The organism is Roseobacter sp. AzwK-3b, from assembly GCF_000170875.1.
GTDB lineage: Bacteria > Pseudomonadota > Alphaproteobacteria > Rhodobacterales > Rhodobacteraceae > Roseovarius > Roseovarius litoreus.
Window position 1 is genome coordinate 1 of sequence record NZ_ABCR01000004.1, and the last position, 114670, is coordinate 114670.

At 62.9% G+C, this 114670-nt stretch carries 100 protein-coding genes, 1 tRNA gene and 2 pseudogenes; 42 read left to right on the forward strand and 61 right to left on the reverse strand.

The window, feature by feature from the left end; genetic code table 11:
* From RAZWK3B_RS08170 to miaB, 4 genes are all read right to left on the reverse strand, one after another.
* A partial coding sequence (locus RAZWK3B_RS08170; RefSeq protein WP_007814025.1) for a PhoH family protein occupies positions 1 to 446 on the reverse strand: 446 nt, incomplete at its 3' end.
* Positions 447 to 601: 155 nt separating this feature from the next.
* The gene (locus tag RAZWK3B_RS08175; RefSeq protein ID WP_007814027.1) at positions 602 to 901 is read right to left on the reverse strand and encodes a hypothetical protein; all 300 of its coding nucleotides are present in this window, start codon (positions 899 to 901) and stop codon (positions 602 to 604) included.
* A 13-nt stretch (positions 902 to 914) separates the two neighbouring features.
* Positions 915 to 1460 (reverse strand): OmpA family protein, encoded by a 546-nt coding sequence (locus RAZWK3B_RS08180; RefSeq protein ID WP_007814029.1) that lies wholly within the window; start codon positions 1458 to 1460, stop codon positions 915 to 917.
* Positions 1461 to 1750: 290 nt separating this feature from the next.
* Positions 1751 to 3091: a tRNA (N6-isopentenyl adenosine(37)-C2)-methylthiotransferase MiaB gene (gene miaB, locus RAZWK3B_RS08185; protein ID WP_007814031.1), complete on the reverse strand. Its 1341-nt coding sequence runs from the start codon at positions 3089 to 3091 to the stop codon at positions 1751 to 1753.
* Between the two features lie 106 nt (positions 3092 to 3197).
* On the opposite strand from miaB, the gene RAZWK3B_RS08190 reads away from it, so the two are divergent.
* Both RAZWK3B_RS08190 and RAZWK3B_RS08195 read left to right on the forward strand, forming a co-directional pair.
* Positions 3198 to 4067: a glycosyltransferase family protein gene (locus RAZWK3B_RS08190; protein ID WP_007814032.1), complete on the forward strand. Its 870-nt coding sequence runs from the start codon at positions 3198 to 3200 to the stop codon at positions 4065 to 4067.
* A 155-nt stretch (positions 4068 to 4222) separates the two neighbouring features.
* A complete protein-coding gene (locus RAZWK3B_RS08195) occupies positions 4223 to 5488 on the forward strand; it encodes an MFS transporter (protein ID WP_007814034.1) in 1266 nt (421 codons plus the stop codon).
* Positions 5489 to 5528: 40 nt separating this feature from the next.
* On the opposite strand, the gene RAZWK3B_RS08200 is transcribed toward RAZWK3B_RS08195, so the two are convergent.
* From RAZWK3B_RS08200 to fabA, 4 genes are all read right to left on the reverse strand, one after another.
* Entirely contained in the window at positions 5529 to 5846 is a 318-nt protein-coding gene (locus RAZWK3B_RS08200; RefSeq protein WP_007814036.1) for a hypothetical protein, read from the reverse strand.
* Between the two features lie 112 nt (positions 5847 to 5958).
* Positions 5959 to 6750 (reverse strand): enoyl-ACP reductase FabI, encoded by a 792-nt coding sequence (locus tag RAZWK3B_RS08205; RefSeq protein WP_007814037.1) that lies wholly within the window; start codon positions 6748 to 6750, stop codon positions 5959 to 5961.
* Positions 6751 to 6761: 11 nt separating this feature from the next.
* Positions 6762 to 7991 carry a beta-ketoacyl-ACP synthase I gene (gene fabB / locus RAZWK3B_RS08210; protein ID WP_007814039.1) on the reverse strand — a complete coding sequence of 410 codons (1230 nt, stop codon included), beginning with the start codon at positions 7989 to 7991 and terminating at the stop codon, positions 6762 to 6764.
* Positions 7992 to 8021: 30 nt separating this feature from the next.
* Complete coding sequence (gene fabA / locus RAZWK3B_RS08215) at positions 8022 to 8531, reverse strand: bifunctional 3-hydroxydecanoyl-ACP dehydratase/trans-2-decenoyl-ACP isomerase (RefSeq protein ID WP_007814040.1); 510 nt, start codon at positions 8529 to 8531, stop codon at positions 8022 to 8024.
* A 175-nt stretch (positions 8532 to 8706) separates the two neighbouring features.
* On the opposite strand from fabA, the gene irrA reads away from it, so the two are divergent.
* Together irrA and RAZWK3B_RS08225 are read left to right on the forward strand one after the other, a co-directional pair.
* On the forward strand, positions 8707 to 9126 hold the full coding sequence (irrA, locus tag RAZWK3B_RS08220) for an iron response transcriptional regulator IrrA (RefSeq protein ID WP_007814043.1): 420 nt from the start codon (positions 8707 to 8709) through the stop codon (positions 9124 to 9126).
* A 56-nt stretch (positions 9127 to 9182) separates the two neighbouring features.
* Positions 9183 to 10172 (forward strand): NADPH:quinone reductase, encoded by a 990-nt coding sequence (locus tag RAZWK3B_RS08225; protein WP_007814045.1) that lies wholly within the window; start codon positions 9183 to 9185, stop codon positions 10170 to 10172.
* A 35-nt stretch (positions 10173 to 10207) separates the two neighbouring features.
* Here the strand turns inward: RAZWK3B_RS08225 and RAZWK3B_RS08230 are convergent, their stop codons facing one another.
* A complete protein-coding gene (locus tag RAZWK3B_RS08230) occupies positions 10208 to 10819 on the reverse strand; it encodes a hypothetical protein (RefSeq protein WP_007814047.1) in 612 nt (203 codons plus the stop codon).
* Positions 10820 to 11005: 186 nt separating this feature from the next.
* Positions 11006 to 11434: an FKBP-type peptidyl-prolyl cis-trans isomerase gene (locus RAZWK3B_RS08235; protein ID WP_007814049.1), complete on the reverse strand. Its 429-nt coding sequence runs from the start codon at positions 11432 to 11434 to the stop codon at positions 11006 to 11008.
* Between the two features lie 191 nt (positions 11435 to 11625).
* Here RAZWK3B_RS08235 and RAZWK3B_RS08240 point away from each other — a divergent pair, with 191 nt between their 5' ends.
* The 9 genes from RAZWK3B_RS08240 (at position 11626) to RAZWK3B_RS08280 (ending at position 19313) form a co-directional block, all read left to right on the forward strand.
* On the forward strand, positions 11626 to 12312 hold the full coding sequence (locus RAZWK3B_RS08240; protein WP_007814051.1) for a haloacid dehalogenase type II: 687 nt from the start codon (positions 11626 to 11628) through the stop codon (positions 12310 to 12312).
* Positions 12313 to 12314: 2 nt separating this feature from the next.
* Positions 12315 to 13154, forward strand: coding sequence for an alpha/beta fold hydrolase (locus RAZWK3B_RS08245; protein ID WP_007814053.1), 840 nt, complete (start codon positions 12315 to 12317; stop codon positions 13152 to 13154).
* Entirely contained in the window at positions 13151 to 14134 is a 984-nt protein-coding gene (locus RAZWK3B_RS08250) for a threonine ammonia-lyase (protein WP_007814055.1), read from the forward strand. The genes RAZWK3B_RS08245 and RAZWK3B_RS08250 overlap by 4 nt, the downstream gene beginning before the upstream one ends.
* A 314-nt stretch (positions 14135 to 14448) precedes the next feature.
* Positions 14449 to 14883 (forward strand): GAF domain-containing protein, encoded by a 435-nt coding sequence (locus RAZWK3B_RS08255; RefSeq protein WP_083799064.1) that lies wholly within the window; start codon positions 14449 to 14451, stop codon positions 14881 to 14883.
* Between the two features lie 381 nt (positions 14884 to 15264).
* Complete coding sequence (pcaD, locus tag RAZWK3B_RS08260; RefSeq protein ID WP_007814061.1) at positions 15265 to 16056, forward strand: 3-oxoadipate enol-lactonase; 792 nt, start codon at positions 15265 to 15267, stop codon at positions 16054 to 16056.
* Complete coding sequence (locus RAZWK3B_RS08265; protein WP_007814063.1) at positions 16049 to 16762, forward strand: alpha/beta fold hydrolase; 714 nt, start codon at positions 16049 to 16051, stop codon at positions 16760 to 16762. Before pcaD ends, RAZWK3B_RS08265 begins: the two co-directional genes overlap by 8 nt.
* A gap of 80 nt (positions 16763 to 16842) precedes the next feature.
* Positions 16843 to 17928 carry a zinc-binding dehydrogenase gene (locus tag RAZWK3B_RS08270; RefSeq protein ID WP_037295449.1) on the forward strand — a complete coding sequence of 362 codons (1086 nt, stop codon included), beginning with the start codon at positions 16843 to 16845 and terminating at the stop codon, positions 17926 to 17928.
* Between the two features lie 231 nt (positions 17929 to 18159).
* The gene (locus RAZWK3B_RS08275; protein WP_037295383.1) at positions 18160 to 18843 is read left to right on the forward strand and encodes a hypothetical protein; all 684 of its coding nucleotides are present in this window, start codon (positions 18160 to 18162) and stop codon (positions 18841 to 18843) included.
* Entirely contained in the window at positions 18843 to 19313 is a 471-nt protein-coding gene (locus RAZWK3B_RS08280; protein ID WP_007814068.1) for a hypothetical protein, read from the forward strand. Before RAZWK3B_RS08275 ends, RAZWK3B_RS08280 begins: the two co-directional genes overlap by 1 nt.
* A gap of 57 nt (positions 19314 to 19370) precedes the next feature.
* Here the strand turns inward: RAZWK3B_RS08280 and RAZWK3B_RS08285 are convergent, their stop codons facing one another.
* The 5 genes from RAZWK3B_RS08285 to RAZWK3B_RS08305 all read right to left on the reverse strand — a co-directional run bounded on the left by RAZWK3B_RS08285 (position 19371) and on the right by RAZWK3B_RS08305 (position 29254).
* A complete protein-coding gene (locus RAZWK3B_RS08285) occupies positions 19371 to 20681 on the reverse strand; it encodes an HlyD family type I secretion periplasmic adaptor subunit (RefSeq protein WP_007814070.1) in 1311 nt (436 codons plus the stop codon).
* The gene (locus RAZWK3B_RS08290; RefSeq protein WP_007814072.1) at positions 20671 to 22875 is read right to left on the reverse strand and encodes a type I secretion system permease/ATPase; all 2205 of its coding nucleotides are present in this window, start codon (positions 22873 to 22875) and stop codon (positions 20671 to 20673) included. Before RAZWK3B_RS08290 ends, RAZWK3B_RS08285 begins: the two co-directional genes overlap by 11 nt.
* The gene (locus RAZWK3B_RS08295) at positions 22872 to 24194 is read right to left on the reverse strand and encodes a TolC family protein (RefSeq protein ID WP_037295386.1); all 1323 of its coding nucleotides are present in this window, start codon (positions 24192 to 24194) and stop codon (positions 22872 to 22874) included. The genes RAZWK3B_RS08290 and RAZWK3B_RS08295 overlap by 4 nt, the downstream gene beginning before the upstream one ends.
* A 158-nt stretch (positions 24195 to 24352) precedes the next feature.
* The gene (locus RAZWK3B_RS08300) at positions 24353 to 25030 is read right to left on the reverse strand and encodes a SapC family protein (RefSeq protein ID WP_007814075.1); all 678 of its coding nucleotides are present in this window, start codon (positions 25028 to 25030) and stop codon (positions 24353 to 24355) included.
* A 66-nt stretch (positions 25031 to 25096) separates the two neighbouring features.
* The gene (locus tag RAZWK3B_RS08305; protein WP_157132201.1) at positions 25097 to 29254 is read right to left on the reverse strand and encodes a hypothetical protein; all 4158 of its coding nucleotides are present in this window, start codon (positions 29252 to 29254) and stop codon (positions 25097 to 25099) included.
* Positions 29255 to 29560: 306 nt separating this feature from the next.
* Between RAZWK3B_RS08305 and RAZWK3B_RS08310 the strand changes: the two genes are divergently transcribed.
* From RAZWK3B_RS08310 to RAZWK3B_RS08320, 4 genes are all read left to right on the forward strand, one after another.
* Positions 29561 to 33838 carry a VWD domain-containing protein gene (locus RAZWK3B_RS08310; protein ID WP_007814080.1) on the forward strand — a complete coding sequence of 1426 codons (4278 nt, stop codon included), beginning with the start codon at positions 29561 to 29563 and terminating at the stop codon, positions 33836 to 33838.
* A 36-nt stretch (positions 33839 to 33874) separates the two neighbouring features.
* Positions 33875 to 34039, forward strand: coding sequence for a hypothetical protein (locus RAZWK3B_RS21140; RefSeq protein ID WP_007814082.1), 165 nt, complete (start codon positions 33875 to 33877; stop codon positions 34037 to 34039).
* A gap of 16 nt (positions 34040 to 34055) precedes the next feature.
* Positions 34056 to 35285: a mandelate racemase/muconate lactonizing enzyme family protein gene (locus RAZWK3B_RS08315; RefSeq protein WP_007814084.1), complete on the forward strand. Its 1230-nt coding sequence runs from the start codon at positions 34056 to 34058 to the stop codon at positions 35283 to 35285.
* 112 nt (positions 35286 to 35397) lie between these two features.
* Positions 35398 to 35685, forward strand: coding sequence for an ArsR/SmtB family transcription factor (locus RAZWK3B_RS08320; RefSeq protein ID WP_050774215.1), 288 nt, complete (start codon positions 35398 to 35400; stop codon positions 35683 to 35685).
* 25 nt (positions 35686 to 35710) lie between these two features.
* Here the strand turns inward: RAZWK3B_RS08320 and RAZWK3B_RS08325 are convergent, their stop codons facing one another.
* From RAZWK3B_RS08325 to RAZWK3B_RS08355, 7 genes are read right to left on the reverse strand one after another with little or no spacing between them, the layout of a single operon-like run.
* Positions 35711 to 36640, reverse strand: coding sequence for an AEC family transporter (locus tag RAZWK3B_RS08325; RefSeq protein WP_007814088.1), 930 nt, complete (start codon positions 36638 to 36640; stop codon positions 35711 to 35713).
* A gap of 4 nt (positions 36641 to 36644) precedes the next feature.
* The gene (locus tag RAZWK3B_RS08330) at positions 36645 to 37442 is read right to left on the reverse strand and encodes an MBL fold metallo-hydrolase (protein ID WP_007814089.1); all 798 of its coding nucleotides are present in this window, start codon (positions 37440 to 37442) and stop codon (positions 36645 to 36647) included.
* On the reverse strand, positions 37442 to 38248 hold the full coding sequence (locus RAZWK3B_RS08335) for a TatD family hydrolase (RefSeq protein WP_007814091.1): 807 nt from the start codon (positions 38246 to 38248) through the stop codon (positions 37442 to 37444). The genes RAZWK3B_RS08330 and RAZWK3B_RS08335 overlap by 1 nt, the downstream gene beginning before the upstream one ends.
* 21 nt (positions 38249 to 38269) lie before the next feature.
* Entirely contained in the window at positions 38270 to 39397 is a 1128-nt protein-coding gene (locus tag RAZWK3B_RS08340) for a DNA polymerase III subunit delta' (RefSeq protein ID WP_007814092.1), read from the reverse strand.
* On the reverse strand, positions 39394 to 40020 hold the full coding sequence (gene tmk / locus RAZWK3B_RS08345; RefSeq protein ID WP_007814093.1) for a dTMP kinase: 627 nt from the start codon (positions 40018 to 40020) through the stop codon (positions 39394 to 39396). Before tmk ends, RAZWK3B_RS08340 begins: the two co-directional genes overlap by 4 nt.
* Positions 40017 to 41183 (reverse strand): D-alanyl-D-alanine carboxypeptidase family protein, encoded by a 1167-nt coding sequence (locus RAZWK3B_RS08350; protein ID WP_007814094.1) that lies wholly within the window; start codon positions 41181 to 41183, stop codon positions 40017 to 40019. The genes tmk and RAZWK3B_RS08350 overlap by 4 nt, the downstream gene beginning before the upstream one ends.
* Before the next feature lie 13 nt (positions 41184 to 41196).
* Positions 41197 to 42090 (reverse strand): SPOR domain-containing protein, encoded by an 894-nt coding sequence (locus RAZWK3B_RS08355; RefSeq protein WP_050774216.1) that lies wholly within the window; start codon positions 42088 to 42090, stop codon positions 41197 to 41199.
* 218 nt (positions 42091 to 42308) lie between these two features.
* On the opposite strand from RAZWK3B_RS08355, the gene RAZWK3B_RS08360 reads away from it, so the two are divergent.
* A tRNA-Ser gene (locus tag RAZWK3B_RS08360) sits at positions 42309 to 42398 on the forward strand.
* A 753-nt stretch (positions 42399 to 43151) separates the two neighbouring features.
* Here RAZWK3B_RS08360 and RAZWK3B_RS08370 read toward each other — a convergent pair.
* The gene (locus RAZWK3B_RS08370; RefSeq protein WP_007814098.1) at positions 43152 to 44420 is read right to left on the reverse strand and encodes an IS256 family transposase; all 1269 of its coding nucleotides are present in this window, start codon (positions 44418 to 44420) and stop codon (positions 43152 to 43154) included.
* Between the two features lie 190 nt (positions 44421 to 44610).
* On the opposite strand from RAZWK3B_RS08370, the gene RAZWK3B_RS08375 reads away from it, so the two are divergent.
* Genes RAZWK3B_RS08375 through tviB form a run of 3 tightly spaced genes read left to right on the forward strand, consistent with a single transcriptional unit; the run spans position 44611 to position 47650 of the window.
* Positions 44611 to 45321: a YdcF family protein gene (locus tag RAZWK3B_RS08375; protein WP_198133272.1), complete on the forward strand. Its 711-nt coding sequence runs from the start codon at positions 44611 to 44613 to the stop codon at positions 45319 to 45321.
* Positions 45322 to 45334: 13 nt separating this feature from the next.
* Positions 45335 to 46348, forward strand: coding sequence for an SDR family NAD(P)-dependent oxidoreductase (locus RAZWK3B_RS08380; RefSeq protein ID WP_007814101.1), 1014 nt, complete (start codon positions 45335 to 45337; stop codon positions 46346 to 46348).
* A gap of 21 nt (positions 46349 to 46369) precedes the next feature.
* Positions 46370 to 47650, forward strand: coding sequence for a Vi polysaccharide biosynthesis UDP-N-acetylglucosamine C-6 dehydrogenase TviB (gene tviB, locus RAZWK3B_RS08385; protein ID WP_007814103.1), 1281 nt, complete (start codon positions 46370 to 46372; stop codon positions 47648 to 47650).
* Between the two features lie 521 nt (positions 47651 to 48171).
* Here tviB and RAZWK3B_RS08395 read toward each other — a convergent pair.
* Positions 48172 to 49287, reverse strand: coding sequence for an IS110 family RNA-guided transposase (locus RAZWK3B_RS08395; RefSeq protein WP_007814105.1), 1116 nt, complete (start codon positions 49285 to 49287; stop codon positions 48172 to 48174).
* Between RAZWK3B_RS08395 and RAZWK3B_RS22000 the strand changes: the two are divergent.
* Positions 49281 to 49670, forward strand: a pseudogene (locus RAZWK3B_RS22000) (IS66 family transposase); the annotation flags it as partial. The gene RAZWK3B_RS08395 and the pseudogene RAZWK3B_RS22000 sit on opposite strands and share 7 nt — an antisense overlap.
* A gap of 175 nt (positions 49671 to 49845) precedes the next feature.
* Here RAZWK3B_RS22000 and RAZWK3B_RS08405 read toward each other — a convergent pair.
* The 5 genes from RAZWK3B_RS08405 to RAZWK3B_RS08415 all read right to left on the reverse strand — a co-directional run bounded on the left by RAZWK3B_RS08405 (position 49846) and on the right by RAZWK3B_RS08415 (position 53311).
* Positions 49846 to 50349 carry a GntR family transcriptional regulator gene (locus tag RAZWK3B_RS08405; protein ID WP_007814110.1) on the reverse strand — a complete coding sequence of 168 codons (504 nt, stop codon included), beginning with the start codon at positions 50347 to 50349 and terminating at the stop codon, positions 49846 to 49848.
* The gene (locus tag RAZWK3B_RS08410; RefSeq protein WP_007814112.1) at positions 50349 to 51221 is read right to left on the reverse strand and encodes a hypothetical protein; all 873 of its coding nucleotides are present in this window, start codon (positions 51219 to 51221) and stop codon (positions 50349 to 50351) included. Before RAZWK3B_RS08410 ends, RAZWK3B_RS08405 begins: the two co-directional genes overlap by 1 nt.
* A complete protein-coding gene (locus RAZWK3B_RS20555) occupies positions 51218 to 51406 on the reverse strand; it encodes a helix-turn-helix transcriptional regulator (protein WP_083799070.1) in 189 nt (62 codons plus the stop codon). The genes RAZWK3B_RS08410 and RAZWK3B_RS20555 overlap by 4 nt, the downstream gene beginning before the upstream one ends.
* Positions 51407 to 51485: 79 nt before the next feature.
* On the reverse strand, positions 51486 to 52088 hold the full coding sequence (locus tag RAZWK3B_RS21145; RefSeq protein WP_007814114.1) for a hypothetical protein: 603 nt from the start codon (positions 52086 to 52088) through the stop codon (positions 51486 to 51488).
* Positions 52085 to 53311, reverse strand: coding sequence for a tyrosine-type recombinase/integrase (locus RAZWK3B_RS08415; RefSeq protein WP_007814116.1), 1227 nt, complete (start codon positions 53309 to 53311; stop codon positions 52085 to 52087). Before RAZWK3B_RS08415 ends, RAZWK3B_RS21145 begins: the two co-directional genes overlap by 4 nt.
* A gap of 307 nt (positions 53312 to 53618) precedes the next feature.
* Between RAZWK3B_RS08415 and RAZWK3B_RS08420 the strand changes: the two genes are divergently transcribed.
* Positions 53619 to 54356, forward strand: coding sequence for a tyrosine-type recombinase/integrase (locus tag RAZWK3B_RS08420; protein WP_007814118.1), 738 nt, complete (start codon positions 53619 to 53621; stop codon positions 54354 to 54356).
* Between the two features lie 80 nt (positions 54357 to 54436).
* Here RAZWK3B_RS08420 and RAZWK3B_RS21150 read toward each other — a convergent pair whose 3' ends face one another.
* Positions 54437 to 54802: a hypothetical protein gene (locus RAZWK3B_RS21150; protein ID WP_157132202.1), complete on the reverse strand. Its 366-nt coding sequence runs from the start codon at positions 54800 to 54802 to the stop codon at positions 54437 to 54439.
* Between the two features lie 152 nt (positions 54803 to 54954).
* On the opposite strand from RAZWK3B_RS21150, the pseudogene RAZWK3B_RS08430 reads away from it, so the two are divergent.
* Positions 54955 to 55247: pseudogene (locus tag RAZWK3B_RS08430) on the forward strand (transposase family protein); the annotation flags it as partial.
* Positions 55248 to 55540: 293 nt separating this feature from the next.
* Here the strand turns inward: RAZWK3B_RS08430 and RAZWK3B_RS08435 are convergent.
* Together RAZWK3B_RS08435 and RAZWK3B_RS08440 are read right to left on the reverse strand one after the other, a co-directional pair.
* Complete coding sequence (locus tag RAZWK3B_RS08435; protein WP_007814124.1) at positions 55541 to 56569, reverse strand: trans-3-hydroxy-L-proline dehydratase; 1029 nt, start codon at positions 56567 to 56569, stop codon at positions 55541 to 55543.
* Position 56570: 1 nt separating this feature from the next.
* Positions 56571 to 58616: an NADH:flavin oxidoreductase gene (locus tag RAZWK3B_RS08440; protein ID WP_007814125.1), complete on the reverse strand. Its 2046-nt coding sequence runs from the start codon at positions 58614 to 58616 to the stop codon at positions 56571 to 56573.
* Positions 58617 to 58731: 115 nt separating this feature from the next.
* Between RAZWK3B_RS08440 and RAZWK3B_RS08445 the strand changes: the two genes are divergently transcribed.
* Positions 58732 to 59367, forward strand: coding sequence for a TetR family transcriptional regulator (locus RAZWK3B_RS08445; protein ID WP_007814129.1), 636 nt, complete (start codon positions 58732 to 58734; stop codon positions 59365 to 59367).
* Positions 59368 to 59821: 454 nt separating this feature from the next.
* Here the strand turns inward: RAZWK3B_RS08445 and RAZWK3B_RS08450 are convergent, their stop codons facing one another.
* Together RAZWK3B_RS08450 and RAZWK3B_RS08455 are read right to left on the reverse strand one after the other, a co-directional pair.
* Positions 59822 to 60247, reverse strand: coding sequence for a GlcG/HbpS family heme-binding protein (locus tag RAZWK3B_RS08450; RefSeq protein ID WP_007814131.1), 426 nt, complete (start codon positions 60245 to 60247; stop codon positions 59822 to 59824).
* Between the two features lie 13 nt (positions 60248 to 60260).
* Positions 60261 to 62390, reverse strand: coding sequence for a malate synthase G (locus RAZWK3B_RS08455; RefSeq protein WP_007814133.1), 2130 nt, complete (start codon positions 62388 to 62390; stop codon positions 60261 to 60263).
* Positions 62391 to 62490: 100 nt separating this feature from the next.
* On the opposite strand from RAZWK3B_RS08455, the gene RAZWK3B_RS08460 reads away from it, so the two are divergent.
* The 4 genes from RAZWK3B_RS08460 (at position 62491) to RAZWK3B_RS08475 (ending at position 70265) form a co-directional block, all read left to right on the forward strand.
* A complete protein-coding gene (locus RAZWK3B_RS08460; RefSeq protein ID WP_007814135.1) occupies positions 62491 to 63297 on the forward strand; it encodes an IclR family transcriptional regulator in 807 nt (268 codons plus the stop codon).
* A gap of 593 nt (positions 63298 to 63890) precedes the next feature.
* Entirely contained in the window at positions 63891 to 65837 is a 1947-nt protein-coding gene (locus RAZWK3B_RS08465; protein WP_007814137.1) for a M1 family metallopeptidase, read from the forward strand.
* Between the two features lie 141 nt (positions 65838 to 65978).
* Positions 65979 to 67121, forward strand: coding sequence for an efflux RND transporter periplasmic adaptor subunit (locus RAZWK3B_RS08470; RefSeq protein ID WP_050774218.1), 1143 nt, complete (start codon positions 65979 to 65981; stop codon positions 67119 to 67121).
* A gap of 24 nt (positions 67122 to 67145) precedes the next feature.
* The gene (locus tag RAZWK3B_RS08475; RefSeq protein ID WP_007814140.1) at positions 67146 to 70265 is read left to right on the forward strand and encodes an efflux RND transporter permease subunit; all 3120 of its coding nucleotides are present in this window, start codon (positions 67146 to 67148) and stop codon (positions 70263 to 70265) included.
* Positions 70266 to 70299: 34 nt separating this feature from the next.
* Here the strand turns inward: RAZWK3B_RS08475 and RAZWK3B_RS08480 are convergent, their stop codons facing one another.
* From RAZWK3B_RS08480 to RAZWK3B_RS08505, 7 genes are all read right to left on the reverse strand, one after another.
* A complete protein-coding gene (locus RAZWK3B_RS08480; RefSeq protein ID WP_007814142.1) occupies positions 70300 to 70746 on the reverse strand; it encodes a universal stress protein in 447 nt (148 codons plus the stop codon).
* A gap of 13 nt (positions 70747 to 70759) precedes the next feature.
* Complete coding sequence (locus RAZWK3B_RS08485; protein ID WP_007814144.1) at positions 70760 to 72046, reverse strand: TRAP transporter large permease; 1287 nt, start codon at positions 72044 to 72046, stop codon at positions 70760 to 70762.
* A 3-nt stretch (positions 72047 to 72049) separates the two neighbouring features.
* A complete protein-coding gene (locus tag RAZWK3B_RS08490; RefSeq protein WP_007814146.1) occupies positions 72050 to 72667 on the reverse strand; it encodes a TRAP transporter small permease in 618 nt (205 codons plus the stop codon).
* Between the two features lie 75 nt (positions 72668 to 72742).
* Positions 72743 to 73750: a TRAP transporter substrate-binding protein gene (locus RAZWK3B_RS08495; RefSeq protein WP_502685146.1), complete on the reverse strand. Its 1008-nt coding sequence runs from the start codon at positions 73748 to 73750 to the stop codon at positions 72743 to 72745.
* A gap of 99 nt (positions 73751 to 73849) precedes the next feature.
* Positions 73850 to 75244, reverse strand: coding sequence for a MocR-like ectoine utilization transcription factor EhuR (gene ehuR / locus RAZWK3B_RS08500; protein WP_037295464.1), 1395 nt, complete (start codon positions 75242 to 75244; stop codon positions 73850 to 73852).
* 170 nt (positions 75245 to 75414) lie between these two features.
* Positions 75415 to 75585 (reverse strand): hypothetical protein, encoded by a 171-nt coding sequence (locus RAZWK3B_RS21430; protein WP_007814151.1) that lies wholly within the window; start codon positions 75583 to 75585, stop codon positions 75415 to 75417.
* Positions 75586 to 75603: 18 nt separating this feature from the next.
* A complete protein-coding gene (locus RAZWK3B_RS08505; protein ID WP_007814153.1) occupies positions 75604 to 76989 on the reverse strand; it encodes an ammonium transporter in 1386 nt (461 codons plus the stop codon).
* Positions 76990 to 77543: 554 nt separating this feature from the next.
* Here RAZWK3B_RS08505 and mnmH point away from each other — a divergent pair.
* Entirely contained in the window at positions 77544 to 78635 is a 1092-nt protein-coding gene (gene mnmH, locus RAZWK3B_RS08510) for a tRNA 2-selenouridine(34) synthase MnmH (RefSeq protein ID WP_157132203.1), read from the forward strand.
* Here mnmH and selD read toward each other — a convergent pair.
* A complete protein-coding gene (gene selD / locus RAZWK3B_RS08515) occupies positions 78601 to 80784 on the reverse strand; it encodes a selenide, water dikinase SelD (RefSeq protein ID WP_007814156.1) in 2184 nt (727 codons plus the stop codon). The genes mnmH and selD overlap by 35 nt on opposite strands.
* A 99-nt stretch (positions 80785 to 80883) precedes the next feature.
* Complete coding sequence (locus RAZWK3B_RS08520; protein WP_007814157.1) at positions 80884 to 82008, reverse strand: response regulator; 1125 nt, start codon at positions 82006 to 82008, stop codon at positions 80884 to 80886.
* A gap of 471 nt (positions 82009 to 82479) precedes the next feature.
* Here RAZWK3B_RS08520 and RAZWK3B_RS20175 point away from each other — a divergent pair, with 471 nt between their 5' ends.
* Both RAZWK3B_RS20175 and RAZWK3B_RS08530 read left to right on the forward strand, forming a co-directional pair.
* Positions 82480 to 83562 carry a response regulator gene (locus tag RAZWK3B_RS20175; RefSeq protein ID WP_157132204.1) on the forward strand — a complete coding sequence of 361 codons (1083 nt, stop codon included), beginning with the start codon at positions 82480 to 82482 and terminating at the stop codon, positions 83560 to 83562.
* A 226-nt stretch (positions 83563 to 83788) separates the two neighbouring features.
* On the forward strand, positions 83789 to 84535 hold the full coding sequence (locus tag RAZWK3B_RS08530; RefSeq protein ID WP_007814159.1) for an acyl-homoserine-lactone synthase: 747 nt from the start codon (positions 83789 to 83791) through the stop codon (positions 84533 to 84535).
* A 13-nt stretch (positions 84536 to 84548) separates the two neighbouring features.
* Here RAZWK3B_RS08530 and RAZWK3B_RS08535 read toward each other — a convergent pair whose 3' ends face one another.
* The 9 genes from RAZWK3B_RS08535 to RAZWK3B_RS08575 all read right to left on the reverse strand — a co-directional run bounded on the left by RAZWK3B_RS08535 (position 84549) and on the right by RAZWK3B_RS08575 (position 95331).
* Complete coding sequence (locus RAZWK3B_RS08535; RefSeq protein ID WP_007814160.1) at positions 84549 to 85997, reverse strand: sensor histidine kinase; 1449 nt, start codon at positions 85995 to 85997, stop codon at positions 84549 to 84551.
* Between the two features lie 108 nt (positions 85998 to 86105).
* Positions 86106 to 86909, reverse strand: coding sequence for a hypothetical protein (locus RAZWK3B_RS08540; RefSeq protein WP_007814161.1), 804 nt, complete (start codon positions 86907 to 86909; stop codon positions 86106 to 86108).
* A complete protein-coding gene (locus RAZWK3B_RS08545; protein ID WP_007814162.1) occupies positions 86906 to 87271 on the reverse strand; it encodes a hypothetical protein in 366 nt (121 codons plus the stop codon). The genes RAZWK3B_RS08540 and RAZWK3B_RS08545 overlap by 4 nt, the downstream gene beginning before the upstream one ends.
* A 24-nt stretch (positions 87272 to 87295) precedes the next feature.
* Positions 87296 to 88240, reverse strand: coding sequence for a dynamin family protein (locus tag RAZWK3B_RS08550; protein ID WP_232279500.1), 945 nt, complete (start codon positions 88238 to 88240; stop codon positions 87296 to 87298).
* Between the two features lie 14 nt (positions 88241 to 88254).
* Positions 88255 to 90318, reverse strand: a complete 2064-nt coding sequence (locus tag RAZWK3B_RS08555; RefSeq protein WP_007814164.1) for a dynamin family protein — start codon at positions 90316 to 90318, stop codon at positions 88255 to 88257.
* A 91-nt stretch (positions 90319 to 90409) separates the two neighbouring features.
* Positions 90410 to 91657, reverse strand: a complete 1248-nt coding sequence (locus RAZWK3B_RS08560) for a hypothetical protein (RefSeq protein ID WP_007814165.1) — start codon at positions 91655 to 91657, stop codon at positions 90410 to 90412.
* A gap of 28 nt (positions 91658 to 91685) precedes the next feature.
* A complete protein-coding gene (locus RAZWK3B_RS08565) occupies positions 91686 to 92612 on the reverse strand; it encodes a PP2C family protein-serine/threonine phosphatase (RefSeq protein ID WP_007814166.1) in 927 nt (308 codons plus the stop codon).
* The gene (locus RAZWK3B_RS20180; protein WP_007814167.1) at positions 92596 to 93957 is read right to left on the reverse strand and encodes an FHA domain-containing protein; all 1362 of its coding nucleotides are present in this window, start codon (positions 93955 to 93957) and stop codon (positions 92596 to 92598) included. Before RAZWK3B_RS20180 ends, RAZWK3B_RS08565 begins: the two co-directional genes overlap by 17 nt.
* 39 nt (positions 93958 to 93996) lie before the next feature.
* Entirely contained in the window at positions 93997 to 95331 is a 1335-nt protein-coding gene (locus RAZWK3B_RS08575) for a serine/threonine protein kinase (protein WP_007814168.1), read from the reverse strand.
* 658 nt (positions 95332 to 95989) lie between these two features.
* Between RAZWK3B_RS08575 and RAZWK3B_RS08580 the strand changes: the two genes are divergently transcribed.
* The 6 genes from RAZWK3B_RS08580 to RAZWK3B_RS08605 are packed head-to-tail and all read left to right on the forward strand — an operon-like array spanning position 95990 to position 100767.
* Positions 95990 to 96724 carry a succinate dehydrogenase/fumarate reductase iron-sulfur subunit gene (locus tag RAZWK3B_RS08580; RefSeq protein WP_007814169.1) on the forward strand — a complete coding sequence of 245 codons (735 nt, stop codon included), beginning with the start codon at positions 95990 to 95992 and terminating at the stop codon, positions 96722 to 96724.
* On the forward strand, positions 96717 to 97049 hold the full coding sequence (locus RAZWK3B_RS08585; protein WP_007814170.1) for a succinate dehydrogenase/fumarate reductase transmembrane subunit: 333 nt from the start codon (positions 96717 to 96719) through the stop codon (positions 97047 to 97049). Before RAZWK3B_RS08580 ends, RAZWK3B_RS08585 begins: the two co-directional genes overlap by 8 nt.
* The gene (gene sdhC / locus RAZWK3B_RS08590) at positions 97046 to 97387 is read left to right on the forward strand and encodes a succinate dehydrogenase, cytochrome b556 subunit (protein ID WP_037295485.1); all 342 of its coding nucleotides are present in this window, start codon (positions 97046 to 97048) and stop codon (positions 97385 to 97387) included. The genes RAZWK3B_RS08585 and sdhC overlap by 4 nt, the downstream gene beginning before the upstream one ends.
* 2 nt (positions 97388 to 97389) lie before the next feature.
* Positions 97390 to 99147, forward strand: a complete 1758-nt coding sequence (locus tag RAZWK3B_RS08595; RefSeq protein ID WP_007814172.1) for an L-aspartate oxidase — start codon at positions 97390 to 97392, stop codon at positions 99145 to 99147.
* Positions 99144 to 100112, forward strand: coding sequence for a fumarate hydratase (locus RAZWK3B_RS08600; RefSeq protein ID WP_037295392.1), 969 nt, complete (start codon positions 99144 to 99146; stop codon positions 100110 to 100112). Before RAZWK3B_RS08595 ends, RAZWK3B_RS08600 begins: the two co-directional genes overlap by 4 nt.
* Positions 100099 to 100767: a fumarate hydratase C-terminal domain-containing protein gene (locus RAZWK3B_RS08605; RefSeq protein WP_007814174.1), complete on the forward strand. Its 669-nt coding sequence runs from the start codon at positions 100099 to 100101 to the stop codon at positions 100765 to 100767. The genes RAZWK3B_RS08600 and RAZWK3B_RS08605 overlap by 14 nt, the downstream gene beginning before the upstream one ends.
* 12 nt (positions 100768 to 100779) lie before the next feature.
* Here RAZWK3B_RS08605 and RAZWK3B_RS08610 read toward each other — a convergent pair whose 3' ends face one another.
* The 3 genes from RAZWK3B_RS08610 to RAZWK3B_RS08620 are packed head-to-tail and all read right to left on the reverse strand — an operon-like array spanning position 100780 to position 103567.
* On the reverse strand, positions 100780 to 101916 hold the full coding sequence (locus RAZWK3B_RS08610) for a mandelate racemase/muconate lactonizing enzyme family protein (RefSeq protein ID WP_007814175.1): 1137 nt from the start codon (positions 101914 to 101916) through the stop codon (positions 100780 to 100782).
* Positions 101913 to 102656 (reverse strand): sulfite exporter TauE/SafE family protein, encoded by a 744-nt coding sequence (locus RAZWK3B_RS08615; protein ID WP_007814176.1) that lies wholly within the window; start codon positions 102654 to 102656, stop codon positions 101913 to 101915. Before RAZWK3B_RS08615 ends, RAZWK3B_RS08610 begins: the two co-directional genes overlap by 4 nt.
* Entirely contained in the window at positions 102653 to 103567 is a 915-nt protein-coding gene (locus RAZWK3B_RS08620; RefSeq protein WP_007814178.1) for a LysR family transcriptional regulator, read from the reverse strand. Before RAZWK3B_RS08620 ends, RAZWK3B_RS08615 begins: the two co-directional genes overlap by 4 nt.
* A 144-nt stretch (positions 103568 to 103711) precedes the next feature.
* Between RAZWK3B_RS08620 and RAZWK3B_RS08625 the strand changes: the two genes are divergently transcribed.
* The 4 genes from RAZWK3B_RS08625 (at position 103712) to RAZWK3B_RS08640 (ending at position 108346) form a co-directional block, all read left to right on the forward strand.
* Positions 103712 to 104689 (forward strand): Bug family tripartite tricarboxylate transporter substrate binding protein, encoded by a 978-nt coding sequence (locus tag RAZWK3B_RS08625; protein WP_037295491.1) that lies wholly within the window; start codon positions 103712 to 103714, stop codon positions 104687 to 104689.
* Positions 104690 to 104760: 71 nt separating this feature from the next.
* Positions 104761 to 105252, forward strand: coding sequence for a tripartite tricarboxylate transporter TctB family protein (locus tag RAZWK3B_RS08630; protein ID WP_007814182.1), 492 nt, complete (start codon positions 104761 to 104763; stop codon positions 105250 to 105252).
* On the forward strand, positions 105249 to 106760 hold the full coding sequence (locus tag RAZWK3B_RS08635) for a tripartite tricarboxylate transporter permease (RefSeq protein ID WP_007814184.1): 1512 nt from the start codon (positions 105249 to 105251) through the stop codon (positions 106758 to 106760). The genes RAZWK3B_RS08630 and RAZWK3B_RS08635 overlap by 4 nt, the downstream gene beginning before the upstream one ends.
* The gene (locus tag RAZWK3B_RS08640; RefSeq protein WP_007814186.1) at positions 106757 to 108346 is read left to right on the forward strand and encodes a thiamine pyrophosphate-binding protein; all 1590 of its coding nucleotides are present in this window, start codon (positions 106757 to 106759) and stop codon (positions 108344 to 108346) included. Before RAZWK3B_RS08635 ends, RAZWK3B_RS08640 begins: the two co-directional genes overlap by 4 nt.
* Here the strand turns inward: RAZWK3B_RS08640 and bchJ are convergent.
* From bchJ to chlG, 6 genes are all read right to left on the reverse strand, one after another.
* Positions 108315 to 108938, reverse strand: a complete 624-nt coding sequence (gene bchJ / locus RAZWK3B_RS08645; protein WP_007814189.1) for a bacteriochlorophyll 4-vinyl reductase — start codon at positions 108936 to 108938, stop codon at positions 108315 to 108317. The genes RAZWK3B_RS08640 and bchJ overlap by 32 nt on opposite strands.
* 6 nt (positions 108939 to 108944) lie before the next feature.
* A complete protein-coding gene (bchE, locus tag RAZWK3B_RS08650) occupies positions 108945 to 110606 on the reverse strand; it encodes a magnesium-protoporphyrin IX monomethyl ester anaerobic oxidative cyclase (protein ID WP_007814191.1) in 1662 nt (553 codons plus the stop codon).
* A 93-nt stretch (positions 110607 to 110699) separates the two neighbouring features.
* Positions 110700 to 111248, reverse strand: coding sequence for an isopentenyl-diphosphate Delta-isomerase (gene idi, locus RAZWK3B_RS08655; protein WP_007814194.1), 549 nt, complete (start codon positions 111246 to 111248; stop codon positions 110700 to 110702).
* Entirely contained in the window at positions 111245 to 112423 is a 1179-nt protein-coding gene (locus RAZWK3B_RS08660) for a geranylgeranyl diphosphate reductase (protein WP_007814197.1), read from the reverse strand. Before RAZWK3B_RS08660 ends, idi begins: the two co-directional genes overlap by 4 nt.
* 3 nt (positions 112424 to 112426) lie before the next feature.
* Positions 112427 to 113716, reverse strand: coding sequence for a BCD family MFS transporter (locus RAZWK3B_RS08665; RefSeq protein ID WP_007814198.1), 1290 nt, complete (start codon positions 113714 to 113716; stop codon positions 112427 to 112429).
* On the reverse strand, positions 113717 to 114625 hold the full coding sequence (gene chlG, locus RAZWK3B_RS08670) for a chlorophyll synthase ChlG (protein ID WP_007814200.1): 909 nt from the start codon (positions 114623 to 114625) through the stop codon (positions 113717 to 113719).
* Positions 114626 to 114670: the final 45 nt, after the last annotated feature.

The window sequence follows — 114670 nt, forward strand, 5'->3', positions numbered from 1 at the left end:
GCCATTTCATGGGCGAAGAGCGATTTGACATAGGCTTTTTGCGCGTCGGTGCGCGGTTCGACCAGTTTCTTGCGGGTCTTGATCTCGACCGGGCCGCCCTTGAACATTTCGAGCTGGTCGCCGTCGCGGGTGGCGGAGCCATCGAGATCGGCGCCCATGCGCAATTCGCGGTCCACATCGCCCGGGCCGACGGGCTTGCCGGATTCGAGCCGCTGATAGAGCGCCTGCAGCACCTCGATCGTGTCACGCGCGGCAATGGCGGCGCCGACCACCACGAGCTGATTGCCACGGCGCAGGATCTGCACGCTCATTTTCTGTTCGATATCAGCCAGATGGCGGTCATATTCACCGCACAGATCGATCAGCAGCCGATTGTCGGGAAATTCCACAACCGCTTCATGCAGCGCGTCGGGATCCGGGGGGGTGGGCAGCTGGGTGGTAACCAATAACATCTCCTGCGGGCGAGGGTCTGGAGGGATCGTGCCAAGAGCCGGGGGCAGGTGCAAGCGCCTTGCGCAAAATGTCATCGAACCGTGACGAAAAAAGCCGCAGGCGGGGGCCTGCGGCTGGATTTCGCGGCACGATCGCGCCGAGGGGCTTGTCAGACCGGGTCGAAGAGAGGTGAGCCGCCCTTGAAATCGCCGGTGGCGACCGTGGGCGGGGCCGAGCCGGAACAGACCGGCTTGCCGTATTTGTCGAGCCGCTGCGACAGGTAGCCTTCGAGGCCGTCATCGATGATCCAGTGGTCACAGCCGTTGGGATCGACCCAGATGCCGGCCTGAAGCTGGCTCAGGGACTTGCGGTCGAAGAGGCCGGTGTCCCGCGATTTGTCGGGGCCGACAGCGCAAGCCGACAGAAGGCACGCCACGGGGATCGCTGCGATGAGTTTGAGTTTTGTCATTGGTCCGCCTCCTTCAGCGCCAGCACAGGATTTCGACGCGGCGATTGGCGGCCATGCCCGCCGCCGTATTGTTCGACGCCTTGGGCGCACGTTCGCCCATGCCGCGCACATCGGCGATCCGGGCGCCGGTGCTGCGCGCGACAGAGGCCACGGCGTTGGCGCGGCGCAGCGACAGGTCCATGTTGTATTCATCAGAGGCGCGGCTGTCGGTATGGCCGACGATCGTGTAGGAGACAGCGCCGGTGCTGGCGAAGAAATTCGCGAGGTTCTGGCGGGCCGAATGGCCCAAGCGGGCGCTGTCAGTGGCGAAATACTGGTCGGTGTTGACGGTCCCGCACAGATTGGCCGTGCGGCAGACCGGGATGCCCTGACGGGTGACATGCGGGGTCATGTAGCCTTCGGCGCCATCATCCATCACCCAATGCTCGCAGCCATCGGGATCGACCCAGATGCCGGGCTGATAGACCTCGCCCTTGACGATGCGCTGGCCCTGTTGCGCCAGGCCTGCATCGGTGAAGACCAGCAGCGCGAGTGCTGCCGCGGCCAGACCACCGACCATAGATTTAATATTTTGCGGAAACTGTCGTGTCACAGCCCTGTCCCTCTTTAACCGGGTTCCCGAGACCGGGAACGCACTCACACCCAAAACGGCTATCACAGTAGTCAATTTAGGGAGATTACCAACTTTGCGGACAAAGTGAAGTGAAAAACCCCATATATTGTGTTGAATTTGGAAACAGTGCCTGAAATCCGCCACATTTGCCCGCAAGGCGCGGCACCACTACGCCCTGCGGTTGTCCGGTGGAAAACGGGCGAGGCCAGCGCCGATGGGCCAGACGGCGGCGCGGATCAGGCCCCGGAGGGCGCAACCAGCCTGCCGGCGAGCGAATTGGAGCCGCTTTCGGTGATCTCGACCCGGGCCAGATCGCCGGGCTGGAGCGGGCAATCGGCGACATGCACGGCATGCAGGTAGTCGGATTTGCCGACCATCTGCCCCGGCAGGCGGCCGGGCTTTTCGAAGAGCACGCCCACGGTGCGCCCGACCATCGCATCCTGGATGGCGCGCTGGTGATGGGTGATGCGGGCCTGAAGCCGGTGCAGACGGTCTGTCTTCACGTCTTCGTCCAGTTGCGCGCGTTCGGCGGCGGGGGTGCCGGGGCGCGTGGAATATTTGAAGGAATAGGCGTAGCCGTATTTCACCTCTTCGATCAGGTCCATGGTGGCCTGAAAATCGGCCTCGGTCTCTTCGGGGAAGCCGACGATGAAATCGCCCGACATCAGGATATCGGGGCGCGCGGCGCGGATGCGCTCGATCAGGCGCAGATAGCTTTCGGCGGTATGCTTGCGGTTCATTCGCTTGAGGATGCGGTCGGAGCCGGATTGCACGGGCAGATGCAGGTAGGGCATCAGCTTGGCGCAGGAGGCGTGGGCCTCGATCAGGTCATCGGCCATGTCGTTGGGATGCGAGGTGGTGAAGCGGATACGCTCGAGCCCGTCGATGGCGTCGAGCGCCCAGATCAGCCGGGCGAGCGACCAGTCCGAGCCGTCGGGGCCAGTGCCGTGATAGGCGTTGACGTTCTGGCCCAGCAGGGTGATTTCGCGCACGCCGCGATCCACAAGCTCGCGCGCCTCGTCGAGGATGCGGGCGGCGGGGCGACTGGCTTCGGCGCCGCGGGTATAGGGCACGACGCAGAAGGCGCAGAACTTGTCGCAGCCTTCCTGCACGGTGAGAAAGGCGGTGGGGCCGCGGCTGGCCTTGGGGCCACGGGTTTTCAGCGCCTCGAACTTGTCGTCGAGCGGAAAATCGGTGTCGAGGGCGCGCGCGCCGGTGCGGGTCTGCGCCTCGAGCTGCGGCAGGCGGTGATAGGATTGCGGCCCGACCACCAGATCGACCAGCGGCTGGCGGCGCATGATCTCGTCGCCCTCGGCCTGCGCCACGCAGCCGGCCACGCCGATCTTGAGATCGGGGCGGGCGTCCTTGAGGGGGCGGAAGCGGCCGAGTTCGGAATAGACCTTTTCCGCGGCTTTCTCGCGGATATGGCAGGTGTTGAGCAGGATCATGTCGGCGTCGTCGGGCGTATCGGTTTCCACATAGCCCGCGCTGCCCATGGCCTCGGCCATGCGCTCGCTGTCATAGACGTTCATCTGACAACCATAGGTCTTGATGTAGAGTTTCTTCGCCCCGGACATGGACCGCGCTCCCGCGTTGTTACAGGGCGCTGACCTACATCAGATCAGGGGTGTCTTGCAATGGAGGACGAATTGACGGAGTCTGCGCGCAAAACGGATGAGTGCGATGCGGTATACTGGTCTGAACGATTTTTTGAAACGTGGGGCGGAGGCGCTGGCGAAAGGTCCGGTGGCGGTGGTGCTGGTCGAGGACCGGGTCGAGGTGGGCTCGACGCTCAGGCATCATCTGGCTCTGGGGTTTCGCGAGGTGCTGGTGGTGATGCCGGCGGAATTCGATCTGCCGCCTGATGTGGAGGCGCTGGTGCACCGGATCGACCATAGCGTGATGGCGATGGGCGATCATGTGGAGGTCATCAACAGGTTGATCGCGGCGGCGCCGGGCATCTGGATGTATTACTGCTTCAATGCCGAATATCTGTTCTTTCCGTTCTGCGAGACCCGCAGCGTGGGCGAGATGCTGGCCTTTCATACCGAGGAACGGCGCGACGCGATGCTGAGCTACGTGGTCGATCTTTATGCGGGTGATCTTGCGGCGCATCCAGATGCGGTGTCGCTGGAGGATGCGCATCTGGACAGGTCGGGATATTATGCGCTGGCGCGCAATGATCCGGCCAATCACAACCATCCCAAGGAACGGCAGCTCGATTTCTTCGGCGGGCTGCGCTGGCGCTATGAGGAGCATATCCCCGCCGCGCGCCGCAAGATCGACCGCGTCGCCTTGTTCCGCGCCAAACAAGGCGTGAACCTGCGCGCCGATCACACCTTCACGGACGAGGAATACAACACCTATGCGTGCTCCTGGCATCACAACCTGACGGCGGCGATCGTGTCGTTCCGCACCGCCAAGGCGCTCAAGCGCAACCCGGGATCAACCTTTGATATCCACACCTTCAAATGGCACAATTCCACGCCGTTCGAGTGGCATTCGCGCCAATTGCTGGACCTTGGCCTGATGGAGCCGGGCCAGTGGTTCTGAGGGGCTGAGGCAAGGGCGCGGGTGGCCGCGAGCGACGCAATCGGTCGCAATTGCGCATCCAAGCGGCGCTGTGGCACGGACAGGCGGCGCGCATCGGGGTTACGCCGGGATCAGGGAGGAGACCAAAGCGGCCACGTGATCTGAAAGGATGCGCGATGATCCAGGTCTTGTCAGGTGTCTGGTCCTTGTTGCTGGGCATTGTCTTCATCATGCTGGGCAACGGCATGCATTTCACGCTGATCGGCCTGCGCGGCGGGATCGAGGCGTTTTCCTCGGCGGAACTAGCGATTGTCACCTCGGGGTATTTCGTGGGCTTTCTGTCGGGCGCGCGGCTGGCGCCGGGGCTGATCCGTCAGGTGGGGCATGTGCGGGTCTTCGCAGCGCTTGGCAGCCTGATGTCGGCGGGGTTGATCGCGTTTCCGCTGCTGACCGAGCCATGGGCCTGGACCATCCTGAGGCTGCTGGTGGGGTTCTGCATTTCGGGCGTTTACGTCACCGCTGAAAGCTGGCTGAACAATGCCGCGACCAACGAGACGCGGGGCGGCGTGCTGTCGGCTTACATGATGGCGCAGACGCTTGGCATCATCGGCGCGCAAGGGCTGCTGAACCTTGGGGATGCGGCGGGTGCGGGGCTGTTCATCGGGGCGTCGATCCTTGTGTCGCTGTCGCTGACGCCGATCCTGCTGGCGGCGACCCCGGTGCCAGCGGCGGCGGTCACACGGCCCATGGGGCTGAAGGCGCTTTATGCGGGATCGCCGCTTGGGACGGTGGGGATTTTCCTGCTGGGCGGGGTCTATGCCACGCAATCGGGCATGGGGGCTGTCTTTGCCACGCAGATCGGGATGAGTGCGGCGCAGGTATCGCTGTTCGTGGCCATGCTTTTTGCCGGGGCCTTGGTGCTGCAATATCCCATCGGCTGGCTGTCGGACCGGATGGACCGGCGGCGGCTGATCCTTGGGTCGGCGGTGCTGGGGGCTGCGGCCTGCGGGCTGGGCTGGGCCACGGAGGGCGATTTGTGGGCGCTGATGGCGTCGGCGTTTCTAGCGGGTGGCGTGACGACGCCGCTTTATGCGCTGCTGCTGGCCTATACCAATGATGCGCTGGATGCCGAGGACATGCCGGCGGCGTCGGGCGGTCTGGTCTTTACCTTCGGGCTGGGGGCGATCGCGGGGCCGCTGATCGCGGGCTGGGCGATGCAAGGGGGCGGGCCGTTCGCCTTCTGGCTGGTGCTGGCGGCGGTGTTCGGGGTGATCGCGGGCTATGCGCTTTACCGGATGACGCAGCGCGCGCCTGGGCCGGTGGACGAGACCGAAAGCTATCTGGGCGTGTTGCCCACGGCCACACCCGTGGCGGTGGAGGCGGCGGGCGCATGGGCCGCCGAGCAGGCCGAGGCCGAGCGGGAGGCCGAGGGGGTGGCGTAAGGACGCCCTGCCCTACGGCGGCCCGGTCCGGTGCGGCGCGTTACTGGCGCAGCTTGCGCACCAGCGTGCTGACCGGATCCATTTCGCCGTCATTCATGGAGGGCAACGTCGTGGTCGCCATGGACAGATAGGACTGGACATTCTGCGAGCCGCCGAGCGCCGAGGAGGCGAGAGCGGCCACATCCTGCATCTTGTCATGGACCGGAGGGGCGAGCGCCTTTTCCTGCCAGATCGCGGTCAGGACGCAGGCGAAGAGCGTCAGTTTCACCCAGCCTGCCAGACGTCTGGCGCGGTGGGATCGGGCCGCGTAAAGATCCTCTCGGGGAATGGGCGTCTGAAAAATGACTTGTGGTTCCATGCGCCGAGGATCACCGCGAAGCGTGGCGATTCCATGGCTCAATCCCGGCAAAAAGGAAGCGGTAGGCGGGCAGGATGCCCGCAAACCGCGGCGGTCACAGAGGTTTTCGGTCTCAGAGATTTTCGGCTTGGGGCATGCCCAGCACGTGATAGCCGCCATCGACATGGATCACCTCGCCCGAGGTGCAGGCGCCGGCATCCGAGGCCAGATAGACCGCCGTGCCGCCAATCGCCTCGAGCGTGGCATTGGCGCGCAGGGGGGCGTTGAGATCGGTGTGCTTGTAGGTCTTGCGCGCGCCGCCGATGGCCGCGCCGGCCAGCGTCTTCATCGGGCCGGGAGAGATCGCGTTGACGCGGATGCCGTCGGGGCCGAGATCATTGGCGAGATACCGCGTCGCGGATTCGAGCGCCGCCTTGGCCACGCCCATCACGTTGTAATTCGGCACGACCTTGTTGGAGCCCTGATAGGTCAGCGTCAAGAGCGTGCCGCCGTTCTGCTGCATCATCGGATAGGCGCGGCGCGCCACGTCGATGAAGGAATAGGCCGAGATTTCAAGGCTGTGCATGAAGTTGGCGCGGCTGGTGTTCATGAAGCGGCCGGTCAGTTCGGACTTGTCGGAATAGGCGATGGCATGGACCACGAAATCGATGGTGGGCCATGTCGCGGCCAGGGTCGAGAAGGCCGCATCGAGAGAGGCGTCATCGGTCACGTCCACGTCGAGCAGCAGGTCCGAGCCGACACTTGCGGCCAACGGCTCGACGCGTTTGCCAAAAGCCTCGCCCTGATAGGAGAAGGCCAGTTCCGCGCCGGCCTTGTGCATCGCGTTCGCGATGCCCCAGGCGATGGAGCGGTCATTGGCCACTCCCATGACGAGGCCGCGCTTGCCCTGCATCGAATTGCTCATGTGACGATACCCTACCCGTGAAATTTGCTGAGAAGCATGGAGCCGTTGGTGCCGCCGAAGCCGAAGCTGTTGGTCATCACCGTGTCGAGCCCCGCATTGTCGATGCGCGCGGTCGCGATTTCGGAGGCGTGCAGCGCGGGATCGAGGGTTTCGACGTTGATCGAAGGAATGATGAAGTCATTGTCCAGAGCCAGAAGGCAATAGATCGCCTCTTGTGCGCCGGTGGCGCCCTGGCTGTGACCTGTCATCGACTTGGTCGAGCTGATCGGCGGGGTGCTGCCTTCGCCGAAGATGCGGCGCACGGACTGAACCTCGCCCACATCGCCCACGGGGGTCGAGGTGCCATGCGCGTTGATATAGCTCACCTTGCGGCCTTCGGGCAGGGTGCTGAGCGCAAGGCGCATCGCGCGCTCGCCGCCCTCGCCCGAGGGGGCGACCATGTCGGCGCCGTCAGAGGTGGCACCGTAGCCGGTCACCTCGGCATAGATTTTCGCACCACGGGCCAGGGCGTGGTCGAGATCCTCGAGCACGACGATCCCGCCGCCGCCCGAAATCACGAAACCGTCGCGGTCGGCATCAAAGGCGCGGCTCGCCCGCTGGGGCGTGTCGTTATATTTGGAGCTCATCGCGCCCATCGCGTCGAAGAGGCAGGACAGGGTCCAGTCCAGTTCCTCGCCGCCGCCGGCGAACATCACGTCCTGTTTGCCCATCATGATCTGTTCGGCGGCATTGCCGATGCAATGCAAAGAGGTCGAGCAGGCCGAGGTGATCGAGTAGTTGATCCCCTTGATGCGGTAGGCGGTGCTGAGATTGGCCGAGATCGTGGAAGACATGCATTTGGGCACGGCGAAGGGCCCGATGCGCTTGGGGCTGCCCTTTTCGAGCACGGTCTGATGCGCCGCGAGCATCGCCGAGGTGGACGGCCCGCCCGATCCGGCGACAAGCCCGGTGCGCGGATTGACGATGTCGGCCTCGGTCAGGCCGGCATCGGCGATGGCCTGCCCCATGGCGATATGGGCATAGGCCGCGCCCGGCCCCATGAAGCGCAGGGTGCGCTTGTCCACATGCTCGGTCACGTCGATCTTGAGCGTGCCCGCCACCTGTGAGCGAAAGCCATGTTCCTGCATTTCGGGGCTGGCCTCGATGCCCGACGTGCCCGCCTTGAGGGCGGCCAGCACCTCGGAGGCAGTGTTGCCGATGGATGAGACGATCCCCAGACCCGTGACGACGACGCGACGCATGTTGCGCACTCCTTGTATTCAAGCGTGGGTTCAGTTTTCCGACAAGGCGACTTTCATGTCCTTGACCTGATATATCACTTCGCCGTCGGCTTCGACCCGGCCATCGGCGACGCCCATGGTCAGGCGTCTGGTTTGCACGGCTTTCGTGAAATCCACGTAATAGGTCAGCATCTTGCGGTCGGGGCGAACCATGCCGGTCAGCTTGACCTCGCCCACGCCAAGCGCATAGCCGCGCCCCGGCCAGCCGCGCCAGCCCAGATTGAAGCCGGTGAGCTGCCAAAGCCCGTCAAGGCCCAGACAGCCGGGCATGATCGGGTTTCCGGGGAAGTGGCATTCGAAGAACCATAGGTCAGGATGGATGTCGAACTCGGCCACAACGTGACCCTTGCCATGCGCGCCGCCATCCGCCGAGATATCGGTGATCCGGTCCATCATCAGCATGGGCGGTTCGGGAAGTTGGGCGTTGCCGGGGCCGAAAAGCTCGCCCCTTGCGCATTTGAGCAGGTCGTCGCGGTCGAAGCGGCTCGGATAATCGGCCATGCAGGCGGCCCCTTTCGTAGCTTTAGGGTTCGGTTGCAAACCCTGTATCACCGGGCCAAAGCCCGTTGCAAGCCTGTCAGAGCCGTGCGACAGCGTCGCGGGGTGATGGAATTTATTTGAAATATGGGGGGATGCCGCCCTATATTCCGAAATGACGAGACGAATTGAGGCTTACATGACACATCAAGCAACAGGCCGGGAGATCAGGTGGCTGACGGATGCCGGCCTGCGACCGACGCGGCAGCGCATGGCGCTGGCCACGATGCTGGTGGGGGATGGGCATCATCGGCATGTCACGGCAGAGAGCCTTTTCGCGGAAGCGCAAAAGCGCGGTGAGCGGGTGTCGCTGGCCACGGTCTACAACACGCTGCGGGCGTTTTGCGATGCGGGGCTTATTCAGGAAGTCACCGTGGACGGCTCGAAAAGCTATTTCGACACCAACACGCATGACCATCCGCATTTCTTCTGGGAAGACGAGAATCGTCTGACCGATGCGCCGTCGGATCAGTTGCAGATCGCGCAATTGCCGCAAGCGCCCGAAGGGGCCGAGATCGCCAGTGTCGATGTGGTGATCCGTCTGCGGCGCAAGAGCTGAGATTTCAGGACTGACGAACCGGGCCGAAGGGTCGAGGGATCTGGGAAAGGATGCCGATGCGCGCCGTGAGCTATTCGCATTTCGGGCCGGCCGATGAGGTTCTGGCGCTGGAGGACGTCGACACGCCCAAGCCGGGACCGGGAGAGGTGCTGGTCAGGCTGACCTTTTCCGGGGTGAACCCGTCGGATGCGAAGGCCCGCGCGGGCGGCCGGCCCGGTATCACGAAACCGCCCTTTGATCGAATCATTCCCCATTCCGATGGCGCGGGCGTCATCGAGGCGGTGGGCGATGGTGTGGACCACGCCCGGATCGGCGAGCGGGTCTGGATCTGGAACGGCCAGTGGCAGCGCGCTTTTGGTACCGCCGCCGAGTATATCGCCCTGCCGCAAGCGCAGGCGGTGCCCCTGCCCGAGGCGGTGAGCCTTGAGGTCGGGGCGAGTTTGGGTATTCCGGGGCTGACGGCCTGTCAGACGGTGTTCGGCGGTGGCGATGTGGCGGGCAAGACGCTGCTGATTTCCGGCGGCGCGGGGGCTGTGGGGCATAACGCGGTGCAACTGGCGGCATGGGCGGGGGCACAGGTGATCGCCACGTCTTCGGCTGGGGCCATGGACCGGGTGCGCGACGCGGGGGCTGCGCATGTGTTCGACTATGCCGATCCCGACCTTGCCGCGAAGATCATGGACACGACGGGGGGCCAGGGCGTGGCGCGCGCCATCGAGGTGGAGTTTGGCGTGAACGCCCCCCTTCTGGCGCAAGTGATGGCGCCGCTTGGCACGATTGCGGCCTATGGGTCGGGCAAGGACATGGCCCCTGCCCTGCCGTTCGGGCCGTACCTCTTCAAGGCGCTGAAGATCGACATCACGCTGATCTATATTCTGCCCCTGCCCGAGCGTCAGGCGATGATCGCCAAGCTGCATGAGGCGCTTGAGGCAGGCGCGCTGAGGCCCGAGATCGGCGCGACCTTCCCGCTGGAGGCCTGCGCAGAGGCTCAGGATGCGGTGATGACGCCGGGGCGCGCGGGTGCCGTGCTGCTGGAGCTTGGCTGAGAACCGGGCGCGGCGCAGCGGTCAAAGCGTGCCGGTCACGGCTTGGGGCCAAGGCCCGACAGACCCGGACGGGTGATGTGCTGGCGCGCGGCGGACAGCCCGGCCTCGAACCCTTCGGCATCGCCGTAATCGACGAATTGCGCGTAATAGGCGTGATAAGAGCCGATGCGGGCGGCGTGTTTTATCGGGCACCAATAGGCCTCGGTGCGGCCTGCGACCTCCTGCACATAGCCGATCAGCCCGTTGCAATAGCCGCAATAGATGCAGTTCAGCTTTTGCAGCGCATTGAGATAGGCAAGATGGTGGCGGTCGATGCGGATGAAATCGCGGCGCCGGACCTTTTCGATACCGTAGACCGGAAAGCAGAGCGCCTGATAGAGCGACACCAGCAGATCGAGCAGCACGAACGGCACGATCAGGCTGTAGATCGCCGGTGCGGTGAGCAGCACCATGGGTCGCGTGCCGCGCAGGAAGGTCGCGAGCCCGACGCGCAGGGCGCGGTGCCGCGCGCGGATGTCTTTTTCGAACACGACACGGCCATTTTCGAGCCGGTAGCGGAACGCCTCGCGGCGGCGGTGGAGGTCCTGCTCGAGCTCGTCCTGAAGCTCGCGGATGCGGGCGAGCAGGGTTTCGGCGGGCGATGTCATGGGCGGCTCTCCGGCTGGGTGCGGGGAGCACAGGGTAGCGAGGCACGTGGGCCGTGGCCAGCCTTTTGGGCGGCGGTCGCGCCGGTTGCTCGAAAGGCTGCGCGGAGCGCCGAAACGACACCGGCGCGCGCAGCTGACTGCACGCGCCGGGACGAAACGGTTGGTGCCGCGCCGTGATCGCCGGGATCAGGCGATTTCGACCAGTTCGATGGCGAAGGTGAGGTCCTTGCCGGCAAGCGGGTGGTTGGCGTCGAGCGTCACTTGGTCTTCGGTCACTTCGATCACGGTCACCGGCATGACCTGTCCCTGAGGGGTCTGCACCTGAAGCTGGGTGCCCAGATCGAGCGGGATGTCGGCGGGGATGTCGGCGCGCGGCACCGCCTGGCGGGCGTTGGGATCAGGATGGCCATAGGCCTGATCGGCGGGCACTTCGACGGTTTTCTTGTCGCCCACGGCCATGCCGGGAAGGGCTTGATCGAGACCAGGGATGATCTGACCGGAGCCCACGGTGAATTCCAGCGGATCGCGACCTTCGGAGCTGTCGAAGGTGGCGCCATCGGTCAGGGTGCCGGTATAGTGAATGCGGACGGTATCGCCCTCTTTGACTTGCGTCATGCGTTTTTCCAATCTTGTTCGTGAAGGGGGGTGGGTTTGCAAGGCCGCGCATCTGGCGCGGGTGCTTGTGCGTTTCAACCGCAAGCCTAGTGACTCGCGCCACGGATTGCAAACCATCTGCTGACGGGAACAGATGGGCTTTCGGCGCGCGGCGATCCATGCCAGTCTCGGCCCGCAACACCGGAGGGCTCATGGCTATCACAACCTGCATCTTCGACGCCTATGGCACGCTTTTCGACGTGGCCGCCGCCGCGCGGATCGCGGCCAATGAACCGGGCCGAGAGACATTCGCCACGCACTGGCCGAAAATCGCCGCGGATTGGCGGCTCAAGCAATTGCAATACACCTGGCTGCGCGCGGTCATGGATCAGCACACCGATTTCTGGGATGTGACGCAAGACGGGCTGGACTGGGCGTTGGAGGCCAGCGGGCTGGAGGGCGATGCCGAGCTGCGCGCGCGCCTGCTGCAGCTTTATCACGAGCTGGCGGCCTATCCGGAGGTGCCCGAGATGCTGAGCGCGCTGAAACTGCAGGGCAAGGCCACGGCGATCCTGTCGAACGGCTCGCCGGGGATGCTGCAGGGCGCTGTCGCGTCGGCTGGCATCGGCGATCGCTTGGACGATGTGCTGTCGGTCGAGGATGTGGGCGTCTTCAAGCCGGCGCGCGCGGTCTATGACATGGTGGGCGCGCGGTTCGGCTGTGCGCCGGGCGAGGTGCTTTTCGTGTCGTCGAACGGCTGGGATGCGGCGGCGGCGGCGGAATACGGCTTTGTGACCGCATGGGTCAACCGCGCGGGCGAGCCGGTGGACCGCCTGCCCGCCCGCCCGCATCACATCCTGAAGGATCTCACCGACATCCCGAAGCTGACGGTGGGCTGAGCATGGCACGTTTCACCACGAGCGATGGGCTGAGCCTTTATTACGAGGACGAGGGCGACAGAGGCGCCCAGGCGGCGCTCTGCCTTGCGGGGCTCACGCGCAATGCCCGCGATTTCGATTTCGTGGCCCCGCATCTGCGCGACTGCCGCCTGATCCGGATGGATTACCGGGGGCGCGGCCTGTCGGACCGGGATGCCGATTGCATGAATTACAACATCGTGCGCGAGGCGCAGGATGCGGTGGAGCTGCTGGATCATCTTGGGCTGAAAAGGGTCGTACTGATTGGCACCTCGCGCGGCGGGCTGATCGCGATGGCGCTGTCGCTGAGCCATGCCGAGAGGCTGGCGGGCGTGGTGCTCAACGATATCGGCCCCGAGGTGAGCGCCGAAGGGATCGCACGGATCATGGACTATGTCGGCAAGACGCCGGACCTGCCCGATCTGAATACCGCCGCCGAGCGGCTGAAAGCCGTTCATGCAAGCGATTTTCCCGGCGTGCCGCTGGAGCGCTGGCGGGCGCAGGCCGAAGCGATGTTCGAGGAGCGCGCAGGCGGCGGGCTGGCACTGCGCTATGATCCGGAGTTGCGGCGCGCGCTGGTGGGACAGGCGGGCGCAGGCGAAGGCCCGGATCTGTGGACGCTCTTCGATCATCTGAGCCACACACCGCTGGCGGTGATCCGGGGCGCCAATTCGGACCTGCTGAGCGAGGCGACGCTGGAGAAGATGGCGGCGCGCCATCCCGGCCTGATCGCGCGGACCGTGCCGGATCGGGGCCATGTGCCGTTTCTGGATGAAGAGGAAAGCCTGGCCGCGATCCGCGCCGTTCTGGAGCAGGCAAAATGAGCGATATCGCGATGATCCGCGCCGCCGCCGCAAGGCTCGAGGGGCATGTGCGGCGCACGCCGCTGTTGTCCTCACCGTTTCTGGACGAGATCGCGGGACGGCGGGTTCTGGTCAAGCCGGAATGCCTGCAACATACGGGCAGTTTCAAGTATCGCGGCGGGCGCGCGGCGGTGTCGGCGCTGGAGCCGGAGCTGCGGGCGCGCGGGGTGATCGCCTTTTCCAGCGGCAATCACGCGCAGGGCGTGGCGCTGGCGGCGCGCCAATTCGGCGTGCCGGCGGTGATCATCATGCCCGCCGATGCGCCACGCATGAAGATCGACAATACCCGCGCGCTTGGTGCGGAGGTGGTGCTGTATGATCGTGCGGGCGGCGAGAGCCGCGAGGAGATCGGTGCGGCGCTGACCGAGGCGCGGGGCCTCACGCTCATCAAGCCCTATGACGAGCCACAGGTGATCGCGGGGCAAGGCACCTGCGGGCTGGAGATCGCCGAGCAGGTGCGCGCGGCCGGTGTGGAGCGGGCCGATGTGCTGGTGTGCTGCGGCGGTGGCGGGCTCACCTCAGGCGTTGCGCTGGCGCTCGAGGCCGAGGCGCCGGGCCTGCGGGTGCGGCCCTGCGAGCCGGAGGGGTTCGACGATGTGGCGAGATCACTGAAAGAGGGCCGGATCGTGGAGAACGCGCAGACGTCGGGCGGGATCTGCGATGCGATCGTGACGCCACGCCCCGGCGATCTGACCTTTCCGATATTGCAACGGCTGTGCGGTCCGGGTCTGGTGGTCAGCGAGGACGAGGCCCTGCAGGCGATGGCGCTGGCCTTTGCAAGGCTCAAGCTGGTGGCCGAGCCGGGGGGCGCCGTGGCGCTGGCGGCGGCGCTGCTGAGACCCGAGGCCGTCGAGGGCGACGCGGTGATCTGCGTCATTACCGGCGGCAATGTGGATGCGGCGCTGTTCCGTCACGCGCTGGAGCGGCACGGGGACGCCTGACGGGCGGCGGAGGCCGCGGATCGGAGGCCGGGGGGTCAGCCCCCCCGGGGACCCCCGGATATTTGCCGCCAGAAGAAACAGGCGGCCTGTGCAGGCCGGGGCGCGGATTTGAGCCAGATCATCGACATCAATGCGACAAGCCGGCTTTCGTTGCGCCTGTGCGGTGATGACGTGGAGGGGCTCATGCGCAAGATATGGCAAGGCGCGGGCATATGGCCCGGCGAGTGGAAGCACGCGCCATGCTGAGCATGGCCCAACATATCGAGCGGGTGCTCGGCACGCTGTCGTCGGGGTCAGCGGCGGCGTGATCCCGGCTGGCCGCGTCCTGGCACCGGTCGTTCCGGGCGCATGGGTTTGATCCGGCGCATCGGCGCGAGGTGCGGCAGGTGACCGGGAAGGAGCTGCGCGACCGGCGCGATGCGCAGGGCGCGTTTCTGGAGCTTGCGGCGCCGCAGATGGACAGTCTTTTCGGCCTGATCGGCCGGTCCGGCTGTGGCGTGCTGCTGACCGATGCAGAAGGCGTGGTGCTGGAGCTGCGCTGTGCGGAGGGCGATGCGCAGGTGTTTCGGGACTGGGGGCTGCGGCCCGGCGCGGATTGGAGCGAAGCCGCCGAGGGGACCAATGGCATCGGCACCTGTCTGGCGGAGAACCGGCCGCTCAGCATTCACCGGGACCAGCATTTCCAGGCGCGAAATATCGGCATGAGCTGCATGGATGCGCCGATCAGACCGAGGGGTTCAACGGCTTGATCGCGGCGAAACTCCGGCGTCGGTCTGTTCCCGTCTCCCTTAGAATACCTCATAGTTCCTCAGTTGGTGCTCTCCACTGTTCCAGGGCAAGTCCGAGTCCAGGCTTTTTCTGAGGCACGGCTGAAGCAAGACAAGGATCGGGTACGGCGCGAGGCGGGCCGCGCCCGATTGCCGTTCGGGGGGATGCCTCCGGCGGGAGTATTTGAGGAACGATGAAAGTGCGGGCGGGTCGGGTCCGGACCTGTGGCGGCTGCGCGAAGGGGAAGATGGGGAGGTGCGGCTCGAGGGCCAGTGGCTCGACCCTGTGGCGTGACCCTGTGGCTTGACCCTGTGGCGCAGTCTCGGCCATGTAGGCGGCGCACCCAAGAGGAGACCTGCCCCATGACACTGGCCGATCTGGGAGATCTGCGGCTGCATTACCGGGAGGATGGAGATCCGGCCGGAGCGCCGGTGGTCTTTGCCAATGCGCTTGGCACCGACCTGAGGCTTTGGGATGCGGTGGTGCCGCGCTTGCCGGAGGGGCTGAGGATCATCCGCTATGACAAGCGCGGGCATGGGCTGAGCGAGTGTCCGCCGACGCCTTATGCGATGGGCGCTCTGGTGCGCGATGCGGAGCGGCTTCTGGATCATCTGGGGGTGCGCGACTGCGTCTTCGTCGGGCTGTCCATCGGCGGGCTGATCGCGCAGGGGCTGGCGGTCAAGCGGCTGGACCTGGTGCGCGGAATGGTGCTGTCGAACACGGCGGCGAAGATCGGTCACCCGCGGATGTGGCAGGAGCGGATCGAGCAGGTCCGGCAGGGCGGGCTGGAGGCGCTGGCGGATGAGGTGATGGAGCGCTGGTTCTCGCGCGCCTTTCGCGAGCACGATCCGGATTTTCCGCTGTGGAGGACCATGCTGACACGCTGCCCGGCGGAGGGATATATCGGCTGTGCGGCGGCGATTGCGGGCACGGATTTCTATACGCCCACCAGCGGGCTGCGCCTGCCGACGCTTGGCATTGCGGGATCGGAGGATCGGTCGACGCCGCCTGATCTGGTGCGCGAGACCGTGGAGTTGATCCACGGCGCGAAGTTCGAGCTGATCCGAAAGGCGGGACATCTGCCTTGTGTCGACAGCCCAGAGGTTTATGCCGAGGTGTTGACGGAATTTCTTGGGGAGATCGGCCATGGCTGAGATCGTTTTGGTGCATGGCTCGTGCCATGGGGCGTGGTGCTGGCGCGACCTCAAGCCGGAGCTTGCCGGCTTCGGCCACCGGGTGCGGGCGATCGATTTGCCGGGGCATGGGCAGAGCCCCTGCCCCATCGAGGAGGTCACGCTGGAGGCCTATGCCGACGCGGTTCTTGCCGCAGTGGACCGGCCGGCCCTCGTGGTCGGGCATTCCATGGCGGGTTTCGCCATTGCGGCGGCGGCCCAGAAGGCGCCCGAGAAGATCGAGAGGCTGGTGTTTCTATGCGCTTATGCGCCGCGGGACGGGCTGTCGTTGGTGGATATGCGGATGGAGGCGCCGCGCCAGCCGCTGCTGGCCGCGATCGAAAAGACCGAGGATGGTCTGGGCTTTGTCTTTCGCGAGGACCGGATCCAAGATGCGCTCTATCACGATTGTCCGGAGGGTACGGTCGCCTATGCCGCCGAGCATCTGTGCGTTCAGGCGATCCGCCCGCAGGCGACGCCGATCCGGCTGGGGGCCAATTACGAGGGCGTCAGGAAATCCTATATCCGCTGCACGCAAGATCGCGCGATCCCGCCCGAATATCAGGAGGCGATGACGGCCGGCTGGCCCAGCGAGGATCTGTACGCCCTGCCACTTGGTCATTCGCCGTTCTTTGCCGATCCCAAAGGGCTGGCGGCCCTGCTGGACCGGATCGCGCGGGAAACCTGACGGCGCGGGACTTGCGAGAAGCGGCTTGCACCTTGGGTCGCAAGGGGTAACCCTGAGCGGGGCAGATGCGGGAGGATATCATGCAGACCATCAAGGCGGCCGTGTGCCACCGGTTCGGAGAGCCGCTCACCATAGAAGAGGTGAGGCTGCGCGCGCCGGGCACGAGCGAGATCGAGGTGACGCTGGATGCGGTGGCGATCTGCCATTCGGATATCTCGTTCGCCGATGGCGCATGGGGCGGCAGCCTGCCTGCGGTTTATGGCCACGAGGCGGCGGGGCATGTGAGCGGCCTTGGTGCGGATGTCCCGGGGATCACCCTGGGCGATCCGGTGGTGGTCACGCTGATCCGGGCCTGTGGGCAATGTCCAAGCTGCGGCGCGGGACGGCCCACGGGCTGCGAGATGTCACATGACGGCGATCACGGCCCGCTGAGCACCATGGGTGGCGGTATGCTGCATCAGGCGATGGCCTGCGGGGCGTTTGCCGAAAAGGTGGTGGTCCACCGCTCGCAAGTTGCGCGGATTCCCGGGGACATGCCGATGGATGCGGCCTGCCTTCTGGCCTGCGGGGTGATCACCGGGGTTGGTGCCGTGGTCAATGCGGCAGGCCTGCGCGCGGGGCAGGATGTGGTGGTGATCGGCGCGGGCGGCGTCGGGCTGAACGCCATTCAGGGCGCGCGGATCGCGGGCGCACGCCGGATCGTGGCGGTGGACATGGTGCCGGCCAAGCTGGAGGATGCGCGGGCCTTCGGCGCCACGGATACGGTGATGGCGAGCGATCCAAAACCATGGCGCGCGGCCAAGGCGGCGATGGGGCGCGGCGCGGATGCCGTGCTGGTCACCGTGGGGGCGGCGGCGGTCTATGACGCGGCGCCCCGCTATCTGGCAGGGGGCGGCAAGGTGATCATGGTGGGCATGCCGCCAAGCGGCGCCACGGCAGAGTACGAGCCGGTGAGTTTCGCCTATACCGGGCAATCACTGATCGGATCGAAGATGGGCGAGGTGGTGATCAGCCGGGATATTCCGTGGATGATCGACATGTATGGCCAGGGGCGCCTGAAGCTGGATGAGCTGATCTCGAGGCGGTGGAGCCTTGAGCAGATCAACGAGGCCATTGCCGACACGCGCGCCGGCACCGCGCGCCGCAATGTGATCGTCTTCGGGTAAGTTCGGGCCTGTGCTGCGGCTGCGATCGTTTGTAGCGTCTTGAGGGAGAGCCTTTGGGGGCCATGGCCCGCCTTGCATGTGACGCGTCCTGACGGCACCGGACGCGGGGTGGTGGAAAAACCCCGGCAGGGCGGTATGCTGGGCCTGTGCGGGGTGTGTTTTGGTGGGTTTGGAGTTGCTGGGTATGGATGTTGTCGAGGCGCTGCCATGGGGGCTTAAGGGGCTGGCGGCATGAGGTGGGGTGTGATCATTGTGCTGGGTCTGGGGCTGATTGCCTATGGTGTCTACAAGCTCAACTATCCCACCTATTCGTGGCGCCAGAAACTGACCCTGGTGGTCGAGACCCCGGAGGGTGTCAGAACCGGCAGTGCTGTGGGGCAGGTCACACATTGGTTTCACCCCGCGATTCCAGTGGATGCCGGGTCCCGGAACAGCAGCCTGCGCGGCGAGGCGGTTGTGGTCGATCTGGGAGACGGGCGCTATCTGTTCGCGCTGTTGGACGAAAGCCCCAAGAAGCTCAAAGCCGCCTTCGCTGACCGGTTGCCAGAGTTCACCTATGGATTAAACGATCTGAAGCGATTTTTCCGCGCAGTGGAGCGTCTGCGCGGTGCCGCCGCCCCGGTGCCATTCGCGGCCTTGCCGCGGCTGGTGACCTTCGGCGATATCTCCGATCCGACAAGCGTGCGGCTGGTGGACCCCGACGATCTGGCGGCGGTGTTTGGTGAGGGCTACGCCCTGCGCGAGGTAACGCTGGAAATCACCGACGCGCCGGTGACATCGGGCGTGGTCGAGGGGGTGTTGGGGTGGTTGGGGGAATACCCGGAGCCGGGTTTATGTCCGCCAACCGGACAGACAACCGATATCCCTTTCTGTCGAAGAGTGCACCATGGTGATTTTAGTAGGAGGCCGAGGTAATGGCTGATCAGAAAATTTCAAAAGACCTATTTCTCGCTGTTTTGGCGATGGATTCCTATAACCGGGGATACAACGCAGGGATTGCCGATGGAGAAGGCACAACCGATGCAAACGGCGACGACGCTGACGGTCTCGGCGAAGCTGGCGAGAAAATTGGTGCTGCTACAGTTCTAGACTTTGATCTGCCCGCCAACTCCCAATCCGCCGGTTTCTACGCCCTCGCCTACGACATCGGCGCGGATGGCCCCGAGGGGCTGGCGGGGAAAACGGTCATCTCCTTTCGCGGGACGGATACATCTCTTGACCACTCCACCGGCTGGAGCGTCGGGGCGGGCAATATCGACGACTGGACCCAAGCCCCGCGCGCGCTGGAGGTCCACACCGCCGCGACCGGACACTCCTATCGCAAAGGCCAGGCCAACGCCGTTATCCTGAGGGGTCATGCGCCTGCCTTCGGGTCGGCGGCATGAGGGCGCTGGCACGAGAGAGCGGATGACGGTGGCCCCGGTGGTGGGCTGCGGCAGGGCCTATTCGCGAAAGGCCCTGTCGCGCACGCGCACGACGGGCTGCAGCAGATATTCGAGCACCGTCTTGCGCCCGGTCAGGATATTGGCTTGCGCCACCATGCCGGGCATGATCTCGACCGCGACGCCATCGGCATCGAGGATCGTGCCCGTGGTGCGGATCTCGACCATGAAAAACTCTTCTTCCTCGCGTTCGGAGCGGGTGACGGCATCCGCCCCGATCCGCAGGATTTCACCGTCCAGACTGCCGTAGCGGGAGGCATCATAGGCGGTGATCTGCACCTTGACCGGCTGGCCGGGATAGAGGAAAGCGATATCGTCGGGGCGGACATGGGCCTCGACCAGCAGGGTGTCATCGAGGGGCACGATCTCGATCAGTTCCTCGCCCTGGCGCGCCATGCTGCCCAGAGTGGAGCGGTGTATCCGGTTCACGATACCGCGCACCGGCGCCACGATGCGCGATCGGTCTGCCCGGCTCTGGAGGGCGGGCAGCGCAGGACGCAGCGCCGCAAGTTCGGCGGTGGCGAGCGCCAGATCGGACAAGGCCGTGGCGCGGAACCGTTCCTGCTGGGCGCGAATGCGGTCGTCGATTTCATCGAGCGCGCCCTGAAGCCGCGCCAGCGACGCCTGCGACCGGGTGGCGCGGCCTTGCCATTCGGCCTCGGACCGGCGCAGGGTCAGAAGCGTCGTTGCAGGCTCCATCCCGCGTTCGACGAGCGGCGCCATCATCTCGCGTTCCTCGGACAGAACCGCGAGGGTGGCTTGCGCGGTCTGGTTGTCGGCGAGACCTTCCTCGTATTCCTGCTGGCGCTGCTGACGCTGGCGTTCGAGGATGTCGATCTCGGCCTGCAATTCGGCCTGACGGCCGCGATGGAGCGCGGTTTCGGATTGAACCACATCCAGCGCACGGGCGACGAGCTGATCGGAAAAGCGCAAGGGCTCTGCGTTTATCTCGGCCTGTAGTCGTTCGATCCGGGCCATCAGACCGTAGGCGCGCTGCTGTTCCTGGTCCAGTTGGCTGTCCAGAAGGGTGCCGTCCAGCTCCATCAACAGATCGCCGGCAGCCACGACAGTGCCTTCGCGCACATGCAGCGCGTTCAGAACGCCGGGTTCGGTGGCTTCGATCACCTGAACCGAGGCCGAGGGCACGATCCGCCCCAAGGCCCGGGTGATATTGTCGATTTCCGTCCTGGCCGCCCAGATGAAGATGGCGACCAGAAAAACGAGGATCGTCAGGAGCAGGATCGAGCCGCGCAGCGGAGACCGGCCCCGCATTTCGGCGGCCAGTCGCTCGAAATCCATGTCACGCGCCATGACCGCCCCCCGACCCATGCGCCGCGGCGCGTTGGGACAACAGGCTCTTGTCCCCGTCGACCGCGACCTTGCCATCCTCGATTACGATGACGCGGTCAACGAGGTCCAGAAGGCTGGTTCGGTGGGTCACGATCACCACGGTCTGATCGCGCATATGCGTCTTGAGGCTAGCGATCACGTCACGTTCGTTCTGCACGTCCATCGCGCTGGTCGGCTCATCCAGCAGCAGGATGGGTGGTTTACCGACAAGGGCGCGCGCCAGAGTGATCGCCTGACGCTGCCCGCCCGACAGCCCTTCGCCGCGTTCGGCCAGCATCAGATCGTATCCCGAAGGGTGGCGCGCGATGAAATCCTCGACCCCGGCGATGCGGGACGCGTCCAGAATGTCAGTATCGCGCGCGTGGCGCGCGCCGATGGCGATATTCTCGCGCACGGTGCCGGAGAACAGCCACACGTCTTGAAGAACCGAGCCGATATTGCGCCGCAGATCGCCCGGATCGACCTGCCGGATGTCGGTATCGTCCACAAGGACTGCGCCCTGATCTGGGGCGTAGAGCCCGAGCATCATGCGCGCAACGGTGCTTTTTCCCGATCCGATCCGACCGAGGATCGCCACCTTTTCGCCCGGCTGAATGGTAAAGCTGACCCCTTTGAGGGTCGCCACCATTTGATCGGGATAGGTGAAATGCACATTCTCCAGCCGGATCGCCCCATCAAGACGGGGGCGGCTGAGCCATGATCGGCCCTCGGGACGTTCGCTGTCGGACCGCATCAGGGCGTCCAGACTGCGATAGGAGCTGCGCGCATGGTTGAGCCGGGTCATGGTCTGGGCCAGTTGCGCCAGAGGGGCAAGTGCACGCCCGGTCAGAATGACGCTGGCGATCAGCGCGCCCATGCTGACGGTGCCATCCGAGATCAGGAACACGCCATAGAACACGATCAGGATCTGGGCGGCCTGCTGCGCGAAGCCGGTGGCGTTCATCGCGAATTGCATGACAGCACGGCTGTGCAGGCTGTGTTCGGACTGACGGGAGATGGCCTCTTCCCAGCGAGCACGCATGCGGTACGCAGCACCGGTTGCCTTGATCGTTTCAAGCCCGGACACCGTTTCGACCAGCACGCTTTGTTTGGACTGGCCGTCGGCAAAGCTTTTGTCGGCGATGCGCGACAAGACCGGCTGCACCGCGATGCCGATCAGAAGAACAAGCGGCACCGCCAGCCCGGGCACCAGTGCCAGCGGCCCGCCGATCAGGTAGATCACCCAGACGAACAGCAAGATGAACGGAAGGTCCACCACCGCCACGAGAGTGGCCGATGTGAAGAAATCACGCAGTGTTTCGAATTCCCGCAAGGTGCTGGCCAGAGCGCCGGTCGACCCTTTGCGCGCCCGCATCTGAAGATCGCGCAACTGGTCGAAAATGCGTCGGCCCATCAGCAAATCGGCCTTTTGCCCGGCCCTGTCGATGAAACCGGCGCGCAGGGTTTTAATGAAGAAATCGAACAGCAGGGCGATGCCGACCCCAAAGGTCAGGGCGATCAGGGATTCGGTCGCTTCGTTCGGCAGGATGCGGTCATAGACCACCATGATGAAGATCGAGGTGGTCAGGCCCAGGAAATTCGCCACCACCGCCGCCATGAGCACCTGTGTGTAGGACCATTTGTTCGCCGCCAGAGCCGACCAGAACCAGTGCCCCTGCCGGCCCATGGCGGTGGCGGCCATGTCATCGCGATGTTCAGCCCGCAAAAGGATTGCATAGCCGGTATATGCCTGTTCCAGCTCGGCCCGAGCGATCTGTCCGGTACCCTCGCCCAGAAGCGGGTCGTGGATAAGGAGGGTATCGCTCTTGCCAAGGCCATAAAGGACCACCGCCCGGTCGTCCCGTAGCAAGAGGATCGCAGGGGTCAGCATGGCGTCGAAACCGCGCAGCTTGCGGGCGCCGAATGCGGCCTGGATCCCGGCACGTTGCGCGGCTGTCATCACGTCGCGCACGCCAAGCCGGTCAGAGCCATCGGAGGATTGCGCGGCATGAAGGGCCGCAAGTGTGATCGGCCTGTCAAGATGTGCCGCCGCATGCAGCATGCAGGCCTCGAGTGGTGTCATCGCGTCCGGGCGACTGTGCTGTCCGGGGTCGAGCGCGACGATGTTGCGATCGACGGCCCCGGCCTGATCCGAAGAGGTATCCTGTCGGCTCATGGCGACACACCGGCTATATCAATGGAAAACACGTCCAGAATGTCGCCGGTCAGGGCCAGCACGGCGTAATCGGTCAGGAACCTGGCTTTCTCGGCGGAGATCAGTACTTCCTGCGCGCGCACGTAATCGCGCTGCGCGTCCAGAAGGTCGAGCAGGCTGCGGCGGCCGATGCCGAACTGTTCACTGGCTGCCGCGACCGTCGCCTTGTTCGACGCGACAGCGGCGCGGGCGGCCGCGACACGGGCATCGCCCGTGCGCTGATCCGAGCGTACGAAAGTCAGCGCCTCGCGGATGTCGCGCACCAGTTCGTCACGCTCCGACCTGATCCCGTCAAGACGCGCCTGTGCCGCGTCGATGGCAGCGGCGCGCTGGCCGCGCGTGTCGAGGCTGTAGTTGAGCGAAAGATCAAGGCCCAGATCCCCGCCGCCACCAGACGCGCGGCGGCCGGTGGCGCCCAGCTCGATGCTCGGGTTGGTTCTGGCCTGCGCTGCGATCAGATCAGATTCAGCGGCACGCAGCCGGGCTTCAATGGCGCGAAGGCGCGGGCTGAGCCGGAGATTTTCATCATCCCGGTCATGCAGGGCGGGCGCAGGTCTTGCTGCTGGCAGGCTGGCCGGGACCGCGACGAAAATACGCGCGTAGCCCGCCTTGGCACGGTCCAGATTTCCCTGCGCATCGGCCAGCCGGGTTTCGGCATCGGCCAGACGGCTTTCGGCGGTCAGTTGGTCGGTGGTCGATCCCGCCCCTCGCGCCGCACGCTCGTCGATATTTGCGGCGATCTGCTGCAAAGCGCGAATATTGTCCTGCGCCAGCGCCATCAGCTTTTGCCGGCTGAGCAACTCCTGATGGGCCTCGACCGCCGACAGGGCCGCCGAGGATCCAGTTTCTATCCGCCCTGCCCGGCTTTCGAACACGCGCGCCTGTGCGGCGGTCTGATCGGCCTGCGCCGCGCCACCGTCATAGACAAGTTGAGACACGCGGACGAAGGGCGACAGGGTGCTGTCGGTACTGCTTCGAACAAGACGCGTTTCTCCGCCGATCCCAACCGAGAGATCCGGTTTGAACGCCGCGTCGGCAGCACGCTTTTCCGCAAGGGACAAGCGGATGGCGGCATTGGCCCGTCCGAGCGCCGGATTGTCCAGGGTCGCCGCCGCAATGGCCTGTCCATAGGGCGTGTCGGCCAGAGAGCCGGATATCCGTTTGGCCCCAAGCCCCGGCGTGCCGGGGGCGATGCTGGCCTCGATTGCCGTAAGATCCGGCGCTTCGGCGCAGGCGCCCAGCAGGGCCAAGGCACACATGGCAAGCGGGCGGCGTGTCATGGTCGCTGATCCAGGTCCGCGGCCTGCGCATCTGACAGAGCCGACAGGAAAGAGGCAATATCGCCCGATGGGTCCATGGGTTGAGGATAAGCGATTTGGGCCTTGGGTGTGGCGGTCCCGGCCGCAGCGCACCGCGCGATCCAGCCAAGATGGTGCAATCAGACGAGTTGCGACTGTGCCAGCCGCAAAGCGCCCGCCTGCCACAGCTTGGCCAGCTCATTTTGAGGCACCGCCCCCAACGCGGCCTGATCCACCGACCAATAGCCTGACGCATCGGCCTCGGACATGCCATGCGAGGGCGTCCACCGGGTCAGCAGGCCCGCCTCGGCAAGCGCGCCCGCTGCTCTCAGGGTTTCTTGCCGGGATGCCGCGCGGGTTTGGAAAAAGGCGATAACCTGTGCCAGCGCTTCGGAGGGTTGCGCGGCGTCCTCGAAAAACGGCTCGTCGGCGGGATCGTCGGTGATCAGGCCGCTGGCTTCGTCGATCATCAGCGTCGCTTTCCCGTCCGCGCCGCTGTCATCCGCGACAAAGGGATAGGCCCGCAAGGCAGAGGGCACATAGGTGCCGCGCCATGTGCCCGAGGCGGTGACGAAGAGGCCGCGCGTGGCCGGGGAGAGGCTGAGCAACGCGACAACCTCCCAGCCCGAGGGCGTTTGGCGAAACACCAGAGGCAGGGCGCTGGCGGCTGGTTCGAGCTCGGCCATGACAATCGGCACGTCCTGCAGTGGGCGCGCGAAGGCATAGGAGGAGAATCGGCGCCAGCGTCGGGGGCCGTGCCGCCCGGGCGTGACCGGAACAATCGTGTTCTCACGCTCTGTGCTTGCAGTCATGGACATGAGGACCGGGTCTTTCTGGTGAAACCACGGGCCGGACCCGGCCCATGGCTTCAGTTTCATTGGGCGCTACGTCAGCACCGCTTGGCCTGTGGGGTCGGACAGGATGATCTGCGACGGGGCGAGTTGACCCAGCGCGCCGATATCCTGGAAATCGGCCATCACTTCGGCGGTGGGGCTGCTGTTCGCATCGGTCGTCACCAGCGCGAGTTGCGCATCTGTGCCGTCGCCGACCATAAGGTAGAACTGTTCGTCCTGGGCAAAGCCGTTGAGAGTGGTCAGCGCGTCGGACACAGATGGGGTCGTCTGTGCGGTGGTGAAGATCACAAAGCCGGTATTGGCGCCGATCGTGCCCCCATCGGCCAGGGCCTCGACAATGGTTCCGTCGCCCCTGAGGTCGATCTGCCCCTGAAAGAACATCGTATCATCGACGGCGTCGCCGAGGCCGATGGTGAAACCGGTGACTGTATCGACGCCGTTGGCCAAGGGCGTGGTCTCGAACACCAGCACGTTTGCGCCCGGATCGGAGACATCGATCGCATCATCCCCGCCCCTGCCGCGAATGAAGCTGTCGATATTGTCGCCGGTCAGAGTGTCGATGCCGTCGGTGCCGATGAGGAGTTCGGCAGATCCGCTGGCGACATCATCCACTATGTGGTCGAAGCGCAGCGTGATCGGATTTTGGCCGTCGGAGGCCAGATTGAAGGTAAACAGCGGAGAGAGTGGCTGCAAAGGCGTGGTGAGTGTGCCGCCACCGACGAGCAGCGTGCCGTCGCCTGTGCCTGCGTCATTGGCCAGGAAGAAGAACAGGGACGGGTTCCCATTGCTCGAATTTGGAACATAGGGGTTCTCAAGAGGGTCGAACGAAATCTCGGTTTCGAACCCGTCGTTGGAATTGAAATCCTCCCCGGTGAAGGACACGACCGTGACGGACTGGCCGGTATCGGACACAAGGAAGTAGCCGAATTCGGAGGGCAGATAGCCGGTGACCGTCTGGCTGACCGTGTCCGCCGCGCGCCCATCCGCGTTGCTGACATCAGCATTGACGGTATAGACCTGACCGGCTGAGATCTCTTCCAGCAGGGCGGCGTTGACCGGGGCTGTCCATGTGCCACTCGTCACTATGGCGGTGGTGGTGCCGATCACCGCTTGCGTGTCGCTGTTCACGAATGTCACGGTCACGGTCTGGTCATCGGCGCCAAGGGCGGTGCCGGTCACAGCGGTAAGAGCCGCCCCGTCAAGGTCGATCGTGCCATCCACGCCGACCTCGTTCAGGGTCAGGGACGGTTTGAAATCCGTCGTCAGTTCGAAACTGTCGCTGGCCGTGTTGCCCGCATCATCGGCAATCTCGACCGTGACGGTATAGGCGGTCTGATCCGACAGAGCGTCGAGCAAGTCGGCATCCAGGAAATCGATCACGAACGTACCGCCATCCGACACCGTGTCTTGAACGCGGAGAGCGGCGACGCCATTGCCATCTTCGAAAGTCAGGGTGACGGGCGTGCCTTGAGGCGAATTCGTGGTCACCTCGGCGCCGCTGTCGGGATCTGCCGCCAGTTCGGCAAGCGTCAGCACATAGTCGACCGGCACGTCATCGACAAAGGAAATGGTCGGCGGGGTCAGGTCGATATCGAGGCTGGCAGCGGCCTGGTCGGCGTCGTTTCCGGCGGCATCGTCGATATCGGCCCTGATCGTGATCGTCTGACCATCTATTTCGGAGAAGCTCTCGAGATCGTCCCTTGTCAGCACCAAGGACCAGGCCCCGTCGGTCACTGTCGCGGAGTACTGGATGTCTTCGATATCGACCACGACGGACCGGCCATCTTCAACACCCACGGCGGTGCCGCGGATTGTGATCGAACTGCCCTGTTCGGCGATGTTCAGAAAGCCGTCTTCGGCGACCGGTTCGGTGATCGTGACGGTGGGCGCGGAGAGGTCCGCCGTAAAGCTGGCGCTGGCCTGTTGGGCGGGGTTGCCCGCAAGGTCAGACACATCGGCGGTGACCGTGACGGTGTCGCCGTCGGATATCCCGGCCAGATCTTCCGATGTCAAATCAAGCGACCAAGCGTCGCGTTCCACGTTCGTGGTGAATTCGCTATCGCCGATCATGATCGTGACGGTTTGATTGTCTTCGACCCCGGTGGTGTTGCCATTGATGGTGAGTCCAGCGGCCTGTTCGGCAATGTTGAGCGTTCCGTCATCAGCCACTGGACCGTCGATCGTGATCGTCGGCGCGCTCAGATCGGCGTCGAAACTGGCCGTGGCCCGCTGTGCGGTGTTGCCAGCCACATCCTCGACATCGGCGGTGATCTCGACGGTGTCGCCATCGGCGATGGTCGGCAGATCGGCGTTGGGGATCGTCAGGGTCCAGGCGCCGCCCTCGGCTTGGGTGGTGAACTCGGTCCCGGCGACGGTCACGGTGACCTCTTGGCCGTCTTCCGCCGTGGTTGCGCCGCCAAGCGTCAGATCCTCGGTGCTTTCGGCGATGTTCATGACCGCGCCCACGGAAATCACGTGTGCGTCGATATCGATGGTCGGCAGGGTCACATCCCGCGCAAGCTGCACGGTGACCGTGGGGGCGGCGGTGCCGTCGGCGTCCGAGACATTGGCCACGACATCGACGCTGCCGCCATCGGGTATGGAGGTGACATCCATCGGGCCAAGCGTGGTCTCCCAGGTTCCGTCTTCCTCCACGGTCGCCGATACAAGCGGCGTGTGGTTCACGGTGACAAATACCGCTTGGCCAGCTTCCACGTTGTTCGTGCTGCCCGAGATGGTGACGGCGATGCCGTCTTCGTCGAAGTTGATGATGTTGTCGGTGGAGATCGGGTCGATGGTCAGCGACGGACCACGGAAATCGACGTCGATACTGCGCTCGGCCTGTTCGGCGGGGTTGCCGGCGCTGTCCGAGACCGAGGCGACGATCTGGATCTGTGCCGGCTCTTCATCGCCGATCTGTTCCTGCAGCGCCAACAGATCGTCCTGCGGTATGGTGACCGACCACCGGAATTCCAAGGGCTCCGGGTCCCTCATCGGGCCGTCGCCATTGTTCATCGTGGCCATATCAAGAGCCCTGACGGCTCGAAATGCCACCTCGCCCTGATACTCGGTTCCATTGAACAGAACCGTCACCTGCTGACCGGGGTCGGCGTTGGTGGTGCCGGTGATCGTCAGATCGCCTTGCAGGTCGATCAGACCGACCACGTCATCGGCGGACACCGGGTTGATCGAGATGAACGGAGCTACAAAATCGATGGCGAGGGTTGCGGCTTCGCCCGTGGTCTCATTGCCGGCGGCATCGCTGACGACGGGAGATATGAAATAGAACACCTCGGCGTCGGGCAGGTTGGCAAGATCGGCGGGCGGGATCTCGATGCTCCATTCGCCGCCACGCACCTCGCCGGTATACTCGACGTTGTTGAGGGTAATGGTCACAAGCTGGCCGTCCTCGGCATCCGAGACGCCGGAGATCGTCACCGGCTCGGCACGCTCGGCGATGTTCACCGTGAAGTCATCGTCCCCCGGCGAGGAGATATCGGTCACGGCCACGGTGGGTGGGATGGTGTCGATCAGGATTTCAGTGATTAAGGTTCCCAGCTCTTCTCCGTCTTCATCAAGTGCGACGAGGGTCAGCAAGGAGAGGCCCTGCGGCAGATCCGTGGGACCCTGCTCGAAGAGCGGGAGGACCCATGCGCCTTCCTCGTCGACGTTGACCGTCGGGTTGGGAGGAACTGGGGTGCCGTCATCGAAAGTGATGCGCAGTTGTGTCGTGCCTTCGGGCAATTCGGTCGGGATGGCGTTGCTGCCGATGCCTCTGACCGCAGTCACCATGGCATTGTTCACGATGGTGGGCGGGATTGTCGCGGGCTCGGAGGGTGTCGTCGACTGGAACAGAAGCGGCGACGGACCGTCCCCCCCTCCTCCTCCGGCGCCGACGGCAACAGCGCCCGCGACCCCGGCCCCCGCAACTGCCGCACCGAGACCAATGCCGCCAGCGGCGCCGGCCGCCATGGCCTGAGCCGCAAGCTGGGCGATCTGAGGCGCGACCATGACCTGACCACCGGCCAAGACACTGAATTGCCCTGCGGGGATCGATATGACCGTTCCATTGGCCATGGTCATGCTGGCCGTGCCATTGGCGAGGGTCTGCACGCTGGTGACGCCGTTGATCGAGCTGGCGCTGACGAATTCCGCGACCTGGGCCTGCGCGATGGCGGGCAAGGCCATGATCGTTCCGGTCAGGGTGCCGCCCGATGCAATCTTTCCGAGATGCCGTTTGAACCAATTATGCTGATTCGCGAATTCCGCGCGATCTGATTCGGATGTCTCAACGTGGGGCGTCAAATTATTGACGCCTTGTTTCTCTGGACGATACTGCACAACAACCCCCAACACGGTATACTGATACTTCACGCAACAGTGATGACGCTTGCACAGCAGTCCAGATTTGAGAAGTACTGATTCACTTACCTTGTTTTGATTCGAACATCGTGCTTCCCTTGCGTCAGTGTGTTTCCGAGTGTGGGGGTTGTTGTGAGCACGTTTTCCATTTCCGGCGTTCTGGTTGGACGCGATCCTGATGACAACGCACAATTCGCGCAGCCGGTGACGCTGGTCATTGCCACGCCAGATACCAGCACAACCGTCACCTATTCCATCATCGGACAGGGCAACGATCTGCCAGTGGTCGAATTTGGCGCCGATGAAGCGCGAACACAGCTTTTCACAGAAACGTCGGGACAATTCGTGTTTCCCCTTGGTGCGATCAGCTTTGATGCCGAGATATTTGGTTCTTCGGGACAGGGCTTCGAGCCGGACACGATAGCTCTGGGACAGGCGACCACGCCGCAGGGGACGCATGTCATTCTTGAGTTGGAATATTCCCTGATGGGTATGGGATTTGCCGACGCGATCTTTGTGATCGGTGGCGATCCTGCAGTGTTCGACGCTACAATCGAGGGCTTGACCGCATTCGAGAACAGCATCACGGCGTCTGGACCGATCGACGCGACCGATCCGTTCGGTCCCGGACAGGCTCTGGACCTGACGACATGGGCCAACACGGTACAAGGCCCGCTTTTGATACAAGGCACGGATGGGGGCGATCTGTTGTACGGCTCGATCGGCGATGATTCCATCGTGTCGGGCGATGCCGATTCGGACAACATCACCGCGTCCGAAGGCAACGATACGATAGATTTGTCCGGGATGAACCTGAACGACGCCTTCGCATTGCTGGACTACAGGCGGCTGGACGCCGGTATCACCGCAACGATCGACGGCGAGGCCAATACCGGGACCATCGACAAGGGCATCAACGGCGTCGACACTCTTGTAGGGGTCCAGAACCCGATGATCGCCGGGTTCAATTTGGGCGGTCTGAGCCTTACAGGTACGGGTTTTAACGATACGTTCGACATCACTGTGCCCGACGATCAATGGATTTCCGTGTCCGGCGGTGGCGGGGCGGACACGTATATCGTCAGTGGTGATGGCTTGGTGAGGCTGGATTTCCGAAACGCAGTCACCGTTGAGGAAAATGGAAACGCGCAATTTTCCTCGGGCGTTTCGGTCGATCTGGCCCAAGGGCTGGTTCTGGACGACGGCTTCGGCAATCAGGAGGTGATTTCCGGAACCGGCAAGATCTGGGAAGTTCGCGGGACAGATAGCAACGATCTCATCATCGGGTCGGCCGCGAATGAAAGCTTCATTCTCGCGCGTGGTCTGGACACGCTGGACGCAGGCGACGGTTTCGACCGGCTCCGCTATGACCGGTTCGGCGTGGACGGGATTACTGCTGACATGGAAGCCGGCACCGTCGCGGGTATCTGGGATAACAGCTTATTCGCCCACAAGATCACCAACGTGGAGTATCTGCGCGGATCCAACGGCGATGACGTGATCGGCGACAGCAGCGGCAACGATGTGCTGGAAGGCCGGAGCGGGTCGGATTTCTTCATCCTGTCGGGCGGGCAGGATATCATCAGGGATTTCCAGATCGGCGTGGACAATCTGGAGGTGTCGTCACCGGGACTGAGCACCCAGCAGGTGCAGGATGCCTTTGCCGCGGCGATAAACAGCCCCGACGGTGCCTTCGTCGATTTCGGCAATGGCAGTTCGGTGGTGTTTCGGGGTCTGAGCGCCGACCAAGCGCGCGCGCTGGACCCGGTCGAGGCGACAAACCTGGGCGGGCCCATTCCGATCGAAGCAAATCAAAACGTGTTCATCGGAACGCGACTGAACGATTTTATCGATACGGCCACATCCTTTGGGTTGGGCGAGGCGGTGATCGGCACGGCCGGAAATGACACCATCGACATGGCCGGCAACGACGCGAACGACGAATTCGTGACGTTGGACTACAGGGTACTGCAAGACCCCGTGACCGTCACCATCGACGGGCAGGCCAATACCGGATCAGTCGACAAGGGGCTGGCAGGCACCGACACGCTGGTCGGGGTGGCTACCCCCCTTGCGGCGGGATGGACCAATGGTGGTCTGGCCATAGTGGGCACGGCGGGCGACGATGTTTTCAATCTCGCGCCGGAGGGCGAGCAGTGGATCAGCGTCAGTTCGACAGATGGCTTGGACAGTTTCACGCTGAACGGCACCGGGCTTGTGCGGATGGATTTCCGCGATGCCGACACCGGGATCAACGTGAACCTTGGCCTTGCCAGCGGGCAGATCATCGATGACGGGTTCGGCAACACCGAAACGATCGGCGGCAGCAATCCCCTGTGGGAGGTCTATGGCTCGTTCGGCGATGACAGCTTTACCGGATCGGCAGGCAACGAATCCTATCGCTATGCCGGCGGCAACAACACGTTGGACGGCGGCGACGGCTTTGACAGGCTGCGCTATGATACACCCTTGGTATTCGGCGTGGATGCCAACCTGGAAACAGGCATCGTCGAAATCAGCGCGTTCAATCTGAACGATCAGCGGATCTCGCTCGGAACGATCAACTCTGTCGACACTGTCCAGGGGTTTGAATATGTGCGCGGCACGTTCGGGTCCGATACGCTGACGGGCGATGCGAATGACAACCGGCTGGAAGGCCGCAACGGCAATGACATCCTTGTCGATGGTCTGGGCAGCGATATCCTGATCGGTGGAGAGGGTGCCGACTTCTTCACCATCGTCGGTGGTGGGAATGACGTGATTGACGATTTCGAAATCGGTGTCGATATTCTGAACGTTGTGATCGGCGGACTGAGTGTGGCGGATCGGAATGTCGCCCTTACAAGCGCGACGGATGATGGCGACGGCAGTGCCGTGGTCGATTTCGGAAATGGCAATATCCTGACATTTCGTGGCCTGACCACGGAAGATGTCGCCTCTCTGGCGCAGGACGGGCCGCCTCCGTTGCCGCCCTCAACCACGCCTGTGGCCTGGACGGTGGGCGATCCGCATCTTCTGACGCTGGATGGGGTGGGCTATGACTTCCATGCCGTAGGGGAATTCGTCCTGCTGCGCGCAGTGCCGGGCAACGGCTTTGACTGGTTCGAGGTGCAGGCGCGCACCGCGCCCGTTGAGGACGTAGAGAATGTGTCGGTCAACGTGGCCGTTGCGGCGCGGCTCTCCGACGGCTCGAGCGTCATGTTCGACGCAACCGACACCAACCCGGTCTCCATCGATGGCGCGGTGCGTCTGCTGGGCGATGGCAGTGTCCTCACCCTCGAGACGGGTGACCAGATCATCCGCGACGGAAATATCTACACGCTGGTTTTTGCTGGCACCGATGGGGTGCCGGGCGTAACGGCTGGCGATGCGCGGCTCAGTGTAGCCTTGCAGGACGGACGGCTTGATCTGGGTGTGCAGATCTCGGCCAACATGTCCGGCAACGTCGAGGGGCTTTTGGGGGATGGCGATGGCAACGCAGCGAATGACATCGCGCTTGCAGACGGGACCGTGCTGGAGCGTCCCTTGGCCTTCGATGATCTGTACGGGCAATATCGCGACGATTGGCGCGTGACCACGGAAGAGCAGAGCCTGTTCACCTATGACGCGGGCGAGAGCCTTGAGGGCTTCTATGATCCCGATATGCCCGGCGCGATCGTGACCGCGGACAATTTCGATCCCGCCGATGTCGATGCGGCGCGGGCAGCGGTCGAGGCGGCTGGCCTGACCCCCGGCACGGTGAACTTCGACAACGCGGTATTGGATTTCCTGCTCACGGATGATCCGACATTCATCGAGTCCTCGGCCTCCGAGCTGGTCCGGGCGCCCGAAACGGCGACCGTGCCGGGCAAGCTGGATGTCGGTGAAACACGGGTGACGCTGGATGTCACCCTGACCGATATCGCAGGCAATGCGATCGGCGATGCGGTTGTCGGCTTCACAACCGGGGTCAGCACGGCAAGAACGCTGGCCGAAGAGACCGAGGGCGTCGGTGGCAGCTATAACATCCGGCTTGGGTCGGGAGCTGCGGGGCGTGTCGATGCCACCAAGGCCTATGACGCGCAAACCGATCCCACTATCGGCGTTGGCGATGCGCTGGATGCACTGCGAATCGCGCTGGACATCAACCCCAGTTTTGGACCTGCAACGCCCCAAAACCTGATCGCGGCAGATATGAACGGGGACGGACGCGTCGGTGTAGGAGATGCGCTGGATATCTTGCGCTTCGCGCTCGACGTGGAAACCGACGCTGTCCCGCGTTGGGTCTTTGTGGCACCGGATGCCGCCCTGCCGACTGATGCGGACAATGTCTTCTATGACACCGGGATAGATGTGGCCAGTGTCACGGCGGGCCCTGTGGAACTGACCGGGATCTTGTTGGGCAACATCGATCAGCCAGTTCCTGCGTAAGCACTGACCTTTGACTGCCAAGAGTGTCAGGCGCCGGTGCAAGCCGGCGCCTTCGTCGTGCTGGATGCCCCGGTCATGGGCCAGCGTATCAAAACCTTCACCGGGGCGTTTTGCCAGCCGCACCATTGCAACTTGCATCTGGCCAAAGACGCCCGCACCATCGCGCCGATACCCGGATCGGCCCGCGATCCGCGCAACTGACCCGGAAAGGCCCGATATGAAACTGCAGGATCTCGAGATCATCGTCACCGCCCCGCCCGCGCCGGGTTGGGGAGGGCGCTATTGGATCCTTGTCAAGCTGACCACAGATGACGGGATCACCGGTTGGGGCGAATGCTATGCCGCCGCCGTGGGGCCGGAGGCGATGCGCGCGGTGATCGAGGATGTCTTTGGACGGCACATGCAGGGGGAAAACCCCGAGAATATCGAACTGATGTTTCGGCGCGCCTATTCGGCGGGGTTCACGCAGCGGCCCGATCCGACGGTGATCGGCGCGTTTTCGGGGCTGGAGATCGCCTGCTGGGATATTCTGGGCAAGGCGCGGGGGCGGCCTGTCTGGGCGTTGATGGGCGGGCGGATGAACGAGCGCGTGCGCGCCTATACCTATCTTTATCCCCTGCCGCATCACGATCTGCGAGGCTTCTTCAACTCTCCCGAGATGGCCGCCGAAAGTGCGGCCGATTACGTGGCGCGCGGCTACACGGCGGTCAAGTTCGATCCGGCGGGGCCTTATACGATCCGGGGCGGGCATATGCCGGCGCAGTCGGATATCTCGCTGTCAGTCGCGTTTTGCCGGGCGATCCGCGAGGCTGTGGGCGACAGGGCGGATCTGTTGTTCGGCACGCATGGGCAGTTCACCACCGCAGGCGCCATCCGGCTGGGCCGGGCCATCGCGCCCTATGATCCGCTGTGGTACGAAGAGCCGGTCCCGCCCGACAACGTGGCGCAGATGGCCGAGGTGGCCGCCGCCACCGGCCTGCCCGTGGCCACCGGAGAGCGGCTTTGCACCAAGGCCGAGTTCGCCCCCGTCCTGCGCGAAGGCGCGGCGTCGATCCTGCAGCCGGCCCTGGGCCGGGCGGGTGGACTTTGGGAGACCCGCAAGATCGCCGCCATGGCCGAGGTCTATAACGCGCAGATCGCCCCGCATCTTTACGCAGGCCCGGTGGAATGGGCGGCGAATATTCAGCTGGCGGCGTCGATCCCGAATATCCTGATGGCCGAGACGATCGAGACCCCGTTCCACGAGGCGCTCATCAAGGGCGGGCTGCGGGTCGAAAACGGATTTGTGACGCCACCCGATGAGCCAGGATTGGGGATCGAGGTTGACGAGGCGCTGGCGCGGGCCCATCCTTATAAGGGCAAGGGGCTGCATCTGGAGATGCAGGAAGCGCCATGTGATTACAAAAACGGCAATGCGTTCCTGGGGGGTGCCCCTCCGGAGGGGTAGCGCAAGGCTAATACTCGCAGTTTTCGAAAACACGTGCTATGAGACGCCGATTCATCGCTGAGGAAGTGAAACCGAATTGACCACCAAGGATATCACCGTCACCCCGACCGAAATGCAGGAAAACGCCAAACTGGCGGCTGCATTTCTCAAGACCGTCGCCCATGAGGGGCGGTTGATGACCTTGTGTCATCTGGGGTCTGGCGAGAAATCGGTGGGCGAGTTGGAGCAGCTTTTGGAGATGCGGCAGGCCGCCGTGAGCCAGATCCTCGCGCGGCTGCGAGAAGAGGGCCGGGTCAAGACGCGGCGAGAGGGCAAGACGATCTTCTACAGTCTGGCCGATGAAAAGACCCGCGAACTGATCGATCTGCTTTATCGGCAGTTCTGTAATCCGGGCAAGTGACGGCGAGGGGGCGACAGCGCCAGCATCACGGCAGGCTGCCCAGCCACATCCAGACCGTCAGGATCGACAGCGCCGTTGCCGCCAGCACCGAACTGGCCGCAACCCGGCGTGCACGGCCATACATGTTGGCGAAGATATAGGCGTTGACCCCCGGCGCCATAGCCGCCGTCACCACCGCCGAACGCAGCGCGGGATCGGGCAGGGAAAACGCGCTGCCAAGCCCCCGCGTGATGAGCGGATGCGCGACAAGGCCCACGAAGCAGACAAAGAGCACGATCCGCAGATCGCCATCCGGCCGATAGCGCAGCAGCACCCCGCCAAGCGCGAAAAGCGCCGCCGGAAGGGCCGCACGCACCATCAGATCGAGCCCCTGATCCAGCGCGCTTGGCATCGCGATCCCTGACAGGTTGACCAAGAAGCCCGCCGCCACCCCAAGGATCAGCGCGTTCGAGAACATCGCCTTGAGCACCCGCCCCACAAGGGCCGGCCCCGCCCGGCCCCGCGAACGGGTGATCTCCATCACCGAGATACCAACCGCGTAACAGAAGGGCGAATGCATCGCGACGATCGCGTAATTGGCATCGAGCGCATCCGGGCCATAGGCACGCTCCATGATCGGCAGGCCCAGCAGGACCGAGTTGGAGAAGAGACAGCAAAAACCGATGGCGACCGCATCCTCCCAATCGCGCCCGAAGAGAAAGCGCGCACCGAACAGCCCCAAAAGAAACCCCGACAGAGCACCGATATAGAAGCTGGCCAGAAGCCAGGGATCGAAATAGCGGTCGAGATCAAGCCGGGCGATAGCGGTGAACAACAGGCAGGGCACAGCGAAATTCTGCACGAACTGCATCACGCCATCGACCGAGGCTTCGGTAAACCAGCCCCGCCATGCCGCGATATATCCGAAACCGATCACCATAAAGACCGGCAGGATCACATCGATCAGCGCTTGCATGTCATCAGGCCGGATATGTCAGGATCATGCCGTCATAGGCCGGTGTCACATGTGCGGGCGTTTCATCCGCAACGGTCTGGTAATCCAGGTCGATATGCATGTTGGTCAGCACCGCGCGCCGCGGCGCCACCCGCGCGATCCAGTCGAGCGACTGTTCGAGATGCGAATGCGTGGGATGCGGGGTGCGGCGCAGCGCGTCAAGAATCCAGCAGTCCAGCCCTTCGAGCATGGGCCAGACATCGTCCGGGATCTGCGCAACGTCGGGCAGATAGGCCAGATCGCCGATCCGGAAGCCGAGCGACTCGATCGAGCCGTGATTGACCTCGAACGGGGTGAGGGTGATCGGCCCCCCTGCCCCGTCGATCGTCACATCACCGCTGATCGTGTGCATGTCGAGGATCGGCGGATAGGGGCTGTCCTCGGGTTGGATGAAGGCATAGCCGAAGCGCGCGTAAAGCGCGTTCTGGGTGTCGCCATCGGCCCAGACCGGCAAGCGACGGCGCATGTTGAACACGATCATGCGCAGATCGTCGATGCCGTGCACATGGTCGGCATGGCTGTGGGTGTAGAGCACCGCGTCAAGCTCGCCCACGCCGGCATCCAGAAGCTGCGCACGAAGATCGGGCGAGGTGTCGATGAGAGCGCGGGTGATGCCGCCCGGCCCTTCGCGCTCGATCAGGAGCGAGCAGCGGCGACGGGTGTTGCGCGGGTTCTCTGGATCACAGTCCCCCCAATGGCCACCAAGCCGCGGCACGCCCCCCGATGAGCCGCATCCAAGGATGATGAACCGCATCTCGCCCATCAGGATGCCGCCTTGTAATTCGCGGCCTTGCTGAAGAGGCGGTTGAAATTGGCCTCGGTCTGCGCCGCGAAATCGGGCCAGTCCATGCCGAACAGCTCGGCGCCGACCTTGGCGGTGTGGACGGTATAGGCGGGCTCGTTGGTGCGGCCACGATGGGGCGGTGGCGCTAGATAAGGCGCATCGGTTTCAACAAGGATCCGATCCACCGGGGCGGCGGCGAAAATCTCGCGCAGATCAGCGGACCGCGGGAAAGCCGCAATCCCCGACATCGAAAGGTAAAAGCCCAGATCAAGTGCCGCACGCGCCAGCCCGGCGCTGGAGGAAAAGCAATGCATCACGCAGGAAAACGCACCCTTGGCATGTTCTTCGGACAGGATGCGGGCCATATCGTCATCCGCGTCGCGCGCATGGATGATGAGCGGCAAGCCGGTTTCGCGGGCCGCGGCGATATGGATGCGCAGGCTTTGCTGCTGCACGGCCTTGCTGTCGGCGGTGTAGTGATAATCAAGCCCGGTTTCCCCGATGCCCACGAATTTGGGATGCCGGGACAGTGTCACCAGTTCATCCACACTGGCCATCGGCTCGTCCGCGGCGCTCATCGGGTGGGTGCCTGCGGCATAGAAGACCGGCGCATGGGCCTCGGCGATGGCGCGCACCTGCGGCTCGAGCCGGAGTTTGGTGCAGATCGTGACCATGCGGGCAACGCCCGCATCGACGGCCCGCTGCACCACCTGATCGCGGTCGGCGTCGAAGACGTCGAAATCAAGGTGGCAATGGCTGTCGGTGATCTGGATCGTCTCGGTCATGTCGCCCCTGATGCGGACCGGTCAGCCCGCCGCGGTCTGCTGAATCTTGAACACGGTATCTAGGACCAGCGCGGCAGGGTCAAGGTTGACCGCTCGGCCATGACGCGCGCGCGCGCCGATCATCTGGGCGCATTCCGCCCAGGCCCGGCCCGCATGAGGCGATGGCGAGAGGCGCGCGATCAAGGCGCTTTCGCCGGGCACCGCTTCGGGCGGGGGGCCAAGTGCGCCGCCGCGCGCCAGCCGCGCCAGAAAAAGATCAGTCAGCCCAAGAAGAAGATCCAGCTTCTCCTCGGCGCCACGGGTGGCGGCGGCCTCGGCCAGTCCGAGGGCACGGGCGCGGTCAAGCCGGGGCATGGTGGCCGTGATCTCGACGATTTCGCGATACATGGCCACGCCGCCAAGATTGATGAGGCGCACCGCCTCGCCCACCGATCCGGCGGACAGCTCGGCCAGCGCCGTGGCGTCGGCGTCGGGGGCAATCCCGGCCTGTTCGAGTGCGGTGGCCATGTCCTGCGCGCCAAGCGGGGCCAGGCGCAATTCGCGGCAGCGCGAGCGGATCGTCGGCAAAAGGCGCGAGGGCTGGTGACTGACCAGCAGAAGGACGGTGCGGGCGGGTGGCTCTTCGAGCATCTTGAGAAGAGCGTTGGCGGCCTGGGTGTTCATCTCGTCGGCGCTATCGATCAGCACCACGCGACGCCCGCCATCAGTGGAAGACAGATGCAGGAAGTTGTTGAGGCTGCGCACATCGTCGGCGACGATGCGATCGCGCAGGCGGCCTGTCTTTTCATTCACACTGCGGGTGATGTGGAAAAGACCCGGATCGGAGCCCGCCGCGATGCGCCGGGCCACAGGATGATCGGCGGGAATGGCCAGACTGTCGGGCATGGGTGCTGCATCCCCGAAAAGACCCCCGTCATCCGAGCCGGGATCGGGGGTGGCCAGCAAGAAGCGCGCGATGGCCCAGGCCAGCGTCGCCTTGCCCACGCCACGCGGCCCGGTGATGAGCCAGCCATGATGCAGCCGGCCCGAGTTGAACGCCTCCAGAAACGCCCCCTCAGCCGCCCGCTGCCCGATCAGCCGGGGCGTTTCACGCGGGTGTGGCGCGCCCTCCACGCGGTCCGGCTCGGGGGCGTTGGCGGCGTCGCTCATGGCAGCCAGCCTTCGGCGATCTGACGGATATCGGCGGCGACGGCATCAAGCTGGCGGTTGCCATCGACGGTGACGAAACGCGCGCTGAATTCCTGCGCAAGATCGAGAAACCCCTGGCGGATCTTCTGCTGCATGCTGTCACCGAAGGATTCGAAGCGTTCCTCGCCGGTCCCGCGGGCAAGAGCGCGGCCCAACCCGGTGGCGGGGTCCATGTCGATCAGGATGGTCAGGTCCGGTTCGCGCCCGATCATCAGGCTGTGCAGCTGGTCCACCAGACCGCGCAGATCGGCGCGGGCCAGCCCCTGATAGAGCCGCGTGCTGTCGGCGAAACGGTCGCAGATGACGATCTGCCCGGCCTCGAGCGCCGGGGCGATCGTGCGTTCCAGATGGTCGCGGCGCGCGGCGGTGAACAGCAGCAGCTCGGTTTCCGGCGACCAGCGGTCCCCGTCGCCTTCAAGCACCAGCGCGCGGATTTCCTCGGCGCCGGGGCTGCCGCCCGGTTCACGGGTCAGCACCACGTCACGGCCCGTACCGCGCAGATGATCGGCCAGAAGCCGGGCCTGGGTGGATTTGCCCGAGCCGTCTATTCCTTCGAAGCTGATGAAATAGCCGCCAGCCGTCAAAGCGTACCCTCGGGGCCTTGCCGCAACCGCGTGATGAGCAGCCCCGACACGGTGCGCATCCGGGCCATGAACCCGCCGCGCGGCACATCCTCGGCCGCCACCAGAGGCACCCGGGTTTCGGGCAGGCCTTCGGGGGCGAACACCAGTTCGGCCAATTGATCGCCGGCCTTGATCGGGGCATGCACCGGACCCTGATAGACCACCTCTCCCTCCACCCGATCCTCTGCCAGCACCGGCATCAATGTCGAGATATCCGAGGCCGAGGTCAGGCCGACGCTGGTTGCATCGCCCATCCAGACATCGGCGCGGGCCACTTCGACCCCGGCTTTCACAACGGATTTCTCGACAAACTGGCGAAAGGACCAGTTGACGATCGCCTCGGATTCCTCGGCCCGGGCCTGCCGCGTCTCAAGGCCCGATATGACGAAGATCACGCGGCGGTCCCCCTGTTTGGCCGAGCCGACCAGACCATAGCCCGCTTCTTGGGTGTGGCCGGTCTTGAGCCCGTCTGCGCCGATACCGAGCCCGAGGATCGGGTTGCGGTTGCGGGTATTCTGAGGGGCGCGGCCGTCAAACTCGAATTTGGTTTCCGCGAACATCGGGTAGAATTCCGGAAAATCCTCGATGATGTGACGCGAGAGCAGCGCGAGGTCCCGCATGCTCATGCGATGGCCCGCCGCGGGCCATCCGCTGGAATTCATGAAGGTCGAATTTGTCATGCCCATTTGCTGGGCGCGCTGCGTCATGTAGCGGGCGAACCCCTGCTCGGTGCCATCGGGGCTGAGCGCCTCGGCCAGAACGACACAGGCATCATTGCCCGACAGCACGATGATGCCACGCAAGAGATCCTCGACCCGCACACGATCCGTGGTATCGAGGAACATGGTCGATCCACCAAAGCTCATGGCGTGCTGAGATACCGGCAAGCGGTCATCGAGCGACAGGCGGCCATCGCGGATCGCCTCGAAGGTGACATAGAGCGTCATCAATTTCGACATCGAGGCCGGGGGCAGCGGCGCGTCGGCGTTCTTGGACAGAAGGACAGTGCCTGTCTTCATGTCGAACACGAAGGCGGAGGTGGCGCGCGTGTCGAAAGCCGCCGCCGGCGAAACCAGCACGATCACCAGAAGAAGCGGCGTCAGAAGTCGGGACAGTCGGGGCATGATCTCTCGTTGTCTAATTGGTTACCGGATAGGCGTCTTCAAAGCCGACGCCCTTGATCTTCTCGAGCAGGACCGACCGTTCCGAGGCGCTGGTCGCCGGACCCACGATCACCCGCCAGAAGGTCTTGCCCTGGCTGCTTTGCTTCATGACGGTCGGCACCAGGCCGTTCTGGCGCATGGCGGTGGCGGTGTTCTCGGCGTTGTCCTCGATGCTGAATATGCCGATCTGGATGAAGGGCTTTTCAAGGCTCGAGGCCGCGGTGCGCGGCGCTGCTGCGGGTTGCGGCGCGGGGGCCGGGGTGGCTGCGGCTGTGGTGGCGGTATCATCTGCGGCTTCGATGGCGGCGGCGGCCCCTGCGACGGGATCCAGCGCGCTTGTCTGCACCGCCTCGGGAGCTGCGACCGTGTCTGCGGCGTCCTCTGCGGAGGCGTCGGGTGCGGGCGCTTCTTCGCGGCGCAGGGCCGTGACATTCAGCTGAACCGGCGCACCGGCCAGCATGCCAAGGGCGGCCGCCGCATCCGAGGAGACCTGAAACACGGGGCCGGGGTTGTCACGTTCGCGCCGGAACAGGGCACCGATGACGAAATTCGAATTCGACATATTCCGGATGATGACGCGTTCCGGTTCCCGGACGTCGGGATGTGCGACCCAGACCCCGCCAAGCGACGGCCGTCCATCCCAGAGCCCCATGTCGGTTTTCTGGAACACATCGGGCGCTTCGACATCCCGCTCGACCAGCCGGACCGAGGTTGCATCGGCGCTGGTTGCGGTGCCGGAGCCCGCCTGATTGGCTCTGAACGGGTTGAACTCACCTGCGGTCTGACAGCCTGTCAGGACAAGCGTCATCCCGCTCGCCACGAGCATGGCTTTCCAGCCCCGTCCGCCACTTTTGATGAACTGCGTCATTCCCTGCCCCTTGCCTGTGTCGCGCGTCTTGCCGCGCCGCCTGATCGTGACCGGTTTGCCCGGCGTTATCATGGATGCGCCAAAGCTAAGGCCGCCCGACGCGCGCACAGTCTAGCGCCTTGCTTGCGTCAAGAAAAGCGCACAGGTGCCATTCGGCGGAAATCCCCTGAGATCAGCGTCTTCCAGAATCGGAAAACAGTCTTTACGGAGATCGGGCTGGAGGAGTGGCAGAGTGGTCGATTGCACCGGTCTTGAAAACCGGCGTGCGTGAAAGCGTACCGTGGGTTCGAATCCCACCTCCTCCGCCAATAAAAAGTAATTATTATATATTTATCAAATACTTGAAGAACAATTGAACTGAACTTTTCGCACCCTACCCGCCTATCCATGAAGCGGGTCACCAAGATTAGACCTTGGCGTCTCTATCGTTTATGCTGACGTACTTGACAGTTGACGAAAGTCAAGGGGCGGCGATCAAAGCGATTTCGCCGAAGACCGGCCGCGGCCGCGACAAATTGCGGCGTTGGGTCTAGCACAAAGAAACTGACACGGGCTGTCGAGATGCCGTGACGCCAGAGGGACGGGCCCGACTCAAGGATCTGGGGCGTAAGGTGCGAGAACTTCGGCAAGCGACGAGAGCCTTCATGTTGTCATTTGTTTTCAGCCGTTGCGCGCCATTTTGGATCAGCTCTCACAGAAAATCCTTGTCATCGCTCTTGGCGATCTCGTCAGGAAGGTCGATAATGGTCTCGGTCATCCTGTTCTCCTGCTTTGTCGTCGGTCTTTGAACAACCTCAGACGACGAAGAAGCACGGTGGCCGCCAGCCTGGCCGCGCGCTGCGCCAAAAGGCGCCGCGCTCGGCCTCTTACACCACCGCAGTGGCACTACCGCATAAGGTCATCGGCGAACCCACCTTCCCCGACGCTATCCGCGACCAAATCGTTGAAAATGCTTACCGCATCGATGTCGATGTTGCGACCATGCGAAAATGGTCCAGCGCAGCCCAGCACGGGGTCGAGCCGATCTGGAGCTATGCGGGATTTTGGGTGACGCGGCCTGATCAGGCGGCGCGGTTTTCAGTGTCGTTTGAGGCAACACCGTCAGTGAATGTGACGCCTTCGATGATCAAAGGCAACTGGTTCGCGCCCTTCAGGCGACGCCATGTCTTGGCTGCGGCCTGAACGAGCTTGAAGACCATCAGCTTCGCCGTCTTCTGCGACAACGCTCCCTTGGTGCGCACGGTCCGATGTCGGACGGTGGCGAAGACGCTCTCGATCGGGTTGCCCGTGCGCAGGTGATCCCAGTGTTCGCCTGGGAAGTCGTAGAAGGCGAGAAGCGCCTCGCGGTTCTTGGTCAGGCACGTGACCGCCTTGTCGTATTTGGCACCGTATTTCTCGGCGAAAGTGTCCATGGCGGTTTCCGCTGCGGCACGTGTGTCGGCCCGCCATATTTCCTTCAGATCGGCCTTCACCGCCGGCTGCATGGATTTCGGGAACTTGTTGAGCACGTTGGCGATCTTGTGGACCCAGCATCTTTGATGGCGCGTGCCCGGGAAGACCTCATCGAGCGCCTTCCAGAACCCCATGGCCCCGTCGCCGACCGCGATCTCGGGCGGCACTGCGAGGCCGCGCGCCTTGATATCTACCAAGAGCTCCCGCCAGCTCTGGGCACTTTCTCGCACGCCGACCTGGAAACCGACGAGTTCCTTCTTCCCCTCGGGCGTGGCCCCGAGAATGACCAGCATGCACTCGGCCTGTGGCTCCATCCGGGCCTGCAGATACACGCCATCCGCCCAGATGTAGACGTATTGACGGGCCGAGAGGTCGCGGCGCTGCCAGCGGTCATAGTCCTGCTGCCACTCCCCGGTCAGCCGCGAGATCACGCTTGGCGACAGGTTCGGCGCATCCTTCCCCAGGATTGCGGCCAGAGCCTCCTGGAAGTCGCCTGTCGAGATGCCGCGCAGATACAGGACCGGCAGCAGCGCATCGAGGCTACGAGAGCGGCGCGCCCATTTCGGCAGGATCGCCGAGGTGAACCGGATCTTCTGGTCGGCTGGCACGTCAGTGGCGCGGTCGCGCACCTTCGGGCGCTGGACGTCGAGCGCCCCGATCCCAGTCTGGATGCTGCGCTCCGGCCCGTAACCATGTCGCACAACCCGCTGGCGGCCGTCCGGCAGGAGGTCTTCTGCATACTCTGCAACGAAGGCGTCGGCCTCTGCCCGCAGCGCGGCAGCCAGCATGCGGCGCGCCCCTTTGCGTGCGATCTCGGTCAGCGGGTCATCGACAGATTCCAGCTGACGAAGGGCGATGATGTCTGTAGTCTTCTCCATGGCGTATCGTTCCTCTTGGAAGTTCTGGCAGGCTTCAGCACCCGCCACGATACGCCACCCTCTCAAAACCCGTCACCCAGTTTTCCGCATAGCTCCCTGTCGCAAATATTCGGACGTAATGGACACGGTTTTTTTCATAGCCTTAAAATTTGTCGGAGCGCTTATACGGCCGGATACATGGATTGTTATCATGGCAGGTGTGAGCGTTTTTGCGTTTTGGAGGCGCAAGATCAAACTTGCGGTAATGACCATGCTGGGGCTTTTTTTAGCTTTGTCCCTCATGGCGGTCATGCCAATCGGGCAAGCACTCGTGGCCCGCATCGAGGCGCAATACGCGCCGCCGTCTTCTCTTGATAGTCTCGCCGGTATTGTCGTGCTTGGCGGCGGTGAGAACCTGCCTGCATCAAGTCGCTGGGATACTGTGGTTCTCGGCGATGGAGCGGAGCGTCTCACGGCAACGCTTGAACTGGCGCGGCGTTTTCCTGACGCCAAAATAGTATATGCAGGTGGTAGCGGCCGGGTGCGAGATGCATTTGGAGCTCAGCTGACTGAGGCCGATATAGCGCAGCACTTTCTGTTGAATATGGGACTAGCGCCTGAGCGCCTCCTGACCGACCCGACGTCTCGCAACACTGCAGAAAACGCCGCGCGTGCAATGGAATTGGCCACGCCCGAAGTGGGCCAGACTTGGGTGCTCGTCACGAGTGCATTCCACATGCCCAGAGCGATAAGGAGCTTTGAAGCTGCAGGTTGGAGCGAGCTTGTGCCTTATCCGGTAGACTATCGCACGGGTACGTTTACAAATGGTTTGGGCTGGGATCTCACTGGCAACCTTGCCATGTTGCAAATTGCGATCAGGGAAGCTGTCGGCTCGTTTGCGTACCGGCTCACAAATAGGTAAGGCGCGAGAATTCATGAAAAAAGTATTCATCACCGGTACGGCAGGCTTCATAGGCTTCCATCTTGCCCAGCACCTTCTGAAGGAAGGTTTTGCGGTACACGGCTTCGACGGCATTACGGATTACTACGACGTAAGGCTAAAGCAACGCCGCCACCAAATGCTGCTTCAGAACGCTCATTTCAAAGCGACCCAGGCCATGCTGGAAGACAAAAATGCTGTGGATAGGGCCATCGATGAGTTTGCACCGGATGTCATTGTTCATCTCGCAGCACAAGCCGGGGTGCGCTACAGCCTCGAAAATCCAAGGGCCTATCTAGACGCGAATGTGATCGGCACATTTAATGTTATGGATGCTGCGAAGCGTCACGAAGTTGAACATCTTCTGATGGCATCGACGTCGTCAGTTTATGGCGCAAATACAGAGATGCCGTTTGTTGAGACGGAAAAAGCGGACACGCAGCTTACGATTTACGCTGCGACCAAGAAAGCAAACGAGAGCATGGCGCACGCCTACGCGCATCTTTACGATTTGCCGACGACTATGTTCCGCTTTTTCACAGTATACGGTCCTTGGGGGCGCCCAGATCTTGCTCTCTTCAAGTTTGTCGATACTATTTTGGAAGGCCGGCCAATCGACATTTACAATCACGGCGATATGTACCGCGACTTTACATATGTTGATGATCTTGTGCATGGCATTCGTCTGCTGATCGATGCCGCACCGAAATGGCTAGAGCCGAGTGAACCTATCCCGGAAGGGGACAGTATTTCTCCGGTAGCACCTTATCGTGTGGTTAATATCGGGAATTCCCAAAAGGTCAGACTGTTGGATTTCGTGGACGTGATCGAGGCTGAACTCGGTATAAAAGCCAACAGAAACTACATGGATATGCAGCCTGGTGATGTGCCCGCAACTTGGGCGAATGCAGATCTGTTGCAGCAGTTAACAGGGTATAAGCCACAAACCGATATCCGTGACGGCATTGCAAAATTCGTCACTTGGTTTCGTGACTATTACGGCAAGTAAATTCTAATATCAGGAGCAGTCATGCAAAAAGCATTCGAAGACCGCGTGATTGCGGTCATCGGCCTCGGCTATGTCGGCCTTCCACTCGCAGTAGAGTTTGGAAAATCTCGTCCCGTCATTGGGTTCGATATTCAATCATCTCGCATATCGGATCTCACTAATGGGCATGACGTTACTCTTGAGGCCAGTCGAGACGAGTTGTCGTCGGCTGAACACATCAGGTTTACGGATGATGCCAGTGAACTTAACGCGGCCAGTATATTTATTGTTACTGTTCCGACACCGATCGATAGCCATAAACGCCCGGATCTAACGCCACTTATTAAAGCCTCAGAAACGGTGGGTGCTGCGCTCAAACCGGGTGATGTGGTCGTGTACGAGTCGACAGTTTACCCAGGCGCTACGGAGGAAGTTTGCGTTCCTATCCTGGAGCGAATTTCTGGTCTGCGATTCAATCAAGATTTCTTCGCTGGCTATAGCCCGGAACGCATAAATCCGGGAGATAAAAAGCATAGGCTTCCTGATATTAAAAAGGTCACATCAGGTTCGACGCCGGAGATGGCAAAAGCGATCGACGCTCTTTACGGTGAGATTATTAAGGCGGGTACGCATCTGGCGCCGTCCATTCGCGTGGCGGAAGCAGCAAAGGTTATTGAAAATACACAGCGCGACTTGAATATCGCTTTGATTAATGAACTCGCGTTGATCTTTAACCGTATGCAAATCGATACGCAGGCCGTTCTTGAAGCTGCTGGCACAAAGTGGAACTTCTTGCCATTTCGTCCGGGATTGGTTGGCGGGCACTGCATCGGTGTTGACCCCTATTACTTGACCCACAAAGCTGAAGAGATTGGCTACCACCCCGAAATCATTCTTGCCGGACGTCGCCTGAACGACGGTATGGGCGCTTATGTCGCCGGGCAGCTCGTCAAAGCGATGATGAAGCAGAAAGTTCAAGTCAACGGTGCAAGGGTGTTGGTTCTTGGTCTTGCCTTCAAAGAAAACTGCCCAGACTTGCGTAATACGCGGGTGATAGACGTTATACGCGAACTGGAAGATTTTGGAGCAGTGGTTGACGTTTGTGATCCGTGGGTAGACGCGGCTGAAGCAAAGCACGAGTATGGAGTGACCATGGTCACGTCGCCTGAAACCGGCACATATGATGGAATTGTCTTGGCCGTGGCACATGATGATTTTCGAGAGCTTGGGGCGACTGGTGTGAGAGCTTACGGTCGCGCCCCGCATCTCTTCTACGATCTCAAGCATGTTTTCAGCAGGGATGAAGCAGACTTGCGGCTTTGAGCTGAGGCTAGCGCTATGCACATCGTTCTAACTGTCAACGCCGCCTGGAATATTCTGAATTTTAGGCGTCCGTTGTTTGAGTCCTTGATCAGTGATGGTCACGACGTGACGGTGCTGGCTCCCAAGGATGAGGCCGTGGCCACGCTCAAAGCTTTGGGCTGCCAATTTGTGCATCTTGAATGGACGCCAAGGGCCTGTCACCTGTCCACGACTTGGGTTTGGTGCGCCGAATGCGCGCGGAATTCAAGCGTCTGAAGCCTGACGTAGTTTTGAGTTTCACGATAAAAAACAATATTTATGGGGCAGTTTTATTCATTGTGGGCTCCCAAAGGAGGGCGCGAGGACTGAAGACGTCGGTGAACAAGCTCTGATGCGCGGGTTGGATACCGCATGACCGAATGTGCGTCTCGGGGCTATTCCTATCTTACAGCGGGCGTCAACTTGTGTTGGCCTCAAAGCGACTGTCGGATATTCCCCTGCCGTTGCCCTCGCGCCCGCCATTGGGCGCATGTAGACCGCATCTAACCGGCGGGCATTGTGCGGCGGGCGATGTCCCACATGAAGGCAGCCATTTCCCTTGCGATAGCCGTGGTGACGACTGTCGATTTCTTACCCCGTTGGCTGAGTTTGCGATACCGCGTCGTCAGACGAGATTGTGCTTTCCAGGCAATGTCCTGAATCTCAGCAGATTGTTCCTGAAGGATGTAGAGTTTCCTCGCTCCCGGGCGTGCTGGCAACCGATAGGTCCAAGCACCTTCGATCAGCTTATGACGAACTCGGGAGTTGCCCGCTCTGGTAATCCCACCACGTTTGGTCGTTTTCCCGGTCGAGTATTCGCTTGGCACGAGACCCAAATAGGCCATCAGTTTCACCGGCGTCTCGAAACGACGCACATCGCCAATCTCAGCCATGAACGTGACGGCGCTGATCAATGCGACGCCCCTCAAGGCCTGGAGCGCAGTCACAGCCGGGGCGAGGTCCCATTCCGGCACGAGAGCTTCTATATGTCCGGTCAGCCGGTCATGGCGTTCAGTGGCATTCCGCTCAGCTTGCAGCATCTCCTGAAGAGCGAGCTGATGGGCCGGATGAGCGAAGCTCTGGCTTTGCAGCCATCGACGATATCGCATCGTCCACGGCTTGGTCCGATGATAGATCCGACCGTGGCGCAGCATGAACGCTGAAACGAGCTGGCGTTTGTGCCTCTGGTCCTCTGCCGCGCTTTCTCGGGCACGAACCAGGTCGCGCATCGCTTCATGCCTTGCATCAGGAACCCAGATGGGTACCAGCTGCCCGGCGCGAAACAGGCGGGCCAGTCGAATTGCATCCAGCCGGTCTGTCTTTACGCGATCACCGGCACGCACAGGAATCAACGAGGGCGCAACAACACAGCATTCGAAACCGAACGAACGCACCTGCCGATAAACGCCATATCCGGTAGGTCCCGCTTCATAGCATACCGAAACAGGCAACCCACGGCCGGAAAGTTTTTTGAGCAGTCGGTCAACGCTGGCAGGGGTGTTCTCAAAGGTGCCCAAGCTGAGCACCTCATCGCGCACCCCACCACCGGCAATTGCAACTGCCAGCTTGTCTTTCGAAACGTCGATCCCGACATGGATCGTCAGTTGTTCTTTTGTCATGCCTTCCTCCATCGCAGATCGACGGCACTTGCCGCCATGCGATCAGAATACAGGCTGAACCGTCATGCGCGCGCAGCTGGAAAAAGACATGCGGTCTTACCCAGGACCTGTCTCGTCTTCTGGTGAACAGCCTCCATGACTGGCCGCTGGCAGAGCGCGCGAAACTCTCCCGGCACAACAAGGTGGCCAAGGCGATCAACTACATGTTTGAGAAGCATGGTCGTTGGCAGGCCTTCACGGCATTCCTCGATGACGGGCGTATCTGCCTGACGAATAATGCGGCCGAACGCGCCCTGCGCGGCGTGGACTTGGGCCGAAAGTCGTGGCTCTTCGCGGGTTCCGAGCGCGGCGGTGAGGCCATTGCGGAAAGCCGGGAATTGGTGCCAATCCATACGCAACCGCCCAGCGTCTTTCACTTTGCAAATAGATGCCCACCCTCGCCGCCCTGTAGATGGTAAATAAGGATGTCACTGATTTAGTGACGGACAGGCAGGCGTGGCAGCGCTTTTCGTCACCGTTTTTGTGACGCCCTGTCACTGCTTCGATGACGGCCGACATTTAGTCATCACCATTTTGATGACGTGCCGTCACCAATTTGATGACAGGGTTTTTCTTTCCCCGGCTGCCGCGCGAGTTGTGAACGGTTGCCTTGTGCACCGGGTAGTCTGCGCCGTCCCTCCAGTCATTGAACAGCTTGCGTCCGTCGCGCTTTTCACCATGCGGCAATGGGATCTCGGTTAGTTCAAAAGCCGGGCAGGTCGCTTGCCCCTCGACGCCAAGGCGTGCGTGCTCCGTTACGACGATGAAGCCCTTGGCTTGCAAATCGTGAAACGCACGCGCCGCCGTGTTGATACCTACGCCTAGCCGATCAGCCGCTTGCCGAACGCTCAGGCGTATCTTGCCATTGTTATTGTTTTGCGGCCCCCGCCATTCCAGTTTTAGCCAAGGATAGAGCGCCTGCGCTGTCGGCCTCAGCGCGCGCCATGCAGGCGTTTCCATCGTGTTGCGCACCAGCTTAGTGAAATGCTCTACACGGGCTTCATTGCGTTTGTCTCGACCCATCAGCATACCTCCTGAACGAACTGCCGGATAAGGTCGCGCTCTCGTGCTTCAATGTACTTCAAGTGTTCCAATTCATGCGCAGGCAAATGCCGCTCGATTGCGCTTCTCACCATGTCGCGCAGAGCGCCGGGCGGGATTGCGTCCAGCTCGGCAGCATATGGATACGGCCAGCGCCGATCTGCCGCCGACTTCGATTTCGCCGGGCGCGTAGGTAGGCGCATATCCTCCACTTGGTCGAGCGTTAGGCCCAGAGAATGAAACTCGACACTGACGGCATATTCCGCACCGAACCTTTTGACCTTCTCACACAAGGATTGTTCTGCATCCTTGCCGGACCGGTCGAAGTCATAGAGCGCGTAGACCACCAGTGTTTTGCCGGTGCCGCGTAGAGCTTCAACAGCCTCATGCGCGAAAGTCTCGGATGTGTAACCGCCGGTCGGCATGAGCGGCACATCATATTCTGCGGTCACCGGGTAGACGACACCGGCCAACGCCGATTTTTCAATCCAGATTTCAACCTCTTCTGGAGAGTCGGACCACAAAGCCTTGCGATAAAGCTTTGCGGTGCTTTGAAGCGCATCCTCGATCCCGTCAAAGGTGCGCGGTTTGCGCATGTAGCGGGTCGCATCGGCAATGACGCGATAGGGCATTTTGCCTTCGCGTCGGAGTTTCAAAATCTGGGCTTGAACCTTGTTATAGCCACTCTCCGATTTCTCGATCAGACCGGCCACGGTTGCCGCGTAGAACTCTTGACGGACCGTTACCGGCCCATGCCGTTCGGCATAGTCGATAAGGAACGCGGCGCGCTCGGCCATCTCCGCTTTGGTCGCCCGGTTCCGTTTTATCGGGCTGGCCTGATAAACGTCCGTCACGGCAAGACCTCAGCCTTGGCAACCTCCCACGCGGTGAGTTCAGACAGCTTCCACCGCGTGCATCCCGGCGAGAGGCGCACCGGGCTCGGCATGTCGCTGCGTTCGCGCTGCCAGCGCCACCACGTATTACGGCTGATACCGTATCGCGCGGCGCAGTCTGTATCGCGTAGAAACGTTTCGGGCATTGTCGGCTCCTGTTGTTACAGGAACAAACAAGCCAGAATTGAGAAGCTTAGTAATCGACACTTGCGCCTTATTCGCCGCCTATGTGTCTACTTCATGGTCCCCGATGTGCTTTGCCCAAGCACGAAATGCAGATTGAGGATTGCCCTCAATCTCTAGCTTCTCAAATAAATCAGACAGAAACTTGCCGAAGCGCGAAGCCGGGTTAGGATACTTTCTTGGAGCGGGACTACCTGTCTGCGCCTTCCAGATACCTCTACTGTAGTCCACGAGTTTTATTGCCGGCTCATTCATTCTAGAAACTTTGTCTCTAGTTAGCTCAGAGGTATTGACAAATTCGCGTGCATTTCTGGCGTCAGCGCACAAAGAATTTGCATTTTCCAGAAATGACCCAAGACCGTGTCCATAACTAAGGCCAATTAGAACGTCGCTTGCCCTTTCTGACATTTCGTCTTCGATGGCAGTCAGAGCTGCGCGAAGCGATCGTTCAAATTTTTCTAAAGCGGCGATGTCTCTTTTCCGATCAAAGAACATTCCGTAGTTGAGATATATGCCGCACCAGAGGCTTGAAGCCATAGACATGGCGGAAGCTTCATCAAGGGAGAATTTATCGACATATAAATCTGCAACCCTTCTTTGCATCTCACTGGCGCTGGATTTCTCATATTTATAGTCGCCGCTCATCTCACTGCGCCCATCTGGACTATCTTGGTACCGGCCTCACCTTTGAGGAACCGCGCCCAAGCTGCCATCATCTGACGCCGCTTTTCAATCATGTCGCCCCTGCGATAAGCCCGCTCTACAGTGCTGCCCACGTTATGCGCCAAGGCAATCTCTGCAATGTCCCGCTCAAATTCGGTGCACTCCGCCGTCCAATCGCGGAACGTGCTGCGCAGCCCGTGAGGCACGGCAGGACGGCCCGAACGCGGGTCGATATACCCATCGTCCCGCGCCTCATTTATCCGCTTCATGCAGGCGCTCAGCGCCATGTCGGACAGCGCACCGCCGCGCGCGGCTGGGAATACGTAGTCGCTGCCCTTCATCCTCGGCAACGCCTTCAAAAGCGCCACGGCCTCTGCCGTGAGTGGGACGCGGTGTTCCCTCCCCGCTTTCATCCGCTCGGCCGGAATGACCCACATGGCCGTGTCCAAGTCGATCTCGGTCCAAGTCGCCCCGCGAACCTCGCCGGATCGTGCCGCCGTGAGCGCAACAAACTCCAGCGCCCGCGTTGCCATGCCTTCACGATTGCGCAGATCGGAGAACCAGTCCGCCGCATCGGCCAGCGAAAGCGCCGGGTTGTGTTTGACCTTCGCCACCTTGCCGGGCTTGGGCAGCACTGCGTCAAGATTTCCGCGCCAGCGCGCAGGGTTGTCGCCCGTGCGATGTCCGCCCACCGTTGCCCAAGATAGAACTACCTCGATGCGCCCTCGAAGCCGGGATGCCGTCTCGGTCTTCGTGGTCCAGATCGGCTCTAGCACGCGTAACACGTCAGACACGCCAATGTCCGACACCGCCATGCTGTCCAGCACTGGCACCGCGTAGGTCTCCAAGGTGCTACGCCATTGCTTTTTGTGTTTCTCGTTTTTGAACTCAGCCGTTCGAGCCTCAAGCGTTTTTTCCATCGCCTGGGCAAAAGTAAGTCGGCGCTTTTCGGCTAGTGGGTCGATACCCTGCCAGATCATATCCTTCACGCTACGCGCCCTTTCGCGCGCCTGCGCCAAAGTCACATCGGGATAAGAGCCAAGGCCGATCTGGCGGCGCTTGCCTTTGACAGTGGCCCGCAAGAGCCATGAGCGCGCCTCAGTTGGTGTAACCTGCAAGAGCAGCCCATCAACGCCGCCGACCGCAACATTGCGATTTCCGCCGGTGCCAGGGTGAACAATTTTGCGCACCTCCGCCGCCGACATTTCTTTCGCTTTCCTTGGCACAATCCAATATCCTTCCTACCCTCCTTAAAGTAGTGGCATGGGGCGGTATCTGTTGCAACAGAATGTTACATAAATTTGATTCAAGCCATTGTTATTTATTATTTAAATGATGTGTATTGTTACATACTGAAACACTGACATGGTGGCCACCTCCTCCGCCAGATTCCCCAGTGTTAGCTTGGGACGGCACAAAAATGCCCACGATTTGCTGGATTTTGGCAACTTCCAATCAACATCTGGCCTCAAACCCCGCACATAAAATGTGGGACAAAATGAGGGCCAAGAGATGGACGGCTTTTCCTATCCTGAATCAGATCGGCGCATAAAGTCCGGACCCCACGTAGAGAAGAAACTGAACGCGGCTTTCGTCCGGAAAGCTGGTCCCGGTCGGCACACGGACGGCGGTGGGCTATACCTGAAAGTTGATCCTTCCAGCGCAAGGCGTTGGATACTGCGAACGGTTGTTCGCGGGCGTCGCCGGGATTTCGGTCTTGGGTCTGCCAATCTGGTTTCGCTGGCGGAAGCTCGCGAGAAGGCTTTCGAGCTTCGTCGGGTCGCGAGAAGCGGGGGTAACCCCAAAGTTCGCACCCGCGAAGATGAGGGCAAGGCCACCACCTTCGAAGAGATTGCTCGCCAAGTTCATAACCGCAAGTTCAAAGACAACAAGAACAATGGCAAGCACATTGCGCAATGGATTCGAACACTTGAAACCTATGCCTTTCCAACGCTTGGCAACCTGACAGTTTCCGAGATTCATCAAGACGACATCGAGGTTGCCCTCGACCCCATTTGGACCACCAAGCCAGAAACTTCGCGCCGGGTGCTACAACGCATCTCCACGGTGCTCGACTTCGCGTGTGACCGTGGCTACCGCACAACTGGTAACCCAGCGACCGGGATGCTTAGCTCTATGCGCCCCCAAGGGAAGAAGTCGGAGCACCACGCAGCGGTTCGCGCGAACAGCTTGAAACGACCCGGATTATGCCCACGCTTCAAGCTCCGAGCGATCTTGTTCAGGCCGTGACACGGCTCATGGCGTCGGTATTTCTGCCACCATCAAATGGGGATCTGGCCATGCGATGGGCGGCAAAAATTGCACCCGCGTCAGTTCGGCCCCGGGCTGATGCGCCAGTCCCCCTCTGCCGTGCGGCAACGCCATATGCGAAACGTGACTGGCTCCGGCCGTTTCACGGTGCTGAAACGATGCACCAGCTCGACACAATTCCCTTGTTTCTGGCCAAGCGTCACAAGCCCCGTCGAGCGGCTTCTGGAATTGCTCCAGCGCCGCGCATCGTCGGTGCGCCCCATTGGCTCATAAAGTTGTCGCGCGGCGTTTTCCATACCCCAGATATCCTCCGGGGAAAGACCTGAATCGTTCAAAATACTGCCTAGGCTGCGCGCCTGAGCCTCCCCTGCCAACGTCAATGGCAGCGCGAGAAGAACAGCACACAAAAAAATCTTCTTGTTCAACGGGAAATCCTTTCGCAATCAATCTATCAAGGGCTTCAGGGTACCGTGGGTTTTTCGAGACGCAAGGCCCGTGCCGACCGCCCCGTGCAACAGCCTGGCAATGTCAGAGGAAACCGGGTTGAGGCGCAATCGGCGCCGCCTTAGCCTGCCCGATGACAAAACGCGATCCATTCAAGCATTTCAAAACCGGCCAGGACAGTATCCGGCTGGCCTTTATGCTTAATGTCCCGTTTCTGCTGTCGCTGCGCAACGTCGAGGACCTGCTTCACGAACAAGGTATCGATGTCAGTCACCGTACGGTGCGGCATTGGTCGCAACGCGTTCGCCCCCTCTTCGCGGCGGAGATCAAACAGCGCCGCGTGGCCGGAATGAAATCAGCTGTTGGCGCGGGCATCTCGACGAGATGTTCGTGACGATCAACTGCGAGAGGCACGACCCCTGGAGGCATGCGTGGTCGTGGCGCTCCCGTAACGAACTTGTCCCACAGTGCTTCCGTCCATTCATGAGAAAGGATCGCACCATCAAACCATGGGATCAAACACCTAGTCTGACAGCACCCTCGAGAGCATTCGCCACACAGTGATGCCATATGTTCGATGTCCGCCAAGGCTGAGCGGTGTGGCGGGTCTGTTCTGAGCCCGCGGCACTAGTCAGCCGTGCCTCGCGTGGCTTCAGTTGGCACGGATCTGACCCCGAATGCGCCAATCAGGTTCAGCGGCGCCATGCCCAGAATGCGCTTCACCTTGCGCCCCATGTGTCAGACAGCCGATAGCCCTCGGGCCAGGGATCGGACGGGTCCAGCATGTGCTGATGTATCCCGGTGATCCACCCCCGCCCCGAGATTTCCGGCAGGATCGCCGGGCGATTGCCCACCCGGGTCTCACCCAGAATCGTGCCGGAGAAGGTCGAACCGATCACGGAACGCGCAGTCAGGCGATCACCGATCCGCATCTGGCCGCACGAGTGCAACACGGCCATGCGGGCCGATAGCGCGGTCCCTGTCGGGGACCGGTCGACCTTGCCCGGCTGAATGGCGACCGCCGCCGAGGTTTCCAACCCCTGTGCGCCCTGTTCCAGAGGACCGGCAAAAAGACAAAACGAGATATGCCGCCAATCGGGATTTTCGGGATGGGTAAAGCCAAGCTGTTCATTCGCGGCATTGGTGATCCGCACACCGAGCGTCGCGATGTCATGCGCCTCGCTTTGGGTCAGTGTAAAGCCAAGCGCTGTGGCGTCGACCATGACGAAACTATCGCCGCCATAGGCGGTATCGACCGCCAGCGTGCCAATCCCCTCGACCTCCAGCGTCAGGTCGAGGGCCGCGGCAAACGAAGGCAGGTTCTGCACGTGAATGCGCTCGGCCTTGCCATCGCGGCAATCGGCCCGCACACGCACAAGCCCACCGGGCGCCTCGAGCACGAGATGCGTCCGGGGCTCTTGCATGGGGATGATGCCCCCATCGAGCAGAACGGTGGCTACGCAGATCGAATTCGAGCCGGACATCGGCGGCGTGTCCTCGGGCTCCATGATGATGAAGGCGGCATCCGCCTCGGGGTGTTTCGGCGGCACCAGAAGGTTGACGTGGCGAAAGACCCCGCCACGTGGTTCGTTCAGCACGAAGTTGCGCAAGCTTGCGTCCTGCGCGATCCACCGGCTTTGGTCCCAGAGCGTCTCGCCGGGCGGCGGCAGCACACCGCCGACGATCACGTCGCCCACTTCGCCTTCGGCATGGGCCGAGATGACATGAACCGTGCGGGATGCGCGCATGTCAGATGTCCTTCATCAACCTCAAAGCATCGTAGATCGCGGCATGGGTGTTGCGCGCGCTGACGGCGTCACCGATGCGATAGAGGGCAAAAGCCCCCTCTGGATTGCGCGTCACATCCTGCGGCTGGCCATCGATCAAGGCGTCATAATCCACGGCACCTCCGTTCGATGACAGCGGTTTGAGCTCGAAATAGAGATCATCCATCGGCAAGGTGCCATAGTTCACAACCACCTGATCATAGGCCTTTTCCGTCTTCAGGTCGCTGTAATCCGTCCCGATCACCGCCTTGAGCCGATTGCCGTCGCGTACCACGTCCTTGAGGCGGCGGGTGACGGTGAAAGTCACATCCTTATCCTGCAGCGCACGCATGTAAGGAACGAGGTTCATCCCCATGATATCGGGCGCAAAAGTGCGGTCGGGGGTCATGATCTCGACGGTGCTGCCCGCGTTCGCGGCAATCTCGGCGGCCATGACGCCGGGGTGATCGCCGCTTTCGTCGTAGATCAATATGTTCTGGCCGGGTTTGACGTCGCCTGCGATGATGTCCCAGGCCGTAACGACGAGGTCCTGCTCGTTGCGGTTTTCGAAAAGCTGGGTATTCGGCAAGCCGCCGGTGGCGACGATGACCACATCCGGATTGAGGCCCGTCACATCCGCGGCCTCGGCCCAAGCGTTGAAACGGAATTCGACATCGCGCGCCGCGCATTGCGCCATACGCCATTCGATGATCGAGATCATCTCGCGGCGGCGAGGGTTCTGCGCGGTCAGGCGTATCTGTCCACCCGGATCCGGCTGGGCCTCGAAGACCGTCACATCATGGCCCCTTTCTGCGGCGACGCGAGCTGCCTCGAGCCCGGCAGGCCCGGCACCGACGATCACCACCTTCTTGCGGGTCTCGGCCGGCGTGATCTCGTGCGGCATGGTCAGTTCGCGGCCCGTCGCGGCGTTGTGGATGCACAGCGCCTCACCCGCCTGATAAATGCGGTCAAGGCAGTACGTCGCGCCAACACAGGGGCGGATATCATCCTCACGCCCCTCCATGATCTTCCTGACGATATGCGGGTCGGCCATATGCGCGCGGGTCATGCCCACCATGTCCAGAAGCCCCGCCGCCACGGCATGCCGGGCGGTCGCGACGTCGGGGATCTTGGCTGCGTGGAAGGTGGGCATGCCGGTGGCCTTCTTGACCTCGCCCGCGAAATCCAGATGCGGGGCGCTTTTCATGCCCTGGATCGGGATCACGTCGGTCATGGCCGGATCGGTATGGATCCGCCCACGTACGACATTCAGGAAATCGACCATGCCGGTGGCCGCCAGCCGCTTCGATATCTCGAGGCCTTCCTCGGCGGTGATCCCGCCTGCCTCGGCCTCGTCTGCGGTATAGCGCAGCCCCACGATGAAGTCGTCGCCCACGCGTTTGCGAATGCCATGAAGCACATCCATCAGCAGTTGCATCCGGCTGTTCAGCGACGCGCCGCCATAGGGGCCGTCGAGATCATTGGTCAGGGGCGACCAGAATTGATCGAGCAGGTGGCCATAGACCTGCAATTCGATCCCGTCCATGCCCCCTGCCTTCATGCGCTCAGTGGCATCGGCGAAATCGGTGATGATGCGCTCGATATCCCAATCCTCGGCCAGCTTGGGAAAAGCCCGGTGCGCCGGTTCGCGGTGTCTGGACGACGACACCGACGGCAACCAGTCCCCCTGGTTCCAGGTCGTGCGACGACCAAGATGGGTCAGCTGGATCATCACCGCGCAGCCGTGATCGTGGCAGGCATCGGTCAACTTTTTGATCCATGGCACCACCTCGTCGCGATAGGCGAGGATATTGTTGAACACGGGCGGGCTGTCCTTCGACACCGCAGCGGAACCTGCCGTCATCGCCAATGCGACACCTGCCTTGGCGCGTTCCGCGTGATAGGCGGCATAGCGGTCCTTGGGCATCCCATCCTCGGGATAGGCCGGTTCGTGGCTGGTGGTCATGATGCGGTTGCGCAGTGTCAGATGCTTGAGCTGATAGGGCTGCAACAGGGGGTCGTTGGACATGGCATGGCTCCGGATGGCTGCAGGGACGATTCCAGAAATGTTCATTACTGTCAATTTATTGTTCATTCGCGACGATTTTCTTGCCGTATGGGAGGGGAGCCTGTAAGCTCGCGACATGGAGACAAAGACGGAAAAAACCGAAAAGACAGGGGGTTGGCGCGGCTCGCGAGAGGTCTGGCTTGACGCCGCGCGCGAGGCGTTCTTGTCCTCGGGGCTCGATGCGGTGAAGATCCAACCGCTGGCCACGGGCCTCAATCTGTCGCGCACCAGTTTCTATTGGTTCTTTCCGGATCGCGCGGCACTTCTGGATGCGCTTTTGGCGGATTGGGAGGAGACCAATACCGGAAGCCTCGAGCGCGCGACGCAGGCCTATGCAGAAACGATCGCCGAAGCTGTGCTGAACCTGATCAGCGTGTTTCTGGACGGAGGCCCGTTCGAGACGCGGCTGGACCTTGCCGTGCGCGGTTGGGCCCATCAGTCCGAAGAGGTCGCTGCGCGGGTGCGCGCGGCCGATGCCACCCGCCTGAATGCCATCCGAGGCATGTTCACCCGGTTCGGATACGCCGAGGGGGAGGCCGATGTTCGGGCGCGCACCGTGTACCTGACGCAGATCGGCTATATCTCGATGCAGGTGCGCGAGGCCATGGAAGACCGCCTCGCGCGCGTGCCGGACTACGTCATGACATTCACGGGGCAAGCGCCGACCGAACGCGACATCGCCCGCTTCCGTGCCCGCCACGAGGCCAGATGAGCAGATCCGCCTCGTCGGCGCGAGGGTCCGGAGCGGGTGCGCCATAGGCGCCAAGTATTTAATTTAAAAGCATTTTGACCCGTTGCGAAGACTCGATCCCGCCCTGCCCTGCATCATGTCCTGAAGGGCTGATCGCCGTTGAGCGCACGATACCAAAAGGCCGTTCGGTCGGGGCGCAAGCTGTGATCCGTGCCGAAGAGGTGCTCTCCGGGAGCGTTCGGGCGCGGATTGCTCGGACGGGTTTTGCGGCTCGAGGTGGACACGGCGGAGCGTCTTGTCCATGGCCGGATTTTGCAGGTGTCGACCGATCGCTGATCGGTTTCGAGCCATTGGAAAAACGGTACGGTTCGTACCAAAGAGGTGGCACTTTCGTACGAACCCGAAAACAAAACGGGCGCAGAGGATTTCTGCGCCCGCGGCTTGTTCGAGAGTGGGCCAGACAGAGGCTGCGGCGTCAGGCCTGCGCGGCAAGGAATGCGGCGATGCCGGCTTCGGCCACTTCGATATCCTGAGCGGGTGTGCCGGAACTGACGCCGATCCCGCCCACGACGTCTCCGTCCACAATCACGGGCAGGCCACCGCCCACCACCATGAGCCGCCCGCTGATCGCCGAGGCGATGCCGTAAGCCGGTGCGCCGGGTTGGCTGGCCGTGCCGTACTCATGCGTGGCCTTCTTGGCCCCCGAGGCGGTGAAGCTTTTGTCGATGGCGATGGTGATCGAGGTGACCTTGCCGCCATCCATCCGCTCAAAGGCGACAAGATTGCCGCCCTCATCCGTGATGGCGATGCACATCGGAACCCCGATGTCCGAGGCCTTGGCGCGCGCGCCCGCCAGAAGGATGCCCGCATCCGCGAGATCGAGCCGTTTGACTGTCATCATGGATCGTTCCCCCTCAGGCGGCCTTGGCCGCGCGGCGCGCGGCGTGAAGAAGCGGTTCGGTATAGCCCGAAGGCTGTTCCGCACCCTTGAAGATCAGGTCATGCGCCGCGCGGAACGCCACACCATCGAAGTCCGGCGCCATCGCCGTGTAAGCCGGATCATGGGCATTCTGCGCATCGACCTTGGGCGCCATGCGCCGCAGAGACGCCTCGACCTCTTCGGGGGTGCAGATGCCATGCAGCAGCCAGTTGGCCAGATACTGCGAGGAAATCCGCAAGGTCGCGCGATCCTCCATCAGGGCCACATCGTTTATATCCGGCACTTTCGAGCAGCCGACCCCCTGATCGACCCAACGCACCACATAGCCCAGGATCGACTGACAGGAATTGTCCAGCTCGCGCTGAATATCCTCGGTCGACAGGTTGCGCCCGATCATCAGCGGCGGGGTCAGAAGATCCGTGCGCGATGCCTTCTGCCGGGTCTTCAATTCCTCCTGCAGTGCGGCCACATCGACCTTGTGATAATGGGTCGCGTGCAGGGTCGCGGCGGTGGGTGACGGCACCCATGCGGTATTGGCGCCCGCCTTGGGATGGCCGATCTTGACCCCGAGCATTTCGGCCATGGCATCGGGTTTCGCCCACATGCCCTTGCCGATCTGGCCCTTGCCGGACATGCCCGCGGCCAGACCCGCATCGACATTGCCCGCCTCGTAAGCGGCCAGCCAGAGCTCTTTTTGCATCTCGCCCTTGGGGACGACGGGACCGGCCTGCATCGAGGTGTGGATCTCGTCGCCGGTGCGGTCGAGGAAGCCGGTATTGATGAACACGCACCGGTCCTTCACGGCCTTGATGCAGGCCAGAAGGTTGGCCGATGTGCGGCGCTCTTCGTCCATCACGCCCAGCTTCACGGTATGGCGCGGCAAGCCCAGCAGATCCTCGACACGGGCATAGAGCGTATCGGTGAAGGCCACCTCTTCGGGGCCATGCATCTTGGGCTTGACCACATAGATCGAGCCGGCGCGCGAGTTGCGCGGCCCGGTGTTGGCCAGATCGTGCATCGCGGCGGCGACGGTCACGGCGGCGTCGAGCATGCCCTCGGGCGTCTCGGCACCGTCCATCAGAACGGCGTCGGTGGTCATCAGGTGGCCCACATTGCGCACCAGAAGCAGCGCGCGGCCCGGATGGGTGACGCTGTTGCCCTGCGGATCAAGATAGGTGACATCGGGGTTCAGGCGGCGGATCACGGTCTTGCCGCTCTTGTCGAAGCGTTCTTCGAGGTCACCCCGCATCAGGCCCAGCCAATTGGCGTACACCACGCATTTGTCCTCGGCGTCCACGGCGGCGACGGAATCCTCGCAATCCTGAATGGCCGTAAGCGCGCTTTCGAGCCGGATGTCGGATATGCCCGCGGGGTCATCTTTGCCGATGGCCGACGAGCGGTCGATCACCACCTCGATCAGCAGTCCATTGGCGCGAAGGAAGACGTTGCCACCCTCGGTGTAGCCTGCGAACTGCGCCGGATCGGCGAGGGTCGTTTTCTCTCCGCCAACGGTGATGCCGAGCGCGCCATTCGCCACGTCCAGAGCCGCGACATTGGCCCATGAGCCTTGCGCCAGCGGCACGACCTCATCGAGATGCGCACGCGCCCAGCCGATCACCTTGGCGCCACGGCGCGGATCATAGCCCTGTCCTTCGGGCGCACCTTCGATCGCGTCGGTGCCGTAGAGCGCATCATAGAGCGATCCCCAACGCGCATTCGCGGCATTGAGCGCGAAGCGCGCGTTCATCACGGGCACCACCAGTTGCGGCCCTGCGATGCTCGCGATTTCGGGATCGACATTGCGCGTGCTGACGGCAAAAGGCGCGGGTTCGGCTTCCAGATAGCCGATCTCGGACAGGAAGTCGCGATAGGCCTCGCCGTCGAACGGTTGGCCCCGACGGGCCTTGTGCCACTCGTCGATCTGACGCTGGAGCGCCTCGCGCTTGGCGAGCAGATCAGCATTGACGGGCGCCAGATCACGCAGCATCGCGGCATAGCCGGACCAGAACGCATCGGGCGTGATGCCGAGCAGGATGTCATCTTCGATCAGCCGGGCCAGCGGGGCTGCCACGGACAGGCCATTGCGGTCTACGTAATCGGTCATGTCGATCCTCCGGATTAATGTTCGGGAAGGGGCTAGCGCACAGCCCGTAAACTTGTAAGAAACAGAAAAATATTTTCCATTGTATGGAAAGGTATACCAAATGGACACTCAGAAAAGCCAAGGCGTGCAATCGGTTGTGCGCGCGCTGAACCTGCTTCGCATCCTCAGTCGGCATGACGAGGGCCTGCGGGTGAGCGACGCGGCGCGCGAAGCCGGTTTGGCCGTATCGACGGCCCACCGGCTGCTTACGACGTTGGAATTGCAGGGGTTTGCCCAGTTCGAGCCGGAAAACGCCTTGTGGCATGTGGGGCGCGAAGCCTTTGCCGCGGGTGCTGCCTTTGGGCGTCGGCACAATTTCGTGGCCCCTGCCCTGCCGTATTTGCGCCGGCTGCGGGATGCGACTCGTGAGACGGCCAATCTTGGATTGCTGGATAATGACGAGCTGGTGACGGTCAGTCAGGTGGAAAGCCGCGAGATCATGCGCGCGATATCACCGCCCGGCGGCCGCGTGCCGGTGTTCTGTTCGGGGATGGGCAAGGCCATTCTTGCCACATGGACGGACGAGGATATCAAGGCCTTTGTCGCGCGCACCGGGTTTCACCCTTTGACCGCCCGGTCGCATCGTAACCTGAAGACCGCGTTGCAGGATATCGCGGATATCAGGCGGCGTGGCTATGCGCTGGATGATGAGGAACATGTCACCGGGCTGCGCTGTTTGGCTGCGGTTGTGTGGTCTCCGCAGGGAGAGGCGGCCTGTGCGATATCGGTGTCGGGGCTTGCGGCGCGATTGCAGGACGACAAATTGGACAGGATCGGCCAGATCGTGGCCCGGGCGGCGGCAGAGCTGACCGAAAATCTGGGGGGTGTGCCGCCAGAGAGCCACCAGGCGCGTGCGGATGCAGGGTAATCGGGGCGGGTAAGCCGGGGCCACGCGAGAGGCGTGTCAGAGGTGGCCCAAAAGGATCAGCCGGCCGCCCAGAGGACGACCGGCCTTAGATTAAATAGCTGCCTGAAACGGTAAGTCTTCAAACGACACACCCTACCGCTAAAACGCGGCCACTCGTAAGCCTATGCGCGGGCCGAACCGGCCTGTTCCACGCGTTATCTCGTTGAGACCAGATCCTTGTCGAAGGCGTCTGCCGACGTGCTGTCGCCAAAGATCACTGGCCTCATGTGTCTCAATATGTGCATGAGTGCAGCTATTCTGTCAATATAATGCTCTTTTTTAGCCACATTTACCGTGACTTAACCGCATCACTGTTGCCGATATGGAAACAGAAGGGGAAAAACGACTTTTTTATAGGCGAAGCGCACATAATCCGGGGTGCCCGGCGACACATTTGCGCCTTATTCACGATTCGCAAGACGAGGCGGACAAGAGGCCGTGAGACGGGTCGCTGGTGGCAAGGTGCCCTGAAAGACGCGGCGACGGATGGACGATGTGCCGGGTCAGTCTATGTCTTGGGAGGCTGTTGTGCAGTCAAGGGAAAGGCGCGTAATTTGATCCGGTTTGTCGTCTTCATCGTGGCAATCTGTCTTTGGCAGGCCCCTGTCTCAACGGTTTTTGCCAATGAACCGGTCACACAAGAGATCAACGTGACCATGACGGGCGACGATGGCGATGTCAGGATCATGACGCGGATCATGGCGCCGCAGGGAGCGATCCTCCTGCCTCGGGAAGACTGGCTGCGGGTGACAGAGATGGCGCTGGCCGGCGAAACCACGCATGAGCCCGATACCGGGGAGATATCAGCCGAGCGGCATGCGGGAAAACCGGTTGATGTCACGCTCGAGGGTCGGCTTCCGCCGCTTGAGCGGGCGCCGCGCGCCGTCGCGTTCAGCCCGGAGGGCAGCTATCTTATAGGGTCGGACTGGCTGCCGACGGATGAGCGCGCGCTGCATGTTTTCGCAATCACGATCGACACGCCCGCGGCGCAGACCGCTGTCGCCACCGGATCGAGGATCGCCGCGAGGACAGAAGAGGGCCGATATAGGACCTCGTTCAGCTTCGAGGGCCGCGCGAGCGGCATCGGGATTTTCACAGGCCACTACGACATCCAAGAAACGCAACGCGATGGTCGCGATCTGCGCACCTATTTCGCCGCGACCGATGCGAGCCTGTCCGACGCCTATCTGACTGCGAGCGCGGGCTATATCGAGCAGTTCGAAAGCCGGATCGGACCGTATCCCTACGCGTCGTTTTCAGTCGTCTCCGCGCCCATCCCGGTCGGGCTTGGCTTTGCCGGGCTGACCTATGTCAGCCAGTCGATCCTTGCGCATCCCTATATGCGCGGCCGGTCGCTGGCGCATGAGGTGCTGCACAGCTGGTGGGGCAATGCGGTGGCGGTGGATTACGCCAGCGGCAACTGGGCCGAGGGGTTGACCACCTTTCAGGCCGATCATGCGCTGGCCGAAGCCGAGGGCGGCGATGCGGCGCGCAAGATGCGGCTGGACTGGCTGCGCGCGCTGGCCGATCTGCCGCCCGATGAAAACCGCCCTTTGACAGCGTTCCGATCCTCCTCGCATGACGGGCAGCAGGCGGTGGGCTATGGCAAGGCGGCGCTGGTGTTTCACATGCTGCGCGACGAGATCGGCGCTGCCGCATTCGACAGCGCGATCCAAGGGTTCTACACCGCGCAAATGCATCAGGTTGCCGGATGGGATGATCTGAGGGTGGCGTTCCAAGAGGCCGCAGGGCGTGACCTTGGGTGGTTTTTCGATCAGTGGCTCACGCGGTCGGGCCTGCCGGAAATCTCGTTGTCCGGGGCGGCGGTTCGGGACGATGGCATGCTGCGCCTGACGCTGGAGCAAACCGCACCGCATTACCGGCTGCGTGTGCCGGTGCGGGTCGACACGAAAACGGGCGCGCAACTGCGGATGGTCGATCTGCGCTCGGGCAGTGCCAGTCTGGACATTCCGCTATCGGGAGAGGCGACGAAAATCACCGTCGATCCGGATTTCGATCTTGCGCGGCAGCTTTTGACGGCCGAAACGGCGCCGATCCTTGCGGATGCGATGTTCGATCCCGGTCTGCAACGGCTTGAGATGGCGGTAGCGCAAGGCTTTGATGAGCCGGCCAAGCGGCTGGCCGGGCGCATTCCGGGACTGGCGAAGGACAAGGCCGGTGTCGCGCCCGAGGACATGACATCAGACCCGGTCGCCGTGATCGGGGATACTGCCAGCGTCGCGGCCATGCGTGACCGGCTGATCGCGGCACCCAGCCCGCCCGAAAGCCGCGCGGGAACGGCGCGAGGATGGGCAGAACGCACGCCATCAGGGCAGGTTTTCCTGTTCATATCCGGCGACACGCCCGAAGATATGGGCGCAAACCTTGAAAAGCTCGCCTATTTCGGGCAACGCAGCTTTGTCGCTTTCGAGGATGGGCAGCAGGTCTCGGCGGGCAACTGGCCGGTTCTGAACAGTCCGATGGTACGCGACTTAAAGTAGATTCACATCCCGCATGAACGCACATTGCGTGTTCGATAGGGGTCATTGTTATATGTGAGGCAGACCTGTCTAAGGCCTGCACGAGATGACATGCATTGCACCTGCGCCGTGACGACGGTTCGCAATCCGAAAGGGCCAAAGATGACAGTTTCAGCACGTATTCCTTTTGCTTTGGCGGCCTGCCTGTTCATGGCGCTTCCGTCCATGATGCTGGCACAGCAAGGCGGGCAGCCCACCGCTGTCACCGTCGTCACGCTGGAGCCTCAGACCGTCACCCTGACATCGACGCTTCCGGGCCGCGTTGCGGCATCGGCGCAGGCAGAGGTGCGCCCGCAGGTCAACGGGATCATCACCGAGCGGCTGTTTCAGGAAGGCGCGCATGTCGATGCAAATGATCCGCTCTACCGGATCGACAGCGCGACCTATGACGCCGCGGTGCAGCAGGCGCGCGCTGGCGTCTCGCAGGCACAGGCGCAGCTTGGCGCGGCGGAACGCGAGGCGGAGCGGCTGAAGGAATTGCAGGCCCGCAACGTGGCCAGCGAACAGGCTTTGGATGATGCGCAATCGGCCCGCGACTCGGCGCTGGCGGCGCTGGAACTTGCCCGCGCGCAATTGAACGCTGCCGAAATCGAGCTGTCGCGGACAACCATCCGCGCCCGCCTGTCGGGCCGGATCGGCCTGTCGCAGACCAGCGAGGGGGAATTGGTGACCGCCAGTCAGGCGCAACCATTGGCGGTGATCCGCAAGATCGACCCGGTTTATGTGGACGTGACCCAATCCGCCGCTGACCTGCTGCGGTGGCGGCGCGGCGAAACCGAGGACGCGCTGGCGGATGCGGATGGCACCGTCCGGCTGACGCTGGCGGATGGATCGGACTACGAGCACACGGGCCGCCTTCAGGCCGCCGAGCCGAAAGTGGACCCGCAGACGGGGGTGGTGACGCTGCGCATGCAGTTCTCGAACCCGGATACGTTGCTGTTGCCGGGCATGTATGTGCAGGTCCTGCTGCCGGTCGAGGTGGTGAACGGGGTCTTTCTGGTGCCGCAAGAGGGCGTGGTGCGCGACCGCCGGGGGCGGCCAACCGCCTGGGTGGTGAACGCGGAGGGGGTCGTCGAGGAGCGCGCGCTGTCCATTTTGCAGGATCGTCAAAGCGATTGGGTGGTCGATGACGGCCTGATGCCCGGCGACCGCGTGATGGTGGCAGGGTTTCAGAAAACGGCGCCCGGCGCCACGGTCTCGCCGCAGGAACGCGGCGGTGACGCGAACGCAGCCCCGGCTGACTGACCGGCGCAGAGAGGGACGTAACGCATGGCACGCTTCTTCATCGACCGGCCCGTTTTTGCCTGGGTGATTTCGATCCTCATCATGGGCATCGGCATTCTGGCGATCCGCACGCTTCCGGTGGCGCAATATCCGCAGATCGCGCCGCCTTCGGTAACGATCACCGCGACTTATCCCGGCGCGTCGGCCAATACCGTGGCCAATACCGTCACGCAGGTGATCGAACAGCAAATGACCGGGCTTGACGGGCTGCGCTATTTTTCCTCCAGCTCCACGGCGGACGGGCTGTCCGAGGTGACGCTCACGTTCGAGACCGGCACCGATGCCGATATCGCGCAGGTCCAGGTTCAGAACAAACTGAGCCAAGCCACGCCGCTGTTGCCGGAAACGGTGCAGCGTCAGGGGCTGACGGTGGAAAAATCCTCGGCCGGGTTCCTGATGGTGGTCGCTCTGATTTCGACCGATGGCACGCTCGAGCAGGTGGATCTGGCCGATTACATGGTCAGCAACCTCGTCGATGAGCTGAGCCGGATCCAGGGGGTTGGATCGGTCAATGTGTTCGGCGGGCAATATGCCATGCGCATCTGGCTGGATCCGGCGAAACTCGCGGCATTCGAGTTGACGCCGGCGGATGTGGTGGCGGCGGTTTCGGCACAGAACGCGCAGATCTCGGCCGGGGCCTTTGGGGCGCGCCCGACGCTTGAGGGGCAGCAACTCAACGCCACGATCACCGCGCAATCGCTGCTGCGCACGCCCGAGGATTTCCGCCAGATCGTGCTGCGCGCCGAAACCGATGGCGGGCTTGTGCTTCTGGATGATGTGGCGCGGGTCGAGATCGGGGCCGAGAACTATGCCACGATCGCCCGGTTCAACGCCGATCCGGCCGCGGGCATGGCGATCACGCTGGCGCCGGGGGCCAATGCGCTGGACACCGCGTCCGCGATCAAGGAGCGGATGGAAGATTTCTCCCGGTTCTTCCCGACGGGCGTTGATTACGTCATTCCCTATGACACCACGCCCTTTGTCGAAATCTCGATCAAGGAAGTGGTCAAGACCCTGTTCGAGGCGATCGGCCTGGTGTTTCTGGTGATGTTCCTGTTCCTGCAGAACCTGCGCGCCACGCTGATCCCGACACTGGCGGTGCCTGTGGTGCTTCTGGGCACGTTCGGGGTGCTGGCGGCGGCGGGCTTCACCATCAACACGCTGACGATGCTGGCGATGGTGCTGGCGATCGGCCTGCTTGTGGATGACGCCATCGTGGTGGTCGAGAATGTCGAGCGCATCATGGAAGAAGAAGGCCTGCCCCCGCGCGAGGCCACGCATAAATCCATGGGCCAGATCACCGGCGCGCTGATCGGGATCGCCATGGTTCTGTCGGCGGTCTTTGTGCCGATGGCGTTCTTTCCCGGCTCGACCGGGGTGATCTATCAGCAATTCGCCATCACCATCGTCTCGGCCATGGCGCTGTCGGTGGTGGTTGCGCTGACGCTGACCCCGGCGCTTTGCGCCTCGTTGCTCAAACCCAAAGGGCACGCGGCAAAACGCGGGCCGTTCGGCTGGTTCAACAGCGGCTTTTCGGGACTGACCAACGGCTATACCGGCACCGTACGCTGGAGTGTGCGCCGACCCTTCCGGGTGGGCATCATCTATCTTGTGCTGGCGGCGGTGATGGTGGGTCTGTTCATGCGCACGCCCACCGGCTTTCTGCCCGAAGAGGATCAGGGCATCCTGTTCACGTTGATCCAGACCCCCACGGGCGCCACCGCCGAACGGACGCTGGAAGTGGTCAAGCAGGTCGAGGATTATTACCTCACGCAAGAGGACCAGGTCGTGGAATCGACCTTCGGGGTCGTCGGCTTCAGCTTTGCCGGACGCGGGCAGAACATGGGTCTGGCCTTTGTTCAGCTGAAGGACTGGGACGAGCGCCCTGCCCCGCAACAAAGCGTGCAGGCGCTGGCGGGACGGGCCTTTGGCGCCTTCAGCCAGATTCAGGATGCACAGGTCTTTCCCATCGTGCCGCCCTCGGTGATCGAGCTTGGCAACGTGTCGGGCTTCGATTTCTACCTGCAGGCCCGCGACGGGCAAAGCCACGAGGATCTTGTCGCCGCGCGCAACCGTCTTCTGGGGGCCGCCGCGCAAAGTCCGCTGATCGCCTCGGCCCGCCCCAGCGGGCTGGAGGATGCCGCGCAGTTCAATCTGGATATCGACTGGCGCAAGGCCGGTGCGATGGGTCTGACGCCCACCGATGTCGGCCAGCTTCTGCAGATCGCATGGGCCGGGACCTATGTGAACGACTTCATCGATCAGGGCCGCATCAAGCGCGTCTATGTGCAGGGCGAGGCCGATGCCCGCGCCGTGCCCACGGATATCGACAAGTGGCGCGTGCGCAATGCCAGCGGGCAGCTGGTGCCGTTCTCGAATTTCGCCGAAGGGCGATGGGATTACGGCGCGCAGGGGCTTTATCGCTACAATAGCGTGCCGTCGATCCAGATTCAGGGCTCACCCGCGACGGGTGTCACCACCGGCGAGGCCATGGCCGAGATGGAGCGGTTGGTGAGCGAGCTTGGCACCGGCTACAGTCTGGCCTGGACCGGGCTGTCGCTGGAAGAGCGGCAATCGGGCAATCAGGCGCCGCTGCTTTATGCGCTGTCACTGGCGGCGGTGTTCCTGTCGCTGGCGGCACTCTACGAAAGCTGGTCCATTCCCTTCGCGGTGATGCTGGCCATGCCGATCGGCATTCTGGGCGCACTCACCGGTGCGTGGCTGGGCGGGTTCGAAAACGGCGTGTTCTTCCAGGTGGGGCTTTTGACCGTGATCGGCCTGACCGGCAAGAACGCCATTCTGATCGTGGAGTTCGCGCGCGACAGATACGAGGCGGGAGAACGCGTGATCGACGCCGTGGCCGAAGCCGCGCGCCAGCGCTTTCGCCCGATCATCATGACCTCGATGGCGTTTTCGCTTGGCGTGCTGCCGCTGGTGCTGAGTTCCGGCGCAGGCTCGGGCGGGCGCAATGCCATTGGCTCGGGCGTGCTTGCGGGGACGCTGTCGGCCACGATCCTGGGGGTGGTCTTTGTGCCGCTGTTCTTCATGATCGTCACCCGGCTGTTCCGCCGGGGTGGCGACGAGCGCGGCAAAGACAAGGTGTGATCCGGGGCCGCGCGCCCTTGGCGGGGCGCGGCGGTCAGACCACCAGCACGGGGACGGTCGAAATACCCGTGACCTTGTGGGACACGCTGCCCAGAAGATACCCTTCGACCGAGCCCAGCCCACGGCTCCCGATCACGATCAGATCCATCCCGTGCTCTTGCGCGAATTTCACGATGGTGCGCGAGGCAGGCCCGGATTTCACGAAAGCCCGCACATCGGTGCGGCCCGCGTTATGCGCGAGGGTCTTGGCGTATTCGGCCACTTCCTTGGCGTGGGCGCGCATGATGTCATCGAGATTGCCGGGATCGTCGGGGCGCACCATCGACAGCGATGCCTCGAGCATCGAATGGTGCCGATAGACTGTCAGGATCGTGATCTTGATGTCACCGCCACTGCAGGCGCGCGACAGCTCCAGCGCGGTTTCAAGGGCTTTCTCGGCATTGGGCGAGCCGTCGAACGGGACAAGGATAGATTTGAACATCCGTCTCTCCTGCCTACTTCGCGAAGGCCAGATCGCGCAGGAAAAGGGCGATCTGCGGGAAGAAGATCAGCGCCACCGCGACCGACAGCAGAATGAAGATGAAGGGCGGCGTGCCGCGGATCACCTCCATGTAGGGGCGTTTGAACACGGCGATGGCGGTGAAGATATCGCAGCCGAAAGGCGGGGTGGCCGATCCGATGGCCACCTGCAGCGTGATGATCGTGCCCACCAGAACCGGATCGAGCCCTACCTGATCCACCACGGGCGCGAAGATCGGCACCAGCACGAGGATCACCACGATGGGATCGACGAACATGCAGCCCACGAAAAACGCGATGGAGATCACGAAGAGCACGCCGATCTGATCCATCTGGTCGATGCCGATCCCGCTAAGGATCTGCTGCGGGATTTGTGCAAACGAGATCACCCAGGAAAATGCCGCGCCCACGCCTACGAGGATGAACACCACCGCCGTGATGAGACCTGTGGATTTCGCCGTGTCATAGACCCCCTTGAGGTCCAGTTCGCGGAAGATCACCACCTCGAGGATGAGCGCATAGAGCACGCAGGCCGCCGCCGCCTCGGTCGGGCTGAAGATGCCGCCATAGATGCCGCCGATGATAATCAGCGGAAACCCCAGCGGCCAGAGCGCCTTGCGCCCGGCGCTTAGGCGTTCCGGCCAGCTGAATTTCGGCTCGGTGGGCACCTTGTTGCGGACCGCGTAGATCCAGGAATAGACCGAGAACAGGAACAGGATCAAAAGCCCCGGCCCGATCCCGGCGATGAACAGCTCGGCGATCGAGGTGTTGGACACGACGCCATAGATGATCATCCCGATCGACGGCGGGATGAGAAACGCGATATCCGACGCGTTCACGATCAGCGCCAGGATGAAGCTGTCGTTATAGCCGGCCTTCTGCATACGGGGCCGCAAGGGCGAGCCGATGGCCACCACCGTGGCCTGGGTCGAGCCCGAGACTGCGCCAAACATCGTGCAGGCCGCCGCCGTGGACACTGCGAGGCCCCCTTTCAGATGACCGACGAAGGCCATCACGAGGTCGATCAGCCGGTTGGCCGACTGGCCGCGCGTCATGATATCGGCCGCGAAAATGAACATCGGCACCGCGATCAACGAGGCGGGCCGGATGCCCGCCATGATCTGCTGGATCATGGTCTCAAGCTGGCTGAAGCCTCCGAAGAGCGTGTAGAAGCCGACAAAGGCCCCAACGATCAGCGGGATCATCATCGGAAAGCCCAGCAGAAGCAGGACGATCATGATCGAGAAAATCGTGAGCGCCATCCGTCAGACCTCCATCTCGTCTTCGTCATAGCCTTCCAGAACGGCGGTCGAGAGGAAGATATCCTTCTCGAGGATGTTCTTGATGGCGGTCAGCAGATACTGCATCCCGGTCATGAAAAAGCCGACCGGAACCCAGACCAGCGTGATCCAGACGGGGATCTGAAGCGAGGGAAGCACGCGCCCGCGCCCGGCCTGTGTCATGATGTAATTGAAGGCATACCAGCACAGCCCGAACATAAAGACGGCCGTGACCAGCGTGATCACGATCATCATCAGCTTGCGCAGTCGCGGCGGCATCGCGTCATAGATGGCCGACATGCGGATATGGCGCCCGTGACGCGCCGCATAGCTGATACCGGCAAAGGTGATCATGATGATCAGGATGCGGTTCAGTTCCTCGGAAAAGAACAGGCTGTTCTGAAAGACGAACCGCCCCACCACATTGGCGATCGTGTTGGCCGCCATCAGCAGGACGCCCACCGCCAGAAGCACCGCCTCGATCCGGGCGATCGTGTTGTCGATGCCGCCAAGCACCCCCGGCAGTGTCGAGCGGTATTCGCCAAGCGCCGCATCGTCTGCAGAGGTGGTATCCGTCTGCGACTGCGTCTGAGACTCGCTCATCCCCGTAATGTCCTCAAATGACCCTTGGAAAATATCCGGCGGCTGCGGTAGGACCGCGGCCGCCGGCCGTCATGCTCAGTTGGTCACGGCGTCGAGATCCGCTTTCAACTGCTCGAGGATCGCAGCCCCGCTTTCGCCGGTCATTTCGAGGAATGTCGCTTCGACATCCGCCGCCGCTTCGACAAAGGGCGCGCGCTCTTCCTCGGTCAGGACATTGACCTGCATTTCGGGCTTGGCCGCCTTGATCTTCTCGATGCTCTCTTCGTGCAGCCCTTTCTGGTAGTCGATGATATGCTCGAAGGCGACATCCATCGCGTCGTCGATCATCTGCTGCTCGTCTTCGGACAGGCCGTCATAGAAATCCTGATTGGCCATCACGGCGGTGGTGAAATTGTTGTGACCCGCGCAGGTGATGACCTCGGTCACCTCGTACATCTTGGTCGACTCGATGAAGAACATCGGGTTTTCCTGACCCTGGATGATGCCGGTCTGCAGCGCGCCATAGACCTCGCCCCATGGCAGCGGGGTGGGTGTTGCGCCGAAGGCCTTGTAGCTTTCCACCAGAAGCGGGTTGGTCATCACCCGGAACTTCACCTCGTTGAGATCGGGCGGACCGCTGACAGGCTCTTGCGTGGTCATGCAGACCTCGCCTTCGGGGAACATCACCAGAAGCTCGAGCCCCTGTTCGGCATAAAGCTCGGGGAACATCTCGTTGATGGCCTTGGAGGTGCGGAAGAACTCGCCCAGTGCCTCGGTATCCTGCGGCAAGAGGTAAGGCACGAAGAACACCTGTGCCTCGGGGATCAGAGAGCCAGTGAAGCCCGGGCTTTGATCCACGAATTGCAGAATGCCGGCCTGCGCCTGCTCCATGGTGTCGGCGGATTCGCCGAGCGTGCCATAGGGGAAAAGCTGCACGGTGTGATCGGAATTGGCTTCAATCTCTTCCTTGAATTTCTGGGCGAAAACACCCTGCACTTCGTCGATGGCCTCTTCGAATGCGTAGCGCCAGGTATCGGCGCTGGCCATGCTTGCGGTCATGGCCATGACACTCGCGGCAGTGGCAGCCACTGCGGTTTTCGTCATGTAGTTCGCCATTACAATGCTCCCTAGTTTCAACATTTATGCCGAAAGCGTGGGGGTCATTGTAATGCATGTCAAACCATTAATTGCATCATTACATTATTAGTAGCCAACCGGATAAGCCCCCTCGGGCGGAGCGCTCAACAATGCGGCAAGCCGCTCGAGGGCGCCACGAAACCGGGTCGCGTCCGGCTCTCCGCCAACGGAAAGGCGCACCGCGTCGAGGGCCGGGGCCTGCGGCGTCAGGAATGGACCCGCCGGGGCCAGCGCGATGTCCTGATCGCGGGCCAGACGGACGAAATCCCGGGCGTCCCAGCCCTTGGGCAAAGGCAGCCAGTAATGCAACCCGCCGGGATGACCCTCAATGTCATGCGGCCCCAGAACGGCGCGGACGATATCGAACCTTTCGGCCAGACGGTCGCGCTGCCACTGCGCCAGCTCGGCGGCGGTGCCATCGCGCACCCAACGCGCGGCAATCTCGCAGACAAGCGGCGTGGCGGCCCATGAAAACACCAGCAAGCGGCTCAGCAGCGCCGATTGAAGATGCGCCGGGCCGACCATGTAGCCCGCCCGCAAACCGGAGACCGTGCATTTGGTGAAGGTCGTGAGGTAAATGCTGCGCTCGGGCGCCAGCGCCGTGATCGGCGCCGGACCGCGCGACAAAATCGGTGCATAGGCATCGTTTTCCACGATCACCAGATCATGCATCGTCGCGATCCGAGCGATCGCGGCGCGGCGCGGTGCGTCCATGACACCCGCCTGCGGCAAGGTCAGCGTGGGCAGCGTGACCAGAACCCGCGGCCTATGCGTGCGGCAGGCCTGATCCAGCGCGTCGGGCAGCATCCCCTGCCCATCACCGGCCACCCCGATCAGGGTCAGTCCCAGATAGCGGCACAGCGATATCACCAGATGATGGGTCACCGCATCCGCCAGCACCACATCGCCCGGCGCGGTGACCCCCGATAGCGCCGCCGCCATGCCATGCGTGACACCATTGGTCAGGATGACCCGGTCCGCATCGGCTTCCAGACCCAGACCCGACAGCCAGAGCACCCCGGCTTCGCGATGGTCAAGCTGGCCCTGATTGGGCCGGCAGGACAGGATCGTCGCGGGATCGGCCTTGTCGGCCATCTCGCGCAGGGTGCGCCGCATGGCGATGTCGTGACGTTCATCGAACAAAGGGCGCGACAGCGCCAGATCACAGACCTGCGTCTGCACGGGCCTGAGCGCATAGGGCGGGCGGTCCTGCATTGCCTGATCGACCACGAAAGTGCCGCGCCCGACATGGCCTTCGATCAGATTGTGCTGGCGCAGCCGGTCATAGGCCTTGCCGACGGTCTGCACGCTGATGCCAAGCTCGGCCGCGACCGCGCGATGCGTCGGCACCTTTGCCCCGGCAGGCAGCCTGCCCTCGCGGATCTCGCGCTCGATGGCGGCGGCGAGGCTCAGGTACAAAGGCTCGGATAGGGTCCCACGGTCAAGAAAATCGAACGTCATCTGGGCCTCGTGAAAGCTGTGCGCCAAGACAGGCGCCTGTCCTGTATCGGGCACATAAACGCAGGGTTTGACAAGACAGCACGCCAAGGGCGCCCTGACGCAAGCATCGCCGGACAACAAAACATCCCCGCCGCTTTCGCGGCGGGGATGCGTGTCAGACCGGAGGGGTCTTACTTGTGGTTCTTGTATTTGGCCGCTTCCTTGGCCTGTCCAAGCACCAGCGCAAGCACACAGACCACGATTGCGATCAGCGTGAACAGACCCGGCAACGCGCCGCCGGCGCCCATGAAGATCGCGCCGCTAGCCGCGTCCCATGTCGGTGTGTCGAATGGATATCCCATATGTCAGTTCCTCCTTGTTCAGCTGGCCGCCGGCGGTGACGCGGCGATCCCTTCGGGATAGGCCTGTGCGGGCACCTTGACGGTGTCCAGACCGGCGATTTCAGCAGCTTCAGGCACCCGAAGCATACCCACCATCTTCAGGATCAGCGCGCTTACATATCCTGTAACAAGCCCGATCGCGATGAACACGACGGCCCCCACGATCTGACCCACGAGGCTGATGGTCGGCGCGCCCTCGCCCAGCAAGGCGGGATAGCCCACACCGAAGATACCAAGCGTCACAAGGCCATAGATGCCGATCGTGCCATGCACCGTGACCGCCCCCACCGCATCGTCGATCCCGAACTTCTCGAGGAAGGTCGCCGCAGGCTTGAGGATCAGGCCAGCGCCGAAGGCGATGATGAAGGCAAGTGCCGGCCAGTAGATGTCGAGACCCGACGCCACCGAGATGATCCCGGCCAAAGCGCCCGACATCATCCAGAACGGATCACGCGTGCCCAGCCATGCGCCGATGATGCCACCGGCCACAGACATCAGGATGTTGAAGCTCAGCGCGCCAAGATTGGTCGGCGTGCCATAGATCGTGGCGAAATTCGCACCCCAAGACCATGCCTCGCCGCCGACGACGACACAGGCCATCAGGAAGCCCCAGAAGCCGACGATGATGAGCATCAGGCCCATCGCCGTCAGCGGCAGATTGTGACCGGGAATGTGGTTCGCCGTGCCATCTGCGTTGAACTTGCCGACGCGAGGACCAAGGTTGATCAGCACACCAAGCGCGAAGAAGCCCGCCACCGCATGGACCAGACCCGCCGCGCCGAAATCATGCAAGCCCCAGCTCTGCACCAGCCAGCCATCGGCGTGCCAGCCCCAGGCCGCCGCCAGCGTCCAGCTGAACCCGCCAAGGATCACCGCAAGGATCACGAAACCCACGGTCTGGATGCGTTCGATCACCGCCCCCGACATGATCGAGGCCGTCGTGGCGGCGAACAGCGTGAACGCCCCCCAGAACACGCCACTGATCTGATCGTCGATATTCGGCCCCATGGCCGCAGCCGCCTCGCCCCAGCCCCATGCAAAGCTGTTGGCATAGGCCGCGCCGGAAATGCCGTTGGGTCCTTCGGACAGGCTGAACCCCGTGGGGAACGCCCAATAGACCCACCAGCCGAAGAAATAGAACGCCGGGATCACGAAGGCGATGGCAAGGATGTTCTTGACCCCCGACGACAACGCGTTCTTGGCCCGCGAGGCGCCCATTTCATAGGCAAGAAATCCCGCATGGATGATGATCATCAGCGGGATTGTCAGGTAATAATATGTCTCGGCGAACATCGTGTTCGTCAGGTTGCCCTTGGTTTCGATCGCGGCGACCTTGGCCGCAAGTTCCGCTAGCTGTTCTTCCATAGTCACTTCACCTCCATGTTGGCCGTGCCACGTTCATCCGCGCGGCGTTATCGGCAGCATCAAAAGTCAAGCGCCTGAATCGGTCTGCCCAAAGAACTTTCTTGACCCCAAAGCACCAAGCGACCGTCCTGCATGGGGTGTTTTCGGTGCAGGAATGCGCGGTGGCGCCGCACCGTTTGACGCAAGGTAAGCCTTTGCCTTTTCGGTGAAAATCCGGCATTTTGAACGACCGGGACACCGGCTGCAAAAGGCCGCGCCGCGTCAGTCAAAGTCAGCATCGCTTGAAAAGAAAATCTCGGCTCTGGCATTATTTTATGCGAAAATCAGGACCATTGCGCAATTTTGCATCGCTTTGTGAATCGATTTTCCTGTAGATGTGGTCCACTATTGGCCCAATCATCACCAATATCAGACCGATCAGAGAATCTGGTTGCCGCGCATCTGGACCATGGCGTGACATCGATGGCGGCAAAGGACGTTTTCCATGCCCCGCAACGCGCCCGCCACGCAGCTGCCATCTGGCGCAGGCGGGCGGATTGGCCTAGATGCGGGTCATGAAATTCGAATTGCCCGACCTTTGCGCCCTGCGCGACCTGAGCGTCGATACGATCATCGACGCCCGCTCGCCTGCGGAATACGCCGAAGACCACCTTCCCGGCGCGATCAACCTGCCCTCGCTCAGCGATGCGCAACGCGCGGAAGTCGGCACAATTTACGTTCAGGACGACCGTTTCAAGGCGCGCAAGATCGGCGCGGCCCATGTCGCGCGCAATGTGGCGGGGTATCTCGAGGGGCCTTTGGCGGACAAGCCGGGCAACTGGCGACCGCTGGTCTATTGCTGGCGCGGCGGGCAGCGCTCGGGCGCTTTCGCCACGATCCTGCAGCAGATCGGCTGGCGGGTGCAGGTTCTCGATGGCGGCTACCGTGCCTATCGCCGGCATGTCGTCGACATGCTCTATGAGCAGCCGCTTGGCCTTAGTCCGGTGCTGCTTGACGGCAATACCGGCACGGCCAAGACCCGCCTTCTGGCGCTGCTTGCCGAACGGGATTGGCAGGTGATCGATCTCGAAGGTCTGGCCAATCATCGCGGCTCGGCTTTGGGCGACATGCCGGGCGGTCAGCCGACACAGAAGCTTTTCGAGGGCCGGCTGGCCCAAGCGCTTGCCGGGCTCGATCCGCAGCGTCCGGTGGTGATCGAGGCCGAGTCCAACAAGGTCGGGCACAGGATCGTGCCGCCATCACTCTGGCAGGCGATGCGCGCGGCGCCAAGCGTCGAGATCAGCGCGCCATCCGCCGCGCGCGCCGCCTTTCTGGCCAGCGCCTATGCGGATATCAGCGCAACGCCCGACCAGCTGTGTCATCAGCTCGACCTGCTGCGGCCCATTCGCGGCCACGCCCTTGTGGATGCATGGCAACGGCTGGCGGCTCAAGGCGCGTTCACCGATCTGGCACATGCCCTTATTACCGAGCATTACGATCCGGCCTATGCCAAGGCCCGACAGCGCAACGATGTTTCAACCGCGCATCGCGTCGCCGTGGATGATCTGGATGATGCAGCCCTGATCCGCGCCCTGCCCCGGATCGAGGCGGCGCTGATGCGCGCCTTTAACCCTAGCGTAGAAGAAGCCGCGCGCTGTCATCCGTGACCTCTCCGATCTCAGCCGCATCGATGCCCGCCGCGCGCAATGCATCGAGACAGGGACCCGCTTTCCCGGACGGGACCGCCGCCAGCAAGCCGCCCGCAGTCTGTGGATCGAACAGCCATTCCGGCGGCTCGGCCCCGTCGATATAAGGCATCGCATGGGCCGCGTTGGCGCCTTGCAGCGACGATGAGATCCGCCGCTCTACAAGCGCCGCGACCCCGTCCAGCAAGGGAATATCCGCCAGCCGGAGAATCGCACCGCAGCCACTGGCCTGCATGATCGCCAGCAGATGCCCCGCCAGTCCGAAGCCCGTGACATCGGTCATGGCGCGCGCATCGGCCCGCAAGATCCCGGAGTCCTGCGCGAGGGGCCGCTCCATCGAGGCCATGGCGCGCGCCACGACATCCCCATCCGCCTTTGCCGCCATCGCAGCGGCCAGGATGATCCCCGTCCCCAGAGGTTTGGTCAGGATCAGCCGATCACCGGGCCGCGCCCCGCCAATCCCGATGGGGGCATCGCGGCACAGTCCCGTGACGGTGAAGCCGATGGTCATCTCGCGCCCCTGCGTGGTATGGCCGCCGATGATCGCAGCCCCGGCATCGGCCATCACCTCGGCAGCACCCGCCATGATCTCGCGCAGGGTATGGCGCTGCTGGCGGTCTGCCATGCGCGGCAGAATCACATTGACCAGCGCCGATTGCGGCTCGGCGCCCATCGCCCAGACATCGCCCAGCGCATGCACCGCGGTGATCCGCGCCATGGCCCACGGATCGGCGGTAAAGGCGCGCAGATGATCGGTGCTCAGAACCTGCGTCTGCCCGCCGATCCGCAGAACGCCCGCATCATCTCCGGGAAGGCTCAGGACATCGTCGCGCGCCACCGGCGCCAGCTCGGCGATCATCCCGCCCAAAGCGCCCGGCCCCACCTTGGCGCCGCAACCACCACAGATCACCGGATGATCCGCCATCTCGGCGCGCACGCCATTGGCCACATCCTGCGGCACGACCGGGGCGGGCATGTCGGGCAGATCGCGGAACTTCTCCATGAAGCGCTGATCGATCCAGTCCTTCCAGCGCCACAGCCCCGGCAGGGACAGCCCGACACCGCCTCTATCGGCCAAGGCCCGCTTGCCGCCAAGTGACACGAGCTTCAGGAAATCGGCCTGCGGGTTGAAGATGCGGCGCTGCGCCCCGGTCAGATCGGCGCGCAGGTTATGGGTTAGGATGGGGGCGGCGCGCACCGCATAGACCCCGGCCTTGGGGCGTGGCGCATGGCGGATATGGGCGCAGTCGCCCACCGCATAGATCGCGGGATCGTCCACCACGCGCAGCCATTCATCCACCTCGATGAACCCGTCCTTGAGCGGCAGGCCGCTTTGCGCAAGCCAGCCCCAGGGGCGCGCCCCTGCCGCGCCCACCACCAGACGCGCCGCGATCAGCGTGCCATCGGCCAGCCTGACCGCGTCGGGCGTGACCGCCGCGACATCCACATGCTCGCGCAGCTTGATCCCGGCTTGCCACAATGCCTCCCACAGCGCGCGGCGCGTGCCCGCTGCCGTGCCCTGCAGCGCCTTTCCCGCATCGAGCAACGTGATCTCGGGCCGCGCGGCACCCACGGCGCGCAAGCGGTGATGCATCGCCAGCGCCAGCTCGACCGCGCCCACGCCCGCGCCGATCAGCGCCACGCGCGGCACCTTGCCACTTCCCGCCACCGCCGCGACATACCGCTCCCAGGCCTCGGCGAACGGGCCAAGCGGCTTGGCGGCGATGCCGTGCCGGTCAAAGCCCGCGATCTCCAGCGGCGCCGACGAGATGCCGATGTCGATCGACAGATGGTCATAGGCGATCGCCGGTCGCCGCTCGAGCTGCACCAGCCTTGCGGCACGGTCCAGACCCACGGCGCGATCCTGCACCAGCCGCGCGCCTGCGAACTGCGCAAGGCGCAGCAGATCGATATCAAGCGCCTCTCGCGGGTAATGACCGGCCACATGCCCCGGCAACATGCCGGTATAGGGCGCTTTGACATTCGGGTCGATCACGGTCAGCCGCACACCGGGCAACGGTTTCATGCCCCAGCGCCGCAGCATCAGGGCATGGGCATGTCCTCCGCCGATCAGCACCAGATCACGGGTCACGGGAAGATCGGTGTTCATCGCAATGTCCGCCTTGTCGTTCAGAACGTATCAGCACGACAAGAACAGGAAATGCGCGCAAATGGAATGGGACCAAATGCAGCGCATCTCGGGCGGCGGTCAGGAGCCGTTATGCCCCTTGACCATTTTCTGAAGCTGATTTGGCGACAGCTCTTCTTCGCCCAGAAACTCGTTCAGCATCGATTTGTAGGGCTGTCTGCCGGGCGGATTTTCGCGGCGGCGGTTCTCGATATTGACCAGCGTCGTGTCCCTTTGCGTTTCGATCAGCGGCAGGGTGCTGTCGTCCTCGGTGTCGCGGGCCAGATTGAACAGCACTTTCAGGATGCCCGCCTTGGTCACCCACCGTAGCGGATGCCGTTTTCCGACGGTCAATTCCAACGAGACATCGCGCGGAAATTTCGCCAGCGCCACCTGAAGCCGGCGATTGAGCGGTTTTTCGATATCCTCGCGCGACAGGCTGTCCCGCCCGTTCTGAATGCACAGGAACAACCCGCCCCCACGGTAGGAGAAGAAACAATTGTCGCGCCGCATCGTGTCCGAGATGACGCCCGCGACCAGATGGATCAGTTGGCGGAACTGGTCGGGCGAGCAGACCTGATGCGCCTGATCGGCCTGCCAGATCCGGATCGAGCTGACCGAGGACTGGAACATTCCGAATCTCGGCAGTTGCATGATGTAATTCTCGAAGGCGGTATAGCTGAGCACGCGATCGATATTGCGGATGTCGATCACTTCGGCGAAGCCGGCATCCTGGGTCGTGTCGCCAGAGGGCGCATCTCCACCGCCTCCACCGGTCTGGGCGCTTTCGGTGCTCGCCATGGACGCGGTGCTGCCTTCGGGCCCTTCCTTTCCGACGAACCGCTGGCTGCTTTTGATCCGCGCCCGCAATTCACCAAGCTCAAAAGGTTTGGTGATGTAGTCGTTGGCCCCTGCCGCAAAGGCGCGATCCAGATGGTCGAGCTGCGCCATCGCCGTCAGCATGATGATCGACGTATTGGCATAACGGGGCGTGTTGCGGATCTTTTCACACAAGGTGATCCCGTCGATCTGCGGCATCTGGATGTCGAGCACGAAACAGTCGAACTGCTCTTCGCTGGTCGCAATGCAGTCCAACGCCTCCACGCCGCCCGGGCAGGCGGTTACGTCATGCCCGCAGGACGCGCTCAGGAACTGCTTGAGCAGAGCCAGAATGCTTTCGTCATCGTCTACCAGCAGAATCTTCATCCTGTCGGTCTCCCGTGTGATCCACGAATGACTGCTGACTACAAAAAAGATACGTCCCGCAGGCTTTGGATGCGTACCGACACACGTTTCTGAAGCTAGTTAACGATGTCGTTCAAAATATGGCGTCAGAGTGGCTTTCCCCCGCCGAAAGCCGCGCCGAACAGGCGCTTACAGGCCACGCGGAGAATCGGTTTTTTCCGATGTTTTGAAGGGAGATAGGCGGCGGAGACGTCGGATACGGCCATGCTCCGGCCACGAAGAATTTGGCAAAATGATGTAAAAACTGGGCACCGGGGGCGGCATTGCGCCCGCGAGATCCCGAATCCGGCATCGCTTGCCCGCCCGGATCATCCAAGTTCCACCTTAATTTGCACAAAGATTTTCCCGATTTGTCGGGCAGCCTCCATTGAGAGTTTGGGTATCGAGTTCCTTCAGTCCAAGACACCTGTTTCCAGAATGGCGGATACCCGGATGAAGATCCTGACCGTGGATGATGACGATTCCTTCGTCGAACTGATCGAACGATCGCTCAGCGCCAGCGACAATCACGAGATTGTCACGGCTCTTTCGGGTGCGGAAGCCATCAACATCCTCAGGAAGGATGAAACCGCCTTCGATTGCCTGCTGTTCGACATTCAGATGCCCGAGCTTGACGGGATCAGCCTGTGCCGGCATGTCCGCACCGATCCGCGCTATGCGACGACGCCCGTCATCATGCTCACCGCGATGTCGCAACGCCACTATCTCGACAACGCGTTCGCGGCCGGGGCGTCGGATTATCTGAACAAGCCGTTCGACTTTCAGGATCTGCGCGAAAAGCTGCGATCGTGGCAGCGCACGGATATCGCCCACTACAAGCCCGCAGGCGGTGTCGATGCCTTTGGCCAGCCTGTCGCGCGCACGATCACGTCATCCGATATCGACCTTGCCGCGCATCTTGAATCTCTGGATCTGCCGCGGCTCGTGGAATATCTCGCCTTCGAGAATTTCGTGCTCAAACGCGCGCAGCAGACCTCCAAGCGGTTCTGCGTCGGCGCGCTCAAGATCTCGAATTTCGAGCAGTTGCAGGACGAGCTGTCCGGCGCCGAACTGATCCGCGTGATCTCGGCCTATGGCAGATTGCTGTCGGTCGGCATGCGCAAGCTCGACGCGATGTTTTCCTATCGCGGCAGGGGCATCTTTTTGATCGCCTGCCCCGGCTTCGCCCGGCTTCTCAATGCACGCCTTCAGAGGGCTTTGGCACAGGCCGCAGGCCAGCTTGATCACGCAGATGCGGCGGCACAGGCCCGGGTGCACCACGTGCTGGGGGTGCCCTTCAGGGTCAAGACCCCCGATGATGCGATTTTTGCGCTTTACGAGGCGGTCAAAAGCGTCGAGTCGCTGAACATCGCCAAATCGCTGGACAAGGTTCCGGCACGGCAATTGGGCAACCTTTATTTCAACGACGAGCTGGCGCATCTCGAAGCGCGCGGCTATCGCGCGCTCTTCAAGGACGATATCCGCAGTTCGGACGGCAACTGGCCGCCTGCCAAGATGCTCATGCCGAAAGGCTGAAACCGGCGGCCAGCGCCCCTTTGAGCGCGACCAAACCCAGAAAATCTTTGGAAAAACACGGCAAAGCCATGCCTGCCGCCAAGTCACGCATGGCGCGATAGCCTTCAAATCAAGGACAATCTTGCCGCAACCCAGCCAAATGTTGCGCCAGCGCAAAAAAGAACTGGCACAAATGCATCACCATGTCTCATAATAGCCACTAAAAAGCCATTATTGAGCGCAGGTTATGAAAACATTCAAAGTGCCTCCGGAAACTTCTCCGGCAGCCTCCGTATTTCCAGAGCTGTCACCGGATGGGGCGCCCTCGCGGGCGCTAACGAGCAGCCGTGACAAGAAACGCCTCAGAATTCGCGCGGAACGCAACCAGAGCACCGGGATCGCCAATGTCCGCGCCAGCAGCCTGTCTTTCGCCAACATGCATAATTACGGCGAGCTTCTGGTCAATTACCTCAGGGCGCGCAAACACGTGTTCATCGACCAGCTGGACTGGGACATCTACCAGACCGACGGTATGGAATTCGACCAGTACGACACGCCGCAATGCCGCTGGATCGTCGTGCATGAATTCGGCGAGATCCTGGCCGGTATCCGGCTTCTGCCGACCACGGCCCACTGCGGCATCTACAGCTACATGCTGCGCGATGCGCAGCGCGGCATTCTGGACAACATGCCGACGGATGTTTTGTTCATGCAGGCCCCGGTCGATCCCAAGGTCTGGGAAGCCGCGCGCGTGTTCATCACCGAGACCGTGCCCGCCCAACGCCGCTTCGATATCCAGCAGGTGCTTGTCAGCAAGCTGATCTCGACCGCGCGGGCCGAGGGGGCGTCGCATGTGATCGGCATCGTTCCGGCGATCTGGGCGCGTTGGTTGCGGCGGCTCGATCTGCGTGCCGTGCCGATCGGCCCGCGCTTCCATATCGACGGCACATACAGCCAGGCCATCCTGTTTAACGCCGTCAACGCGATGAATTGAGCGGCGTCGGGGATCACTCCCCGGCGACCATGCGTCCTTCGCCCAGATGCCGGTCGGCCCCGCCGGACCAGTCCTGCGCCGCGTCGTGATTGCGCTCGGGCTGACGTTTGAGATCGAATTCCAGAAAGAAGGTCGTGCCCTCGCCAAGGCGGCTCTTGTAGTGGATCGTGCCGTTATGCCGTTCGATGATCCGCTTTGAGATATTCATGCCAAGACCGGTCCCGCCGACCTTGCGCCGATCCGACGAATCCACCTGGCTGAACCGGCCGAACACCTGTGCCTCGCAGTTTTCCGGAATCCCTGTGCCGGTATCCTGCACGCTCACGCGAACACGGTCGTTGTTCTGTTCGACCCGGACCGTGATGACGCCCCCCGCCTCCGAGAATTTCAAAGCGTTCGACAACAGGTTGCCAAGCACCTGCTGGATGCGCGCCTCGTCGCCGTTGATGAACACCTCGTCTTCCGGGAATTCCTTGCGCACTTCGATCTGCTCGGCATTGGCCTGCGCCATGATCGCATCGACGCTTTCGGAAACCACCCGCGAGATATCAAGGCTCTGGAAGCGGAAGATCATCTCGCCGCTTTCGATCTTCTGCAGATCCAGCGTCTCGTTGATGAGTTCGGCCAGCCGGTTGCTGTTCTTCACCGCAATCTCGAGGATCGGCTTCAGATCGTCGGGCACCTGCGCCACACAGCCCGAATTCATCAGATCCAGCGAGAACTTGATCGAGGTCAGCGGCGTGCGCAACTCATGGCTCATCGTCGACAGGAATTGCGACTTGATCTCATAGGCGCGCTTGGCGCGGTCATGTTCCAGCTTGATCTTCTGCAGCTGCTTGAGGCCCTTGCGGTAGAGCTTGAGAAACACGAACGAACAATCGACGATGAAATACAGCACGAAAGCGACCGTGAAGAATTCAAGCCAGTGATGCGAATCGAGCGGCGGTCTGAGCCGCACGATATCCATCACCGAAATCGTCAGGAACGTGGCCCCGTAGATCATCAGCCGCAAGATCAGCGATGGCAGGATCTGGTGGTTGTTCATCGCCGCGAAAAGCGCCGCCGCGAACAGGAAGAACAGCGGCATGAAATGGCCGCCCGAATTCTGCTGAATTGCGATCAACAACACGAAAAGCGAGATCATCACCGCGCTCATCCCGGTATTGACCATGACCCAGACAAGAAATCTGCGCGCCGCGATCGGGTCGTTGCCCTCCCACCGCTGAACGCGTCGGGTCAGAACCAGATCCAGGACTTCGCTGAACAACAGACCCGAATAGCACACCAGCGCAAGCGCCGGATCGAAATAGAAGGCCGATAGGATCATCGCCGCAAGAAAGCTCGCCTGACGTTGCCAGATCAGTTTCTTGGTGATATTGACATAGTCGCGCAACTGCCGTTCGAGCGTGTCGCTCGACAGGTCATGTTCCAGGCTGACCTTGGGATCGTCCGTTGTGTTCATGTCTGCAATTACCAGCTCTACAATTGCCCCGGTCTATCGGTGCTTCGCGAATTTATTTGGTCGCGATTGCGGTGAATTTTGGGCCTTTGGCGCGTCTCGCGCCGAAGCTCAGGGCCGCTGCGCCACCCGTGCCGGGCGTTGGCTCGCCTTCCATGCCGCCAGAACCGCCGCCATGCCCGCCTCGGGAACCAGCGCCAGCATGCAGGCCGCGCCGTCGGTCGCGATCACCGCGCGCCCGGCATCGCCCAGCGCGATGACCGTGCAGGCCGGTTTTTGCCCGACCTTGGGGCAGCCCGTCCGGCCATGCTCCGGCAACAAGCGCCGCAGTGTCGCCAGCACATCAGCCGGCCCGTCACTGCCGGTCTCGCCCTGCCCGCCCTCAACCCTGAGCCACGCCAGACATTGCCCGGACAGCAGCTCGAAAAATCCATCCAGCCCGCCATCGCCGCCCAATGCGGCAAAGCTTTCGACCAGCGCCCGCGCCGAGCAACTGGCCATGCCCCCGCCCACCCCGCTGGCGCGGCCCAGAAGATGCAGGCGCACCGGCCCTGCCGCATCGCGCGCCAGCGCATGCAGGCGCCGGGCATAGATCTGTGCCGCGCTCAAAGCCCCCTCGTCGGCGCCGATATCCGTCTCCTGCGTCACCAAAGAAAGCGCCATCAGCCTGCGGTTCGAAATGCTCAGCCGCGCCAGCTCCTGCCGGTCGGCAATGAGCGCATAGGACCGGGGCAAAACCGTCTCCTCGATCTGCCGCGCCACCAGACGGATCAGATCCTCCGGGCCATGTGCGGCCTCCCGCAGGCTCGCCCGCAGATCGGCATCGGGTGCTGCCACGCGCGCAAGGGTCCGGCGCAGGTGCAGGACGGTGCTGGTGTCGCGCGTCGAACTGGCCGGCAAGGTGCGTCCCATCATCTTGTCCGCTCCGCGTCATCCAGAATGAGTTTCGCGCGTGCGGTCATCGTCCCGATCTCGTCCGCCGTCTCGCCCACGGCACAGACCACATCTGCCGCGTTGCGCAGCGATCGCACGAAGACACGCACATCCGAAGGCGTCAGAACAAACAGATCGCTGACCGGTTCGGCCTCTGCCGCAAGCCTGTCCGCCGCCGCGAACCCTGCCACCGCCTGTGCGAACATCTCGTCCAGCCGTTCGCGCGGGCATGGGGCCGCGGAACTGGTGCGCAGCGCCAGCGAGGTCTGCAAATCCCCGAACGACACCAGCGAACAGCCCGCGATCCCGGCACGCATCTCGTCAAGTCGGTCCGAAAGGCTCATTTTTCCCCCATTGCAGTCATCCGGTCAGTCATCTCCGTGGCCCGGCGGGCCGGATCGCTCGGGCCGCGCCGATCGTCTCGGATTGTCTGATGGCGCCTGCACGCGCCGCGGCATGATCGCCGGCGCGGCATCCGCAGTCAGGTCAGGGCCAGACGGGTTCTCGACCGCCGTAAGCACCACCCCGGCCCGCGCCGACGGGTCCTCGGCCTGTCCGGTCAGCCTGTCGAACGGATCATGCCCCGCGGGCGCGGATCGATAGGGCTCCGTGCCCGCGGCCAAGGGCGCATTGAGCAGCAGATCGACCAGATGCTCGACAAAGGCCGCCGCACCGCTGGCATCCCAAAGGCCCGCATCCTCTTCGGCGGCCAGCGCCTCGGTCAATGAGACCGGATAGATCGCCTCGAACAGATCGCCCGCCTCTTTCTGCACCCGCTTGAGCACGCGGCTCCGGTCGCGCGCGTTGCGCAGTTTGTCCATCTGGGTGATCAACAACAGGTTGCGCCCGTTGGTGCCCCCGGCGATCTGCTCCCAGACCGCCGCCTCGGATTGCCGCCAGGCCTGTGTCGCATGGGTGCACCACACGACGCTGTCGACCTCGCGGATCATCGACATCCAGACGTCTGAGGACATGTTGGGGTCGGAAATCCCCGGCATGTCGATCAGATCGCAGATCTCGAGCGTATCGGCTTCGGTCTGCAGCCGGATCACCCGTGTATCCGCCAGCGACACCTCGTCGAGCTCCGCGATATCCAGATCGCGCTCGGTCCCGTCATGGCCCACGGCCACGGCGCGATCCGCGCCATGGCTGATCCAGATCGGCGGCAGGCGGGTCGCGGTGATCCGCACCGGCAGGGGCGCGCCCCCCAGAAGCATGTTCGACAGCGTGCTCTTGCCCGCGCTGAATTCCCCCATCAGGGCAAGCCGCGGTTTGCGTGCGGCGGTCTCGGGGATCAGTTCCGCTGTGCTCATGGCCATCTCTTCCATCATGCTGCATGTCGCTCAAAGGTTTCGAGCGCGCTGTCCAGCAGCTCCCGGCGCTGCCGTTCCTCGTCCGAGGCGAAAAGCCCCTCCACCCCGCCGCCGCGATGCGCCCCCGATGTCAGCTCGAACAGCACATCCTTCTGCTGGTCGAAAAACGCCGTCATCTCGCGCAGCACCCCGGCCCGGATATCGACGGTCTGCGCATCCTTCATCTGGTTCATGAAATCCTCGGTCTCGGCCAGGATCAGCCGTCTGAACCGCTTGGCAAAGGCCTTCTGTCCTCGGGCGCGGTGCCACCAGGACGCCCACCAGCTGTCGTTGAAATCAAGCGCGATGGTCTGCGCCAGCGCCACCGGCGCGGGCGCTTCGGGAACCTCGGGCACGCCCAGCTGGATACCCTCGACCGCCGCACCGAACCCCTGATAGAGCACCCCCGCCGCATCACGCACCGCCGCTTCGTAATGCCGCTCGGCTGCGGCCTTCACCCTTTTGCACAGCACCGAATAGGCGGATCGCAGCAGCATCCGCAGCCCCGTGGGGTCGTATTCCCACATATGCTCGGCACCGCGCCGCTCGAGATGCTCGAGCAGCGAATGGGTCGCGCGGTCAAGGAATGTCTCATGCGCGCGGTCGGCCCGCTCGCGGTACTCGGCAAAGATCGCCTCGAGATCGGCCTCGAGTGCGGCCATGCTGTCGCCGGCCACCTTGTCCATCGCCGCGCGCAGCTCGTGCATGCTGATCTCCGAGACCCCGCCCGCGCCCCCGATCACCACCGATCGCGCCGCCTGCCGGGATGTGCCGATGGTGATCGCCGATCTGGCGACATTGGCAAGACAGGCATTGCCCAGGGTGCCGACGATCCGCTCCGACACGGCGCGCCACAGCGTCGGCAGGCCGGACATTTCCCAGACGATGTTGGGCGCCGATTGCCGGGCAAGAGACGCCTCCAGCCGGTGCCGCGCCCAATCCATCAGCGCCGCGGCGCTTTTGTCGTCCATCTCTTCGATCTCGCCGCTCAGTACGGCACCGGCCCAATAGGCGCTTCCAAAGATGATCTCGGCATCCGCCGGCCCGTCGTGATCCTTCAGGGTCTGCCGGATGCTCTGCTCGATCTCGGGCACCTGTGCCGCCGGGTCGGGCAACTCGTCGATCCGGTTGACGAAGATCACCACATCGCGCGACTTGAGATTGGCAATCATCCGAATGAGCGCCATATCCACCGAGGTCAGCGCCTGCCCCGCCGAGAGCACGACAACACAGAGCTTGCTGTCGCGCACGGCGTTGATCGTGACCATCTCGCGCATCATGAACGTGTCGTTCACGCCGGGCGTGTCGCGCAGACACATCCGGAACGGCACCGTCTGACAATTCAGGAACAATTCGGCAGATCGGTTGATATCGGCGAACCGCCCCTGATCGTCGCCGGTCTGGCCGTCATCTTCTGAATCGAAATCGTCGCCAAGGCAGATATAGCGCTCCAGCAGGTTCTTGTCGAAATAGCCGTAATCGTGCTCCTGCCCCATCAGCAACTCGAAATTCCGGCCAAGCCTCCTGGCTGCGGTTTCGCGTATCGTTTCGATCTGGCGCCGGATTTTCTCAAGCTCTCCAGCCGCACCGGCGCGGCCCGCCAGCTCTCCGATCCGCCCACCCTTGGTGGTCAGACGGTCCCATTCGGCCTCGGTCATGAAGCGGAACCGCGCGCCCGTCTCGGCCCGGCGGCTGGCCGGCGTGAGATGCAGCGAGGTCACGACCGAGGTCCACGGGTTCACGTCCGACGGCAAGAGATCGGCCCAACCCGCCATCGCGTTGATGAGCGAGGTCTTGCCCGACTTCACCTGCCCCAGAAGCGTGATGCACGGCTCGAAGGCGGCAAGCTGCTCCTTGAGGCGCGCGACCGCGCGTTCGGCCCCCGGCCCCGACAGCTCGGACAACCGGTCCAGCGCCTCGTCCATGTGGCTTGCGTCCTTGGCAAAACGCGCAAGCTCCTCCATGCCCGCCTTCAGATTGGTCGGGCGGGCCGGTGCCCTGATCTGCGTGGTCGTGTCGATGTCGCTTTCGAAGGTCATTCTGTTCCCGCTTGTGCTTGCGTTGCGACAAATGGCACGGCTGTGAGATGCCGCGCCGCGTTGAAGCGCGCGCCCATATGCTCCGATACGGTCATTGCGCGCCCTCCGCCGCTGCGATCCGGCCGACCATTTCCTTGCGCAGCTGCAACAGCAGCGTGACCGCATCCAGCGCCGCCTCTTCGCCGCGCTCGAGCTGGAAGAGCAGCAGCATTTCCTCGCCATCCTGCAAATCGGCGCGCAACTCACCGGCGGTGGCCCAGTCGCCCTCGCGGTCCATCAGCCCGGCAAGGGCCGCCACCGCGTCGACGCATTCATCCAGCAGCGTGTCGGTATCCACATCCGCGTCGCTGTCTGCGGCCTCGAGCATCTCGCGCGCGCGCACCTGCAAAAGGCTCACAGCCTGCCCCAGCAGCACCTCGCCGCCCTTTGGAAGGTTGTCGGCCTGCACGGCCATCACCTCACCGCGCGCGCCGCTCACACCGAGCATGTCGCGCGCCTTGGCGCCGCGCCAGCCGGTCCGCGCCGCCAACCTGTCCAGCAGCATCTGGGCCTGATCGACATCGCTCGACCGTCCCTGCTCGACCTGATGGGCCACGCAGGCCGCAAGCGCCTTGCCCCCGCTCGAGGCCCACAGCCTGTCATCCACCGCCGTCTCCGCCGTCAGCGCCGTGATGCCCTGCATCGTGGCCACCGGGTAAAGACCCAGAAACTCCTCGGCCACGATCGGATCAAGCGCCTCGATCCGGCGGGCCAGAACGCCGCGCATCATCTGCCGGTCCGCCATGGTCAGCACCAGAAGGCTGTGATCCTTCAGAGTATCCGGCACCCCGGCCCATAGCCGTTGCTCGGCCTCATCGAACCGCTCGGTGCACCACAGGATCATGTCGGCCCGCGCCACGATCTCCTGCAGTCTGGCCGCCTGCTGCGCGGGATCGGCCGGAAGGCCGATCTCCACAAGGCTCTGCCGCTCCAGCCTCGGGTCGGGCAGTTCCTGACGGGTCAGGCGCACATCCGCAGGCCAGGCCACGTCGCGCACCAGCCCGGCACTGACCGCGACCGATCCATCCTCCATCTCGAACACCGCGCGGGCATCCGGGCCATAGGCCACTTCCGAGATGGCCGCCTCATCCTGCCCCCCAAGCACCGTGCGGCCCGCCAGCATGTTGACCAAAGCGGTCTTGCCGCTGCCCGGCAGGCCGGTCACCACCAACTGCACGGGTTTGCGCAGATGCGACAGAAGCCGCGACCCCCAGCGATGATAGGGTCCGGGAATATCGGCGGTTTCCAGCGCGCTTTCCAGACGGTCCACGACGGGCATTGTGGCATCGGATCTGGTCACGACATCTCTCCTTGGTCCTGATAACGCATCATCCCGCCACCTCCCGCGCGCGCGACACGCGCGCCAGAATGGTGACCGAGCCGCGCCGCCCATGGCGGGTCTCGCGCCGCAGGTCATCCGCCGTCTCGGCCCTCTCGGACGCGTCGTCGGTCTTGGCCATCTCGGTTTGCTTGAGCAGCTTGACCACGCAGAACGACACGTTGTCCTGCTCGGGATCGTCCAGCCGCGCAATGTCGCGCAACAGCCCCTCGCCGATCTGCGCGGCACTCTGCTGCCGGGTGAAGCGCAGCAATTCCTCGATCCGGTCATCGCCCAGCGCCTGCAACCCGTCGCTCGCCGCGATCAGGATATCGCCATGCTCCAGTTGCACCGGGACGGCGCGGCAATCGATCTGCGGGATCTCGCGCCCGATCAGCACCGATGTCAGGCATTGCTGATCGGGGTGGTTCACGGCCTCCTCGCGCGCCATCATGCCACTGTCCACAAGGTAATCGATCTGCGACATGACCGAGTGGATCTCGTTCAACCGCTGCAGGCCGCCATCGCGAAACAGGTAAAGCGGCGAATCCCCGACCGAGATCCAGTAAAGCCGATCCTCCATCAGCACCGGCGCCAGAAGCGTCGCCCCCATCCCCTCGCTTCCGGGGCTCTGGCTGGAATACTGCCCGACGCAATCATTCGCACTGCGCGCTGCTGCACAAAGGATCTCGCCGATGCGCCCCTCCAGATCGACCGGATCGCCCGATTGCATCTTCAGCTTGCTGAACACCTCGGTGACCACGATCTTGCTGGCCATGTCGCCCGCCGCATGGCCCCCCATGCCATCCGCCAGCACGATGAAGCCAAAACCGTTGCCCGCCGGAAAATCCGACACGATCGCATCTTCCTGACGCATGCGCCGGCCCTGATCGATGACCATCGAGGCGTCATAGACCACATCAACCGAGGGACGCATGAGCCTGCCCGCCTTGGGTCTCGTCGGCCCAGCTGAACTGCGGACCACAAAGCGGCACGAATTTCAGCGTGGTCTCACCGATCACGATCAGATCGCCGGGCGACATTTCCTCGGTGCTCAGAACCGGTCGGCCATTGCGCCGCACCAGATTGGCCTTGCCACCATGGCCGATATAGAAAGTCTGGCTTTCATCGTCATAGGCGACGGCGGCATGGTTCTCGCGCGAGATGCTGTTGTCGCCGAAATCCAGCCGCACGCCCTGCCCTGCGCCGCGCCCGATCTGCGCCACGCCGCCCTGCAGGGTAAAAGCCGTGCCCCGCCCCGGCCCCTTGACCACCACCAGCCAGCCCACCGGGAAACTCGCGCCGCTGCCTTGCGCGTCCTCCCGGGACCGGGCCAGCGGATCTAGCCCCGAAACCTGCCCCGGATTGAACCCCAAGAGCCGTGTCTTGACGCGCCCCGGTCGGCTCGAGCCGCGCCCCAGCGCGGGCGTCGGCACATCCACCGGGCCAGCTGGCAGCTCGGCGCTGTCGGGCGCGGCGGCGGCAGGTTCGGCAAGAGGCTCGGGGGCCAGCGCCTCGGCCTCCGGCGCGGGCTCGGCCTCTGGCACAGGCTGTGCCGACTGACCCATCACGTCCTTCACGGCGCGCAAGGACAAGGCGAAATCCGGCTCCGCCGCATCCTCTGCCTTTGCCTGCGGTTCGGGTGCTGCATCCTCCGCCAGCGTTGCGGCCATGTCATCCCCGACCTGGGCAGGCGCCCTGTCCATCCGCGCAAGCCAGGCGCTCAGATCGTCCTCGGACAGATCCGCAAGCGGGGTGTCCGCGTCGCTGCCTTCGTCCTCGGCGGCATCGGCATGGGGCATCACGCCGGTCTCGGACTGCCCCGAATTCTCCGCGAGATCCTCCGGCACATCCTTTGGACCCTCGGCAAGCGCCATGCCCTCGGCCTCGACTGCCTGCGCCTCTTCCTCGCGCCCGAGGATCTCGCTCAATTCCTGCGCCGCAGGGGCAAAGCCATCCTCCCCGGCGATCTCCGCGGGCGTGTATTCATCCTCATCGCTGCCCTCATCCCATAGCCGGTCCTTTGTGGGTGCTGCCTCCCAAGAATCCGCCTCCCAAGGATCGGCTTCGGGGGCGGCGCGCCAGTCCTGCGCCACCGGCTCGGGCAGGATCTGCTTCGCCCCGGCCTCGGGGATGCGATGCTCGGGCTGCAATCTCAGCGCGCTCGCAGCAGGCTTAACCAGATCAGCCGCAGGCCCGGCCGGGATGCGCCCTTGCCCCGCATCAGCTTCTTTGCGGGGGTGGTGGCGCTTTTCGCCAATAATATCGCGTATGAATTTCATTTTCAGATCCTTTCAGTTCTGGACCAATGCTCTGTCATTCTATGTCTCGTCCGACCGGCGGCGCCTGCGCGTGAGCGCCCCCATGACACGCCTCAAAAGCGGCGCCCTGCGCTCGCGGCCTTCGGTCTTCGCGGGTTCTTGCTCTGTATCCTCGGCCTCATGCCGGTCGCGCCTTGCGCCGCTGCGCCCCGTCAGCCGGTCCTGCTCTCTCAGCCAGGCCTCGACATCCTCGATCGGCTCGCCGAACATATCGACCAGCTTCCTGTCCTTGGCCTTGTGTTCGGGGTCCGCGCCGTCGCCCGCATCCGGCGCAGCAGTGCCATGCCGCGGCATCGCATGCAGCGCCTTGGCCTCGTGACCGGGCCTGAGATGGGTGTTGGTATCCTCGACAAGCGACGTGATCGCATCGAAGAGCGCCGGGTCCAGCTCCCTGACCTGCCATGTCGGCACCTGCCCGGTCTCGGCGTGCTCCTTGCTGACGGGCAGCAGCTCGTCGTTGTCCATCAGCTCCAGCCAGTCCGCCACCGTCTGGATGCGGTGCTTCTGGGGCACCGACAAGGCCCGGTCGATACAGACCAGCATGTTGTGGCGCACATCCCACGGCCCCAGCGCCAGCGGCTGATAGGGATCGTCGCAATCCGAAGCCAGCGCCGCCAGCCGCTTCTGGCTGTCGGGCGGGGCCGAGCCGGTGATGAGGTGATAAAAGGTCGCCGCCACCGAATAGAGATCGCTCGCCGGTGTCTGCGCAATGTCCTTGAGATAGAATTCATGCGGCGAATAGCCGTCCTTCACCGACAACACCGCCGACAGCGCCCGGGTCTTGCGGCAATAGCCCTCGCGCGCCGCCCCGAAATCGATCAGCGTGAGCTTTCCCTCCTCGGTCAGCAGCAGATTGTCGGGCGAGATGTCGCGGTGCAGAATGTCGAAATCATGCACATAGGCCAGCGCCTCGAGCGTGTCGCGCAGCGCGCGTTCCAAAACATCGCGCGTCAGGCGTCCGGCGTCCTCCTCGCGGATCGTCAGAAGGTCCAGACCGTCGACGAAATCCATCGCCATATAAGCGGTGTTGTTCTCTTCGAAGACCTGATGGACATGCACGATGCCCGGATGCTCGAGCTTGGCCAGCCGCCGCGCCTCGTTGATGAAATTTTGCACGACGCTTTCGTATTGCGCATGAAACGCCTCGCTGCGCGGGCGCACCTCGCGCCCCGCACGGCAACAAAAGGCGCTCGGGTAACATTCCTTGATGACCACCCGCCGATCCAGACTGTCGCGCGCGAGATAGGTCATCCCGAACCCACCGCCGACAAGATGCTGCTCCACCAGATACTGCCCATGCAGCAACCTTGCCCCGCGCGGCAAGGTATCGGCCATGGTATCCTGATCTGAAACTGTGGTCTGCTGCACGGTGCGAGAGGTCCATCCGAATTGAAGATCGTTCTGACAACATCAGAAGCACTCGCACTCGCCCCTGACCCTGCCGGGCAATTATGGATAGAAAGTGGCCATTATCGGCCAAAGACTCGGCAATCGTCCTGAATTTGACCTCAATTGCGTGCAGCGGCGCGTTTGCGCCCCTGATCGCCGGCCAGCTGGCCACATCGGGACGCCCGGATGCCCCCTCCGATACCGATGTTATACCGACGTTATACCGACGTGATACCGAAGGGGGGTTTCGCCTGCGGACTGCAGCTTTCGCCGCCGCTCGACCGCGCTCCCCCGGTCTTCCCGTCTCTTCGCCGCCCGCGCGGCGCGGGCGTCTCAGCCCCTGTAAATAAAGGGCTTTGCCAAGGCTCCCCCAAGCCAGCCGTCGGGTTTGCAATCCATTAACCCCGACCTGCTATGGTCTTTGCCAGCGGCCTTTCGCCTTCTGCCAGACTGCCCTCAAGACCCACATCCCCCAAAATACCGACACCAAACCCAAACTGAAAGTTTAGCTTACAAAAAACATAAGAATTTGTTCCTTCTCGTTAGCTAAATTCATCATTATAGTCTCCCGGGGACGTAGAATTCAGGACAGGGGGCATGGCTCGTGGTGGCCGAGGCGCAGAATCTCAAGGTATCCGTCTGGCGAGGGACAGGCGAAACAGGGGAATTCGAAACCTTCGACGTCCCCTCCTGCGAAAGCCAGACCGTGCTCGACGTGGTCAGCTGGATCCAGCAGCAGGCCGATCCGACCCTGACCTATCGCTTCGCCTGCCGTGTCGGCATGTGTGGAAGCTGCGCGATGATGGTCAATGGCATCCCGCGCTGGACCTGCCGGACGCATGTCAAAAAAGTGTGTGAAAACAATAGTTTAAGCATCGAACCTCTGCGAAACATGCCGGTAATCAAGGACCTTGTCGCCGATATGGATCCGTTTTTCGACAAATGGGTCAGCGCCGAAGCCCTGCACCATCCCACCAGCACCCGTGACGACGCCATCACCCCCGTCGACGCCACCACCCCGGAACGTCAGGCCGCCGATGCGGGCATCGAATGCATCAATTGCGGCATCTGCTATGCGGCCTGCGATACCGTGGCGGGCAACGCCGACTATCTCGGCCCGGCCGCCCTGCAACGGGCCTGGACGCTGCTCAATGACGCCAAAGATGGCGGGCGCACCGCCATCCTAGACGCGGTCTCCGGCTCAGGCGGCTGCCACAATTGCCACTCCATGGGCAGCTGCACCCGCTACTGCCCGAACGCGCTTGATCCGATGTCGGCCATCGCCGGTCTCAAGCGTGAAACCTTCCGTCACGCCCTCCGGAGAAAGCGCAATGCTTGATCTGAAACTCTATATGGCTCAACGGCTTACAGCCCTCATCATGGCGCCTTTGGTGATCGGGCATATCGCCGTGATGATCTATGCCATCCAAGGCGGGCTGAGTGCTGCGGAAATCCTTGGCCGCACGCAAGGCTCGGTCTTCTGGTTCGCATTCTACGGGCTGTTTGTCCTCGCAGTCTCGGTTCACGCGGCAATCGGCCTGCGGGTGATCGCCCATGAATGGGGCGGGCTGAAAGGCCTAGCCCTGAGCGCCCTGACATGGGCTGTGGGCCTTGGCCTTCTGATCATGGGAGCACGCGCCGTCTGGGCCGTGACATGGGCATGATGCGCCCCGCCCGCTCGCACCCGCTGTGGCTGGCCTTTGTGCTGCACAGGGTCTCGGGCCTTGCCCTGGCGCTCTTCCTGCCGCTGCATTTCTGGGTTCTGGCCAAAGCCCTGACCGCACCCGAGCAGCTTGATGCCTTCCTGCGACTGACCGACAACCCGGCTGTGAAACTTGCGGAATTCGGCCTTGTTTTCCTGCTTGCCGTGCATTTTTTCGGCGGTCTTCGGCTGCTCGCGCTCGAGCTGCTGCCATGGCCTGCGCGTCACAAGACACTGGCCGCCGCCGCCGTGGCGCTGGCCTTCTTCGTATCCGGCACATTTTTCCTTGAGGCGATCTGACCATGCGACCCGAGATCGACACCCATGACACCGATATCCTGATCCTCGGCACCGGGGGCGCGGGGCTTTTTGCCGCCCTCCATGCCCAGAAAGCAGCTCCCGAGGGGACAAAAATCACAATTGCCGTCAAGGGGTTGATCGGCAAATGCGGCTGCACGCGCATGGTGCAGGGCGGCTATAACGTGGCGCTAGGCGGCGGCGATACCGTCGAGCGGCATTTCATGGACACGATCCGTGGCGGCAAGTGGCTGCCCGATCAGGACATGGCGTGGCGGCTGTGTGAAACTGCCGTGACCCGCATTCAGGAGCTTGAAAACGAGATCGGCTGCTTCTTCGACCGCAACCCCGACGGCTCCTTGCACCAAAAGGCGTTTGCGGGACAGACCGCCGACCGGACCGTGCACAAGGGCGACCTGACCGGGATCGAGATCATCAGCCGCCTGATGGAGCAGGTCCTCGCCCGCCCGGTCGAAAAACTGCAGGAGCACCGCGCCATCGGCCTGATCCCCACGCGCGACGGTCGCGCGCTTGCGGGCGTTCTGATGATCGACATGCGCACGGGCCGCTTCCGTTTCGTGCGCGCCAAGGCGGTTTTGATGGCGACGGGTGGCGGCCCCACCATGTACAAGTATCACACCCCATCGGGCGACAAGACGATGGACGGGCTCGCCATGGCGTTGCGCGCGGGACTGCCGCTGCGCGACATGGAAATGGTGCAGTTTCACCCCACGGGCCTCCTGGCTGGCGATCACACCCGGATGACCGGCACCGTGCTGGAGGAAGGTCTGCGCGGCGCGGGCGGGCATCTGCTGAACGGCGCGGGTCATCGCTTCATGTTCGACTATGATCCCAAGGGCGAACGGGCCACCCGCGACGTGGTCAGCCGCTGCATCTACGATGAGATGCGCCGCGGCAACACCTCGCCCAATGGCGGGGTTTATATCTCGATGGGCCATCTTGGTCCGGACTTCGTCGCCGAGAAATTCAAGGGCATGGTCAAGCGCTGCGCCGATTGCGGCTTCGATCTGGCCGGGGGGCGCGTTGAGGTGGTGCCGACCGCGCATTACTTCATGGGTGGCGTGGTGGTCGATGTGGACACGCGCACCGCGCTTGAAGGGCTTTACGTCGCCGGCGAGGACGCGGGCGGCGCGCATGGCTCGAACCGGCTTGGCGGCAATGGCGTGGCCAATTCCACCGTCTATGGCGGTATAGCGGGCGACGTGATGGGGGCCGATATCCGCTCCATGCCCGGCTTGCGCGATCCGGACCCGGAGGTGCTCGAAGCGGAAATCGCCCGGGCCTGCCGCCCCTTCGGCAAGACCATCGGCGCCGTCCACCCGCTGCGCCACAAGCTGCAAGAGGCGATGTGGGACAATGCGGGCGTGATGCGCACCGCAGAGAAACTGACCCAGGCCATGGGCCAGGTCGCCGATATCGGCGCCGAGCTCATGGCAACCGGTGTCGCCAGCGACAGCTTGGCTTTCAACCTCACTTGGCATGACTGGCTGAACATGGCGTCGCTCTGCGATGTCTCGAAGGTCATCGCCCAGGCAGCCCTTGCCCGCGAAAACTCGCGCGGGGCACATTACCGCGAGGATTTCCCCGACGAGGGCGATCTCGAGACCTCGTATTTCACCGTGGCCCGTCAGGATGGCGACAGTGCCGCCGTGACCCGCGAGCCCGTCAAATTCACCATCGTTCGCCCCGGCGGCACCATTCTGCCCGAGGGCGAACCAGACACATTGGTGGCCGCACAATGATCCCCATAGACCTGATTCAGAAGACCGCCGAAACCCTAATGGACAAGGCGGCCATCGAAATCCCCGAGGATTACCTCGAAGGGCTCAAGGCCGCCGCCGAAACCGAGGATGGCGATCTGTCCTCCTTCGTGTTGCAGGCCATGCTCGAGAATTACACCGCCGCCAAGGAAGACCGGCGCGCCATGTGCGGCGATACGGGCGTGCCGCGCTGGTTCGTCAAGATGGGCAACGAGGCGCGGGTCGAAGGCGGCATATGCGCGCTGGAAACGGCCCTGCGCCGCGCCACGGCAAATGCCACCACCGGCGTCCCGCTCAGGCCCAACCGCGTCCACCCCCTTTGGCGCACCGATCATAACAACAATGTCGGCATCGGCGCGCCCGAAATCGAATACGGGTTCGAACCCGAAGGCGACTGGATCGACCTTATCACGGTTCACAAGGGCGGGCTGTTCGGTACCGATTACCGCATGCTCTTTCCGTCGGACGGGATCGAGGGGATCAAGCGGTTCTATCTCGATACGCTGGTGGCCTTCGGCAAGCGCGGGCTGGCCTGTCAGCCGGCGATCATCGGCATCGGGCTTGGCGGATCGAAAGACACCTGCATGGTGCTCGGCAAGCGCGCCGCTACCTTGCGCACCGTGGGCAGCCGCAATTCCGACCCAAAGATCGCGGCCCTCGAAGATGAATTCAAGGAGCTTGGCAACTCCATCGGCATGGGGGCCATGGGCTTTGTGGGCAAGAACATGGTGATCGATTGCAATATCGAGGTGGGCTATTGTCATACCGGCGGCATGCAGATGAGCGTGCACGCCTTCTGCCTCAGCTCGCGCCGGGCGGTGGCGCGGCTCTGGCCGGATGGCCGGGTGGAGTATCGCACCGACCCTGACTGGTTCACTGACTACCAGCGCCGCGAGACCGTGGACTGGCAACCCGAGTTGCAGGAGGCCGATCATGAAACCGCGTGAGGTCCGGCTGAGCACCACCCCGACCGACGAAGAGATCGCCCAGCTTCGGCTGGGAGATATCGTCTATCTCGATGGGCTGATGTACACCGCCCGCGAAGGCGTCTACATGCGCGCACTCGATGACAAGGCCAATATCCCGATGGAGTTGCCCTCGCAGAGTGCCGCGAATTTCCATTGCTCGCCCGCTGCGGTGATCCGCGAGGATGGCAGTTTCGACATGGGCGCCGTCACCGCGACCGCCTCGTTCCGCTTTGCCAAATGGCTGCCCGAATGGATCGCCAAAACCGGCGCCAAGCTGATTATCGGCAAGGGCGGCATGTCCTCGAAGGACTACAAGGAGTATTTCGTGCCCAATGGCGCGGTCTACCTGTCCACCGTGGGCTATGGCACAGGGGCGCTGCTGGGGCGCGGCGTCGAGAATGTCGAGGCTGTCCATTGGCACGAGGAACTGGGGCTTGCGCAGGCCATGTGGGTCATAAAATGCAACCGCATGGGACCGTTCATCGTGGCGTCGGACATGGAGGGCAATTGCCTCTTCGAGCGTGAGAACGCCAAGATCTCGGAAAACCTCGCCCGCGTGTATGAAGGCACCCGGCCCGCAGTGCTCAAACGGTTTGGCGAGACGGATGACCGCGACGAGGAACTGATCGGCTGAAGGAAAAGCCGGTCAACCACCTGCGCTGTCCAAGGACAACGTGCGGAAGTGTGCGATCTCATCTGGCAGAGTGTCGATGCCAAGGCCTGGGCCTTCGGCAATCGGAAATGCGCCTTCGGTAACAGGGTGTTGAGCGACGAAGCTGTCGCGCAACGGATTGGCGTTGGCATCGAGTTCCAGCATCCCGTCACCGCCAGCCGCCGCCAGCACATGCGCCGAGGCCAAAAGCCCGATGCCCCCGCCCAGAAAATGCGGGCAATAGCGCAATCCCGCCGCCACCGTTTGCCGGGCCACCGCCAGACAGCCAGACACACCGCCCCACTTGGCCACATCGGGTTGCAGCACAGTGAATGCACCACTTTCAATCGCGGCTGCAAAATCTTGAAACCCCACGATATTTTCGCCCGCTGCCAGCGGGGTAGCACTGGCTTGTGCCAGCCTTTGCCACTCACCAAGCGAACTGTCGGCGCGGATCGGCTCCTCGAGCCAGGCAAGGTGCAGGCCCTCGGACTGCCGGGCAAACTCTTCGGCCTCGTGCAAGGACCAGGCTTGATTGGCATCCGCCATCAGGGCTTCGCCCTGCTGCAGCCCTGCCGTCAGCACGCGCAAATCGTCCAGATCGCGCCGCGCATCGAAGCCAACCTTGACCTTGAACGCCTTGATGCCGCGCGCGCGCGCCGCTGCGATCTCTTCTCCCGCCGCCGAAACATGCAGACCGCTGGCATAGACCGACACCGAGGCGCCTGCCCCCGCAGACAGATACCTCGCCAGCGAAACGCCCAAGCGACGCGCGAAAAGGTCATGCATCGCCGTGTCCAGCCCGGCGATCACCTGCCGGAACGGACCCCATTCACCACATTGCAGGGCGCGAATATGGGTCTGCCGGGTCAAGGCATCGAACAGTTGCTCTGGCGCCTCGACCTCGCGGCCCAACACCAGATCGGCGACATCCTCCATCAGCAGGCGGGCGCGATGTTCGGCTCCGGCAGCGGGCCAGTTGGCAAAGATTTCGCCCCAGCCATGCGCGCCCTCGCCATCGCTCAGTCGGACAAACACCGCCGGACGATCGCGCATCACCCCGAAGGATGTCGCAACAGGCTTTTGCGTGGGCGCGCGGAACACATGCACGGTGATGCGGTCGATTTTCACAGCAATTCCCTCGCCATCAGGATGATGCCGGACAGCAAACACATCGCGATCAGCATACGCCGGAACAGATCGTCGGGCAGGCGCTTGAACACCGCGATCCCGATCTGCGCCGCGATCATGGTCGAGGGCACCGCCACCGCGATGAACAAAAGCGTCGTCGCGTCATAGGCGCCCCGCAGCGCCAGAATGGCGGTGGTCACCGCAAGAATAATCACGTTGAAAGGTTGCAGCACGGCGCGCGTCTCGGCCTTGGGCCATGGCCGCATCGAGCACCACATGGTCGGCAGCGCCCCCGAGAGCGACGCAGCGCCCCCCAGAATTCCGCCCAGAAATCCGACGCCGCTATCGATCAACGGGGTGGGCCTCTCGAACCGTGGCAAGGCACGGCGCAGGCTGAAGAACCCGCCGTAAAGCACCAGAAACCCTGCTATAATCAGCTTGAGCGTGCGCGCGTCGATCACCGCCAGCGTGATGATCCCCAGGGGAATGCCCAAAAGCCCCGGCAACAAGAAGCGCATCAGGCGCCGCGGGCGTTCCCATATCGCGGCGCGCACCACCCAAAGCCCCTGGATGCCGCTGATGACCGACAGAACAACCGTCACTGCAACAGCCTGGGGCGGCGGCATCACGCTGAGGAAAAAGCCAAGCGCGAACAAGGCGGTGCCAAAGCCGGCAAGGCCGTTGATGAAGCCACCGGCTGCAGCGCCGGCCACGACGAAAGCGATCTGGTCCGACGTCATGCGCTCGGGGTGTCCTTGTTGTCCCCGGGATGAAACTCTCCAAGCTGAACAGCCTCCAGCAAGGCCGCTTCCAGCCCGGTCATCACGCCATGGCGCGGATTGTCCTTGCGAAAGATCAGACCCAAATGACGCGTGGGCGCATTGGGGCCAAGCGGCAGCCGCTTGATGGGCAGCGGATTGCAGGTTTTCACGCAGCTTTCCGGCACGATCGATACGCCCAGATTGGCCAGCACCATGCTAGAGATGGCTTCCAGCCCCTCGAGCTCCATGGATTCCTGAACACGAATGCCCTGCTCCTGGAGCCAGGACTCGATTTGACGCCCCACCACCGCATCGCGATTGAAGCGGATAAAGGGCCGGGTGGTCAGCAATTCGACGGCATCGTCGCTCTCGACATCCTGCGAGGCAAGCAGCTGCAACGGCTCTTCCGCAAGCTCGCGATACTCAAGATCGCGTGGCAAGATCACCGGGCGCGACACGATCGCCGCGTCGATCGCGCCACGTTCGATCTGCGCCAGAAGATGCGTGGTCAATCCCGGGAAAAGCCGCACATGAAGGTTCGGATAGCCCGATTTCAGCAAAGAGACCGCCAAGGGCGCCAGCCCGATCAGGGTGGTCGGCACCGCGCCAAGCGCAACCTCGCCCTCGAGACTTTCGCCGCTGATGACCGACGGCACGATATTGTCATAGGCCCGCACGACATCGCGCGCCTTGGCCGCGATCGCGCGCCCCGTCGGGGTCAATTCCGGTGTGCGCCGCGACCGGTCAAACAGGGTGACCTGCCATTCCTCTTCCAAGGCGCGCATCTGCTGACTGACGGCCGCATGCGTGACATGCACGACATCCGCCGCGGCACTGAATGTCCTGTTTTCATCCACCGCAATCAGGGTGCGCAGCATTCTGATCGACATCGGCCCTTTTCCGTTAGAAAAACTAACATTTTCTGTAATTGAATATTTCTTCTATTAAGCTCCCCTTAAAGATATACGAAGTCAAGGGCGTGCGGAATTCCATGCTGTGGTTGATGCAGCCCAAAGAAATCAGGGAGGAATATGATGAAACTCAAGACGATCTTCACAACCGGTGCCCTTATGGCCGGGCTGTCGGCCGGCGCCGCCCTTGCCGAATATCCCGAACGCCCGATCAACATGATCATTCCCTACGGCGCAGGGGGCGCCACGGATATTTCCGCGCGCACTATCGCCGAACCTCTTGGAACGGCTGTAGGAAAGCCTTTGGTCATGGCCAATGTCACGGGCGCGGGGGGCGCCACGGGATCGGTTGCCGTGCAGAATGCCGCTCCGGATGGCTACACGATGCTTTTTGCGCGCGTCGGCTCACATTCGGTGAACCCGGCGATGAAAGCCACCCTGCCCTACACGCTCGATGATTTCCGCTTTGTGACCGTCTATGAGATCAATCCTGTGGCCTGTGCGGTGAACCCCTCGTCGGGCATAGAGAATATGGATGATCTGATCGCCAAGGTGCGGGAAGGCGGCGTGACCTACAGCTCTTCGGGTGTCGGCTCTCTGCTGCATCTGGCGGGGGCGATGGTGCTGCGCGAATTCGGTATCGAAGACCCGCTGAACCAGGCTACCCATATCCCGCTGAAGGGCGGCGGGGCTGCGGCCACGGCGGTTCTGAACGGCACGGCGACGTTCATCTGCACGAACTCCTCGGCTTTGGCGAGCTTCGTAACCAATGAACAGCTCAAGGTCATTTTGGTGACTACGGCTGAGCCGGTGGAAGGCTTTGACGCGCCGACCGCGGCAGACCTGGGCAAACCGGCCCTGCATCAACTTGTGGGCTGGACCGGAATCGCAGGGCCTGCGGGCTTGCCTGACGACATTTCCCAGAAATGGGGCGAGTGGATGGCTGCCGCGACACAGGACGCGGATTTCCTTCAGAAGATGACGGAGCGCGGATCGGTGATCCGACTGATGGACCCGGCCGAGGCAAACGAATTCATCCAGACCCAATACAACACGTTCCGCAAATTGGTTGACGATCTGGGAATGCGCATCGAAGGCTGATGCTCGCGCGACCGCAAAATTCTCGCGTCGGGCCCCTAGGGCCCGGCGTGATTTCTTGAGGGAGGGATCAGGTGACCAATCGAAGCGTGCAACTGCAATTGGGGCTGGGGGCATGTATCGCTGCCCTGTTTCTGATTTTTGTGGCCATTCCCCAATGGGTGGCCGCGCCAAGCAATATACGCAATATCTTCCTGTCGCCCCTTTTCTGGCCCTATTCCTTGGCAGGGTTCACAGCGCTGGCGGGGCTTGGACTGATCGCGGCGGGACTGCGTGACAGCGGCGATGAGACCCCTCTCAACGAAGCCTCGGAAGATCCCGCCCGCGCGTGGGTTCGTCTTGCGGGAATGGCCGCGATCATGATCGTGATCATGTATCTGCTCCCACGTCTTGGCATGGTCTGGACCTGTATGCTGACCTTTGCCGCAACGGCGTTCCTTGTCCGGACGCGCCATCCGATCGCAGCACTGATCTGCGCCGTTGCGGTGCCGCTGGTGCTCTATGCCTTTTTCGCCCATGTCGCAGGGGTCGCGATCCCGCAGGGCACGATCGTGAGACTTCCATGAGCTTTGTCGACAGCCTGCTTGCCGGACTTGCCCTTGTCGGCAATGTCGAATCCTTTCTCGCCCTTTTCGGCGGCGTTGTCATCGGCGTGATCGGTGGCGCGATCCCCGGAATGTCCGCCACCATGGCTGTGGCCCTGACACTGCCATTCACCTTTGCGATGCAGCCGATCACTGGCATCCTGCTTCTGCTCGGGGTCTACAAGGGCGGCATCTTCGGCGGGTCGATCCCGGCCATTCTCATCAAGACACCCGGCACACCGGCCTCGTCGGCCACCATTCTCGACGGCTACCCGATGGCCGAAAAAGGCGAAGCCGGCCGCGCGCTTGGCATGGCGCTTTGGGCCTCGTGCACCGCGGACGTGATCTCGAACATGGCGCTGATCGTCTTTGCGGGATGGCTGGCATCCTTCGCCCTGAATTTCGGCCCGCCGGAATTCTTCACCCTGATCCTGTTCTCGCTCACGATCATCGCGGGCGTGTCGGGTGACAGCCTGCTGCGCGGGGCGCTGTCGGCGCTTCTGGGGCTGCTGCTGGCGACGATCGGCCTGGATCTGGTCTATGGCACGAACCGCTTCACCTTTGGCGATCCCAATATGATGGGCGGCTTGAACTTCATCGCGGTTCTGATCGGCCTTTTCGCGATACCCGAGGTACTTGCGATGGCCTGGCATCCGACAGCGCATCTGGGCAAGACACGCTCGATCGGCAACAAATGGGTCACCTTTGCCGATTATCGCAAGAGTTTCCGTTCGATCGTTCGAGGCAGCATGATCGGGGTGTTCCTTGGGTCCATTCCGGGTATCGGGGCGGCGCCCGCAGCCTTTCTGAGCTATTCCGAGGCGCGGCGGCGTTCCAAGAACAAAGCCAATTTCGGCAAAGGCGAAATCGAGGGCGTCGCCGCCTCGGAAGCCGGGAATAACGGTGTGGCCGGTGCGACGCTGATCCCCTTGCTCGCGCTCGGCGTGCCGGGCGACGTCATCACCGCGATCATCATCGGGGCCTTCATGATCCACGGATTGCAGCCGGGGCCGATGATGTTCGTGCTGAACGTGGACATCATCTATGGGCTGTTCATGGGCCTGATCGTCAGCTCGGTCTTCCTGTTCATCGTCGGAAGCGCGGCGATCCGCGGCTTCAAATACGTGGCGGACGTGCCCGAGCGGCTGCTCATCCCCACCGTTCTGGTGCTCTGCATCTACGGCGTCTTCGCGGTCAACAACAACATCTTCGATGTCGGCGTGATGTTCGTCATGGGGTGGGTCGGCTATGCGATGATGCGCTATCACGTGCCCGCTGCACCATTCCTGATCGCCTTCATTCTGGGCCCTCTTCTGGAGGATAATTTCCGCCAGTCGATGCTGATGTCCGGCAGTGACTGGAAGGTGCTGTTCCGTGGCCCGATCACGTGGTTCTTCTGGTCGGTGACGCTGATTACCGTCGTCGCGATCGCACGTGCCGGAATCAAATCGGTGCGCGATCACTCGGCGTCGAAGATGTCGAAATCATGAGTGCGCCGATGCGAGGTGCGGATCTCTTGGTGCAATCGCTGGCGGATGCCGGAAGCGACGTTATTTTCGCCCTGTCGGGCAATCAGATCATGCCGATTTTCGACGCCTGCCTGACCGCCGGCATCCGCATCGTGCACACAAGGCACGAGGCCGCCGCCGTTTTCATGGCCGAGGCCTATGCCCAGGTGACCGGCAAAATCGGCGTGGCGCTGGTAACGGCTGGCGGAGGGCTTGCCAATACTGCAGGCGCGCTGTTTTCGGCCAGCGAATCCGAAACCCCCGTCCTGCTGCTTTCGGGTGACAGCCCGGTTGGGCAGGATGGCCGGGGCGCGTTTCAGGAAATGGACCAGACCGCGATCACCGCGCCGCTCACCCGGCTGTCCTTGCGGCCCAAGTCCGTGGACAGGCTCGAAGCGGATTTGGGGCGCGCGCTGACCGCCGCGACAGCGGATCGTCCCGGCCCGGTTCACATGGCGCTGCCGGTGGATATCCTGACGGCCGATGCGCAGCCTGTCGGCGCGTCATCCGGTGTGGCACCCCACAAGATGGCCGAGGATACCCTTGCACGGATCACAAGCGCCATCAGCAAGGCCGACCGCCCCTTGATCGTGTTGGGCCCCGCACTGAACAACACACGCGCACCGGGGCTGGCGCAGGCTCTGCGTGACGCGCTTGAAGCGCCGGTCGTCGCAATGGAAAGCCCTCGCGGGCTCAACGATCCGTCGCTTGGCGGGTTGCGAGAGGTGTTCGGTGACAGCGATCTGATCGTCGTCATCGGCAAGCGGGTGGATTTCACATTGGGGTTCGGCACGGGCGATGCGCAATGGATCTGCATTCAGCCCGATGCCCCGGAACTTGACCGTGCAAGACGCAATCTGGGCGACCGGCTTGTGTTGAGCGCACAGGCCGATGCGCAAGGCATGGCACAAGCGCTGATCGGCGCTCCCGTTGCGCAGCCAAAGCGTCAGGCTTGGTGCGACAGCGCCTTGCAGAAACTGAGCACGGAACCGGCCGCGTCCGCGACCGACGCTGCCGGAAAGATCACTTCGGCCGGGCTCTGTGCGGCGGTGCAAGAGGCGCTGTCGAACCATCCTGACAGCATCGCGATCTGTGACGGGGGCGAGTTCGGCCAATGGGCGCAAGCCCTGCTGCGCGCTGGTCGGCGGATCATCAACGGGCCGTCGGGGGCGATCGGGGCCGGCATTGCCTATGGCATCGGTGCGCGCGCGGCGCGTCCGGATGCAAGGATCGTGGCCCTGATGGGCGATGGCACCGCGGGCTTTCACCTACCGGAGTTCGAGACGGCGGCGCGAGAAAATCTGCCTGTCGTCGCCGTGATCGGCAATGACCGGCGGTGGAATGCCGAGCATCAGATCCAGCTCCGCGATTACGGGCAGGACCGGCTGACCGGCTGCGACTTGAGCGGTGCGCGGTATGATCTGGCGGCGGCAGGGCTTGGGGCGCATGGCGAGTACGTGACGCGCCTCGAAGATCTGGTCCCGGCGTTGGAGCGAGCCTTCGCCTCGGGCAAACCGGCCTGCGTGAATGTCGAGATTACAGGCCTGCCCGCGCCTGCGGCGCATTAGCCCCCGCCCCACCGCGCCGAAAGACAAAGCGGCAAGCGGCGTCGCCGCGCGCACAGCACGTGGTCTCGCTCACCGAAATATCAGGAGCAACGAGCCGACTGAAAAGCGTCTCGAGAACCGCGCGATGCCAAGGGCAGCCGGGCGTGGCCAGTGGGTTGTCGGCAATGGTCAGCGACAGCCCCCCGTGCGACCCTGTGCTCACACGGCCCGATCCTGCAAACGTCCAGGCGTGCTGCCGGATGGCCCGCAAGAGAATGGGTCCCGCCAGAACGGCAGGCAACAGGCGCAGAACAGTCTGGGCGCGGGCCGGGATGCGGTGTGCAAGGATATAAGCACCCGTCCGCGCCCCGGCATCCTGCGCCACAGCCTCGGCACGCGGAGCAGGTAAAAGGCGGGAGACCGCGCCATGCAGCGCCGCCGCGCAGCGCTGATCGACCATGTCGGCGGGGGGGTGATCCAGCAGATGCTCCAGCCCGACCGAGGCGAAGACATGCCGCGTCAGTGCCTCGCCCCCTTCGGCGCGCAGGGCCTCGGCGGTCTGCAGGATCGCGTTGGGCCCGACCACATGGTCTGCAAGCTGGTCCCCCCGCATGGCACGTTACTCCGCCGGAGTGCGTTCGATCTGGGTATCGGCCCCACCGCCACAGGCGCGCGCCTCGGCCTGCACGGCGGCGATGCGGGCCTTTTCAGCCTTGATCTGATCGCGGACGGCGACCCGGCGTTCGGTGGCCTTTTTCTTTCGATCGGCCATCGCCTCCCAATCGGCCATCTGGGCCTGAGCGATCTGGCGGCTGTCGTCGAAATGGAAATCCACCTTTTCTTTCGATTGCGGACCCCAATATCCGACCTTGCCCAGATCGTAGAAGGTGCGCGCAAACCCGGCCTTGGCGAAGGCGCGCAGGCAGCCCAACAGGTATTTCCTACGGAATCCCCGGCCCCGCCAAGGGTAATGGAACAGCGCCTTGTTGATGTAGAAGCGCCGGTAATTGTGCATCACCTTGTCCAGAAGCGTGGCGCGATCCATCGCGTCGGGCTTCATGATCGGGGTGACGAAGTTGTATTTCTCGAAGTCGAACACCTCGACCTTGTCGCCAAGCTCTTGAAACAACGGGGTAAAGGGCCAAGGCGTGTACATCGTCCAATTGGCCAGATCCGGGTTCCAGTCGCGCGCGAAACGATAGGTTTCCTCGAGTGTCTCTTCGGTTTCGTTGTCCAGGCCGACGATGAACTGCGCCTCGGTGAAGATATCCGCCTCGCGCAGGAGACGGATGGCTTCCTTGTTTTCCTCGACGCGGGTTTCCTTGTTGAACAGGTCCAGCTTCATCTGGGCGGCGGCTTCGGTGCCCAAGCTGATATGCACAAGGCCCGCGCGGCGCCACAGACCAAGCTGATCCTTGTCGCGCTGGATGTCGGTCACGCGGGTGTTGATGCCCCATTTCACCCGATCAGGCAGGCCGCGCGCGATCAGCTCCTCGCAGAATTCGGTGAATTTGCGACGGTTGATCGTGGGTTCCTCATCAGCGAGGATGAAGAAGCCAACACCATGATTTTCAACAAGATCCTCGATTTCATCCACGACCTTCTTGGGGTCGCGGACGCGGTAATCGCGCCAGAATTTCCATTGCGAACAGAACGAGCAGGTGAACGGACAGCCGCGCGCCATGCTGGGAATAGCCAGCCGGGTGTTGAGCGGGATGTAAATGTATTTGTCCCATTCAAGGATTGACCAATCGGGGGTCAGCCCATCGAGATTCTTGACCGTGGGCGCGGCCTGAGTAGCGACGATCTCGCCTTCATCGGTATAGGCTATGCCCTTGATATGTTTGCGATCCGTGTACCAGCGACCATCCTCGACCGCGCGCACGAAATCGAGAAACACCTCCTCGCCCTCGCCGCGCACGATGGCGTCGATATGGGGGGCTTCGGACAGAACCTGCTTGAACATGAAGGTCGCATGCACGCCACCAAGGACCGTGACACAGTCGGGTGCGGCTTCTTTGGCGATCTCGAGGACGCGTTCGGCACGGTAGATGGAGGGGGTGATGGCGGTGCAACCCACAATATCTGGTTGCAACTCGGCGATGCGGGCGCGCAGCTCATCCTCTTCGACATTATTGGTCATCGCGTCGATGAAGGTGATGTCGTCATAGCCCGCAGCCTTGAGCGGACCGGCGAGATAGGCCACCCATGCGGGGGGCCAGTTGCCGGCGATTTCGGCACCGCCGGAATGATAGTTCGGATGGATCAAGAGCAGTTTCATGGCGCCTCCTATTCAGGACAAGCGTGCCATGCTATGTGTCAACTTTGATTGACACAGATCAATGTAAGAAAATTTTAACAATCCAGCCCAATATCAGGCGAATATCTGCTCGGCATGTTGATCGAGATAGATCCGTAGCCAGGGCGTGAACCGGGCCGGATCGCGCTTTGTTTTTCTAACAAGATCAGACATTTGGATCCAGTCCGTCTCCATCACCTCATCGGGATTTGGGGCCACCGGAATCCGCGCGGGCACCCGTGCTATGAAGATGTCCACCAATTCGTGCTCGATCAGCCCGCCGCCCACATCGGCACGGTATTCGACCTGATCGCGGTGCTCAAGCTTCAGCCCTTGGATGCCCAGTTCCTCGGACAGGCGGCGCTGTGCGCAGGCCTCGGGCGCCTCATTCCAATGGGGGTGGGTACAGCAGGTGTTGGCCCATAATCCGGGGGTGTGATACTTGCCCAGGGCGCGGCGCTGGATCAGCACCTCGTCGCCATGCATCACGAAGACCGACACCGCCTTGTGACGCAATCCGCGGCGGTGCGCTTCAAGCTTGTCGACGGGCTTGAGAACGCCATTTTCCCACGTCGGTATCGCGTCGGTATCACGTCGGTAATCTGTCGGTGCAAAATCGGTCATACACGGACTGCCGAGACGAGCCGCGTCAGATGGGCGAGGTTCTTCAAGCCGATCTTGAGATGCGCCATTGGGCGCGCGCGGACGAGTTTCTTGTTCATGTAGGCCTCGAAGGTCAGGCGCTGGACGTCGATATCGTGGCACAGCGAGACGAACCTCTCGCGGCGCTCGTCCGATCTATAATAGGCATTCTGCATCGAGGCCAATACCCGGAACACGGTCTTGTGCTCGGACATGAAAAGTTTGCGCGCCAGCCGAAGGTCGCGGACGCGGCCCGAGGCAAGGCAGGCTGACGCGGCGGTGGCGGCGACGCGGCCGCCGACCATGGCGTAATAGATCCCCTCGCCCGAGCTGGGCGCGACGACGCCGGCGGCGTCGCCTGCCAGCACCACGTCGCTGCCATTGTCCCACCGGTCGAGCGGCTTGAGCGGGATCGGCGCGCCTTCCTTGCGGATGGTGGGGCAATCGGCCAGACCGCTGGCGAGACGCAGATCGGCGGTGGCTTTCTTGAGGTCCACGTCGCGCACCATCGAGCCCATGCCGACACTGGCGGATTTGCCATGCGGGAACACCCAGCCGTAGAAATCGGGAGAGATGCGCCCGTCATAGATCACGTCGCAGCGCGCAGGGTCGTAATCGCCAACCTTGCCCGGCGCCTCGATGATTTCGTGATAGGCGATGACATAAGGAATGCGGTCGCCGCCCGGCACTTCGGTGCGCGCTACGTTGGAGCGCGCGCCGTCGGCACCGATCACCAGCTTGGTGGCGAGGCTGCGTTCATTGCCGCTGACCTTGTCGCGGTAGACGACGCGGGTGCCGTCACCATCGCGGTCGATCCGCAGATAGGTGCCGGTGGCGCGGGTCGCCCCGGCGTGAGCGGCGCGCTTGCGCAGGAATTCGTCGAAATCCTCGCGGTCGACCATGCCGACAAAGCCGTTCTCGATCGGAATATCGACCTTGCGCCCGGTGGGCGAGATCATCCGCGCGGTTGTGATCTTGGCGACGAGCTGTTCGTCGGGAAGATCGAAATCCGCGATCAGCCGGGGCGGGATCGCCCCGCCGCAGGGCTTGATCCGCCCGGCGCGATCCAGAAGGGCCACCTTGTGACCCGAGCGGGCCAGATCCTCGGCGGCGGTGGCGCCCGAGGGGCCTCCGCCCACAACTACGACATCATACATCTGCTATTCCCCCGGAACGATGGCAGCGGCCCGGCCGCGCCCGTGTTCAATGACCCGAAGCGCCAGCAGCGCCGCGAAAATGAAAAGTGTGGCCTCGGCCAGAAAGACGATACCGAAGGCCTGTGCGTCAGAGTTCAGGGCGATCCGCATCACATCGACCGCCGCCGCCCCCAGAAGGCCGCCAAAGCCCGCCGCGATGGCCTGAGCCGCGCCCCAAAGTCCCATGCGGGTGCCTTCGCGCGCGCCACGGCCTTCGCCAGCCAGCGCCATCATCGAGCCGATGGCTGCCACCGCGAACATGCCGTTGAAAAAGCCCAGACAGACCACAGCCGGCATCAGGGCCGATGGCACGGCCGCGCCGCCCAGAAAGGTAATCAGCGCAAGGCTGCCCGCCGAGCCGAGACAGCCCGCCACGACCCAGTTGCGCAAGGAGCCAAGCCGAAAGCCGGTGGCGGCGATGCCGACGGTGAGCATGCCAAGGAACACCCCGCCATTCTGAGCGCCACTGAGCGAGGTGGATTGCCCCGGCGTGAAGCCGAAGACCAGCCCGGCATAGGGTTCGAGGATCAGTTCCTGCATGAAATAGGCGGTCATCGACAGGAACACGAAGATGGTGAAGTTGCGCGCGGCGGGTTCGTCCCAGACCTCGCGCAGGCCATCAATGAAGCGGGTGGTGTCGGGAGGGCGACGCTCGGCCTGAACGCGGGCCTCGATGCCGTATGAGGCAAGAATGGTCACGGCAACGGCGGCGCCGGTGACGATGCCCACGATCTTGAGCAGGAGCGCCGGGCTGTAGGGATCGAGAAAGGCGCCCACGGTGCCTGCGGTCGCGGCGATGCCGAAGATCATCATCAGCCATGTGATCGTGGCGGCGGCGGCGCGGCGATGCGGTGCCGTGGCGGTGGCCAGAAGTGCCAGAAGCGAGGTGCCCGAGGCCCCTGCCCCCAGCCCGATCATCGCATAGGCGAGGATCGAGAGCGACAGGCCTGCGGCAAAGCTGGTGTCAAAGAGCACGACGCCATAGGACGCCCCAAGCGCGCCAAGCGCCAGAACGATCATGCCGCCGATGATCCAGCGCGTGCGGTGCCCGCCCGCATCCGACATGAAGCCCCAGTTGGGGCGGGTGATCTGAATGCCGTAATGCAAGGCCACCAGAAGGCCGGGCAGCACGGCGGGCAGCGCCAGCTCCACCACCATAAGGCGGTTGAGCGTCGATGTGGTCAGCACGACGATCGCGCCAAGCGCCATCTGCACCAGCCCGAGGCGGACAATCGAAAGCCAGCCAAGCGTCATTCAGAACCCTCCCATGGAGCGCAGTGCAAAGGCCGAAACCATCATGCCGCTGACATAAAGCGTGACGCCGGTGGCGTTGTACCAGGGCGCGCGACCCTTGGGATCGGACAGCAAAACCCGCATCGCCCAAAGCTGCGCCGCGATCAGGGCGGCGACGGCGAGAGCGTGCCAGGGGCTGCCCCAGGCGTAAAGCAGCGCCACGACCGCCAGTTGCGGCAGCGCCATGACCCAGCAGGCGACACGCGCGGCGCGTTCAGGGCCCAAGGTGACGGGCAAGGAGTTGACGCCGGTCTGACGGTCGCCTTCCAATGCCTTGAAATCATTGAGAGTCATGATGCCATGCGCGCCCAGTGCATAGAGCAGCGCCAGCGTGACGATGGGCCAGGACGGTGCGCCATCCGACAGCACCGCAGCGCCGGTGAACCACGGCAATCCTTCGTAGCACAGGCCCACAAGGGCCGGACCCCAGATGCCGGATTTCTTCAGGCGGACCGGCTCGGCGGAATAGGCCCAGGCGGCCAGCACGCCAAAGACGGTGGCGCCAAAGCCCCACGGCCCCAAGAGCGCGCCAAGCGCCAGTGCCATGGCGCTCATGATGAGGGCGATCCAGAGCCCCCAGCGACCGGGGATCGCCCCCGACGGGATCGGGCGGTCCGGTTCGTTGATCGCGTCCACATGCCGGTCGCACCAGTCATTGGCGGCCTGGCTCATGCCGCAGACCACAGGCCCGGCCAGAACCATGCCGACCAGCACCAGCCAAGGCGCCTGCGACAACGGGACACCCGAGGCGACGACGCCGCACAGATAGGCCCAGATCGGCGGGAACCACGTGATCGGCTTGATCAGGGTGAGAACGGCGCGCGGTTTAGGCAGGCGGCGGGAGGTGTGTAGGGAATACGTGACACTCATAGTGTCAATTAAACTATACAATTCGATTCCGGGAAAGGGGTTTCT

Coding starts and splice junctions, on each gene's coding strand:
- RAZWK3B_RS08660 (WP_007814197.1), bottom strand. CDS start 112,423: ATGTATGATGTCGTAGTTGTGGGCGGAGGCCCCTCGGGCGCCACCGCC.
- idi (WP_007814194.1), bottom strand. CDS start 111,248: ATGACCGATTTTGCACCGACAGATTACCGACGTGATACCGACGCGATA.
- RAZWK3B_RS08230 (WP_007814047.1), bottom strand. CDS start 10,819: ATGACATCGCCCGCCGAAACCCTGCTCGCCCGCATCCGCGAGCTTCAG.
- RAZWK3B_RS08370 (WP_007814098.1), bottom strand. CDS start 44,420: ATGGAGAAGACTACAGACATCATCGCCCTTCGTCAGCTGGAATCTGTC.
- RAZWK3B_RS20175 (WP_157132204.1), top strand. CDS start 82,480: ATGAAGATCCTGACCGTGGATGATGACGATTCCTTCGTCGAACTGATC.
- RAZWK3B_RS08450 (WP_007814131.1), bottom strand. CDS start 60,247: ATGATGACAGTCAAACGGCTCGATCTCGCGGATGCGGGCATCCTTCTG.
- RAZWK3B_RS08490 (WP_007814146.1), bottom strand. CDS start 72,667: ATGAGCGAGTCTCAGACGCAGTCGCAGACGGATACCACCTCTGCAGAC.
- RAZWK3B_RS08195 (WP_007814034.1), top strand. CDS start 4,223: ATGATCCAGGTCTTGTCAGGTGTCTGGTCCTTGTTGCTGGGCATTGTC.
- RAZWK3B_RS08355 (WP_050774216.1), bottom strand. CDS start 42,090: ATGACGCAGTTCATCAAAAGTGGCGGACGGGGCTGGAAAGCCATGCTC.
- RAZWK3B_RS08585 (WP_007814170.1), top strand. CDS start 96,717: ATGCTTGATCTGAAACTCTATATGGCTCAACGGCTTACAGCCCTCATC.
- RAZWK3B_RS08405 (WP_007814110.1), bottom strand. CDS start 50,349: ATGGGTCGAGACAAACGCAATGAAGCCCGTGTAGAGCATTTCACTAAG.
- RAZWK3B_RS20180 (WP_007814167.1), bottom strand. CDS start 93,957: ATGAAATTCATACGCGATATTATTGGCGAAAAGCGCCACCACCCCCGC.
- RAZWK3B_RS08640 (WP_007814186.1), top strand. CDS start 106,757: ATGAGTGCGCCGATGCGAGGTGCGGATCTCTTGGTGCAATCGCTGGCG.
- RAZWK3B_RS08620 (WP_007814178.1), bottom strand. CDS start 103,567: ATGTCGATCAGAATGCTGCGCACCCTGATTGCGGTGGATGAAAACAGG.
- RAZWK3B_RS08175 (WP_007814027.1), bottom strand. CDS start 901: ATGACAAAACTCAAACTCATCGCAGCGATCCCCGTGGCGTGCCTTCTG.
- RAZWK3B_RS08505 (WP_007814153.1), bottom strand. CDS start 76,989: ATGGAAGAACAGCTAGCGGAACTTGCGGCCAAGGTCGCCGCGATCGAA.
- RAZWK3B_RS08330 (WP_007814089.1), bottom strand. CDS start 37,442: ATGGGCGAGATGCGGTTCATCATCCTTGGATGCGGCTCATCGGGGGGC.
- RAZWK3B_RS08180 (WP_007814029.1), bottom strand. CDS start 1,460: ATGGTCGGTGGTCTGGCCGCGGCAGCACTCGCGCTGCTGGTCTTCACC.
- RAZWK3B_RS08245 (WP_007814053.1), top strand. CDS start 12,315: ATGGCACGTTTCACCACGAGCGATGGGCTGAGCCTTTATTACGAGGAC.
- RAZWK3B_RS08555 (WP_007814164.1), bottom strand. CDS start 90,318: ATGACCTTCGAAAGCGACATCGACACGACCACGCAGATCAGGGCACCG.
- RAZWK3B_RS08270 (WP_037295449.1), top strand. CDS start 16,843: ATGCAGACCATCAAGGCGGCCGTGTGCCACCGGTTCGGAGAGCCGCTC.
- sdhC (WP_037295485.1), top strand. CDS start 97,046: ATGATGCGCCCCGCCCGCTCGCACCCGCTGTGGCTGGCCTTTGTGCTG.
- fabB (WP_007814039.1), bottom strand. CDS start 7,991: ATGCGTCGCGTCGTCGTCACGGGTCTGGGGATCGTCTCATCCATCGGC.
- RAZWK3B_RS08460 (WP_007814135.1), top strand. CDS start 62,491: ATGGACACTCAGAAAAGCCAAGGCGTGCAATCGGTTGTGCGCGCGCTG.
- bchJ (WP_007814189.1), bottom strand. CDS start 108,938: ATGCGGGGGGACCAGCTTGCAGACCATGTGGTCGGGCCCAACGCGATC.
- RAZWK3B_RS08225 (WP_007814045.1), top strand. CDS start 9,183: ATGCGCGCCGTGAGCTATTCGCATTTCGGGCCGGCCGATGAGGTTCTG.
- chlG (WP_007814200.1), bottom strand. CDS start 114,625: ATGAGTGTCACGTATTCCCTACACACCTCCCGCCGCCTGCCTAAACCG.
- RAZWK3B_RS08315 (WP_007814084.1), top strand. CDS start 34,056: ATGAAACTGCAGGATCTCGAGATCATCGTCACCGCCCCGCCCGCGCCG.
- RAZWK3B_RS08605 (WP_007814174.1), top strand. CDS start 100,099: ATGAAACCGCGTGAGGTCCGGCTGAGCACCACCCCGACCGACGAAGAG.
- RAZWK3B_RS08530 (WP_007814159.1), top strand. CDS start 83,789: ATGAAAACATTCAAAGTGCCTCCGGAAACTTCTCCGGCAGCCTCCGTA.
- RAZWK3B_RS08295 (WP_037295386.1), bottom strand. CDS start 24,194: ATGACACGCCGCCCGCTTGCCATGTGTGCCTTGGCCCTGCTGGGCGCC.
- RAZWK3B_RS08540 (WP_007814161.1), bottom strand. CDS start 86,909: ATGATGGGACGCACCTTGCCGGCCAGTTCGACGCGCGACACCAGCACC.
- RAZWK3B_RS21145 (WP_007814114.1), bottom strand. CDS start 52,088: ATGAGCGGCGACTATAAATATGAGAAATCCAGCGCCAGTGAGATGCAA.
- RAZWK3B_RS08335 (WP_007814091.1), bottom strand. CDS start 38,248: ATGACCGAGACGATCCAGATCACCGACAGCCATTGCCACCTTGATTTC.
- irrA (WP_007814043.1), top strand. CDS start 8,707: ATGACACATCAAGCAACAGGCCGGGAGATCAGGTGGCTGACGGATGCC.
- RAZWK3B_RS20555 (WP_083799070.1), bottom strand. CDS start 51,406: ATGCCCGAAACGTTTCTACGCGATACAGACTGCGCCGCGCGATACGGT.
- RAZWK3B_RS08325 (WP_007814088.1), bottom strand. CDS start 36,640: ATGCAAGCGCTGATCGATGTGATCCTGCCGGTCTTTATGGTGATCGGT.
- RAZWK3B_RS08205 (WP_007814037.1), bottom strand. CDS start 6,750: ATGAGCAATTCGATGCAGGGCAAGCGCGGCCTCGTCATGGGAGTGGCC.
- mnmH (WP_157132203.1), top strand. CDS start 77,544: ATGAAATTCGAATTGCCCGACCTTTGCGCCCTGCGCGACCTGAGCGTC.
- RAZWK3B_RS08485 (WP_007814144.1), bottom strand. CDS start 72,046: ATGGCGCTCACGATTTTCTCGATCATGATCGTCCTGCTTCTGCTGGGC.
- tviB (WP_007814103.1), top strand. CDS start 46,370: ATGCAAAAAGCATTCGAAGACCGCGTGATTGCGGTCATCGGCCTCGGC.
- RAZWK3B_RS08200 (WP_007814036.1), bottom strand. CDS start 5,846: ATGGAACCACAAGTCATTTTTCAGACGCCCATTCCCCGAGAGGATCTT.
- RAZWK3B_RS08520 (WP_007814157.1), bottom strand. CDS start 82,008: ATGAAGATTCTGCTGGTAGACGATGACGAAAGCATTCTGGCTCTGCTC.
- ehuR (WP_037295464.1), bottom strand. CDS start 75,244: ATGACGTTCGATTTTCTTGACCGTGGGACCCTATCCGAGCCTTTGTAC.
- RAZWK3B_RS08375 (WP_198133272.1), top strand. CDS start 44,611: ATGGCAGGTGTGAGCGTTTTTGCGTTTTGGAGGCGCAAGATCAAACTT.
- RAZWK3B_RS08470 (WP_050774218.1), top strand. CDS start 65,979: ATGACAGTTTCAGCACGTATTCCTTTTGCTTTGGCGGCCTGCCTGTTC.
- bchE (WP_007814191.1), bottom strand. CDS start 110,606: ATGAAACTGCTCTTGATCCATCCGAACTATCATTCCGGCGGTGCCGAA.
- RAZWK3B_RS08665 (WP_007814198.1), bottom strand. CDS start 113,716: ATGACGCTTGGCTGGCTTTCGATTGTCCGCCTCGGGCTGGTGCAGATG.
- RAZWK3B_RS08280 (WP_007814068.1), top strand. CDS start 18,843: ATGGCTGATCAGAAAATTTCAAAAGACCTATTTCTCGCTGTTTTGGCG.
- RAZWK3B_RS21430 (WP_007814151.1), bottom strand. CDS start 75,585: ATGGGATATCCATTCGACACACCGACATGGGACGCGGCTAGCGGCGCG.
- RAZWK3B_RS08445 (WP_007814129.1), top strand. CDS start 58,732: ATGGAGACAAAGACGGAAAAAACCGAAAAGACAGGGGGTTGGCGCGGC.
- RAZWK3B_RS08565 (WP_007814166.1), bottom strand. CDS start 92,612: ATGCGTCCCTCGGTTGATGTGGTCTATGACGCCTCGATGGTCATCGAT.
- RAZWK3B_RS08305 (WP_157132201.1), bottom strand. CDS start 29,254: ATGGCCTTGCCCGCCATCGCGCAGGCCCAGGTCGCGGAATTCGTCAGC.
- RAZWK3B_RS08265 (WP_007814063.1), top strand. CDS start 16,049: ATGGCTGAGATCGTTTTGGTGCATGGCTCGTGCCATGGGGCGTGGTGC.
- RAZWK3B_RS08235 (WP_007814049.1), bottom strand. CDS start 11,434: ATGACGCAAGTCAAAGAGGGCGATACCGTCCGCATTCACTATACCGGC.
- RAZWK3B_RS08320 (WP_050774215.1), top strand. CDS start 35,398: ATGCAGGAAAACGCCAAACTGGCGGCTGCATTTCTCAAGACCGTCGCC.
- RAZWK3B_RS08395 (WP_007814105.1), bottom strand. CDS start 49,287: ATGACAAAAGAACAACTGACGATCCATGTCGGGATCGACGTTTCGAAA.
- RAZWK3B_RS08300 (WP_007814075.1), bottom strand. CDS start 25,030: ATGTCCATGACTGCAAGCACAGAGCGTGAGAACACGATTGTTCCGGTC.
- RAZWK3B_RS08635 (WP_007814184.1), top strand. CDS start 105,249: ATGAGCTTTGTCGACAGCCTGCTTGCCGGACTTGCCCTTGTCGGCAAT.
- RAZWK3B_RS08545 (WP_007814162.1), bottom strand. CDS start 87,271: ATGAGCCTTTCGGACCGACTTGACGAGATGCGTGCCGGGATCGCGGGC.
- RAZWK3B_RS08190 (WP_007814032.1), top strand. CDS start 3,198: ATGCGGTATACTGGTCTGAACGATTTTTTGAAACGTGGGGCGGAGGCG.
- RAZWK3B_RS08415 (WP_007814116.1), bottom strand. CDS start 53,311: ATGTCGGCGGCGGAGGTGCGCAAAATTGTTCACCCTGGCACCGGCGGA.
- RAZWK3B_RS08275 (WP_037295383.1), top strand. CDS start 18,160: ATGAGGTGGGGTGTGATCATTGTGCTGGGTCTGGGGCTGATTGCCTAT.
- RAZWK3B_RS08285 (WP_007814070.1), bottom strand. CDS start 20,681: ATGGCGCGTGACATGGATTTCGAGCGACTGGCCGCCGAAATGCGGGGC.
- RAZWK3B_RS08250 (WP_007814055.1), top strand. CDS start 13,151: ATGAGCGATATCGCGATGATCCGCGCCGCCGCCGCAAGGCTCGAGGGG.
- RAZWK3B_RS08340 (WP_007814092.1), bottom strand. CDS start 39,397: ATGAGCGACGCCGCCAACGCCCCCGAGCCGGACCGCGTGGAGGGCGCG.
- selD (WP_007814156.1), bottom strand. CDS start 80,784: ATGAACACCGATCTTCCCGTGACCCGTGATCTGGTGCTGATCGGCGGA.
- RAZWK3B_RS08380 (WP_007814101.1), top strand. CDS start 45,335: ATGAAAAAAGTATTCATCACCGGTACGGCAGGCTTCATAGGCTTCCAT.
- miaB (WP_007814031.1), bottom strand. CDS start 3,091: ATGTCCGGGGCGAAGAAACTCTACATCAAGACCTATGGTTGTCAGATG.
- fabA (WP_007814040.1), bottom strand. CDS start 8,531: ATGGCCGATTATCCGAGCCGCTTCGACCGCGACGACCTGCTCAAATGC.
- RAZWK3B_RS08420 (WP_007814118.1), top strand. CDS start 53,619: ATGGACGGCTTTTCCTATCCTGAATCAGATCGGCGCATAAAGTCCGGA.
- RAZWK3B_RS08615 (WP_007814176.1), bottom strand. CDS start 102,656: ATGACGTCGGACCAGATCGCTTTCGTCGTGGCCGGCGCTGCAGCCGGT.
- RAZWK3B_RS08535 (WP_007814160.1), bottom strand. CDS start 85,997: ATGAACACAACGGACGATCCCAAGGTCAGCCTGGAACATGACCTGTCG.
- RAZWK3B_RS08595 (WP_007814172.1), top strand. CDS start 97,390: ATGCGACCCGAGATCGACACCCATGACACCGATATCCTGATCCTCGGC.
- RAZWK3B_RS08575 (WP_007814168.1), bottom strand. CDS start 95,331: ATGGCCGATACCTTGCCGCGCGGGGCAAGGTTGCTGCATGGGCAGTAT.
- RAZWK3B_RS08600 (WP_037295392.1), top strand. CDS start 99,144: ATGATCCCCATAGACCTGATTCAGAAGACCGCCGAAACCCTAATGGAC.
- pcaD (WP_007814061.1), top strand. CDS start 15,265: ATGACACTGGCCGATCTGGGAGATCTGCGGCTGCATTACCGGGAGGAT.
- RAZWK3B_RS08435 (WP_007814124.1), bottom strand. CDS start 56,569: ATGCGCGCATCCCGCACGGTTCATGTCATCTCGGCCCATGCCGAAGGC.
- RAZWK3B_RS08475 (WP_007814140.1), top strand. CDS start 67,146: ATGGCACGCTTCTTCATCGACCGGCCCGTTTTTGCCTGGGTGATTTCG.
- RAZWK3B_RS08240 (WP_007814051.1), top strand. CDS start 11,626: ATGGCTATCACAACCTGCATCTTCGACGCCTATGGCACGCTTTTCGAC.
- RAZWK3B_RS08350 (WP_007814094.1), bottom strand. CDS start 41,183: ATGCCCCGACTGTCCCGACTTCTGACGCCGCTTCTTCTGGTGATCGTG.
- RAZWK3B_RS08480 (WP_007814142.1), bottom strand. CDS start 70,746: ATGTTCAAATCTATCCTTGTCCCGTTCGACGGCTCGCCCAATGCCGAG.
- RAZWK3B_RS08495 (WP_502685146.1), bottom strand. CDS start 73,750: ATGACGAAAACCGCAGTGGCTGCCACTGCCGCGAGTGTCATGGCCATG.
- RAZWK3B_RS08455 (WP_007814133.1), bottom strand. CDS start 62,390: ATGACCGATTACGTAGACCGCAATGGCCTGTCCGTGGCAGCCCCGCTG.
- RAZWK3B_RS08550 (WP_232279500.1), bottom strand. CDS start 88,240: ATGAGCACAGCGGAACTGATCCCCGAGACCGCCGCACGCAAACCGCGG.
- RAZWK3B_RS08440 (WP_007814125.1), bottom strand. CDS start 58,616: ATGTCCAACGACCCCCTGTTGCAGCCCTATCAGCTCAAGCATCTGACA.
- RAZWK3B_RS08290 (WP_007814072.1), bottom strand. CDS start 22,875: ATGAGCCGACAGGATACCTCTTCGGATCAGGCCGGGGCCGTCGATCGC.
- RAZWK3B_RS08625 (WP_037295491.1), top strand. CDS start 103,712: ATGAAACTCAAGACGATCTTCACAACCGGTGCCCTTATGGCCGGGCTG.